Source organism: Komarekiella delphini-convector SJRDD-AB1 (assembly GCF_014831675.1).
GTDB lineage: Bacteria > Cyanobacteriota > Cyanobacteriia > Cyanobacteriales > Nostocaceae > Komarekiella.
Window position 1 is genome coordinate 1 of the sequence record NZ_VJXY01000022.1, and the last position, 115,343, is coordinate 115,343.

Genomic DNA, 115,343 nt, shown 5'->3' on the forward strand with positions numbered 1-115,343 from the left:
GCAGCCCCGTTAATTTTTGTGTTAACGTTTTATGCGGATTAATCGCTTATTGTCATCAACCTAAGAAACCTAGTCTTCAACTGGAGTGGCTCTTGCCTTCTTATCTTTAACCCGAACTCAGGTTAACCATTGAATTGAATTTTCATCATTAGGCTGATTCCACCATTTCCAGTAAATTTTTTGTTCATCAATATCTTTAGATTGAGTAATATAAAGACCTGTAGAAAAGCAAAGTTCATTGGTAATTAATCCATAAAAAGGCGGATGCCATTTTTTTATTTCTAGATCATCACTTACACATTTTTTTGCCAATCTGTCGAAGGAGTAAGTAGTGATAGTACTTCTTGGCGAAGCCCTTCATAAAGATCACGAAATATCCTATGCGAAATTGGAACGTGTGCAAGTTTATTGCGTAGTGAATTTATCGCTTTAAGCCTATCGAGCCTCTTAAGATCATTACCTTTAAAACCTTTTACTGATTCAATACGTTGCCAAGCAGTGAGAAATGCTAAAGAAGGATTCTCATCAGGAACTTTTTCAAGGTAATCTTTGACACAAACGACAAATGAACATTCAAATTGCTCATCAAGCTTTAAAAACCAACTGAGAAAATCGAGCCATGCACCAATACTTCCACGAAGACAGCCTACATTATCTGAATCAAAATCAGGCTCACCAGCATCATCCTGTTTTATACCTGTAACTAATGTTCGTAACTTATTCAATTGCTCGCTCATATTTGGTTGTTCTTGCCAAATAACTAAAAGCCGCGTAGCTAAAGCCGCACTGAGTGTTACTACCAGTGACTCCTCAATATGGATCAATCAATCGCCAAGTGTGTTCGTATATTGCTGTAGGGCTCTTAATTAGGCGACGGCGATAAGCTTCATAAGCATTCGCGATAGGTGTCCACAGTTGATATTGAATCCCTTTTGCCATTAGAATCATTTCTCTTAAAACTACTCGGAACAGCTGCAAATCATCTCTAAGCTGGCTCAATAATTGCCCTTATGCACCAGCAAAGGAATAGCAGCAGTTCTTGCTGTAGTTATCCTTATATACCAATGCTTGACAAGTTCTAAAATATCTAGCTGAGTGGTAGTTGGCACTAGTGATAGGCTTCAAGATTAATCTTGTTTCAGTATTCCCACTTGTAAGCGACCAATAACACTATTCTTCCTCATCTACTTCATCAGCTGTCAGGAGTGCTTGTGAACTATGGCGCACATAAAGCACATAAACAGTGTCTTCACGAATTGTGAACAAAATACGGTAGATATTTTTTGACTTGCCATAGAAAAGTTGACGCACTTCTTCAGAAAATACCTCATGTTCTAGAGCTAACGCACACCGACGAGGTTTTTCTTGAAGAGATGCAATAGTATCCATCAACCCTCTAAACCACTGATCTGCATAAGTTGGGTTGTACTCTCTCAACCACAGGTATGCTGCCTCAATTTGAGCATCTACTGTCTTGGTTGTCCTAACTTGAAATGCCATATTTCTTCTGCATTTCTTGTTCAAATTCCTCAACAGGCCTTGTTCTACCTGCCTCTACATCCTCCAATCCTTTTCTGATTCCCGCAATTGTTTCCAACTGTTCCAAAAGCTCTAGAAGTTTCTGGTAAGATTCAGCATCTTGAACAACTAGTTCTGCTTTGCCATTCACAGTTAACACCACGGGTTGTCCAGTCTCTTTCATTTGCTGAATAAATTCAGAAGTATTGCGCTTGAAGCTTGAGAGGGAGTGAATATCTCGAACTATGTTCAGCATGGCTTTGATTATGCATTAAATTTGCACTAAATATAATGCTAACATTCAGATTATTTAATAATATCAGTAATATTTGACACATTCTACTTGTTACCATCAGCCATCCTACGCCTGCTCATCAGAACAATTAATCACGGGATCGCTTGCTGTATTCTTCATGATTTGTTACAAAAGTACAAAGTACTTCTAGAAACGCAAAACCACATGTTCGGCGGACTTACTGGTTTAACAGATCCTAAAGGCACAGACTGGGGAGAGCGGATGCTCAACACAGTCGCTAGCCAAACGATTCGCCACCTGTTTACCCAAAGCGAGTCAGTAGAAGTCTTTGTGCGCTGCTATCCCTCCAGCAAACTGTTGCAAGGCAGCATTGATAGCTTCAAAATGAGCGGTCGTGGCTTAGTCATCCGTAGAGATTTTGCGGTAGAGGAGATGTCTTTTGAAACCGATGCGGTTGCTATTGATTTCGGCTCGGTTTTAAGGGGAAAACTAAGTCTCAAGCAATCGACCCAAGCGATCGCCCAGGTAATTCTATCAGAAGCAGGCATCAACCAGGCTTTTAATGCTGAACTGGTGAAAAAGCGCCTGCTGAATCTCTCTCTACCAGCCTTGACGGAATTATCTGGGGGTAATCCAGTCTCTTTTACGGAAGTCCAGGTAAAGTTATTGCCTGAAAATCGCTTACAGATTTCAGCAAAGGCAGATTTGAATAACGGAGAAATTGTACCGCTAAGTATGATCCTAACTATAGGTATTGAAAGACGGCGGCGGGTTTCTTTCAAAGCTCCGAAAATTGAACTTGATGATGTTCCAGAAGCGAAAAAGGAAATTTCGCAGTCCTTGAGCGTGGTACTAGCAGAAATTTTAGATAATATGGTCGATTTGGATCGCTTTGACCTCGACGGAGTGAAAATGCGACTCAATCGATTAGAAACTGAGGGTCAAAAATTAATTTTCAGTGGTTATGCGGAGATTGAGCGTATTCCAAATAGTGCTTAGGACAATAATATTATGCAAAAGTACTAAGAAAAACTTTACTTTGCGTGAGCTATAAAACAAATTAAATGCCGCCTAGATCTTTCTAAGCGGCATTTTGATTAGTTGAATATTGAATTAAAAATCAAAAGTCTGGTGATTTTTTAATTCCTAATTCTCTATCTTCCCACGCCTACATATTGGAATCCGGCACGCACCATTGTTTCGGGATCGAGGAAGTTACGTCCGTCGATAATTACGGGATGGCTCATCAATTGGGCCATCTTGACATAATCAAGAGTGCTGAACTGTTGCCATTCAGTCACAAGTACCAAAGCATCACAACCGTCAGCAAGTCTTTCAGCATCGGTTTCTACTAGCACACCCGAAAGACCATGACGCAGACCTGTTTGGGAAACAATTGGATCGTAGGCTTTAACTTTAGCTCCTAGTCGGTTGAGTTGCTCAATCAGGTTAAGTGCTGGAGCATCGCGTAAATCGTCAGTATCAGGCTTGAAGGTCAGGCCAAGTAACCCGACTGTTTTACCTTTGAGGATTTTCAGAACTTGCTGAAGTTTTTCTAGAGCAATTAGGCGCTGGCGTTCATTGACACTGACGGCGGCTTTCATAATTTGGGCTTCATAGCCATAGTCATCAGCAGTATGAATAAGGGCGGCGACATCTTTGGGGAAACATGAACCACCCCAGCCGATGCCAGCTTGTAAGAATTTGTTACCAATACGGGAGTCTAGACCGATGCCTTTTGCTACTTGAGTGACATCAGCACCGACGCGATCGCAAATATTCGCAACTTCGTTGATAAAACTAATCTTAGTTGCCAAAAAAGCATTAGCAGCGTATTTGATCATTTCCGCCGAGCTGAGATCTGTTGTCAGAATTGGGACAGCAGGTAAAGATTTGTCATTGGCGTACTGACGCTCCACAATTGGGGCATATAGTTCTTGCATTAAAGCGATCGCTCTTTGGCTATTGCCGCCTAGTACAATGCGATCGGGGTTAAAAGTGTCGTACACTGCCGAACCTTCGCGCAAAAACTCTGGATTGCTGACTACATCAAACTGGGCTGCAATTTCAGGCAATTTTTCATCACTCAATACTCCACCTGCGGGTACTAGTGTTTTCTGGCGTTCAGCGATGCCATCCAAAACAATCATCCGCACCCAGTCACCTGAACCAATGGGCACAGTAGATTTATTCACGATTACCTTGTAACCACCGTTCAGATTTACCCCAATACCACGAGCTACAGCTTCGACATAACGGGTATCACTTTCACCAGTGGGCAAAGGTGGTGTTCCCACAGCAATAAACAAGATTTCCCCGTGGGCGACTCCGGCGGCGATATCAGTAGTGAACTCAATCTTCCCAGATTGAATCGCTGACTGCATAATTTCCGAGAGTCCCGGCTCGAAAATTGGGGACTGCCCAGACTTCATTAACTTGACTTTTTCTTCGTTATTATCTACGCAAATTACATCATGCCCGATATGAGCCAAGCAAGCGCCTGTTACCAAACCAACGTAACCAGTACCAATTACGCAAACACGCATTTTATTTAACTCCTCGCTTTTTTGGGGTTAGTCTTCAAAAAAAAGTTGTCAATATTAAACCTGCAACTGCCGAGAAACCCGGCTATCAAAGTACGAGCTAAAGATAGGATTTAGCTTGCACGAAAGTTATGAGCGACGCTCAATCGCTCTTGATGCGATCGCGGAAATCTTCTACTGTCAGTTTTAACCCCTCTTGCAGAGGAATGGTTGGTTCCCAATTTAACAAGGTTTTAGCCTTTGTAATATCGGGACGGCGACGACGTGGATCATCAGAAGGCAGTTGCTCAAACTTAATTTCTGCATTTGGATTCACAAGATTTTGCACTGCCTGCGCTAGTTCTAGAATGGTATATTCATCAGGATTACCCAGATTCACTGGGCCTACGTAGTCACCATTCATCAACCGCATCAGTCCTTCTACTAGGTCAGAAACGTAGCAGAAACTACGGGTTTGTGTACCTTCACCGTACACAGTTAAAGGAATACCCTGTAAAGCTTGAACTATAAAATTGCTCACTACACGACCATCGTTTTCAAACATCCGAGGGCCGTAGGTATTGAAAATCCTGGCGACCCGAATCTCAACTTTATTTTGTCTGTAGTAGTCAAATGACAAAGTCTCAGCAATTCGTTTGCCTTCGTCATAACACGAACGCAGCCCAATGGGATTGACGCTACCCCTATAGTCTTCGGTTTGGGGATGAACTTCTGGGTCTCCGTACACTTCACTTGTGGAAGCCAATAAAAATCTAGCTTTCACACGCTTGGCTAACCCCAGCATATTCAGCGTTCCCATCACGTTAGTTTTAACGGTTTTAACTGGGTTGTACTGGTAATGTACTGGAGAAGCAGGACAAGCCAAATGATAAATTTGATCCACCTCTAGCCGAATTGGTTCGGTAATGTCGTGGCGAATAAGTTCAAAGTACGGATGATTTAGCCATTTAAGGATATTGCGCTTATGACCCGTGTAGAAATTATCCAAGCATATTACTTCATGCCCATCGGTTATTAGTCGGTCGATGAGATGGGAACCAATAAACCCAGCACCGCCCGTCACCAAAATTCTCATAGTTTCCCAGTTACTTACGGATATTTGATTCAGCTATTGCACTTGTTTTTAGATTACCCAGATTAGATGCAAAAATACAGGACAAAAAGGGCTAACTAAAAGGGATTTTTGGACTTACCAATTTTCCTACGTATGCAATTTTGTTATATTTGTACTAGCTTGCTGAGCAATTCAATTAGCAAAATAACAAACATCTTCTAAAAATTGTCAGTTTTTTACCTAGAATTCATCAAATCTTCAACAAGATAAAGTGTTTTTAGGGGTATCTACGGTAGTTTTTAATTGGATACAACAACCCACTAATAAAAATAGGGAAAATTCAATATTCAATCTTCAAAATTACTCATACAGATGTGGCTACGAGAAAATACTTAAGTAGATATCTTTTTTAGATAGCAGATGTAGTGCTGGGAACCCCAGCGGGCATAACTACTGTTTGAGTGCGTTGTGGCTCTCCGAGCATGACAATTGAACAGGTGAGCTGGCTAGCCAATTGAGTTGTGACATCGCTAATGGCTAACCCTCCAGGACTTGTACGATTACGTATAAAAGGCAAAACTACCAAATCATATAATCGTGCTGCCTGCAAAATCGCTTGGGCAACATTTTCATGAGCGATAATTTGAATTTCTGGGGAATTTTGCACAGCCAATTTAGACACCAATAGCGAAAGATGCGATCGCTTGGCAGCAATTTTACTGGAACTAGTGCGGCGATCGCACACATTTAATACAGTAACTTGAGCTTGATTTGCTTCTGCCAGCATTTGGGCAAATTGCACAGGGTGTAATGTCGGTGCGATTAAATTTTCTACTGGGACTAAAATGCGCTGAATTTTTTTCGGTGATTCCATTAGACGTGTCACTGCCACCGGGCAATGGGATGCCCAAAGAACACCATCAATAACATTGCCAAATAAACGCGCTCTCAATCCAGTACGTTTACCCCAACCCATCACAATTAAACTAGCTTTTTGTTCGCGGGCAGCTCTGCTAATTCCCTGAGCAAAGGCATCATCAATCCGTAGCAATGGTTCTACTTCTACACCCAATACTCGGCTTTGTGCCGTGGCTTTTGTCAGTAATCGTTCACTTCGTTGCAGAGACGCTTCTAACTGCGGTGCATCCATGTGAGCAGCAGCGGTAGCGATCGCTAATGGTACAATTGTGCCATTTGTCTGACGCGCTAATAATGCCGCCATTTCAATCAAATACTGTTGCGTCTGAGGATTATAGAGCGGTACGACTATAGTAAAAGCACTGTTTATTTCTTGTGTATTCTGTTCAGGTAATGTTGTTGACGCTGGTTTCTCAGCTGATGGAGAAATTAAACCAACAGCTATTCGACTAGTAATCAAGGGCCCTAAAGTTGATGTAACAAGCATTAAGATAATTACGCTATGTAATACTTCTATTGGAAGCAACCCAGCCCGATATCCTACTAACGTTGCTGCTAACGTTGTGCTAACCTGGGGAACTGACAACGACCACATCGTTAGCATTTCTTGCCAGTTATAGCGGTAAAGCAATTTTGTCAAAAAAGCTGCTATAAATTTACTGGCAATCAAACCAACTACAATTAACAGCGTTAACTTCAGTGTGTCTAAGCTGTTCATCAAGGTAGGTAGATTGATCAGCAGGCCAAGGTCAACAAAAAAAATAGGGATGAACAGTACACTGCCGACAAATACCACCTTTTCTTTGACTAATCCTTCACCCACAGCTTCATTAACCGCCAAACCCGCTAAAAAAGCACCAACAATTTTGTCTACCCCAATTAATTGAGCTCCCACAGCGGCGAGAAACACAGAAAGCAACACAAATAAAAACTTATTTCCTTCATCGTCTCCAGACCGCCGGAAAAATTCTTTGCCTGCCCAATCAAAGCCCACCAAAACGGCAACGGAGTAAATAGTCAACCAACCCGATAAGGTGAGTAGCTTAGCAAAGCTAAATGTCCCAGCCTGAGCGAAGGCTACACAAATGGCTAATACCAGTACTGCGCCAACGTCTGTAAAAATCGTAGCTCCAATTGTGACAGTGACGGCTTCATTGTTTACCACTCCCAGGCGACTGATAATGGGATATGCCAAAAGGGTATAGGAAGTAAATAAAGAGCCAATTAATATTGAAGTATTCCAACCAAAGCCAAATATATGCCCTACTAAAGTTCCCAACACCAGGGGTATACTAAAGGTCAAACCACCAAACCCGAAGGCACGACTTTTCCGGCGACGGAACTGCTCTATATCAATTTCTAGCCCAGCTACAAATAGTAAATAAACTAATCCAATTTCTGATAGTAGGTTAATCATCGGCGAGTTGGACTCGAAGAGATTCCAGCCTGAAGAACCAAGTACTAGTCCAGAAAAAACTAAACCCACTAATCCTGGTAGTCTTAGCCGTTCAAATAGGATAGGTACGATTAAGATAACCACCAGTAAAATAGCAAAGGGAACAATCGGTTCCTTGCCCAGAACTTGGGAAGTTGGTTCCAGAGCAAGAACTTGTAATATCAGTTCCATAAGTAGCGGTTGAAGGAGCTATTGTAAAGCTGCGATTACCTTTAAAGCGATCGCCTAATTGATATAAATGTAGAAGCTGCTCTGACAAAAAATAAAAAAAGCCTAATTTACACTACATAGGCAATTGTCGAAGAACTAACTACCTATGGGTGGATTTGACTCAAAATGAACCGCAAGCGATCGTAGTCGTCTTTGAGCAGCACACTCAGAGTACGTCCAGCTTTAATTAGCCATTGTCGATCTGCTTTACGTAACTGATAAACTTCTCGAATGGCAGCTGCCGTTAAAGACTCTAGTGGCGCACCGTTGATACAAAGTAATGTCCGCAAAAAATCTAGTTCTTCAGTAAATTTAATGATCGCTTCTGGTTCACACTGATAGACGGCTTGATGAATTTGCGGTGGACGAGGTGGTAGATACTGATAGACCCTTTGGTGATAACTCTTAGTATAAGAAAGCTGCTCAAATCCCACGATCGCTGCACGGAATTCCGTTCTGAGCATGGCAAATATCTGGGGTTGTTCCTCGCGTAAATCCTGCAATGATAACCCCAAAGCTCTGGCTCGGTGTACAGAATCTATAGGCATAGTCGTAGCATAATATACTATGCCGTAAACCTGATTGCCGGATTCTTCATCCACAGAACAGACCCAACTACCAAAAGGTGGCATGGATGGAAAACTTAGATCTTCCGGTTCCAAACATTGTGCGAGAAATTCGGTAGTAGTAGTCTCGATCACCTCCGCAATATGGTTAGGGTGGCGATCGCCTCTGTCAAACTGTGGTAGGGGAAGGCGCATAATAGTCAAAAGTCAATGATCATTCGTTATTCGTCATTTGTCCTTGCCAAATGACAAATGACAAAGGACAAATGACTAACTTATTTCGCTTTTTTACGTCCGGCTGTAGTTTCTACAAGTTCCAACTCAGCTAGGCGGAAGGTAATTAATTTATCCCAATTACCACCTTCAAACAGCACGGCTACCTTGCCATCACTTACCCGTTGCACGAGTCCTTCATAGCGATAATAGGTATCTGCGGGATTTTTGACACGAACAGTTGCTCCAGGCAGGATCATGATTTTTAGCCTCGCTTGTTTCCTGTTATTAGCTTAATACTTGTCATTAGCCATTAGTCTTTTATCTTTGGTTCTTATCAAATGAACGCCAGTTGCTACAACGGGGAGGCAGCCGCGTGGGCGGTGAGTGCAGCCACACGTGCGGCTCTGCCGCCGAGTGGACTGCCGAACCCGGAGGGGTTTCCCGACTTGAGCGGACTGCCGTGGGAACCCCCGCAACGCACTGGCTCCCAATGACTAAGGACGAATTAATAATACTTCTGACGTTGTCGAAAATTTGCTACCGATTCTACTATTCCCAAAGAAATGAAATTGGTCAGCATGGCTGAACGTCCATAACTCATCCAAGGTAAGGGAATGCCTGCTACTGGTGCTAAGCCAACGGTCATGCCAACGTTAATAATTAGCTGAAACACAATCATGGATAAAACGCCAATAGCCAACAAAGAACCAAAGTTATCTTTGGCAGTTTGGGCGACACGCAGTAAGCGGTAGCAAATTAGGCAGAAGACAAACAGCACTACTAAACAACCAACAAAACCAAATTCTTCGCCCACCGCGGAGAAAATAAAGTCTGTATGCTGTTCGGGTACGAAATTTAGTTGCGTCATTGGGCCTTTGAACAGACCCCATCCCCAAATTTCGCCAGCACCAATAGCTATCCGAGATTGGATTAAGTGATACCCAGCGCCGAGGGGATCGTGATCAGGATTGGTAAATACAGTCAGCCTAGCCTTTTGATACTCTTTCAACACATGGTTCCAGGCAAAAACTCCTAATTCGCCACCCAGGATATTGAGACTCCAAGCACCGATGGCACCAAAACCAAATCGACGCCAAGGAAGAGTCCGCCAGCCAACAATTGCCATAGCAAATGACCAAGCTAATCCTAATGCTCCAAAAGATAGCTCTTTAAATAAAACTATTGGCTCTGAAAAAGGCCAAGGTATACTGAACAAAATGGCAGCAACCACAGGAGAAATTAGCAGAATTAGCCAGCCTGGGTTAGCATTTGCCCAGTACAGCATCCCTAAGACGATCGCTCCAAATATCAGTGATGTTGCTAAATCTGGCTGCAAAAATATTAGTGCCCAAGGTATGGCGGTGATTGCTAGGGCGCGGAAAACACTTTCGATACTAGAGGCAGTACGCCTGTGCAATAAAGCTGCTAAGGTGATAATTATACCGACTTTAGCAAATTCCGAGGGTTGCACGTTGAAGCCAGCAATAGGAATCCACCGCTGTGCCCCTTTAGCGCTAGTACCAACAAACATTACGGCAAGCAAACTGAGATTTGTCAGCGCGTATGTGACCCAATGCCACCGTATTAGATGTTCATAACGACAGCGAGCTAAAAATAGCGCTATCACTACACCAATACCTGCTACCAGCCAGTGCCACCACCAGTCTGTTACTGGCTGCTTCAGTTCCGTACTGAGAATCATTACGCCGCCAAAGATGCTTAAAGCAATTGGCAAACAAAGTAATAGCCAGTCTACGTACTGCCAGGGTTTAACCCAAGACTTCCAGCGATTTTTAGGAAGCGAACGTTTTAACAACATTGTGCGATTTTAGACTTTAGCTTTATTCCTAGGTTTTAGTCTAGGAATCAGGTAGGAATCAAACCTTATTATGACAGAGCAACAACTGATACTTTGCCAGCAATATTGAGAGCGATCGCTGTTAGTGTTTTTGCGGAAGCAGAATCCGGATCGGCAACAACTATTGGCACACCATTGTCACCACCAACTCGTGTAGATATTTCTAGTGGCACGCACCCCAATAGTGGTACTCCTAACTCAGCCGCCGTTTTGGAGCCACCGCCGGAACCAAAAATGTCATATTGTTTATCGGGCATATCTGGTGGAATAAAATAGCTCATATTTTCCACAATTCCCAACACTGGTATGTTCAACTGCTGGAACATCCGTAATCCCTTACGTGAATCTAACAGTGCTACGGTTTGCGGTGTGGTGACAATGACTGCCCCTGCCATCGGGACTGCTTGCGTTAAAGTTAATTGAGCATCTCCGGTTCCTGGTGGCATATCTACAATCAAATAGTCCAGTTCACCCCATTGCACCTGATAAAGAAACTGGCGGATTACTCCGTTGAGCATTGGCCCTCGCCAAATCACTGGCTGATCTCGGTCAATCAAAAAGCCCATTGAAACTAATTTGACGCCATGATTAAAAGCAGGTTCCAGGATTTCACCTTTTTCAGTTGAGCGTACGGTAATTTGAGCATCAGCCAGACCGAGCATTGTGGGGTCATTGGGCCCGTAAATATCAGCATCTAGCAAGCCGACTTTTGCTCCTGTTTGCGCCAAAGCCACTGCGACATTTACCGCTACCGTACTTTTACCAACACCGCCTTTACCGCTGGAAACAGCAATAATATTTTTGACTCCAGTCACTCCAGTGCGATCAGGCAAGCTTTTTTGCTGCGGTGTTTCTGCTGTCACCTCTACACTCACATCTGTAACACCTGGTAGCTTTTTAACAGCTTTTTGACAATCTTCAACAATAAATTCACGTAAAGGACAAGCGGGAGTGGTCAACACCAAAGTGAAGCTAACTTTGCCACCATCAATTTTGACGTTGCGAATCATATTCAGTTCCACCAGACTCTTACGGAGTTCTGGGTCTTGCACTGGTTGCAAAACTTCTAAAACAGAGCGCGAATCGAGGACATCGTACATAAAAAAATTCAAAATTAATAATTCAAAATGAAGAAATAAAATTGTGGCGTGCGTCCTGGCTATAGACCAGATACAAATTAGAGCAAGGGCAGTTTAGTATTTTCACTGTTACTGCCATTACCAATACTTAGCGGATTTTCATTATCACCTACTAGAATCTTACTTTCTTTAGGCAATGGAGATTAGGAATTTAGAGATTAGAGATTGGGGAGCAGGGAAAGAGTAGAAGAGGGGGGAGCAGAAGAACTGGGGGAAGATAAAGCAATTGTTTTTTTCCTTTTCCCCAGTCCCCATTGCCCCTTATCCCCAGAGGGGGCCCCGAGTTTTCCAGTCCCCTAAAAATCAAAACAACTGTCATTAAGGGATTTTTTCTTTCCTGATACTGCTGGTAACGCTGTCTTTTCTACTGCTTCAACTAAAGAGCGGGCGACGCGATCGGCATATGGACGAGATAATGACCAAATCAGGGGCGATAACCAGCCGCGTAGCGTTACAGAATAAGACAAACAAGTGCCACAAACCGTTGATTCTACTTGGTAAGTTACCCGTTCTTCAACGCCTGGTATTGCCAGTACTCGAATACTCAACATCTCTCTGGGATTGACACGCTCCACGAAAATCCTGATGGGAATAGGTGAAAAGCGTGTTACCGCTTGAAAAATCAATCCCGGCTTGGGTACTAAACCGTAGGGGACGTTAGTACTCTTGAGTTGTGGATGCCAAGAAACATCTGTTAAATCAACCACTTTTTGCCACAGTTCATCTACAGAAGCAGAACTAATCTCTTGATAAGTCCGTACCAGAGAAGCGCAAAACCGACGACGTTTGCGGTGGATGAATTTGGATAACCAACCTCGCATTTTCCTAATCCTCCTCGCTAGACACTTATCTGGTCACTCTGGTACGTTGGGTAACTGTGGTCATCAGCCCCTAAATTAAAACTTTCTCAAAATAATCACGAACGTAGCAAGTCCCTATTTGCTACAAACACCAACATGATCGCATGGCGACTGGTGCAAAAATCACCATTGTCGATACTATACAGAAGTGTAGTTTACATCAGTTCCAACCTTGAAGCATCAAGGTCGAAATTGCTGATAGACTAATTGGCCAAAGTCTGATGTTGATAGCAGAATGTTCCAATCAAGTCAAAAAAAACTCAGTCAATATACAAGCCTATACGCATTTGAGGGAAAATAAGTTTAGTCGTGCCCATCAATCGTGTAAATACTTGACCAGTAAGAAAAAAGCAGGTTGGGCAAATTGAGCTTGATTGTAGATGGGTACGTGTTACCCCCCCAAATTTTTAAGATGAGAAATTTGTGGCTTTTTGGAAATTGTAATTTAGGTTCGGGAATCTATGTTGACCAACTCACAAACGCCAACTGTAGAAGCATCATCCAAATCTTTGCCGCCAGCTGATGCTCAGATTAGAGTCCATCAGTTTATGAAACAGTTACAAGACGAAATTAGTCAAGGGCTGGAAAACCTGGATGGTGTGGGCAAGTTTCTCGAAGATAGTTGGGAACGCCCAGAAGGAGGTGGAGGGCGATCGCGCGTGCTACGTGATGGTGCAATATTTGAACAAGCAGGTGTAAATTTTTCTGAAGTTTGGGGTTCTCATTTGCCACCCTCAATTTTAGCCCAACGCCCCGAAGCAGAAGGACATAGCTTTTATGCCACTGGCACTTCGATGGTGTTACATCCTCGTAATCCTTACGTGCCAACAGTCCATTTGAATTATCGCTACTTTGAAGCAGGCCCAGTATGGTGGTTTGGTGGCGGTCTTGACTTGACACCCTATTACCCATTTGCCGAAGATGCGGCACATTTGCATAGAACATTAAAACAGGCTTGTGACCAACACCACCCAGAATATTACCCAGTGTTTAAGCGCTGGTGCGACGAATATTTCTACCTCAAGCATCGCAACGAGACACGGGGTGTCGGTGGTCTGTTTTTTGATTACCAAGATGGACAGGATGCTTTATATCGCGGCCCCAATCCAAATGGAGAAGCGGCTATTTATAGCAATCAGGTAGGAACGCCAGCCCCACGTAATTGGGAAGATTTGTTTGCCTTTGTGCAAGACTGTGGCAGAGCATTTTTACCAGCCTACGTACCAATTGTAGAACGGCGACATGGGATAGAATATGGTGATCGCCAACGGAATTTTCAACTCTACCGTCGGGGACGGTATGTAGAATTTAATTTGGTTTATGACCGAGGGACTATTTTTGGTCTGCAAACCAATGGACGTACAGAATCAATTCTCATGTCCCTACCGCCATTAGTGCGCTGGGAATACGGCTATCAGCCGGAACCAAATTCCCCTGAAGCCGAATTGTATGAAATTTTTCTGAAGCCCCAAGATTGGATAAACTGGACACCGAATCAATAGTACTGAGTAAAGAAGTACTGTTAGCGTAGCCCGTGCAGAGGAGCCAGCCATGTGGCGTTGGGGCTAACGACGAAATAGGAGCTTCAAAGCCCACACCACTTACCACAACGGCGAGGCAACGCGGTCTTCCCTACGAGACGCGCTCCTTCGCGTTGGCAGAAGACCGAACTGCCGACGTTACACCAGTCGCTACCGCTACGCTAACACCACGACACTGGCTTCTCAGCAATGTTTTAGTGAGTTAAACTACTAAATGTAAGCACTTAGAACAAAATGGTGACAATTTTAGCTATAGCTTGTTAATCTCAAGTTACAGCATTAAATAATCCTGTAATTGGTGAGCTAACTAATTTATTCGCTCTCTGGAGCTTATTCCAGTGAGAATAAATAAAGATTTATCGCAAAGTAAATCTTGTGGTGCACCAGTTCAGATTTAAATTCAGGAGTAACTAATCTTAAGAGGAGTGCCACGGAGGGGGCTTCAGTGATTCAGATAGATCAAAAAACTTATACAACCCAAGACGGCAATACCGTTATTGTCTTAACACCAGCAGGTCGCTTAGACATTACCACTGCTTGGCAATTTCGTCTGAAGTTACAGGAGTGTATTTCCAAACTCAGTCGCCATGTAGTTGTGAATCTCGGTCAAGTAAATTTTATCGATAGTTCCGGCCTCACGTCTTTGGTAGCTGGAATGCGTGATGCTGATAAAGTTAAGGGCAGTTTCCGCATCTGCAATGTACATCCAGAAGCCAAACTTGTGTTTGAAGTCACAATGATGGATACAGTCTTTGAAATTTTTGAAACAGAGGAGGAAGCTTTAGAAGGTGTACCTCGTAGCATTGCTAGTTGAGAGAATGCTAAGTCATCGAATTTCTGTTTGCCCTTGGAGTCAAGCAGAGCCAGACGTGGTGCTGATGCACAAAGAACGCCAATACTGCTTAGCTACCCTATTGGCGGAAGCCGCGTAAGAGAGTTATCGCTGAGTCTTGAGTTGTGACTTTAAGAAAGAGACACAATGAAAGAGGCAGAGAAAATTCTCTAACTTAACTAATTCATAATCAGTACTCAGTACTGCTCTCGTTTGGTGTAGCGATAAGGGCCTAAAATCGCTCCCCAAGTTGCTTTTCCAGTTGTTGAATCAATTCCTTTATCGTAGCTATGAAATTCTACCGCAGTGGCTTCAAACCCAAGTGAAACTTGCACGCTATTGCCAAGATAAGTAAAACTGCAACAAGTTTCTGGTAGTTGGGTAGCTGCAAACTTATAGTGGTTGGGGGCTAGTGTTTCCGGGTTAACTGTGAGAATGCAGCCTGGTAACAAGTCTAATTGATCTGGTGTCAGTGTATTAAGTAAATCGGGGTTATGACCTGCGCCTTTTAACGCACCTGGATCTTGAGGCATATAGTATTGCACTTCTAGAGATGCATCAAAGTCGCTTCCATGCCGCAACCTGATGATTCTCTGGCGGTAAGGTTGATCTAGGTTGACAATGTTTGCTTGTTCCGCAAACAAAGTAATACTATCTTCTGGGAACAGATTAACTGGTCTTTGCCAGAGGCGTAGGTGGACGTACCAAATAGGTTCTGCTATGGCTTGTTCCCGATTATCAAATTCACCAGCTAGGTACTCACCGAGGGCAATCAATTGTGGCGAGAAGCTCATAGATATCATGTATTAATCGTTAAGTATTATATTTTTTTGCTAGCTTTTAAAGAAAGAGGGTTGTTAGCCCTTGTCGTTGCCCACTTGTAAAGCACTTCCAGTTTGTCTATATTGTAAATCAATTGACTGCTACACCCACAAAAAAGGGTGTTTCTTTCCAAAAGTCAAGTGATGAACCCGTAACTAGCAGAAACCTAAACTTGGCAAAGTAGCCTTTAAGCGAGAAAATAAAGATACGTCGCCCTTAACATTTTCTTTGTGAATAACGTCCGTACTGTCTCTGATACAAAGCGAACTTTCTACAATCTTCACACCCGTCCGATTAACACTATTTATCGTCGGGTAGTGGAAGAATTGATGGTGGAAATGCATCTGCTGTCAGTAAATGTCGATTTTAGCTACAATCCAATTTATGCCTTGGGCGTCGTCACGACTTTTGACCGCTTCATGCAAGGCTATCAACCAGAACGGGATCAAGAATCAATTTTTAACGCCCTATGTCAGGCTGTAGAACAAGACCCGCAACACTATCGACAAGATGCGGAAAGATTGCAAGCTATAGGGAAAAGTTTACCAGTTAAAGATTTAATTGCGTGGCTCAGTCAAACGGCTCACTTGGATCGAGATGCTGACTTGCAAGGACACCTGCAAGCGATCGCTAACAATCCTAACTTTAAATACAGCCGCTTGTTTGCGATTGGTTTATTCTCGTTATTGGAAAACTCAGATCCCGAATTAATCAAAGACGAGAAGCAACGTACTGAAGCACTAAAAGCGATCGCTAATGGCTTAAACTTGTCTGATGACAAACTCAACAAGGATTTGGAGTTATATCGCTCTAACCTTGACAAAATGGCACAGGCGTTAATAGTGATGGCAGATATGATGTCCGCTGAGCGCAAAAAACGTGAGCAGCGCAAACAACAATCAACTACCCCAGTAGCTCCCCCAACTTCTAACGAATAGTTAAAAGTGGTCAATAGTCAATAGTCAAGAATACTTAACACTCTTGACTTTAGACTATGGACTCTCGACTTTAATGTTTATACACCTAATAATCTGTAGATTAGGCTGTTAATTAAAGTTAGTGCAAATGCCCCAAGCACAGCACTCCAAATACCAAAACGTAAGCGAAAGCCATCTACTAACCAAGCGGCAATACTAAAACAAACAACGGCAATGATGAATGTGAAAAAGCCGGACAATAAGTCAAATGTTAGAAAAGTTGGTACTGCAAAAACGAGGCGTAAAATCGGTCTAACTACTGCCGTCACGATACCGAGAATTGCTGCGGAAAAGAAAGCTTTAGCTGGAGTGTCAATTTCAACCCCCAAAGGCAACTTACTAATGATCAACAAGCTGATAGCTGTTACTACCCAAACAATTAAAAGCGTTACAATATTCATGCCATAATCCCTGAAACGCGAATGGTGATTGGCTAGAAACTACTCGGTCTATCGGTGGAAAATCTTGAAAGTCTCGACCAATTATTTGTAAATTAGCAGAAAATCTTTTGCTAACCAGAATTTATTTTGTATATCTTTAGGATTATAAAAAGCTAAAAGTAGGGGAATGAGAGGAACAAGGTAGAATTTTCTCTCCATATCTTGTCCCTCTTCCTTATCTCCCCCTACTCATCTTTTAGGAGTAGGTTGAGTTTCTTTGGGTGCTACAGGCGCTTGGGGCGCTGGTGAATTGGGAATCAAGGGAGAGCCAGGATTGATATCTTGCCTGGGTGAAGGTTGTCCAGTTACCGTTGGGAAAGGTAATTGATTGGGCGTTAAAGGCAAGTTAGGGTTGAAGTTGCCTTGAGGATTAATGCCTGGAACTGGCACACTGTTAGGTGCAGGTACAGCGCCAGGATCTATGGGGAAAGAAGGGATAGGAGGCTGGTTTAGTAAGTTATTGGGAGATGGAGCGGGAATAATTCCCAAAGAGACGCGATCGCCCCCCACTTGCCGCAGCAAATCTAGTGTTTCAATGACATCGTTATAAGTTGAAGTCCGTGAAGCATTCAGCACCACAACGCCATTGGGGTTTTCTTGGAGATACTGCTTTAATCTCTGTGCCAATTCTTCTCTTCTTACAGGTTGTTTTTCTATGTAAGTATTGCCAAGGGCATCAATAGTCACAATTTGACTTTCACCCTGCGATGTTACACCAGACACCGTACTTGTGCTGGCTTTGGGCAAATCAACATTAATTGCTTGTTGTCGGGTAAATTGCAAAGCCGCCAACAAAAAAAACGTCAGGATACAAAAAACTACATCAATTAAGGGAATGATTTGAATTTGGACTTCTTCAATTGGAGTATGTAGATTAACTTTCATCTTCTAACTCTAGAGTCTGGTTCGAGGTTGAATTATTAACTATTGCATTGCTCAGGATCTAATTATTCAGGTAGATTTGGGGGTTCAGGAGGTTCAGAAAATCTATTTTTTCCTTGCTTACGGGGTGGAGTAAAATTTTCTCGTGGAGATTCTCGCACAATTGCTGATGTACTATTGCTAAAGTCAGGTGGAGATTGGCGATAGAGCAACTCCATTTCATTTCCCGCTCTGCGAAAAACTTTGACTTGGTTGACTACAAAACTTTGAAACAGGCGGTAAAATACCAAACTAATGATGGCAACTATTAGCCCTGTTGCCGTACTAATTAGAGATTCACCAATACCAGTAGTTACCCCAGCAGTAGATTCAGTTCCTAAATCACCAATCCGAATTGAGCGTAAAGACTGGATTAAACCCAACACTGTACCCAACAATCCTAACAGTGGTGCAAGAGCAATCACAGCTTCTAAAAGTTTTTCCCCTCGCCGCATACCTGCCAATTCGTCTTCAGCAGAAGACTCCAAAGCTAGTCGAAAGGTTTCTGCATTGCTTTTTGGTAAACTTAAGGGTGCATATAAAAACCGCCCGACAGGCTGATCTGTTGCTCGCTTAGCAATTTCCCCAGCTACTCCCCAATTATCACGAGCTGCATCTAAAACGCGATCAACTATTTCCTTTTCTTGAGTTAAAATTCGCAACCAGAACCACAGACGCTCAAAGATCACACTTAAAGACAGAATCGACAGAACCAACAGAGGCCACATCGCTGGCCCGCCCTTATAAAACAAATCTAAAATATCCACTGTTTAAGTCTCCTCCCTCCATGATTAGAACAAATGTGCAAAGGCATTTTAATTCTAGAGATTAATGCAAAATGAGGGACTTCCAAAAAATAAATTTCCTGAAAAATTCAAAATATCATGTGAACTGTATGTTAATACTTAGCAAACTAGACGCCAGAATCCCAAGAACCGAAAGTTAGTTTAGCTGTCTAAGTGTAAATAAAGAATCTTAACTAAAACGCTGTAAGTCCACTAGTGCAACCGTTGTAGATTCCCCTTAAACTGCTGTGCCAACCTGCTGTCGAATAGGCACTTGAATTATAAACTCGGTTCCTTGACCTACCGTAGAAAAACACTCCAACTTGCCACCATGTTTTTCGGTGATAATTTGATAGCTGATTGCCATACCCATGCCTGTTCCCTTGCCCACGGGTTTAGTGGTGAAGAAGGGGTTGAAGATAAGATTTTTAACATGTTCTGGCATTCCCAGTGCGTTATCAGCGATCGCAATTTCTACAAACTGTGAATCGCTCATTGAGGTGCGGATGGTAATCTGGCTAGGATTTTCCTCTATCTCCTGATAGTTGCGCTTGGCGTTTACCTCGTCTAGAGCATCGATCGCATTTACCAAAATATTCATCAAAACTTGATTGAGTTGTCCAGGATAGCATTCTACTTGGGGCAAGTTGCCATAGTCACGAATCACTTTAATTGCTGGACATTCTGGTTTGTCTTTGAGACGATGTTGCAAAATCAACAATGTACTTTCAATTCCCTCATGAATGTCAACTGCTTTGAATTCCGCTTCATCTATGCGGGAAAAGTTCCGCAGTGATAGCACAATGTTACGAATTCGGTCAGTCCCCATTTTCATGGAAGATAGCATCTTCTGTAAATCCTCAATCAAGAATTCTAAATCGATTTCGTCAGCTAGTGCTTGCACCTCTGGGTCATTGCTGGGATGGCGTTCTTGGTAAAGCTGGATCATCCGCAGCAAATCGTGAGTGTATTCGTCTAAGTGAGTAATATTGCCGTGGATAAAGTTGACCGGATTGTTAATTTCATGTGCCACACCTGCTACTAGTTGACCTAAGCTAGACATTTTTTCACTTTGAACCACTTGTGCTTGAGTGCGCTGCAATTCACTTAAGGCGGTTTTGAGTTCTGCTGTGCGTTCTTCTACCCTATCTTCTAACTCTGCCTTACTGTTTTCTAAAGCGGTAAAGAATTCGCGCAATTGCCCTGCCATGTGATTAAAGGAGTGTGCAAGTATATTTAGTTCATGGATATTCCTGATATCTACAGTCTGGTCTAAATTCCCGGAAGCCATTGCCTTACTTGCCCGGTTCATTTGCAGAATCGGTTGTGTAATCCAGTGGGAGGTTAAATAGCCCATGAAAGTTGCCACAGCCAATGCTCCTAGACAAAGCCAGATAGTAGTGCGGCTGTTGGCGTTGATTTGTGCCATAAAAGCGTGTTCCGGCACACTAACCACTACTAGCCAATCCAGCCCATATTGGTCACGCCAAGGGGTAACAGTGACAAAATTTTGTTCTCCTTGCCAATTCAATTGCAGCTTTTTGGGTTCGGTAATGGAGTCGAACCCATTAAATTTTTGTTGGAGTTGTCGTGCGATACCTTGAACTACAGAATCGGGGCTGTCCGTAGCTTGCAACCGCTGAATATCGTTTTTGATCAGAGTAAAGGGTTGGCGAGTACTAGAGTTCGCAATCAGTTTACCATTGCGCTCCAAAATGAAAACTTGGCCAGTGTGGCTGACATCTAAACTTCGTAAAAACTCACTCAATTTCAGCAGATGAATATCCGCAGCAACCATCCCCAACAATTGGTTCTGGGCATTATAAATTGGGCGACCTGCCGAGGCAGCGATGTATGGATACGTATGATTGATGGTAATAATCCGTGACCAAATAGGTCTACCCGCTTTTACGGGTTCAGTATACCAAGCTTCGTTGAAGTTATTCCAATCACCATGATCATTGACATGAGTGCGATCGCCCTGGTTATCTGTGCCATAGTTGTACCAGTTTTTCGGTGGCTTGGAACCCCAATCATCAATTGTGACGTTTTTGCCATCGTACCGTCCGGCTCCTGCTCCTTCACCTGTAGTCAATCCAAAGCCGATGTAAGTCAGGTCATAAGCCTGCATTTGTTTCCAGAAATACTTGCTGACAGTTTTGCGCTCGCGCACATTTAATAATCCCATCTGAATGGCATCAGCATTAATCTGGTTGACCTTGTGAGGAATAGATAAATAGGAATTTAAATGTTGGTCAACCATATTGCTGGTTCGAGCCATCAACTTGTCTGCCAATTCGTTTACAGCTTTCTGTCCGTTCTTAAATGATAAGTAACCGACCAAACCCACAGCACCAAAGATTTGCAAGACAAATGGAACGATGAGAACCATTTGTAGTGGGAAAGTCTTAAATATACCTAAGTAACGCCTCTTCATCGGTAAGCTCATTTTTTATCTTGCATCAGTGCTTTGCCTTTCTAAAAGCAGGTAACTTTACACTAGAAAGACAAAACTTTATATGCCTAGGATTCCCGGAGAACATAAATAATCAACATCCATGCTAGATATCTGCTGGATAATTTATTTGTTCTCAAGGAATTACTAGACTTATAAGCAGAATTGCAAGGTAAGTATTTGGTGGTAGCGTCTTCCAGACAAATTGGGACGGTTATTGCTACCAGAAATTCTTAGCATAATTTGTCAAAATAAAAAATAACTGGAGGTTAAAAACATGAATTTCTCAATCCAATCACTTTACACTTGGTATCGCAATTCGCTTCGTAACCCAAAATACCGTTGGTGGATAATTTTAGGAACGCTAGTTTATTTGGTCAGCCCAATTGATATCGCCCCAGACTTTATACCTATTGTGGGACAGATTGATGATGTTTTCCTTTTAACTCTGCTAGTTGGTGAAGTATCTGGACTAGTAATTGAAGGTTGGAAAGCGCGTAAGGGTGATGTGGGCACAGAAACACCTAATACTTCAGATAGTTCTACCTCTACCGCAAGCACTATTGATGTTGATGCTGTTTCGGTTAAGTAGTTTTTTTAATAAAGTATAAATATCCCCTACTTTTGGTATCTGAAGTAAGGGATATTTTTTAAACGCAAAGGAACGCAGAGGAAAACGCAAAGGAGCGCAAAGTGAGGATTAGAGGTTGTTGGCTACGCGTTTTATGCCTTCTTTGAGGTGGAGGACGTTAAAGTTGATGAGAAGACCTAGTTTGCAGTTTGCTAGTTTGAGATAGGTTAGGAGTTGAACGGTGTGAATCGGTTTTAAGGATTCTACAGATTTAATCTCTACAATTACTTTGTTTTCAACTATCAAATCTAATCGATAAACGCATTCCAATTGCATATCTTTATAAACTAGTGGCAAAGGCATTTGCTTACTCACACTCAATCCTGCTTGCCTTAACTCGTAATCTAAACACGCGCCTCATAAGCTGACTCCAACAAACCCGGCCCCAAAGCCGTATGCACCCTCATTCCACAACCAATAATCACTCCACTCATTCTCTTTCATCCTCTGCGTTCCTTTGCGCGTTCCTTTGCGTTTAAAACTCCCTTACAAATTCCGTCAAGAAACGGAACGCTTTGAGGATATAACTAGCGCAATCTCTAGGAGAAGTATTGTAAAACGATCGCCACGCACTAGCTTTGTCTTCATCATAGCGATCGCCTTTTTCAGGATGGCGTTCCAACCATGCTAGTCGCACTGCATGACCGATTAATACATCCAGTACAATATATTCTTCAATTTGCAGCTTGGGATTGTTGGCAGCGATCGCTGCTAATTCTATTAATGCTTCAATATTAACTTGTCGGTATTCTGGAGCCTCAATTTTATTCAGTAAATGCTCAACTAACAAAGCAAAATTCCTTTCTCCTGCTGTCATTTCTGATAGCATTAATTCACTATCTAAACGATTGCGGCGCTCTAGTTTATCGCCAATCACTAAACCTTTGCAATGTTGCATCAATAACCAAATCTGCTTGAAAAATTCTTTTGGTACGCGGCCTGTCGCACCTTCTACTTGGCGAAACCGCCGCCAACCGCCAGGGGGAACTTCTATTTCTTCTGTGATTGCTGGTAGCACTACCCAAGCAATATCACTTTCTTTTTGCTTGACGTGCAGAGATTCCATTTGGCGAAGTAAGTTACCCATGCCACTATACCCGGTTAATACCTGATACAGGCGCATTTTCACTTCAAAGGGCGAAAGTTGCATTAAATGATCGTATGCTTCATCTTGAGTAACCTGCAATTCCTGCGCCAGTTCGCTGGTGATTAACAGAATTAGATAACCGACTCTTAACGTCAGAAGTCCTCGAAATAGTTCGGTTTCTGAACGGATGAGGATGCCAAGATAGATTAAGATCTCTTGTGTGAGGACGCGATCGCGGATATCTTCACGGCAAAAGTGATTAATTTTCTCAGCAATTTCATGGTGAGACATGGGTACGGTAATCAGCGACGCTTCACTATAAGCTTTGCCCACAGCAATTTGCTTACCTTGCACCAAAATACTCGTCACTGCATCTGATAAACCAATATCAACCATCCGCCGCAACCCAGCAGCACGACGTACCACCGCCCAAATACCTAAATCTCCAGCCTTAGTGTAAACTTCATCAAGTAAATCAGCTACGGTGACAGGATATCCTGGGCCACCATATCCCGTATCAAATTTCAATCCCTGCAATCGTGTCAAAGTCTGCAATAACTCAATTTGCTCATAGATATTTTCTGATGAGCGCAAATAAGAAAGTAATAACCCCAAGTTGGTTTCATACTCCATCTGAAACTCTTGAGTATGCCCTAAGCGCCAATTTTTGCCAGGATGATAAGGTAAGTAATAGCAACGTGGCCCAGCATTTTTAACTGGCGACAAGGATAATTTAGCATCTTGAAGAAAATCAATCCTCTGAATCCCAGCTGTTAGCATTAGCTGATTTAGCCGTCCCAATTTTACTCGCACACCATTACAAATCCCGTATTTTAGTTCTTGCATCAGTTCTAGTAATGCTTCAGAACCGATTTCTAACATTGTCTGTGTCAACATTAAAGTGAGGGTAGGACGCCCTAAATCACTCCAATACTTTTGAATATAGGCAAGCTCACTTCTGATTTGATCTAGCAGAAAATGGTAATCGAGGGTTAAATAAAACTGTTGGGAGTCTAAAAATGAGGGCAAGAATACAATTGTCTGACTCTGAATGCGAAAAATTCTAGATGTCGTCAAACTTCGCAGCCGCCGCACTGGACGCCCAGTTAAACCGAGTTTGTTGTTGTGTCCAATTTGAGTATAAATATCTGAAAGTTCCCCAGCTTTTCTCACTTGAATTGGTTCTAATTGGGAGGGTGTTTGTGTTTCAATCCCGTGGACTTCTAATTTGGCTTGTAAATCTTCATCTTCTGCTAACAAGGCAATTTGTACCAACGCCTCGCGCTGCTTTCCTACACATAAATGTCTTCCCAATGGATCAATATCGCCGACTGCTAGTAAATCTTCACTCAACATTTGACTGAGAAGATATAAACTCTGCGCCCACACTAAGGGAATATTTTCATTAGGTAAACGTGGTTGAGTTTGGGGTGCTAACTTTTCGGCTTCTATTTTTTCGGCTGGAACATAATAAAGTTCTGGCAATAAACGCAAACCATTTTGTTCAATGAGTAATGATTCTAAACGCTCTTGGTAATTTTTAACTTGCTCTTGATTGCCACGAAATAACCCATCCAGAATTAAATAGGTGAAAAATAATGGCCATTCGCATTCAATATGCTCAAATTGCTTGAGTTCCCACGGTTCATAATGCAAGCGGTGGCTGTCTTCTAATACGGTTTGGTGTCCATCGCGCAGGAAACGTTTGCAGCCGTATTTACCTGCAAGTTTGGTGATAATCTCGTTAAAGGTGCGATCGCATAATTGCAAATCCTCAACCGCAAAAGCAGGAAAACTAATAATACTCAACAGTGCTGCGTCAATTTCTTTAGAACCAGATTCTCTTGGTAATAAAGATTCTAAGGTAATCCGAGCACGGGCAATTTCATCTGGTAGCACATGAATCACTGATGTTTGACTACCATGCACTCCAAATAAATTCAGCCCGTTGATGGCTTCCAATGCTGCTTTTGCCATACCCACGGAACTGGTGTTTAATTCGGCATTCCCACGATTAATTTTATTCCCACGTTCCCAAATGCCATAATCTGGTGTACGATAAGCTCGTCCAATGTAGTAAACCAAGTTTTGGACGAAATTCACTTCATCAATCGTATAGATTATTTGCAATCCCGTAGCGGTCATTTGCGCCAACATCAGTAAAAATATAGATGTGGCATCAAGTTGCAAATGTCCCCATTCGTCATCTCCAACAACAATGTCACCAGTCGCAGTGTTGTATTTGGCGTGCAGACCATCTAGTAGCGACTGAGTGTGTTTAAATGTCTCCACTTTATGAGCCTGTCGCATCATCGCGAAAAGCAACCCGCGCATGAGCTTAATGACACTGTGTTCTAGTTCATATCTATGTCCTTCGTGGTCGTCAACCTTGCGGTATGCAAGCGCTAAACCCCAAACTCCCAAAATGCTGTAAACATTGTCTCGCACCCAGGCATCAGTATAATCACCGTGGGCAGTGATAGCTGTACTTGCAGGTAGCAAACCAGTTATCGGATTTTGACGAGCAAGGATGATAGTTTGAATTTGCTGGTAGTAATACTCCAGGCGAGCTAGCAATTGGGTAGATGTTTTCATGGTTTGGTTCAGAGCAGCTTGCGGAATTTGACCCTATGGCTGTGAAGTAATGAACTGCACACAGATGAGGGTAGTGTGAGTTTTTTATTATCTCGCGTTACTAGGCGTATCGTTGCTGAATTTTTATTGAACCATAACCAAAACACAACATTTTTTCAAATCTTCATGCTCACGGAGATAAAATTATACCTTTTTTTAAATGGTTTTTGATAGTTTGAAAGAACGATAAACAACTATTTCAAAGGGGCATAATTAACCTAAAATACCTTGAAAAAATCATAAACATCAAAGTTTTTTAACACAATAAAATTCAATACAAAAGGAGATAAATTATGTCTCTGCGTTACAACGAAAATCATGCTCCTCTAATAAGATTGGTTTACTCCCAAGTTAAAGTTAACGGGAAAATCGAGCTAGTACCACTAGAACTATACGCTGATGGTTCGCTCAAGAAATCTGTTTGGTGATACAACAGTAGTGCTGAATTCTGAAGAAGATTTTGCACAGATAATAGCTTCAAATCCGATCGCGAGACTAAAGGCAAAGTTTATACACAGTCAGGAAATAAGTATTATGCAGTGCTAGATGTTACTAATTTCAAACTCCATGTTTTTCAAGAATCCACTCAAGAGGGATATGATAGCAAAGTAATTTTTACCGCAGATGCTATTGTTGCATCCTTGCAGTTTCCGGCGTTAGCGATCGCATCTCGTAATTTTACTGTGGCGATCGCTTTTAATTTCCGCATCTGTTTGTAAATATTTTAACTATATAAAGTTTGTCCGTAAATTCTTTGATTGGGTTGACACAATTTTTAATAGTAGTAAAATTTACTTCAAATCACAGGAAAATTACATAAAAATCAGGGCAATTAAGTTACTGGCTTGTGCAGAATGCCACAAATTCTCAACACTAGTAATTAGTTACCGCACAACACCATTCCGGGTTAGTATATGGCTTAGCGATACCCTGATTGGATATCGATATTGAATTTTTGAGATTTTATGGGCCAAAGTCCACAAGATGGCAGTATCAACCTCCTCTAAGCTGGTGAGGCAATCTCCCAGCGCGGGGGAGATATTAGGAGGTATTATCATGCTCACACAAGACGTTCGCACGGCTCTTGATATTGCCGACTTGAACCAGTTGAAATGGGATTTAAATCGTTTACAACCGGTGGATGTAGGTGAATACATTACACAATTGCCTAAAAAACAACGAGCGATCGCATTTCGTTTACTCAACAAAACTCAGGCAATCGATGTATTTGAATATCTACCAACAGAGGTACAGGAAGAACTAATTAATTCTCTACATGATGTTGAGGTAGTGCAACTTGTAGAAGCGATGAGTCCTGATGAACGCGCAGAATTATTTGACGAACTGCCTGCTGGGGTAATCAAACGGCTGTTGCAAGAACTGAGTCCAGAACAGAGGCAAGCCACAGCAACGATTCTCGGTTATCCAGAAGGCACTGCTGGGCGAGTAATGACGACGGAATATGTCCGGTTGCGGGAAGGATTAACCGTAGGTGAAGCCTTAAGCAAAATCCGCCGTCAGGACGAAGACAAGGAGACAATTTACTACGCCTACGTTACAGACGATAACCGCACGTTAGTGAGAGTGGTTTCACTACGCCAGTTATTGTTTACTTTTCCTGATGTTTTAATCCGAGATATTGCGAGCGATCGCGTCATCAAGGTGAGAACTGAAACCCCTCAAGAAGAAGTCGCCCAAATCATGAAACGCTATGACTTAATTGCTATTCCCGTGGTTGACAGGGAAGACCGATTGGTCGGCATTATCACGATTGATGATGTGATGGATATTTTGGAGGAGGAAGCTACAGAAGATATTCAAAAATTGGCGGGTGTAAGTGGTGATGAAGCAGCTTTGTCTTCTCCGCTACTCACTATATGCAACCGCTTGCCCTGGCTGTTGGGCATCATGGCATTATATATTGGTGCAGCTAGTGCGATCGCGCCTTTCCAAGCTATAATTTCTGCCGTGCCAGTTCTCGCAGTCATCATGCCAATTTTCTCTAACACTGGTGGTACTGTTGGGATTCAAGCATTGACAGTAACTATCCGAGGTTTGGGTGTGGGTGAGGTGACACCCAAGGATACGCTGAAAATTCTCCGCAAGGAACTTTGTGCTGGTTTAGGCACAGCCGTAGTTTTAGCCACCACAATGTTCCTACTTTCCTTGATTTGGGCGCGACCCCAAGAGCGATGGGTGGCTTTAATTGCTGGAATGGTCATGGCAACTAATACAATTGTGGCTGTTACACTTGGTACTTTATTACCAATGGGTTTGAAGCGGCTAAAGCTCGACCCTGCTTTAGTTAGCGGGCCATTAGTGACAACAATGCTGGATACAATTGGGTTTTTAACGTTCCTGACTCTGATTTCGTTTGCTTTAAAGGTATTACATTTACCAATTTAATCAACTAAGTGCTTCAAAATCGCATATTTTGTTAAAACTGTCATTAGTCACCTATTTCCGTAAGGAGGCTCACACTGAACCTGAGAAGGTCAGTGTCGAGAGGAATTGCGGGGGAAAATCTTTGATACAACACGACTATTTTGATGTCTTATGTTCATATGTGATTAGGTCGAAGTCATGGAACAAGTATTGACGCTGGTTTGCAAACTCAACCCCTCTAAAAAACAGGCAGAAGAAATCGACATGGTACTTGCAGCATTTGCTGATGCGTGTAACCACACTAACCAAAAAATTAAACCTCAGATAACCAGTAAGACCACTATTCAGAATATGGTCTATAACGAGATTCGTGCTTTGTTTGGATTGAGTGCAAATTTAGCTGTTCGTGCTTGCGCCAGGGTTGGAGCAAATCGCAAAACTGCCAAACTTAAAGACAAGCCAGTTAAAGAATTTAAACCAACATCGGCTGATTATGATGCCAGGATTTTCTCATTCAGAGAGAAAGATTGGACTGTTAGCTTAACTTTAATGAATGGCAGGGAACATATCAAAATTGATGCTGGTAATTATCAAAGAGGTAAATTAAAAGGCAGAAAACCGACATCAGCACAATTATGTAAACATCGTGATGGCAACTACTACATCCACATTCAAATCAAAGACGAAGCCCCAGAACCAATTAAGTCAAACAAAGTAATTGGTGTTGACTTCGGAAGGCGAGACATTGCTGTAACTAGCAGTGGTAATAAGTGGGATGGAAAACAAATCAACGATGTTAGAGACAAGTTTTCTTTAGTTCGGGTATCTCTCCAGAAAAAAGCTACGAAAGGCACAAGGTCTACTCGCCGCAGAGCAAGGCAGATTTTGCAACGGTTGTCGGGCAAGGAGAGAAGATTTCAGCAATGGCTAAACCACAACATTAGCAAGTCGATAATTCAGGACGCATTAAAAAATAATGCAGCAGTAGCAATTGAAGACTTAACAGGTATTCGTGAAAGAACTAATCAAAAACCAAGAAGCAAAACAGAACGTAGACGTTCTAACTCTTGGTCTTTTTATCAATTGCGATTTTTCTTGGAATACAAAGGCATCCAATTTGGAGTAGAAATAATTGCTGTTCCTCCGGCTTGGACAAGTCAAATGTGCTATCAATGCCTACATATTGGACTGCGTTCTGACAAACGTTTCAAATGTACCAATGAGACTTGTTCTTGGAGTGGTGACGCTGATTTTAATGGAGCAAACAATATTGCTGCTATTGGGGTGAACCTTGTAAACTTGCCCAGAGGCTCGAACTGTTTATGCTGTGAACTCAGTGTAGATAGTTCAGGGCTACTAAAAGCCCACATTGTACCCGCTTCGGGTCAGTGTGGGTAGTTTACTAGTCCTTTGTGCTTTAAAAATACAAATGACCAATGACCAATGACAAAACAATTTGATAGAAAACAGATGCTATCATTTCCTCTGCGTATGTAAATTAAAAAGCTATAGAAACGCGAGTAGTCGTATTTCCATAGCAGGATGATAGCTATTTATGCCTACTACCACCTGGAATCGTCATCACGTTCTTTCTCTGGCTGACTTCACTACCGCTGAATACGATACTGTTTTGCAAACTGCTGCTTCTTTTCAAGAGGTATTATCACGGCGGACAAAGAAAGTGCCAACCTTGCAAGGACAGGTGGTGGCGAATTTATTTTTTGAATCGTCTACCCGGACTCGCAGCAGTTTTGAAATTGCTGCAAAACGCTTAAGTGCGGATACGTTAAACTTCGCCGCAGCAACTTCTTCGATGACAAAAGGAGAGACAATTCTCGACACAGCGAAGACTTATTTGGCGATGGGAACTGATATTATGGTGATTCGCCATCGAGAGGCAGGAGTACCAAATGCGATCGCAGCTGAAATGGATCGTCTAGGTGTACGAGTTAGTGTCCTCAATGCTGGTGATGGTCAACATGAGCATCCTTCCCAAGCGCTGCTAGATTTATTTACCATTTGTACTTTAATTGACCCAGCTAATCCGCGACTGGAACTTTTAAAAGGTAAAAAAATTGCCATTGTTGGCGATATTCTACATTCTCGCGTCGCACGGTCAAATATTTGGAGCCTAATTGCCAGTGGTGCTCAAGTACATCTCGCCGCGCCACCTACTCTCTTACCCAAGTTATTTGCTGAGTATTTCTCTGAGGAGCCACGAGCCAGGAGTCAAGAGTTATTGGCTATTTCTCCCTCATCTCCCCCTGCTCCCCCTGCTTCCCCTGCTCCCTCATCTTCCTCATCTCCCACTCCCCAACTATTTCTACATTGGCAATTAGAACCAGCTTTGCAGGATGCTGATTTTGTTATGACTTTGCGTCTGCAAAAGGAACGTATGACTGCTCATTTACTGCCAAGTTTGCGAGAATATCATCAGTTGTTTGGCATTACCCGCACAAAATTGCAATTGTGCAAGCCTAACGTTAAAGTTTTACATCCAGGCCCAGTTAACCGTGGTGTGGAAATTAGCTCTGATTTGATGGATGACCCAGAATTTAGTCTTATTCAATCACAAGTTACTAGCGGTGTTGCTGTTCGCATGGCATTGCTGTATTTGTTAGGTAGCGGCAAGGCTTAATAGTTGCAAAAAAATAGGGCAACTCTGGAAAATTCCAGAATTACCCCAAATCTAGATTTTAAATTTCAACCAAAAACGATTAGGCAAAGGCGGCGGTTGTTACATCATTATTTGCCAGAATTTCTTGCAATTCTTCGGCATCTACTGTTTCTTTATCAACTAGCATTTGCGCTAGCTGATCTAGAATGTGACGGTTGCCCATTAACACTTCTTTAGCACGTGTATAGGCAACATCCACAAGTTTGCGGACTTCTTCATCAATGGCAGCAGCGGTTTCTTCAGAGAAATCGCGCTCGGACATGATATCCCGACCTAGGAACATGTTACCTTGCTGACGACCAAGGGCGACTGGGCCTAAGCGATCGCTCATCCCAAATCGGGTAATCATCTGACGAGCAACCCGCGCTACCTGTTGTAAGTCGTTAGAAGCACCTGTAGTAACTTCTTCTTCCCCAAAGATTAATTCTTCGGCGATACGACCACCCAAAGCCACCGCCATCTGATTTTCTAGATAAGCACGGCTGTACAAACCAGTGTCCATCCGGTCTTCACTGGGGGTAAACCAAGTTAAACCACCTGCGCGACCGCGAGGAATGATGCTAATTTTTTGTACTGGGTCATAGTCGGGCATTAAAGCACCAACTAAGGCGTGACCAGCTTCGTGATATGCCACCAAGGTTTTGCGCTTTTCGCTCATTACCCGGTCTTTTTTCTCTGGGCCAGCTAATACGCGGTCAATGGCATCGTTGATTTCGTCCATCGAAATTTCGGTCAAATTCCGACGCGCTGCCAAAATTGCGGCTTCATTTAGCAGATTGGATAAATCTGCGCCGGTAAATCCAGGAGTACGACGGGCAATTTTATCCAAGTCTACGTCTTTCGCCAAGGTCTTGCCACGGGCATGTACCTTCAAGATTTCGCTGCGTCCGGCGTAGTCGGGACGGTCTACTACAACTTGGCGGTCAAAGCGGCCTGGACGCAACAGTGCTGCATCTAGAACATCGGGACGGTTGGTGGCGGCAATAATAATGATGCCGGTGTTGCCTTCAAATCCGTCCATTTCAGTGAGTAACTGGTTGAGGGTTTGTTCCCGCTCATCGTTACCACCGCCTAAACCTGCACCCCGCTGACGACCTACGGCGTCAATTTCATCGATGAAGACGATACAGGGGGCGTTGGTTTTAGCTTGTTCAAATAAATCGCGGACGCGGGATGCACCCACACCTACGAACATTTCTACAAATTCCGAACCAGAGATGGAGAAGAAGGGTACACCGGCTTCGCCTGCTACAGCACGAGCTAGGAGGGTTTTACCTGTACCGGGAGGGCCGACTAGCAGCACACCTTTAGGAATTTTTGCACCAACTGCGGTAAAGCGATCGGCGTTTTTCAGAAAGTCTACGACTTCGTTTAATTCCAGTTTGGCTTGGTCAATACCAGCAACATCGCCAAATGTCACCTGAGTTTGTGGCTCCATTTGCACTCTGGCTTTGGACTTACCAAAGTTCATAGCTTGGCTACCTGGGCCGTTTTGGGCACGGCGTAGCAAGAAGAATAAGCCAACCAAAAGCAATACTGGGAAAAATAAGCTGCTGAGTGCCTTAAACCAAAATCCTTCATCGGTTTGAGGCAAAACATTAATATCAATGCCTTTGGCAGTAAGAGTATTGATTAGGTCTGGGTCATTGACCAATGTTACCAGCTTTTTATTCGGGTCATACTTGGGTGTCACAAGAGCTGTAGAACGGTCTGCACTCAGACTAACTTTTTCTACTCTGCCTTTCTCAACTTCTTGAATAAACTGACTGTAACGCCATGTCTCTCTGCTTTGAGGCTGCTTGTCAAAAAATGCTGTTCCTAGCGCAATGACAACTATAAATAGCAGCGCGTACAGCCCTGCATTTCTCCATCGTTTATTCACCGAGGTCTATCCTCCTGTATTTTTTGTGCGTTTCGCTTTCAGCGGGGCTACGCGCCATCGCGTAGTGTCTCTGATAGGAGAGTGCATTATTAAAATTATGTTAACTTATCTTAACCTATAACATAATGGCATTCCTATCATGCTAAAAATGATCTCCTGACCTGTTTAAAACTAGGATGGTAAGGATTATATTGTAACGAGCCTGCGGGTTGATGAACGGTATGAATGGGGATAATTTCCACCACACTATTAGTGTAGGCGATCGCTTCAAATCCCTTGACCAAATCCGCTGTCCATACTTCTTGTTGCACTGCTTGCTGGTGCTTTTGCAGCCAATTTACAAGTTGCGATCGCGCAACTCCTGGTAAAATTCCCGCAGATAATGGCGGCGTCCACCAATTACCATCTCGCCACCCCCAGAGATTACCTGTACTAGTTTCCAGCCAATTCCCTGCTGTGTCTACTAAAATCGCTTCTTGGACATCTGAGGATTGGACGCTAATTTTTGCTAACCAAGCACTCAAGTAATTTCCGGTTTTATGAGAAGGAAGGCTGCGATTAAATTCTGGCTGAGCAACGGCGCAAGACACACCATTTCTCTGCTTTTGTGTCAAATCATCTGGTAAAAATCTGCCAATTATCCACTCCCGTCCATCAGGAAAGATAGTGATTCTGAGAACAGGGAAATGTGCCAGGATAATTTCTGCGCCTTGACGCACAAACTTCCAGTCTGGATGCTGCCAACCAAAAGATTGTAATGAAAAGAGTAGGCGATCGCAATGTGCCTGCCAGTTGGTTAAATTATCATCTAACGAGTTACCATAAACCCGCAGCGTTGTAAAAACTGTTGCTCCATAGAGTAATCCAGGCTCGTTAATATCTAATTCCAGAGTTTGGGATTGGATTAATTTGCCATTATACCAAAAAATAACATTAACCTCAATGAGAAAATGGGTAAAAAATAAAACAAGTTGAATAACTCCTGTCTCCTGTCTTCTGACTCCTGACTAACTTATCAATCTTTAGGGGGAAATATAATTTTTTGAGTGCTTTCAGGAGTTGTAATTACCTTACCTCCCAATGCCTCAATTTCACTCATTGCTCGTTTTCGTGTTCTCTCATCAACCTGATTATTAAAAACCATCGCCCAGCTAGAAATTTGAGCATATTTACTGTTAGGATTTCGCTGTAAAAATTCAGCAGTTCTCTGAGAATTAGTAGCGATTAATTGACTCTCTGCATCTGAGAAGTTACTAGCCCAGTTTGCCGCTGTTGCAAAAGATTGCTGAGCAGCTTGAGCATTTCCTAAAAATAATAATTCATCAACTGCTTTATAACGCCACACATAGTAAGACCTTTCGGGAACCCAAGGAGATAGTGATTTTAAACCTTTTTCTGTTAATGCGATCGCTCTTTCTGGCATACCAGCGTACATTGAAGTACTCATCGAAAGACTGAGATAAGATTTCAAAAATCGTGGATCTCGCTCTAAAATTACTTCAAAATATTCTGGACTAAGACTGTAACCCGTTTGAGCACGAACGTCATCATCACCGAAATATTGCAAAAAATTGAGATATACCCAATTACTAATTAAATTATCATAACCAAAACTGGGTATTTTCTTGAGTAAATTGAGTTGCAGTTTTTCTGATTGAATATCTTTTTCTAGAGTTTCTAAAGATGCCACTTGTGTGTTAATTAGCAATTTTTGCAATTGAGGGAATTGAATCAAACCAACTCCTATGAAACACAAACAGATTACAAAAGGTGTGGCAATAGCTTTACTAAATAACAACATATTTTTTGTCTTTACCAGTACAGTCACATCATTGTAATCTGTTACGCTTTTAAATTGCGAAAGTTTGCGGTGTCCAGATTCCCGACTTCTCAAATAAGTCGGGAATCTCTATAAAATTTTGTAAAAAACTTGTACCCTTTCCTTCTATGATCGGTTAATTGCCTACTATAAAAGAATTTAACAACTAAAACGTTGCTACGCTACGAATTGATTCGCCTTTGTGCATCAAATCAAAAGCATCATTAATTTGCTCTAGAGGCATTACATGGGTAATCAAATCATCGATGTTGATCTTACCTTCCATATACCAATCAACAATTTTTGGTACATCTGTCCGCCCCCTAGCGCCACCAAATGCTGAACCTTTCCAAACACGTCCAGTTACTAGTTGAAACGGACGAGTACTGATTTCTTGTCCAGCCGCAGCCACACCAATAATTACACTTACACCCCAACCTTTATGGCAGCATTCTAATGCCTGACGCATGACTTTAACATTGCCGATACATTCAAAGCTGTAATCAGCGCCGCCTTTAGTTAACTCCACCAGATAAGCAACTAAATCGCCTTCTACTTCTTGGGGATTAACAAAGTGCGTCATGCCGAACTTTTCTGCCAAAGCACGTTTGCTGGGATTAATATCTACACCCACAATCATATTGGCTCCCACCATCCGCGCCGCCTGGATGACATTTAAACCAATACCGCCTAAGCCGAAAACTACTACATTTGCTCCCGGTTCTACTTTAGCTGTATTAATAACTGCACCAACACCCGTCGTGACGCCGCAGCCAATGTAACAAACTTTATCAAACGGGGCATCTTCCCGAATTTTTGCCACAGCGATTTCTGGCAGCACTGTATAGTTGGCAAAGGTAGATGTGCCCATGTAGTGATGAATCATCTGCCCATCGATACTAAAACGACTCGTGCCATCGGGCATAACGCCGCGTCCTTGAGTTTGGCGAATAGCTTGACAGAGATTAGTTTTGAAACTTAGACAATATTCGCACTGGCGGCATTCTGGGGTATATAAGGGAATTACGTGATCCCCTGGTTTCACACTGGTAACACCAGCACCCACTTCTACTACAATACCAGCACCTTCGTGTCCCAAAATTGCCGGAAATAAACCTTCGGGATCTTTACCAGAAAGGGTATAAGCGTCGGTATGGCAAACCCCGGTAGCTTTAATTTCAACTAACACTTCCCCAGCTTGTGGTTCTGATAGTTGAACGGTTTCAATAGTCAACGGTTTACCCGCACCGTAAGCTACTGCTGCTTTAACTTCCAACGTTAGCCCTCCTATTTTAGAAGTTTTGTCAATGAGCTGATGTGAGTTTATATCGAGGAGTGGTTGAAAGAATCTTTTGTATTGCAATCCCTACCAACTCTGCTCTTTATAGTAATGCCTTAATAGATATTAGGTGTATGATAAATTTTGCAACACTTCGTGGTATTTTGTCTGGACAATAACCGCTATAACGATAGTCTTGCTTTGTTAAAATCACATTCTCTAGTTAGATTGATTAAAGGCGGCAATAGCTGTTTTGGCAACGACGTTGACATGGTGTCAGCAGCAACCCCCAGATATGTCCACCTCTCGATTAATACATTATTGTTACAGCTTATGAACCCTGCCCTAACTCAAATTGGCGCTCAAATGTCCAACCTGACTGGTGTAAGAGCGATTATGAAGGACATTATCGAAACATTACGATCTGGTGCGGGGCAGCAGTTTATTAATTTGAGTGCTGGCAATCCATTGATTTTGCCAGAGGTGGAGCAGTTGTGGCGAGATTGTACTGCACAACTTTTGGCTAGCCCAGATTATGGTGAGGTGGTTTGTCGCTACGGTTCAAGTCAAGGCTATGCACCTTTAATTGAAGCGATCGCTAATGATTTTAACAAACGCTACGGGTTAAATTTAGGCGAACGCAATATCCTAATCACTCCCGGTAGTCAAACCCTCTACTTCTACGCTGCTAATGTATTCGGTGGCTACACCACCAGCGGCAAGTTAAAAAAAATCGTTTTGCCCCTCAGTCCTGACTATACAGGTTATGGCGGTATTTGCTTAGTTCCAGAAGCTTTAATCGCCTACAAACCAACTCTAGATATTGATGCAGCTGCTCACCGATTTAAATATCGTCCCGACTTCAGTCAACTTTCGATTACAGAAAACACGGGTTGCGTCCTCTTCTCTCGTCCTTGTAACCCTACTGGTAACGTTCTCAGCGATGATGAGGTGAAAAAGATTGCCGCCTTGGCTGCGCCTTACAATCTGCCAGTGTTGATTGACTCGGCTTACGCGCCTCCCTTCCCAGCATTGAATTTTACCGAAATGACACCAGTGTTTGGCGATAATATCCTGCACTGCATGAGTTTATCCAAAGCTGGATTACCAGGAGAAAGAGTTGGGATTGCTATTGGTGATCAAAAGTGGATTGAGGCGCTGGAGTGTTTCCAAGCAAATGCAAGTCTGCATTCTTCGCGTTATGGACAAGCGATCGCGGCTATTGCAATCAACTCTGGTGCTTTAGTAGAAATATCTCAAACAGTCATCCGTCCCTTCTACCAAAATAAGTTTACCGTTTTAGAAACTAGTTTAGAACAAGCAATGCCCAAAAATTTACCTTGGTTTCTCCATCGCGGAGAAGGGGCAATTTTTGCTTGGTTATGGTTAGAAGATTTACCCATCACCGACTGGGAATTTTACCAGCGACTCAAGCAAGTGGGTGTAATTATTGTACCTGGTAGTACCTTCTTCCCCGGTTTAGAGGAAGAGTGGCTGCACAAGCACCAATGTTTCCGCATCAGCCTTACTGGTAGCGATGAAGAGATTGTCACTGGTATGCAACGTTTAGCCAAAGTAGCAGAGGAAGCGTATCAGCGTACGGCTGTGAGTGCTTGATTAGGGACTTCCAAGGAATAAATCACTCAACAAAAACCAAGAGTCCAAATTTAAATAATAATTATTATTATGAGGAGGGAAGAGGGGTTGCCGGCAACCCCCTCTTCCCCCCTCAAGTATCAATGAAAAACTTTGCACTCTTTAGCAAATTTCAGGTGCATAATCATAATTAGTATTGATGATTTTAGTAGCCTTAAATTTTTAGGAATCTTGGAGCCAATATTGACAACGAGCTTTGGCATCAAGACTTAAACGTAAAATGCTCTTGTCATCCAAAGCCGATTGATTTGGAATTTATTCCTTTTCAGACTCCATAGTAGTTTCGTTATCTCTTTTCAAAACTTTATCTTGATCATTAGCCATAGATAGCCCTTTATCCGTAAATTTTGTCAGGATACATATTTTCAAAATAGGCAATAGCAGCTTCGCACTTAATTAGCGATCGCTGATTTTATTCCTCTTTTTTACTGGGACGATACGTTACCTTTTTTAGACGAGTTGCTCAACATTTTAATTAACCGTTTAATTTGCCCAACTCGCTTACGTTGGTCGTAACGGTGCTTGGGTTTTACCAAACCAGCGATCGCGAAAGGGCAAAACACCTAATACTTGGGCATCCGTTGCACCAACATCTTGCAAGTTGATAAAGTAAAACAGATGTGGAGGTAAGATTATGACCCAAGCCTTCCCCAAATTACTCACCTTCAATGAATTTATCGAATGGTATCCCAACAATGATAAACGCTATGAATTGCACAGGGGAGTAATTGTTGAAATCTTCGCTCCAACCGGAGCGCATGAAAAAGTTGTAGGATTTATAGCTCGTAAGCTAACTGTCGAGTTTGATCGCCTGAACCTTCCCTACACTATACCCAAAACCGCATTAGTCAAAACTCCTTCTGCCGAATCCACTTATTCGCCTGATGTGTTGCTGCTAAATCTTGATAATCTCGACGATGAATTGCTTTTTCAAAAACAGTCAACAGTAAGCCAAGCAGCATCGGTTCCAATAGTTATTGAAGTTGTTTCAACTAACTGGCGAGATGATTACTACAATAAACTTAGGGATTATGTTCGCGTAGCGTCTCGAAGAGAAGAAATGGGTATTCCTGAATATTGGATTGCCAATTATGCTGCGTTGGGTGCAAGAAAGTTCATCGGCAACCCCAAACAATCCACTATTTTTGTATGCGAATTAGTTGATGGGGAATATCAAATGACACCGTTTCAAGGCAACACCGCGATTTCATCACCTACCTTTCCCCAATTAAATTTAACCGCACAACAGATTTTTGATGCAGCTAACTAACCCACATCCTGCCATAATTCATTATTAATCTGCACCAAAATCTCTGAGAACTTCCTGAAAAAATTGAAACTAGTTCAAGATCCGTTATTTAGCTATTTTTGGTTTGTAATAATCAGCATTGCACCCAACTGAGAACCGCTATAATGACCTTGACTCTTGTAGACGCGATTAATCGCGTCTCTACTCTTGACCCTTGACAAATGACAAATGACAAATCCAACGAATGGTTAGAAATTGGAAAGATTGTTGCACCTCAAGGATTGTCTGGGGAAGTGCGGGTTTATCCTGAGTCCGACTTTCCTGAACGGTTTGAAGTGCCGGGAAAACGTTGGTTGTTGCGTCCTGGTGAGACAAAACCGCAACCTATCGAATTATTGGCAGGACGTTATATCAATGGTAAGAACTTGTATGTTCTCAAGTTAGCTGGAGTAAAAAATTGCGATCAGGCAGAGATGTTGCGCGGTTGTAAGTTAATGGTATTAGCTAGCGATCGCCCACAATTAGGTGAAGATGAATATCATGTCATCGATTTGATTGGCTTAGAAGTCTTGATGCAAACATCTGGCGAACTCGTGGGCACGGTAGTAGATATTATCCCCGCCGGGAATGATTTATTAGAAGTGGAATTGCACCCATCATTTGCTCATGAAAAAGAACAAACAACAAATGACAAACAACAAATGACAAATGACAAAAAACAAAAGACTGTTTTGATTCCGTTTGTGAAAGCGATCGCACCTGTGGTAGATTTGCAAGCCGGTCGCATTGAAATTACACCACCGCCTGGGTTGTTGGAAATTAATGGTTAAGCAGAGACGTTGTATTGCGCTGTAGAGACGTTGCAATGCAACGTCTCTACAACATTGAACGGTTGATACTGGAAAGATTAGTCATAGGTAAGATGACTTCCATACCAAAGATAAGTAAACTTACATAGGGATAAACTTGTCGAAATCCTTTTGTAATGGAGAATTGATATGACTTTAGCCAGTCCTCCACAAACAAAGCTTTTAACAGATGAAGAATTACGTAAGATAAACGCCTACTGGCGTGCAGCGAACTATCTTTCAGTTGGGCAAATATATCTACTTGACAACCCACTGCTAAGAGAACCGCTGAAGTTGGAACATGTTAAACCCAGACTCTTGGGTCACTGGGGAACAACACCAGGGTTGAATTTCATCTACGTTCACCTGAATCGAGTAATTAAAAAATATGACCTGAACACAATCTACATTGCTGGGCCTGGTCATGGAGGCCCTGGATTGGTAGCTAATACTTATCTAGAGGGAACCTACAGTGAGTACTACCCCAATATCTCCCAGGATGTTGAGGGAATTAAAAAACTCTTCAAACAGTTCTCTTTCCCAGGTGGTATTCCTAGCCATGCTGCACCAGAAACGCCCGGTTCCATCCACGAAGGTGGTGAACTAGGTTACGCTCTCGTCCACGCCTATGGTGCTGCTTTTGATAACCCGGACTTAATTGTTGCTGCTGTTGTTGGTGACGGTGAAGCTGAAACAGGCGCTTTAGCCGCTAGCTGGCATTCCAACAAATTTCTCAATCCTGAGCGTGATGGCGCTGTGCTGCCCATCCTGCACCTCAATGGTTATAAAATTGCCAACCCAACGTTACTATCACGGTTGAGCCATGAGGAATTAGAGAGTTTATTTGTGGGCTATGGTTACAAGCCGTACTTTGTGGAAGGCTCTGATCCCGCAGATGTACACCAGCAGATGGCAGCGACTTTAGAAACAGCGATCGCTCAAATTCAAAGCATCCAAAGAGAAGCCCGTGTGCATGGCTTCACCGAACGTCCCCAGTGGCCGATGATTGTTCTGAGAACTCCTAAAGGTTGGACAGGGCCGAAGGAAGTAGATGGGAAAAAAACTGAAGACTATTGGCGATCGCACCAAGTTCCTTTTGGCGAAATAGCCAAAAAGCCAGAACACCTGAAACTCTTAGAACAGTGGATGAAGAGTTACAAACCAGAAGAACTCTTCGACAATAACGGCAAACTGATTTCCGAATTAGCAGAACTAGCTCCCCAAGGGCATCGACGCATGGGTGACAATCCCCATGCTAATGGTGGTATTCTTCTACGCGATCTGAAGATGCCCGACTTCCAAGACTATGCTGTAGATGTTCCCCAACCGGGCAAAGTTGAAGCCGAAGCTACCAAAGTGACAGCAAAATTCTTGCGGGATGTCATGCGACTTAACCAGGAAAGCCGCAACTTCCGTATCTTTGGCCCCGATGAAACCCAATCAAATCGCCTAGATGCTGTGTTTGAAGTCACAGACCGGACTTGGGTTGGTCAGATCCTCCCGGAAGACGAACACTTGTCTCCCAATGGTCGGGTGATGGAAATTCTCAGTGAAACTAGCTGTCAAGGTTGGTTAGAGGGCTATCTCCTCACAGGACGCCACGGGTTTTTCTCCTGCTATGAAGCGTTCATCCACATCATTGATTCCATGTTTAACCAACATGCCAAGTGGCTGAAAACTACTCTTGATATTCCCTGGCGCAGACCAATTGCATCCCTCAACTATCTACTCACATCCCACGTTTGGCGACAAGACCACAACGGTTTCTCTCACCAAGACCCTGGATTTATCGATCATGTGGTTAATAAGAAAGCAGAGATAGTTCGTGTATATCTCCCCCCCGATGCCAACACTTTGCTATCGGTAACTGACCACTGCCTAAAAAGTCGCCACTATGTCAATGTCATCGTTGCTGGCAAACAACCAGCATTACAATATCTCAACATGGACGCTGCCATTAAGCACTGTACCAAAGGCATTGGCATCTGGGAATGGGCAAGTAACGATCAAGGCAGTGAACCAGATGTTGTGCTGGCTTGTGCTGGGGATATTCCAACTTTAGAAACCCTGGCTGCTGTAGACATCCTGCGTCAGCACTTTCTTGATTTAAAAGTGCGAGTAGTTAATGTTGTCGATTTGATGACACTACAGCCAAAAAGTGAGCATCCCCACGGTTTGAGCGGTAAAGACTTTGACACGATTTTTACCACCGACAAACCCATCATCTTCGCCTTTCATGGCTATCCCTGGCTGATTCATCGCTTGACCTATCGCCACACCAACCACAAGAACTTGCATGTACGCGGTTATAAGGAGGAGGGAACCACCACCACCCCCTTTGATATGGTTGTCCTTAACGATCTTGATCGCTTCCACCTGGTGATGGATGTAATCGATCGCGTGCCCAAACTAGGATATAAGGCTGCTTATATCAAGCAGCAATTACAAGATAAGTTGATCGAACATAAGCACTACATTGAAAAGTACGGCGAAGATATGCCGGAAATTCGTAACTGGAAGTGGCCGTACTAAAGAAGATACCAAGATAGAGGGATGCGGAGAGATTTGAAGAAACATTTTCCCGCATCTCCTCAATTTCTATTGTGATCAATTTCCATAACTGATGAAGAGTGCTGAGCTTTGTAAACGCTATCGAGGAAGAATTGCTTACTCTTGGTTCTCAACGTTGATATCCTGCAAGCTTTGCACTTGTTCGAGCGTTAAACCTGTTACCTTTGCCACCACTTCAACTGATATTCCCTCTTTCAAGAGATTGACAGCAACAAGCTGAATACCCTCTTCTCGACCTTCAATTTTAATTAATTGATAAATTACTGACTCCCGCATCATATGCTTCCTTAATAAACGTTGAATTATTTCTTCTTTTAATACTAGCCCAGCTAAAATTGCTGCTGATGCTATGATGTTGCTTTGCATTCTGCGATCGCTAATACCTTCTACTTGATTAGCTACTTGCTGTAATGTATCAGTTTTATCATTGAGTTTACTTGAAACTGCAAATGGCAGTAATCCAGGCGTTCTTAAAAATATTTCCGTCGATTGTTCCCACAAACGAATTACCGTAAATTCATGTTGCAAATTTTCAATTTTAAAAGTAGTTTCATACACGAGTTCTGATTTAGTTTCAGTTAAATATATAACTACTTGATGCATTCATTTTTGAGGAAAGCGGCGATACACGCGCAGGCGATAATCTGCCATGCGAAAGGGAGTATTCCCATCTAGCTGGGTTTGGAATTATAAATGTAGTAGAACTTCGTCTGATTGCAACAGTATCAATGCATCAGCACAAATGGGTTCCAAAGACAATTCTTTCGGACTTAACTCAGTAAGAGTAATAGGTTCTTCTAACAGCCAAGTAGCGAAGTCGGTAGAAAATGTTTCAGCAAGAAACTTACAAATATTATCAAACATGGAGAAATTCTAGCAGCTAATGGGCGATCGCTTTTTTCGCCAGACTAGTAAAAAATCTGCTTACTTAAAAACCGATAGTAATATTCATAACTTGTGTTAAGGAGATTACTTACAATTAATAATAAAATTTCTCAATAAAATTGAATGATTTTAATTTTTAAAATGATTTGATGTGCGATCGCCTTCCATTAGCCATCATCCTGAAGGTGCAAAGATGCGTAGCAACTTAGTACCAAAAACCTTCTCTATCAAGTATTTTACGAGCTATCCCTATTAATATTCTCAGAAAAAAAGGCTAAATTACTGACTTTGTAATCTCAGAATCCAAAACCAGGATTCAGCCTCATTGGCGTGGAAAGGTTTATCACCATTCTGTAAGTAGCTTTAAGTCTAACACAAGCTTATTGCTATTTTATAGCAATTTCTAGTCTAAATTTCTTCTATCAATATAAGCTTTATCCAAAGCTAGCATGATTATAAGCTAGTTTTTTAGAGCATTTTCTAGCTTACAGCATTTACAGCTTTATAAAAGTTTATATAAAACAAGTGCTAAAGAATTTCAATAAGTCTGATAGTATATTGCAAGGCTTATTGAGATAGATACTCATTAAGCTAGCTTCTTGTGTAAGTTCTTTCAATCTTAAAACTATTTACCAGGTGTCAAAATGTCGAAAAACATTGGTTTGTTCTATGGTACTCAAACTGGCAGAACTGAATCTATAGCCGAAATGATTCGGGATGAGTTTGGTGATGATGTTGTAACATTACACGACATTTCTCAAGCGGAAACTACTGATTTTGATGACTATGAATGTATCATTATTGGCTGTCCTACTTGGAATATCGGCGAACTTCAAAGTGATTGGGAAGGCTTTTTTCCTGACCTTGATGAAATTAATTTTAATGGTAAAGCAGTAGCTTATTTTGGTGCTGGAGATCAGGCTGGCTATGCTGACAACTTCCAGGACGCAATTGGTATTCTGGAAGAAAAAATTTCCCAGCAAGGTGGAAAAACTGTTGGTTATTGGTCAACGGAAGGTTATGACTTTAATGAGTCTAAAGCCATTAGAAATGGTAAGTTTTGTGGACTGGCAATTGATGATGATAATCAATCTGACTTAACAGATGGACGTGTTAAGGCGTGGGTTGCTCAGTTGAAGAAAGAATTTGGGTTGTAAAGAGTTTGTAGGAGTACAGCATTGCTCCTACTGAATTGACTCAAAATTGATTAGGATTTACGCAGAAGAGATTCCCCAGCCTTCCTTAAAAAGGTGGCTTCTATCAGTTATCAGTAAAGAATGAGGTGTTTATCCTTGGGTTTAAGGAGAACCACCAATTGGTGGTAGGCGTTGGTGGCGCTTATCTGCGTCTCACCATACACCGTGATAACTGTTTACTGTTTACTGTTTTAAGGTGGCTAGGGTAAATAGAGGTTTCAGGTTTTGAGTGCGTAAGTCCTATTGATAATTCATAACTTATGAGTATGGTAGGTGTTTATGTGTGACTCATTTGATGTTCTTTGGTTAAATGCCAGTCCGATTTTGAAGCGCTTTGATAAACCGTTGCTTCAATACTTATCTGAGTATATGAGAGTTGCTCAGTGGGAATATCATCAAACCCAAGATGAAGCTAGTTCCATAGATAAAGCTGTAGCACTGCTAGATGAATTTTTAGAATCGTATCCTGACTCAGTGCATTTAGCAGGTCATGGTATGAGTGGTACGATCGCTTTAACTTTTGCCCGTCGATTTCCCAAGAAAGTGCGATCGCTAACTCTGCTGTCTGTAGCAGCGCAACCTGCAAACACTTGGCACGCTCACTACTACTTTCAACGACAATTATTTAGCATCAGCCGTGAGCAAGTTTTAGCAAACAGCGTTCGTAGCCTATTTGGAACTCAATCGCCTCATACTACCAAGAAGTTAATAGCTGCTTTAGATAAAGATTTAGAGCAATCTCCCTCACAGCACTCTCTGTTCAAGTTGGTTCATTTACCCAAGGGTGGGGTTTCCATGCCAATGATGGTATGTGGTAGCCAGAATGATCCGGTAGTTGACCCAAATGCATTAAATGACTGGCTAAATTGGTTCAAGCCAGAAGATATTATTTGGGAATACCCAAAAGGTTATCACTTTTTTCACTACTTCTATCCTCAACAGGTTGGCGAACAAATTGTGAGTTTTTGGCAACGCCACCATCCACAGTTGCTAGAAGTATCTGCACTGACTTCCAGCACTTCCTAAAATTCTAAATTTTATTAAACGTATTAATTTCTGTCGTTAAATCAACCGAGTGAGGGTTTTCTAGCGATCGCAGAACAGTAAACAGTAAACAGTAAACAGTAAACAGTTATCAGTAAAGAGTGATGTATTTATCTGCATCGTCAGAGTTCGCCGCGAATATAAGTGGTGGCTTACCCTGCGGGTTCGCGTAGCGTCTGGCGTAAGGCTCTTTGGGCATGGCTCAATTTTCGTTGGCTGTAGAGATGTTGCAATGCAACGTCTTTACTGCAATGCAACGTCTCTATTCATGTTTGCAGGACTTAATGATATTTTCTTTCATTAATTTGAATTTTGGTGTAGACTACCTTCTAAAGTTGTTGAATAATATTCTCAACAAACTATAGGTGCAAAATGACAATTTCTAGAAGTCCGCTGTCAGTGGAGCAAGACCTTGGCGATTCGCCTTGGTGGGCTGGTAATGCAAGGTTGACTAACTTATCAGGTAAATTACTAGGCGCTCACGTTGCTCATTCTGGTCTGATAGTTTTCTGGGCTGGAGCTATGACTTTATTTGAGCTAAGCCATTTTAATCCAGCAGAACCGATGTACAAGCAAGGCTTAATTTTGCTACCTCACCTAGCCGCTGAAGGTTGGGGTGTAGGTGCAGATGGTGCGGTTGTAAGTACTTATCCCTATTTTGTCATCGGAGCTTTGCATCTGATTTCCTCAGCCTTTTTGGGCTTTGGAGGAATCTTTCATTCCCTACGTGGCCCCAAAAAATTGGAAGGTAGAGTTCCTTTCTTTGGCTACGATTGGGCAGATACGGGCAAAATGACCACAATTCTGGGTATTCACTTGGTTTTACTGGGTTGTGGTGCATTTTTATTAGTCGCTAAAGCAATGTACTTTGGTGGTTTATACGACCCAAATGTGGAAAACGTACGGGTAATTACGAACCCAACACTAAATCCAGGTGTCATTTTTGGCTATTTGTTTGGTGCAACTAGTAAATTCTGGATTGCTGGTGTTGACAACCTCGAAGACGTGGTTGGCGGACATATTTGGGTTGCTGCAATGTTGATTATTGGTGGACTTTTCCACATAGCAACTAAGCCTTTCAATTGGACACATCCACTATTTGTTTGGTCTGGAGAAGCTTACCTTTCTTACAGTCTGGGCGCTTTGGCACTGATGGGCTTTATTGCTACTCTTCTTGTATCAATAAACACCACTGTTTATCCTGAAGTTTTTTATGGGCCGGCGCTCATAGTTAGGCAAAATATCGTGCCTTACTTTTCATCACCTGACCCTGACCTTGTAACTGCTCGGACTTGGTTAGCTAATACTCACTTTTGGTTAGCTTTCTTCTTTCTTCAAGGTCATATCTGGCACGCTTTGCGGGCGCGTGGGTTCGATTTCCGCAAAGGTCGGGTGAGTCAAGAAGCGATAATTCCCCAACCAATTAGCTGAGATTTAATGCAACTAATTTGCAATTATCTTCTGAGAAATGCTCGAAAAAATTGCAACATATTCTCAAGGAGTTCTAGAAATGACAGCAGTAATTGAAGATAGCCCATACAAGCAACAAATACCTGATGTTGGCTGGTGGGCTGGTAACTTTCGTCTCACTAATTTATCAGGCAAATTACTAGGCGCTCATGTTGCCCATTCTGCATTGATTTTGTTATGGGCAGGAGGGATGACGCTGTTTGAGTTGTCGCGCTTCGATCCGAATGTGCCAATGTATGAGCAAGGGTTAATTCTACTGCCTCATCTAGCAACTTTGGGTTTTGGTGTCGGTGCTGGTGGGCAAGTTATTAGCACCTATCCTTACTTCGTAATCAGCGTATTGCATCTGATACCCTCAGTGATTTTGGCGGCTGGTGGTATTTACCACTCTCTGCTAGGGCCAGAGGTGTTAGAAGATAATCCTACTTGGGCTGGCTTTTTTGGCTATGACTGGAAGGACAAAGACAAGATGACAACAATCCTCGGCATTCACTTAGTATTGCTAGGATTGGGTGCTTGGGCTTTAGTTGCTAAGGCGATGTTTTGGGGTGGAGTATTTGACCCTTGGGCTGCTGGCGGTGGAGATGTAAGGATAATCAATCATCCGACGCTCAACCCATTCCGCATCTTTGGCTATCTGTTTGGGATTTGGGGAGCGGATGGAATGGCAGCTGTTGATAACTTAGAAGATGTTGTCGGCGGTCACATCTGGGTTGGTTTGATGTTAATTGGCGGTGGTATTTTCCACATCTTAACTAGGCCATTTGCCTGGGCACGACGAGTTTTGATTTACTCAGGAGAAGCGTATCTGTCTTACAGCATTGGTGCTGTAGCATATATGGGCTTTTTGGCAGCTTACTTTGCGTCGGTAAATAACACTGTCTATCCCGAAGTTTTCTATGGCCCAGTTAGAGCTATAGAAACTTCTACTGGTATAGTTTCTGCGCGTGGTTGGTTGGTATCTTTCCATTTTGTCCTGGCGGTTATATTCCTGCTAGGTCACATTTGGCACGCGTTGCGCGCCCGTGCCATTGAAGCCGGATTTGATTTTGAAAATGGTGACATGGTTCAGCCGCCACGGGTAGAACGCCAAATGAATAATCAAGCAAGCTTAGTCAACTCTTCTGATTTGACGTTGAAGTTTCTGAGATATTTACCAATTTACCGTCCTGGTATATCTCCTCTGGCGCGGGGATTAGAAATTGGTATGGCTCATGGTTACTGGCTAGTTGGCCCCTTTGCCACATTAGGTTCATTAGGTTTATTAGGCAATTCTAATGCAGGTAACTTGGTGGGTTTACTAGCCGCAGGCAGTTTGATTCTCATCCTGACAATTGCTTTTTCAATTTATGGCACTACCAACTTTGAAAGACAGCAAGAAATCTATCCACGAGTAGCAGCGGTTGCAACAGTTCCTCGTGTGCCACAAACTCTCAATTCTATAGAAAGATGGAGTCAGTTTACTGACGGCTTTCTAATTGGTGGAATTGGTGGAGTAATCTTTGCTTATCTGTTGTTGAATAGTGTTGCTGTATTTACTGCGATCGCTATTAACTCGATTTAGGCATTGGTAACGATCCAAAAGTTGAATGATTAGGCGATCGCACTATTCTAATTATCTCTGCGATCGCCCTTCTTCACTCCATCTCTTTTCTGTATTATTTTCAGTTTCATTGTACAACCCTCGTTCTAAACATCACCGTAATTTCATACCTGCGGTTCAAAGCAGTTGACTACGGGCGCTTTTTTCTAATCTTTAAGAGAATGACTTATGCTAGTGACAATTTTTTGTATTTCATTTGCTTGGGGTACTTTAATTTTCTTTATTTTGAGTATCCTGTTTACCTTAAAACAAGGAATAAGTCATTTAAAAAAGCTACATCAAATTCCTTGTCATGCTTGTGAATATTTCACCAACGATTATCGCCTCAAGTGTACTGTACATCCAAAAAAAGCTTGTTCTGAACTAGCGATTGAATGCATTGACTTTGAGCCTAAAACTTCTGCATGTAATGCTTGCCAAAAAGGACGGCGTAAGCCTTGTTAAACTAATGTGATTAAACAATTTGTAACTGGCAAATAATAAATATAAATACTTATGTATCAGCATTCTGATTTGCTATCTGAACTATGTGATTTTTTATATCCTCGTAGTCCATACTATGGACAGATTAAACCAGAGTATTTAGTGTTTAACGCTCATCTCCAAGATTTTTCTCAGCGCGTGAACTACATTTGTAGCCTACAAACTGCTGGTAAACTTTCTCCAGAACAGGCTTACAAACAAATTCATGTTCTCTGGAAACAGTTGAAAAGTGCTAAAAAACAATTTTAAGCTTATCTCACGCCTAAAAGGGGATGGGATAATACGAAATACTGTTGACTGTTGACTGTTGACTGTTGATTATTGACTGTTGACTGTTGACTGTTGACTGTTAATGGGACTTAGACAAAAATTAGGCCCAAATGTAGCCCAAACTGGCGATATTCGCAGCAAATACGTCACAATTAAACGTCTTGCTCTAACCTACCTCCGAAGGAGGCATAAAGTTCAGATATCGAATTGTAGGTTTTAATTGCGTCATTCATTCGTATTTATGTGAATCATAAACACATTTGGTATAAGGCAGCTTTCTATAAAACGTCTGATTACTAGAGATGCCGAATTTCATCCGGTGTAACTTCCCAATGATTATTTCGTCCGTCCGCATATCGAATTGGGGCTGAGATCAACTCCTGTAGATCTACGTTGTCTAACGCAGTAAGCTGAATTCCGATATAGTCACCGCCGATCGCCTCAGCATATCCTCGTGCAAATAATCGCACTCCGCAATACCGACAAAACAGATGGTGTATATTCTTTCTGCCGAATTGATAGTCGCTGAGTGCGTCTTCTCCTGCAAGCAGCCGAAACGCATCGGGCTTGATGATTGCGTTCCAGTTTCTTGTTTTGGTGCAGATAGAACAATTGCATTTGTTCGTCCCAGCCCTCAAATCAACGTCAGCCTCGAATCGCACTGCACTACAGTGGCAACTTCCTGTATATGTTTTCTTCATCTGCAAACATTCAAATTTATCTTGACCCTCACAGTGCTAAGGCTGCAATTGATTAAGTCCCTTGGTTGGAAGACATCATAACATCATATAAGTCCCGTTAACTGTTAACTGTCAACGGTCTAAAAAGGCGTCTTTTATCCTATCCTTAGAAGCAATGAGTTTTCCCGACGCCTTTTTATAAATTAATTAAATCCAATGCCGTCTTCATCCTCAAAGCAATTTGGGATGAAAATCGTTATATTTTTTACCAATTGATAATTTCGCTACAGAATCAGTTACACATCTGTTACTAATGTTTAGATTGAAGTCTAAACAGGTATAGCTTAATAGTAAGAATGCTAGTAGTTGCGAAGATTTACTAGAAACTTAAAGCTACTTACTGTTGAGCACTTAATGTAGTGTGAGTACTTGTAATCAACCAAATCCGAGAAGGCTGAAAAGTCAAGTATTCGGGTTTTTGTCACAGATGAACATTGGAAAAGTCAGTCAACCATAAGTTACGACTCAAACCTTAAAAGATGCCAAGCAAATATGCTTTAGCCGACTGAGACTGTCACGATCAGAAAGTAGAAAGTAATTTGATTTTTACCTTTCTCCTTTTGTCCAACTTCCCACAATAGGAGGTTTTATCTTGACTAAATTGAAAGTTGGTATCAATGGATTTGGTCGTATTGGGCGACTTGTGCTTCGAGCTGGCATTGATAACCCCAACATTGAGTTTGTGGGGATTAACGACCTAGTACCACCAGATAACCTTGCTTACTTGTTTAAATACGATTCAACCCACGGTAAGTTGAAGAGTAAGGTTGAAGCAAAGGATGATGGTATTGTTATTGATGGGCACTTTATCCCTTGTATGTCGGTAAGGAATCCGGCAGAATTGCCTTGGGGACAATTGGGTGTAGATTATGTTGTAGAATCTACGGGTCTTTTCACCGGTCAGGAGGGGGCAACAAATCACCTCAAAGCTGGTGCAAAGCGAGTTGTGATTTCTGCTCCAACCAAAGACCCCGATAAGATTCCTACTTTACTAATGGGTGTCAATCATCACCTCTTTGACCCTAGTAAAGATATCATTGTTTCTAATGCTAGCTGTACTACAAACTGTTTGGCTCCCATAGCTAAAGTCATTAATGATAACTTCGGATTAACTGAAGGTTTAATGACTACAGTTCACGCTATGACTGCTACTCAGCCAACCGTTGACGGCCCTAGCAAAAAGGACTGGCGGGGTGGTAGAGGTGCAGCTCAAAATATTATCCCCTCTTCTACAGGTGCAGCTAAAGCCGTAGCATTGGTTTTACCAGAATTGAAGGGTAAGTTGACAGGTATGGCATTTCGAGTTCCGACTCCTGATGTTTCTGTAGTTGATTTAACTTTTAAGACTGCCAAAGCTACTAGTTATCAGGAAATCTGCGCGGCTATGAAGGAGGCTGCCGCGAGTTCGCTAGTAGGTATCCTGGGATACACTGATGAAGAAGTGGTATCCACAGATTTTCAAGGTGATACCCACTCCAGTATCTTCGATGCGGGTGCTGGTATTGAACTCAACTCAAACTTCTTTAAGGTAGTTGCTTGGTACGACAATGAATGGGGCTACTCAAATCGTGTAGTTGATCTAATGTTATCGATGTCACAGAAAGAAAGACTCGCCGATGCCGTTGCTGTAGTTTGATTGGGAATTGGGTAATAGGGATTAGGGATTGGTAAATTTATCAGTCCCTAATGTCAAGTCCCCGATTTGGGATTTGGGTCAAATGGTAAATACCCTGAAGACTGAATAAAGTAACTTTACTTAACGTGAGTTCGACAAACTAAAAAACAACAGATAAGTGTTTGAGGTACATATCAAGTGAGGGTTTTGTAGGCAAATAGGTATAGGCAATTGAAGACTGCCATTGTGATTTTGGCGCTGGCATTTGCTATTTCGGCGCTGGCATTTGCTATTTCGGCGCTGGCATTTGCTGTTTCGGCGCTGGCATTTGCTATTTTGGCGCTGGCATTTGCTATTTTGGCGCTGGCATTTGCTATTTCGGCGATCGCATTTGCTGTTTCGGCGATCGCATTTGCTGTTTCGGCGCTGGCATTTGCTGTTTCGGCGCTGGCATTTGCTATTTCGGCGATGCTTACGGCTGGCTATGCCTATGCAATTCTAATTAAGACAAAGACCTTTAAGAGGTTTTACCACGCAAAACCTGTCCTTGTTTGAGATGGAGAAGGACAAGCTTGAACTAAAGTTCAAGGCAGGTAGAGATTTGTCGAACTCACATTTACTTAGTCAATAAGCAATATCAAGCAGATACGCTTTTGGACGTTTTAAGCGATCGCTTGAGGTGTCCCGTAAGTTATTCCTAAAATCTCTAAATTCCTATGCGTCGAACCAAAATTATTTGTACTGTTGGGCCTGCTACATCTGCACCTGAGCGGCTACAAGCATTAGTAGAAGCTGGCATGAATATGGCAAGGCTGAACTTTTCTCACGGAGCCTATGAATTCCACGCCCAAACTGCTCAGCACCTCAGACAAATTAGTAATGAGCAACAAAAACCGATCGCCATCATGCAAGACTTGTGTGGCCCCAAAATTCGTTTGGGAACCTTGCCACCAGAAGGGCTAATTGTGGAAGCTGGCAGTGAAGTTACCTTTGTTTTGCAAGAGAAAGGCGAGAGTATTGACGAACTCCCTCTACCGTTGCCCACTTTGTTTGCAATGGTGCGACCAGGTGAACAAATTTTGATTAATGATGGTCGTGTCAAATTGATTGTCACCGATCGCGATGCCGATAGAATTCGAGCACAGGTGAAAATTGGTGGGTTAATTTCCACACGCAAGGGGGTAAACCTACCAGAAACTCGTTTACCCGTCAGTTCGATCACCGAAAAAGACTTGCTAGATTTGCGTTTTGGGATTCAGTTAGGCGTAGACTGGGTAGCAGTATCCTTTGTGCGATCGCCACAAGACTTGGAACCCGCCCAGCGGATGATTGAAGCAGCGGGTGCAAATATTCGCGTCATCGCCAAAATCGAAAGAGCAGAGGCAGTAGAGCAACTAGATGCGATCATAGATGTTGCCGACGGCATTATGATTGCCCGTGGCGATTTGGGGGTAGAAATGCCAATTCACGAAGTACCTCTGATTCAAAAAGATATAATTCACCGTTGCAATCGTGCTGGCAAACCGGTGATTACAGCCACGCAAATGCTGGAGTCGATGATTAGCGCTCCAGACCCCACCCGTGCCGAAGCAACGGATGTTGCTAACTCCATCTTGGATGGTACGGATGCAGTAATGCTCTCTGGTGAAACTGCTGTGGGAGAATATCCCATCGCCGCAGTCCAGACAATGCATAATATTGCCATGCGGACAGAACAAGCTTTAGATGAAGGTGGCAAACATTCCTGGTGTCATGAAGCAGGTAGTCTCAGCGTTACCGAATCTGTGGCAGAAGCAGTATGTCGCATCGCCTACGAAACAGGCTCACGGGCAATTCTTTGTAATACTTCATCAGGAAGTACGGCGAGACTAGTATCCAAATATCGTCCAAGTACACCCATCATCGCCCTAACCCCTGACGCTACTGCTTACCGTCAGCTAGCACTTTCTTGGGGTGTAGAACCTTTGCTGATCCCACCAGTCCACAATGCAGAAGAAATGTTTACGAATGTGGTGAACACCGTTGTAGACATGGGTTTAGCAAATAAGGGCGATAAGGTAGTGATTACCTCTGGCGTCCCAATTGGTAAAGCAGGAACAACTAGCTTAATCAAAGTGCATTCCATTGGACAGCCAATTTCGGCATAACGCACCTAAAATAAGGCTGAGGCTTTGAATAGCCAGAAAACTTGGGCAATGTTTAAGAAAAATTGCCAGAATCAGAATTGAAGGAACAGCAGAGAGTGTGAAAAAGAGGGAAGTTAGTAAGTCCTAAACAAACATCACGGAGGATTTTATGCCTAAGAGTTTACTAGAACAATTGCGGACAATGACTGTTGTGGTCGCAGATACGGGGGATATCCAAGCGATTGAGAAGTTCAAACCCCAAGATGCTACCACCAATCCCTCTCTGATTACTGCTGCGGCACAAATGCCGGAATATCAGGAAATTGTCGATCAAACTTTACTCCAAGCAAAGAAAGATGCAGGAGCCGGAGCCAGCCAAGCACAGGTGGTTTCTCTGGCTTTTGACCGTCTAGCTGTTGCCTTTGGACTAAAGATTTTGCAAATTATCCCCGGTCGGGTATCTACAGAAGTGGATGCACGCTTGTCTTACGATACAGAAGCTACGATCGCCAAGGCAAGGGATTTAATTGCTCAATATAAAGCAGCTGGAGTTTCCCGCGATCGCGTACTCATTAAAATTGCCTCCACCTGGGAAGGCATTCGCGCTGCGGAAGTTCTGGAAAAGGAAGGTATCCACTGTAACCTTACCTTATTGTTTGGCTTGCACCAAGCGATCGCCTGCGCCGAAGCTGGTATCACTCTGATTTCTCCTTTCGTTGGGCGAATTCTCGACTGGTACAAGAAAGATACCGGACGCGATAGCTACCCAGCAGCCGAAGATCCAGGTGTATTGTCTGTCACCAAAATCTACAACTACTACAAGAAATTCGGTTATAAAACCGAAGTTATGGGAGCTAGCTTCCGCAATGTTGGCGAAATTACCGAACTCGCAGGTTGTGACTTGCTAACCATTTCTCCATCACTTTTAGCTGAATTACAAGCAACTATTGGAGAACTACCACGCAAACTCGACCCTGCCAAAGTAGCAAATTTGTCAATTGAGAAAATATCCATCGACAAAGCTACTTTTGATAAGATGCACACCGCTGATCGCATGGCATCTGACAAACTAGATGAGGGTATTAAAGGATTTACCAAGGCGCTGGAAGACTTAGAAAAACTTCTTGCAGAAAGATTGTCTCGCCTTGAAGAAGAGGTAGTAGTCAGCCATTAAGACTGGATGGCGATCGCTGTTAGTGGTGAGCCAGTGTGGTCTTGGGGGTTTCCTCCATGAACATCTGGCGTTCGCCCTTCCTTGGCGTGCCGGAGGCATCACCCGGAGGGTTAGTGGAACGGCTACTAACTACTAGCTATTTTTGCTTACCTCAGATGTCATCAATTTAGTCGTATGTAAATTGGTCGTCTATACTGCGATCGCCTGTACAGCGATCGCCTATACTGTGGGCGTCTATACTGTGGGCGTCTATACTGCGATCGTCTATACTGCGATCGTCTGTACCGTGAACGTCTATAGACTGGTCGTCTATAAACTCGGCGTCTATATCGTGAGCCTCTATAGCCTCGTCGTCCATTACGCCTTTGAGCAATTAAAACTTCTTCAGTGTTACCTCCAACTAAGTTAGTTTCTGCCACATTACTTTGTTCATTGAGATCATTACTTAGAGAAGTATCTTTCGCTTCAGCAAATGAAGCTGGATACACGAAAGCAAATAGCAAGATCACAATTGAGGACAGCTTCCTGAAACCTTTCATGTTTTTGCTTCTACTACATTTAGGTAATACGTTTATTAAACACCTTTAAATCAAAGAATTACAGAACAGACACTTTTTTTTTACATTAATTGAGGTGTTATGAACCATCAAAATCTCTGTGTAATTATCAGTTTTTAGCAATAATATTTTGTATTAAAAATTGCATATTTTTGCGTTGTGAAACTAAGCATTTTTCACATATTGTTTATTGCTAGTGCATTTGCCTCAATATTATAGTTTGTATTTTTTGATCAGTAGCACAGTGACTTGATTAACAAAAAAAATTAAAAATTCTTATATCAATTGACACATAAAAGGTAAATGCTGATAAAACGAGCTAGAGTAAATTTCAGACAATTGACAACTGCCATAAAGCATAGTTTTAACAGTAAACAGTAAACGGTAAACAGTAAACATAATTGGGTTTAAGGGTAAGCATTAAGGGGGGCGCTCACTTGCAACTGAAAACTAATAACCCAAAGCCGATTAGTGGCAGGCGCGAGCTGGCGGGTTTAAATCCCCCAACTATTTACTGCTTACTATTTACTGCTTACTGCTTACTGTTTACTGTTTACTGTTAAAACCGCTGCCAATCATAGATTAATCTTCCATGACGATCGCGCACAAGTTCCCATTGTCCACGACGGTAGTATTGTCCAGAATAACGTCCAGAACGATAGCGTCTTCGATAATAATGTCGTCGATTCCGCCGCCTCCCATAATAATGTCGTCGAGTCCCCCGTCTATTGTAATGTCGTCGATTCCGTCGTTGAGTTAGTAAAAGCTCGCCACTTGTACCCTCAACTAAATTTGTTTCTGACTCATGATGCTCATTAGGAACATTATTCAGATTACTATCCTTAGCTTGAGCCAAAGCAGGCGGATAGATAAAGGCTAATAGTAGCAACACGATTGAGGATAGCTTCTTGAAACCTTTCACGTTTTTGCTTTTCCTAGACTATTGGTAATAAGTTTATTAATTACTTGAAATCAGTGATTATGTAGTTCACAGTTCACAAACGTAAGTGATGTAAAAGTATGAAAGTACTCATATTGAATGCCGGATCAAGCAGTCAAAAAAGCTGTCTGTATGAAATCACAGATGAAGCTCTCCCTAACCAAGCACTCCAGCCTCTTTGGCAAGGAAAAGTCAACTGGACTCAAGACCGGGGTGTGGCAGAAATTGAAGTGAAAACAGCGACGGGTGAAACGCTGCAAGAATCAATCTATGGCGATTCCCGACAGGCACACGTTGCTTATATGCTCTATACCCTCAGTCGCGGCGCTACCAAAGTGATTGGTCAGTTGTCAGAAATCGATGTAGTGGGGCATCGCGTAGTACATGGCGGACAAGATTACCGACATAGTGTGGTAATTACAGAGGATGTCAAAAAAGCGATCGCTCGTCTTTCTAATCTAGCACCAGCACATAATCCAGCTGCTTTAGAAGGCATAGAAGCAATAGAGAAAAGCTTGGGAGATGTTACCCAAGTTGCAGTATTTGATACCGGATTTCATGCAACTTTACCGGAGGCAGCAGCAATCTATCCCGGCCCTTATGAGTGGATAGAGCAAGGTATCCGTCGCTACGGGTTTCATGGTATTAGCCACCAATACTGTTCTCAACGTGCTGCCCATATCCTCGGTCGAGATTTAGCATCCCTGCGGATAATTACTTGCCATCTGGGCAACGGCTGTTCTTTGGCAGCGATTAAAAACGGTCGCAGTATTGATACTACTATGGGCTTCACACCCCTGGATGGATTGATGATGGGTAGTCGTTCTGGTTCTCTTGATCCGGGGATTTTAATTTATCTATTGCGGCAATCCAATTACTCAGCCGAAAGACTAGACTATGTGCTAAATAAAGCTTCAGGACTGCGAGGAATTTCGGGAGTATCCAGTGATTTACCCCAAGTAATTGAAGCGATCGCTCAAGGTAACTACCGCGCTCAACTCGCTTGGGATATCTACGTACATCGGTTGCGAGCTGGGATCGGTGCAATGCTTGCCAGTCTTGGGGGATTAGATGCGTTGGTGTTCACCGCTGGTGTGGGCGAACACTCTGCGGGAATTCGCCAAGCCGCCTGTGAAGCTTTTGGATTTTTGGGACTGAAACTTGACCCGGAGAAAAATCAGCAGCAGCCTGTTGATCAGGATATTGCTACCTCTGACTCAGCAGTACGGGTATTAGTGATTCATACTCAAGAAGATTGGGCGATCGCTCAACAATGCTGGCAACTATTGAAAAAGTAAAAATTAGATTCAACACCAGCTTACAACTATTAGCTGTCACAATCGATAACCTCTGTAGAGACGTTGCAATGCAACGTCTCTATACTTACGAAGACAGTACCCAACGCATAATACGTTTTCCAACTTGTAACAGTATAAAGCTAAAAACCCTTTTCAATAACGGCCCAATCAGTGACAAAAAAAGCAACAATAAGAAATCAATATAATTAAGAAAAATACTAGGGGTGAGACAAGTTACTCCCCATACCAACCAATTTATATATTCAGAGTTAATAGAAGTCCGTTTCTGAAGTTGATTAACAAGCAAGTAACGGATAGTAGCAAATACTATAAATATTCCTAGCCATACGAATATTGATAAGAAAACTCCAACTGACTTTACTAAATATAATTTCCAAGCTAAAAAGCCAGCAGGAAACAGCGAAATTAACTCCCAAGCTAGCAGGTTTAAATTAGTTCTAAGGTAACTTAATAATTGATCAGTTAGCCAATAATGTGCAGAAACAATTATCGAGCAGTTTGAATTTTGGAGAAAATCCTTCCGAATTTTGTGAAATATATCACCATTAAGAATAATCGTGCTTTGCAAAACAATGTCTTGGTCTTTATAATCGACTGAAGCTGATGTATCCTGTTTATAGTAAGAGTTAAAGGTGAGTCCACACTGTAAGGTTGTTTTATCTTGTAATGATTTTCTCAGAAATAATCTGAGAATATTTACTATAAAAACAACATCAAAATTTCTAATCTGTTTTATGACAATTTCTGATTCTTCACCTTGCATATCAAGATGAGTGCTGAAGCTAGCGCAGTACCAAAGAGGAACTAGCAACTTTGGCGGAATATATAGAGAATAACCAGTTTTTTGTGCTAGCTGAATCTGTTTTATAACAGTCTCATTTAAGTAAAAACTATACTGTGATTGTTCAATTTTTAGCTCAAAAGAAGTACCTTGAGCGATTTCTAAAAAAGAAGAAACTATCACATCAGCTTGATTATCTAGATGTGTGCTGTTGGCGTATATCATCGAGCTATATTAGCAATACCCTTTACCAAACTAATCAGAAAATCCAATGTTCCACGCCACTGTTTCTCTCCAGCAATTACTCCTTCTTTATGTATTTGAATAATTAAATCTTTTGTTTCTTCATCCTCCTCAAATAGTTGCTTGTGGTAACGGCTGATAATATCCCCGTCTAACTGCATGACTGTTTGAGCATAAATAATATCAATTTTGGTACTTTCAACATCACCACTATCAAGTGCTGCTTTCAGTTCAGCAATTTTCCGAAGGCTGCGGAGAAATTCGTCATTATTAAAAAGTTTGCGAATTTCTGCACAATTTTTGACCCAATTTTCTTGATGGTTTTTCTTTGTTTCATCTGAAACTTGAGAACTTTTATCTCTTTTATCTAAAACAGGAGATGGAGCCGGCAGTATAGGCTCAGCTAGCTCCACATACTTCTCATCAGTTTCAACTATCTTCCCTTGATTCGCCTTCAAATATTCAAGGCGCTCTTGATATCTTCTTATTCTGTCATCCTGGGGATTATAAAACTCTGAATCCTGATCGAGATAGCTATCGAGGAGAATGTAAAAATATTCTCTTTCAAGTTGTTCAAAGAGACTTTTATAACGCCCATGTAAGTTGTCTGGAATCTTTTTTATGTCAAAATAATCTTTATCATTTATGGAGTAAATTTCTTGATATGTCTTCCAAGCATTAAACTTTGCTCCAGTAATTTGATCCACAACCATTGTATTCACTTCTAAAGCTGTGATGTCATCAAGTAGTGTCCGTACGGACTTTACTAGGTTGTCTAACAATTCTTGAGCTTGAACCTGAGCTTTATTAACCTTATTAACCATAGTGGTACGCTCTTAACTTCTGACTAATCTGGTTGTAGTATTGTGTTTGATTAGAGCCATGAACAAAATTACCTATAGCTAAATTGTTGTTGCTGTAGGCGGTTTAGTTGGAATCTAATTAACTAAAGAAGACTTAAGGTTTATTAAGTGTGGATTGTTGTGAACTTTTACGAGATTTAAGAACTTCTATAAGAATTCCATACAACTTCTGCACACTTTCTATATTTTTTTGAATGATCTCGCGACTTTCTTTAACTTGACTTAAATGAAATTCACGAAGTTCTGTGTAGGGGCCAGCACCAATAAATTGACTGCCAACTTCATTGTTTATAGTGCCATCAACTAGATTAATAACCGTATACATACGATTACCTGGTTTAGCTATTTCCTGCTCATTTTGTAGTTCGTTGTCTAACTGATTAGATGATTCTGGAACCCAAGTAGTAATGTCTAACTCAATAACATCAACTATGGCTATCTTGATAGCGTCAATAACGTCTTCAAGATTAAATCCTTTTTTATCATTGATTTTTTCTTTAAATTTCAAACTTGCTTTGTTAGCTTGACCATTATATTCTTTGTTTTCGCTAGCTTGACCATTACTTTCCGTGTTTTCCCTAACAGTATTTACCATGAGGTTTTGAAGATGATAGGTTTAAATAAGAACAAAATCTTATTTTAGTCGATGTTGAAAGTTATACTAGCTTTACTTAATAAAAGTAAGTAAAGTTTAAACAACTTAATGACTAGCTACAAATTGATTGCATTAAAGCATTAAAATAGCCACGCTAATGAATTTTACTAATTGCTAAATAAATGACTAATCTTAACCTCATTTCTGAATATAAAAGCTTCGGTGGCAAAGTTGGCTTTTACAGTCATCTCTCCTCAACTTGTAACTGTGAAATGCGCTTTGCTGTCTATCAACCACCGCAAGCAATTCAACAACCAGTACCAGTTCTATATTTCCTTTCTGGTTTAACTTGCACTGAAGAGAATTTTATGGCGAAGGCGGAAGCGCAACGCTTTGCGGCTGAGTACGGCTTAATGCTGATTGCGCCAGATACTAGTCCTCGTAACAGGGGGATTGCTGGTGAGGAGGATGATTGGGACTTTGGTACAGGTGCAGGCTTTTATGTTGATGCTACACAAGAACCGTGGCGATCGCACTACCAAATGTATAGTTATATTGTCCACGAATTACCTGTTTTAATTAAGGCACACTTCCCAGCACAACCGGACAAACAAAGTATTTTCGGTCATTCGATGGGGGGACATGGGGCCTTAGTTTGTGCAATGAGAAACCCCAAGCTATACAAATCAGTATCAGCTTTTTCTCCGATCACTGCACCCATGCGTTGTCCTTGGGGACAAAAAGCTTTCAGTGGTTATCTTGGCAGTAATCAAGAAAGTTGGCGTGCCTATGATGCTAGCGAATTGGTTAAGCAACTAGGTTATCATAGTCCAATTCTTGTTGATCAAGGAACTGCGGATAAATTTTTAGCTGAGCAATTAATGCCAGAGGTATTTGAACAAGCTTGTGCAGATGTTAATCAACCGCTTAACTTGCGTTACCAAGAAGGCTACGACCACAGTTATTATTTCATCGCTAGTTTTATTGAAGATCATATCCGTCATCATGCGATCGCTTTAGAGGTTGTTTGAAAAGTGGTTGGCTGTATCTTTGCACTTGTTGCTCCCCCCTAACCCACGCCAGTCGCTCATGGGGAGCCACCCCCTTGCGGAGGTTCCCGACGCTCGTTCGCACAGCGTGTCGCAGACAAGACTCGCGCTTCGCTGCGCTATCCGTTGTGGGGAGTGGCGTGGAAACCCCCTTGGCGCTAGCCTCTCCCTTTGGGAGAAGACCGCGCTGGCTACCCTTGAAAAGGGGGGAATTTGATTCAAAGTCCCCCTTTTTAAGGGGAGCCACTGTGTTGGGGAGACAGCGCCGTGGGCGGGTTTCCCGACTTGAGGCGACTGTCGTCGGGTTTCCCGACTTGTAGCAAGTGGCGGGGATTTAGGGGGATCTCAAAATATTTGATACATCACTAAGGATTTTTCAAACATCCTCTTAGGAGTTACCGAAACATTGCTAGACAATGTTGACTGTTGACTGTTGACTGTTGACTGTTGACTGTTAACGGCGTTGGCGCGTCTTTCATCCCATCCCTAAAAGGAATGGGTTTTCTCGACGCCTTTTTATAACAGTAAAATCGCTGTCATTGATGTGTAAAAGCGTAATTCTGATGCCAACATATCTAGTCAGAAGTGACTTCTAGCAAGATATATGCATAATCTTGCTTATTTGTTGCTAACTATTAAATAAATGTTAACAACAAAATAAATAATTTAAATTAATGTCAACGAATTTGATATAAAAAAATCTCAAACTTGCCTATAAAGCAGGGATAATTAGAAGACAAAAACGCTAAGAGCCATTATCTTGAATAAGGTTTGATGTCGATAAACTGCTCGACTTCAGGGGAGAGTTCATAAATGAAAACTCCGGCGTTGTAAGCCTGAAGACAAATTGATTCGGAGCAGCATAGAGAGAAAGTTAAGAGAGAGGACGTAGATTTAGTATGGCTAATACCAGTGCAATCACCCCAGCACAACGCTTGAGTGAAAAGTTACCTTTGCCGCTCAAGCGCTTAGCAGATTTGGCTTATAACTATTGGTGGAGTTGGAGTGGCGATCGCATCTCGCTATTTCAAACGATTGATCCCCAAGAATGGGAACGCTGTGGACATAACCCAGTAGCAATCTTAGAGTCTGCAAGCTATGAGCGTCTTACCCAATTAGCGGAAGATCCATATTACTTAAAGCAGATTTCTGCGTTAGCGCGTGAGTTTGATCAATACATTACTCAGAAAGACACTTGGGTAAGTCGGGTTGCACCGCAAGTTTCTGCATCCCGCCCCATTGCTTACTTTTGCGCTGAATTTGGCATTCATGAATCCCTACCCGTTTACTCCGGTGGCTTAGGTATTCTGGCTGGGGATCACCTCAAATCATCTTCAGATTTGGGTGTGCCAATGGTTGGTGTCGGTTTATTGTATCGTCAAGGTTACTTTCGCCAGCGTTTGAACCGCCAAGGTTGGCAAGAAGATTATTACATTGACAACCCCTTCCAGCACATGCCCCTGGAATTAATTAAAAATGAGCAAGGGGAACCACTGACTATCCAACTACAAGTTCGTCAGCGGTCGGTGAAAGTGCAAATCTGGCGCGTGCAAGTTGGGCGAGTCACTTTATATTTATTAGATAGCGATCGCCATGACAATGATCCCATCGACCGCTGGCTAACTGGACATCTATACGGTGGTAACTTAGAAACCCGCATCGCCCAAGAAGTTGTCTTAGGAATTGGTGGTGTGCGTGCTCTGGATGCCTTGGGAATTCAACCTTCTGTTTATCATCTCAACGAAGGACATGCCGCCTTCTGCACTTTAGAAATTGCCCGTTTAGAAATTGAGCGGACTGGTAAATCCTTCTACGACATCGAAGCCAAAGTGCGGAACAGTTGTGTATTCACTACCCATACTCCCGTTCCCGCCGGTCACGATGTCTTCTCGCCCGATTTAATTGACTCCTTCTTTGCTAGCTACTGGCCACAATTGCGACTTTCCCGCGAGCAATTTTTGGCATTGGGTGCAAGGCGACTGGGCGACCCTTGGGAACCCTTTGGGATGACCGTTTTGGCATTGCGGATGTCTCGTGCTTGTAACGGCGTGAGTGAATTGCACGGTCAAGTTTCTCGTAAAATGTGGACAATTCTCTATCCGCAGCGCTCAGAAGATAAAGTACCCATTGGTTACATTACCAATGGCGTTCATGCTCCTACTTGGACTGCACCCCTGCTCGGTGACTTATACAATCAGTATTTGGGAGAAAACTGGAAAACTCGCGCCGTTGATCCCAAGATGTGGGCAAAAATTGATGAGATTCCCGATGAGGAACTGTGGTCGCGACATCTCATCCTCAAAGAACGATTGATTGCTTACACCCGTTATAAAATCAAGAAATCGCGGGAGTTGCGTGGCGAAAGTTACGAACTAATTAAAGCGACTGAAACCCTATTAAATCCCAATGTGTTGACCATTGGATTTGCTCGACGCTTTAGTCCTTACAAACGTGGGGATCTGATTTTGCGCGATGCACAACGAGCACTGAAGATTTTTGGTAATGCCCAACGTCCAGTACAAATTATCTTTGCAGGTAAAGCCCACCCAGCCGATGAAGAAGGTAAGCGGATTATCCAGCGCTTGATGGAGTGGTGTCACAATTCCGGGATTATCAACCGCGTCGCCTTTATTGAAGACTACGACATTTACACTGGTCAAAAACTAGTGCAAGGCGTGGATGTTTGGCTAAATAATCCTCGTCGTCCCTTAGAGGCGTCTGGTACAAGTGGTCAAAAAGTCTGCTTCAACGGGGGGATTAATTGCAGCGTCTTAGATGGCTGGTGGTGCGAAGGCTATCAAGCAGGACAAGACGGTAAAGGAATTAACGGCTGGGCAATTGGGGAAGATGCTCACACCAGTGACCAACAATTGCAAGATCGGATTGATTCGCGATCGCTATATGAGCTATTGGAAGAAGAAATTGTTCCCCTATACTATGACCAAGATGCTCAAGGTGTTCCCCACCGCTGGGTACAAATGATGAAAGCGTCGATTAAGACAAATGCACCGCTGTTTAACACAGACAGGATGATTGCTGACTATGTTTCACAAGTGTATGTCCCAGAGATTTCTAAGAGTGTAGAACCGATTTTGGCTAAAGTTCTGCTCTAGAGCACGTTACTCTTTAATTTGCACAATTTGCTTTATGCCTTTCAAGAGCAAAGCTGGAGACTCCGGCTTTGCTCTTAAAGATATTTACAAGAGGTATAGTATATTAGCGATCGCCTAACGCATCCTAACATTAAACTTTTTGGCATTGTCAGGTAGGGGCACGGCATTGCCGTGCCCCTACAAAAAATCTATATGTATCAAGATTTTCGTGAATTGGTATTAGATTCTGCGTTGTTTGAGCTTCTATTTTCAAGGCAGGTTTATTAAAGCTCAAAACTCCAGTTTTCACCTTCAGAACTCGGAGCTTCGTGCTCAGAACTCGGAGCTTCGTGCTCAGAACTCGGAGCTTCGTGCTCAGAACTCGGAGCTTCGTGCTCAGAACTCGGAACTTTGTGCTCAGAACTCGGAACTTCGTGCTCAGAACTCGGAACTTCGTGCTCAGAACTCGGAACTTCGTGCTCAGAACTCGGAACTTCGTGCTCGCAACAGCAAATCCGCTGAGAGCCAAGGGTAATGTAAAAAACAAAAAAACTATATCTCAGATCTAAAAAACAAAAAACTGTATTTCATTAGCAAATAAATATGGTTTTTCTTTAATTAAATTGCTTTTTTACTTTTATTAAATAAATATTATTTTTCTAGTTACTAAATAACTATCTAAACCTGCCTTGGCAGGCTTTTTTGTCTATCGCCAAGCTTTATTTTATAGGATGATCTGAATCGTCTTAGTATAAATCTACCTTGTTTTGCGAAAACTTTTAAAAAATTAATCTTTCATTTAATAATCCTAAGTTAAATCAAGCATTACCCAAACTTAATCGAAATCAAATACTTTCTTCTAAGCATTTTATGTAACCAAAATACTCTCCCCTCATGAAATTATCACGACGTAAATTTTTTGTATTAGCAGGTACGAGTGCTGCTGCCACTGCACTAGTGTCTCCTTTGGAAGGTCTTTATGCCAGAACAGCTAAAGGCAGACGTGTATTTGGTAAAGGTTACGGAGAACTTGTAAAAGACCCCAATGGCTTATTGGATTTACCACCCGGATTTCAGTATCGTGTTTTGTCCCAAAGAAACGACCTGATGAACGATGGCACTCTAGTGCCGGGTGGTCATGATGGTATGGCGGCTTTCCGCGGCCGCGGAAACACAGTTATCTTGGTTCGCAATCACGAACTTAGTCCTAATTCCAGTACACAACTTAAAGGGCCAAATCCTTACGATCCGTTTTGTAAGGGTGGCACAACGACCCTAGTTATTGGACGCGATCGCCAGCTCATTAAACATTACACTTCCCTAAGTGGAACTTATCGTAACTGTGCAGGTGGACTAACTCCTTGGGGTTCATGGATTAGCTGTGAAGAGAATACCTCTACTCCAACTTCAGCACCTCTGGGTGATCCAAACTATGTCTCGCAGTTCCACGGCTACAACTTTGAAGTTCCAGCTAGCGCCACAACTCCTGTAAAGCCTGAGCCTTTAGTCGCTATGGGACGATTTAATCATGAAGCTGTTGCCGTAGACCCCAGAACCGGAATTGTTTATGAGACAGAAGACCGGGGAGATAGCCTTTTCTACCGTTTTATTCCAAAAGTACCTGGCAAGTTGAAACAAGGAGGCACTCTTGAAGCTCTGAGAATTGTTGGTAAACCTCAAGCAAACACCGCTACTGGTTTTGAATTGCGGAAGCCAATGAAAGTAGACTGGGTAAAAATTCCTCAGCCAAATCCACTTGACGAAGATAACGTTAGATTTCAAGGCTTTGAGCTAGGTGCTGCTCAATTTGTCCGTGGAGAAGGTATTTGGTACGGCGATGGTGAAATTTACTTTTGCTGTACAAGTGGTGGTGCTAAAGAACTAGGTCAAGTCTGGCGCTATATTCCCAAAAAAGAGACAATCGAACTATTTGTAGAATCTACAGATGTAGATGAACTCGATAGCCCTGATAACATAGTTATTTCACCCTACGGCGATCTCATCCTCTGTGAAGATGGAGATGACCAACAGTTCTTAGTCGGTGTGACTCCCAAAGGAGAACTTTATCAATTTGCGCGTAACGCCTTCAATACAAGCGAATTTGCAGGAGCCTGCTTCTCACCTAATGGTGAGACTTTGTTCGTAAATGTTCAAACTCCTGGCACTACTTTCGCAATTTGGGGCCCTTGGCGGGGAAATTATAGATACGATTATGACTTCAAACATTAATTTCTCGTCGTTTACTTATGCTTTCAGTTAAGCTCATCCCACCCCTAAAAGGTGATGAGATTTCATGTTGACTGTTGACTGTTGACTGTTAACTGTTGACTGTTAACGGCGTTGGGGCGTTTTTCATCACCTATGGAGAAGGAATGGGATGAAAAACGCCTTTTTATAAATAATGTTTTGGAAAGTCTAAGCGCTGGAAACTGGCGCTCAAACTTTCCGTAGATGTACACAGTTATAGATAGAATCAGCCTATCTGTGTTTATCTGTCGTTTTAACTCATGAAAATTTGGCAAGCTGATTTTTATCGTAGTCCGTTGCGGGATGCCGCAGGGCAAGTATTGTGGGAGTTGTTGATTTGTGATGCGACTCGCAGCTTTGAGTATGAAGCTAGTTGTCCGCAATCAGCAGCGAATTCGAGTTGGGTTGCAGAGCAACTTGAGTTAGCAGGTGGTGAAAAACTCCCAGATATAATTCAGGTGTTTCGTCCCCAGTCTTTGAGTTTAATTGAAGCGGCTGGGCGCAATTTAGGTATTAATGTCCAACCGAACCGCCGCACTTTCGCATTAAAGCAATGGTTGCAGGAAAAGCAATATCCTTTGGCGCTAGAGAAACCACCACCAGCACCATTACCAGAAAATCTCTGGGGAGAACAATGGCGGTTTGCGAGTTTACCGGCTAATGATGTGGAAACGAGATTTAGCGATCGCCCCATTCCTCATTTACATATGCCAGAATTTCTTAAACCCATGAATATAGGTTTGGCGTCAACAGTGCCTATCCCCGGCGTCGTCATCTATGGTGGACGGCAATCGTTGCCTTTAGCACGATGGTTGCATCAAGCTCGTCCCGTGGCGTTAAATTATATTTCTGGTGCTCCAGATGGCTTAGTATTAGAAGCTGGTTTAGTAGATAGATGGATAGTTGCTACATTTGAAGATCCAGAAGTTACAGCCGCAGCCAAAATGTATGAACAGCGAAAACAACTAAGTCGAGGATTACACTTTTTGTTAGTGCAACCTGATGATTCAGGGATGACTTATAGTGGCTTTTGGTTGCTACGGACAGAAGATTAAGTAAGTGTACATTATAAAGATGAACAGAACTATTTCGCTTTTTATTTTTCTGACTATTTCAAGTGGGCTAACTGGTATCTATCAGCAGCAAATGCAGGCATTGAATCTCCCTGAACAACATAAGCAAACATCAAATTCTTCATCGGAGACTAAGCTTGTGTCAAGTCCACTATTTCGGATTATCAAGAATGGTAAATATGGTTTTATCGACCAAACTGGAAAGATAGTTATCGAACCGCAGTTTGATTTGGCTTGGAATTTTATCGATGGGCGATCGCAGATTAAAGTTGATGACAAGTACGGCTATATCAACGAGATGGGGAAAAAAGTTATTCCACCGCAATTTCGTTTAGCTTATGCCTTCTCAAATGGATTAGCATTAGTAGTAATTGATTATGAATACGGCTACATCGACACCAATGGCAAGATAGCTATTAAACCTCAGTTCAGTCAGGCTTTAGCCTTTAATCAGGGATTAGCAGCAGTCCAAATTGATGAAAAATACGGTTATATAAATTCATCTGGAAAGATAGTTATTAAACCACAATTTGATGGCGCTAAGCATTTCTATGAAGGACTATCAGCAGTTCAAATTGGCGACAAATGGGGCTATATTAGCTCTACTGGCAAGTTAGTTATTAAGCCACAGTTTGATGAGACTTTAAGATTTTCTGAAGAGTTAGCAGCAGTCCAAGTTGGCGATAAATGGGGCTATATTGACAAAACAGGCGCAATGGCAATTGAACCGCAATTTGAACAAGCTTGGGAATTTACTGAAGGATTAGCAGTAGTTCAAATTGGCGATAAATGGGGTTATGTCGCTTCTAATGGTCAGATAGCAATTAAGCCACGCTTTGATAGAACAACAAGTTTTTCCCAAGGGATAGCTGCTGTCAAAGTTGACGATAAGTACGGCTATATTAATACCAATGGAAAAATAGTCATTCCACCTCAATTTGATTTAGCTCTTAGTTTTACTTCTGGGTTGGCATTAGTATATGTTGGTGGCAAAGCTGGTTACATTAATAAGGTGGGACAGTTTGTATGGTATCCCACAAGTTAAGCGATCGCTACACAAAACAAAATTGAAAATAAGCTAGAGCGATTTTTACTTTGCCTTAACTCGCGCCTGCTTCACCATTGCAATTAGCGTTTGGTGAGCATCTTCCGCGTCTGCTAAAACATGATCAAATTGAATGCGAATTGGCACAGCTTCCCCCTTTACTTGTGCTGTTAAATCCATACCCTCAGAATCAATTGCCAGCATTTGTGCTGCGATCGCATCCATTACACCACCAAAAGCTTTAGCATAAAGAACTATGGCATCAGCATGATCTTCATTCATGTGGTTGCAGATACGCGAACTAATTTCGGTAGAGAAATTTTCAGACATAAGTAAATTGGAAGTGAGCAATATAACAACTACTTAAATTCTAAGCTAACCTGGCTCAAATTAAAAATTTCTAAAAATTAAGGGAGGCTAATAACCTTCCTTTTATAGTATTAGAACTTACGCACTGAATCCTGAAACCTAGATCCCCCCTAGCCCACGCCAGTCGCTCATGGGGAGCCACCCCCTTGCAGAGGTTCCCGACGCTCGTTCGCGCAGCGTGTCGCAGACAAGACTCGCGCTTCGCTGCGCTATCCGTTGTGGGGAGTGGCGTGGAAACCCCCTTGGCGCTAGCCTCTCCCTTTGGGAGAAGACCGCGCTGGCTCCCCTTAAAAAGGGGGGAACTTCTAAAGCCCCCTTTTTAAGGGGGTTGGGGGATCTGAGTGCGTAAGTCCTGAGTATTTGAGTGTGTTTACTTTTATTTATGAGTTGGATGATTTATCCTGCTTCACTTTTTTAATTAATTCCATATAGACATTAACTTCACTAATTTCTAAATCATGCTCAACTCTGGTTACTCTCCATTTCTCCTTTTTTAGGTAAACTTCCTCTCCAATTCTGGGAGTAAATTGTAGATCATAGAACTTTTTTAGATAATCTTTTTGATTTTCTTCCCATAAGATTACTTTGACTACTTCTCTGCTCATTGGCTATCCCTTTTTGGCTACTAAATTAAACTCAGTAGTTTGATGAAATGTCTACGGTGATTTTATCTTACTAATTCAATACAATAGCGTAGTCAAAACCACATTTTTGGCATTGATATTTTTGTCTGTTATTAGTAACATTATTCAAAAGCTTTGAGCGATTACAAAATAAGGCAGAGTTATCTCTGCCTGATGATTTTATGAATGATTCTTCGCTGTCTTACTAAAAACTCGATAATATAGCCAAGTACTAGTTTCCTTTAAAGGAAAAAGTACATAGGTGAGAGGATTGATTGTCACAATGATATTTCGGTAGTCTCGTCGTGCTAAAAACAGGATGGCACGAGCTACTTGCTGTGCCGACATCACTCCATAAGGATTGAGTTGACTCTTAAACGGGCCGAGGATTAACTTACGAATTACGCAATCTCCGTCCAACCGTTTCAAAGTAACAATCTCCCCCAGCGCTCGTTTACTGAGTTCATAAAGCGGACTAAGTGCTGGGGATACTTCAGCTTCGGAAGTGTTAACCCAGATTTCCTTAGTTGCCTTTGCCTGTGACCCTGTTACAGTTGTCAAAAATAAATCCATCAACCGCAACGCTGAAAAGGTATTCACCTCATAAGAAGAGTTGATTGCTTGAGGTGTGCGGCTAGCATAGACATTTACTCCGTGGTTGATAATCAAAATATCAATTTTCTCTAAACTATCCCTCAGTTCGGCTTCATTACCTAACTGCCAAGGAATCACCTTTACCCCAGCTTGCTCTACCAATTTTTCTGGATTAGTGGTTAAAGCGACGACTTTAGCATTATTCTTTAAAAGTTCAGCAGCCAACGCTTGCCCTAAAGCACCTGATGCTCCGGTTAAAGCGATTGTTTTACCTTTAAGAGATAATCCAGTTCCCAGAATTTTATCCACTAGGGGAAAGACTCCACTGTAATAGGCGTTAACATCATCAAAATGATGTCGCCAATGGTAAGAACGATTCACCCACCAAACGGATGGAGTTGTTTCTAAAGGGCCAGGTAAGTGGTTGTAATCTGTATCAATTGTTCCTAGGATATATCGTTGAGATGCACCAAACAAGAAGGTGCAAGCATAGGCTACTCCTAACCATAAACCCATTTGCCCCACAACTAAGGCAATTACTATCAATACCACTACCAATAAAGTTGATTCTAAAATGTCGTGATATAGTTGGGAATCTTGGTACGTTTTCAGGGAAACTATCGATAAATCCCGGCGATACGCCATGTGGTGCTTGTTATGCCATTTAGCCAGCCAACTGACTTGATGACACAAAGCATGATAACTGTCTCTCAAAACCTCAGCGAGCAAAAGTGAAAATAATCCCCAACTGGCAAACTGCAAGCAAGTATTTACCAAAACCCAATCAATCTGTAATTTTGCCTCAATCCCAATCAATTCAGCTAGTATCTTCATCATGTTTGTCTAAACCAATTTTTCTTAATCATTCTTCATGATCCGATAAAGAGTAGAGACGTTGCAATGTAACTGTGTATTGTTATTCCCCACAATGCTCGCTATCACATGATCCGATAAAGAGTAGAGGCGTTGCAATGCAACGTCTCTACAATGGTTTCTTGCCTTGACCAAAATTTAAGCAGCACAAAAAATCGGGGTGGGTTTGGAACCTGCCCCGATCGCTTCTGATATATTCCGCCCAACAGCTGCCGCTATCGGCTTTAAACTATCAACTAGATGCATCATATCTTCTAAGGAAAGCGCTTGACGTGCGTCAGAAACGGATTTTTCTGGCTCTGGGTGACACTCAATAATTAATCCGTCTGCTCCGCAAGCCACCGCAGCTTTAGCCATCGGTGCTACTAGTTCCCGTTTACCTACGGCGTGGGAAGGATCTACAATTACAGGCAAGTGAGTTATTTGCTTGAGTGCTGCCACTGCTCCTAAATCCAAGACGTTGCGTGTGTAATCATCGAAGCTGCGGATACCCCTTTCACACAAAACCACATCAGGATTTCCATGACTGAGGATGTATTCAGCTGCCATCACGAACTCTTCAATTGTCGCTGCTAAACCACGCTTGAGCAGTATTGGCTTACCAGCTTGCCCTAAAGCTTTGAGCAAGTCGAAGTTCTGCATATTACGACTACCAACTTGCAGCATATCAGCATGGGCGGCAACTACTTCAATTTGGGAAATTGACATAACTTCGGTGACAACTGGGATTTGGTGATGCGATCGCACTCTAGCCAAAATTTCTAGCCCTTCCTCTCCCATACCCTGGAAGGCGTAAGGAGATGTGCGAGGTTTGTAGACACCGCCACGCAACGCCTGTACGGATGTAGTAGCTAGCTTTTGGGCAACTGTCTCCATTTGTCCCAAGCTTTCAACAGTGCAAGGCCCGCCGATAATTACCAGTTCTTCGCCGCCGAAAGCGACTTTTTCTGAAAGTTTAACGATTGTTTGGTGGTTAGTATGAGATTGTGCAGCAAGTTTAGCGTTAATCATGATTTCATTCTCCTGAGTATTGGGTATTGGGGACTGGAGACTGGGGATTGGGGATTGGGGATTGGGGAACTCGGGGCCCCCTCTGGGGATAAGGGGCAATGGGGATTGGGGATTGGTATTTCTCCCCTGCTCCTCCGCCTCTTGACCCTTAACCCTTGTACAGATGCGATTAATCGCGTCTCTACTCTTAAATTTTTCTAATCCCTATTAACAACAAAGCCCGGAACCTTCGAGAAGTTCCGGGCGCGTTCTGATTCATCGACATGACGCTATCTACCCGGAACTGATTCTGGGCCAAAAGTAAAAGCTATAAAAATAGTTACTTAGATAGGTAATCACGATGAGATTATGCTCCTTGAAAAACAAAAACCGCAGAGTTTGCTCTGCGGTTCACTGGGCGGTTCCCATTAGGAAACTCGATTCACTCCCAGTGAACCACCCTAAACCAAAAATAAAAGTAAGAATTTCTGTTGAACATTTGCGGGATGTTTACTTACAAAATTCTAGTCTATACCTTTATTCAGAAAATTAGCAGAAAGAGTCGGCGCTGTCAAGACCCCCACAACGCCCAAAAAAAGCGATAGACTCAGTACAACTGACTGTGGGAATCAAGACTAGTTGCTTGTTTGTATAGACTAAGAAGGCCGCTTGCCATTAGATCTTGCCAAAGTTACATAACTTTACCAAAATTGTTAGGTCATGGATAATCCGTAATTGAATGATCCAAAATGAATGCAAAAAATTCATCATTCTTACTTAAGTCCTCATTGACCCGATCAAGTTTTTAGGATCACCAGTTGATTATGCCCAGTTCTAAAATCTTAGCCACATCTTTCGACTATCACGGAGTTTACCCCTGCCCAGTCTGTAGGATAGGTAAGATTTCTCATATGCCTTTGATGGAGGCTATGGCTTGTGACTTTTGCCAAGAAATTTTTACTGTCAACCTAGAAGTACAGCAAATTAAGATGCCTTCTCGGCAACCTCCGTTAATTTGGCGTTGGAATGGTTTCGGTTGGACAGAAGCCCAGTTGGAAGGTATGGAATTAGGTTGGGGTTATGGATTAGCCTCTGCTGCTTTTGTAATTTTTCCTACAATTTTAATTGGCACAGTCGCTTACTATTTTCCGCCTACTCCACAAGCGCCCATTAGCTGGATGCCCTATATTTGGACGGTATTAACTTTCTTGTCGCATTTATCAATTATTGTTTGGATTTTTATTGAGGTTTACCAGGTTCCAGTTGGGGCTTATTTGAGAGCTATGAGTAGATGGAGAAATGAGGTTCTGGGGAGATAGTGTAAAAGGGATTAGGGATTGGGAATTGGTCATTGGTCATTGGGAAACCGTATTTTTCTTCCCCATTACTCATTCCCCATTCCCCATAAGATAGAGGCAAGTAGAAAGAGTTTGTTAATACCTTAGAGTTAGAGCCTCAATAACCCCGGCACTCTAGAAATTATAGAAATGAAAAATTTTATATCTATTGCTTTAAATAGCTTGTTCAAAGAACAGAAACAATCAGTGTTGTTATTTGACTCAATTACTGCTGCGGATGAAATTGCCTTAATGCTTAATGGTCAATGGGATGGCTGTAATGGTGTAATCATGGCTAAATTTGATGAGGTAGCTATTAATACTGCTGCCCAACTATTGGAAGCAGCATGGTGTTACCAAGGTGATTCAAAAGCCGTTTTAGATAGATTAACAAATGATGAACTTTTGCGCCGCTATGCAATGGGAGAAAGGAATTTTGTTAACGCTAATTTGAGATGTGCAGTGCTTGCATCAATGAATCTGAGTAAGATTAACCTAAGTTATGCCAAGTTGAGTTGGGCTAATTTAAGTCAAGTCAACCTAACTCAAGCTGATTTAACAGCAGCAGACCTAAATCAAGCTAATTTAAGTAGAGCAGATCTGAGTAAAGCATCTCTAGTGAGAGCAAACCTAACTAAGGCAGACTTACAACTAGCAAACCTGAAGGGGGCTAACCTCAGCATGGCTAACTTAAGTAAAGTTAACCTGATTAATGCAGACTTGAGAGGAGCTAATCTAGCACTAGCAGACTTAAGAGGGGTAAATTTTCACTTTTGTGACTTGAGTGGAGCTAATCTGACAGGTGCTAAGTTTTTTGAAAGTGAATTGGCTTTTGCGAAGTAACTTTAAGCTCATCCCATCCCTAACGGTTCGGCTTCGCTCACCGTTAGCCCTGAGCATAGTCGAAGGGCTAAAAGAGGATGGGATAATACGAAAGACTGTTGACAGTTGACTGTTAATCTTCAACTGTCAACGGCGTCGGGGCATTTTTCATCACCGACCGAGAATGAATGGGTTTTCCCGACGCTTTTTTATAACTTATGGCAAGGAACTATTAACAGGTATAACTTTTCAGGGTACGGGAGAGAATTCACTTAAAGTTACGTTATAAGTTTACCAAAATTATACTTCTATACACAATTAATATATATATTCAGCATTATTTCTGTTGACAAAATGTGTTTTATATTATCTAGATGGCAAAATATCGCACCTTATTAATAAATCAAGGTTCTATCTAGCCATAAAATGACCAAATTACGTAGTTGCACTATGGTTAGTTTGTAAATTGTGTAACTCCTCTGTTTGTAAAGTTTTGTTATTCGCTGCATAACTTTTGCTTTTGCGATTGAAGTGTAAATAACACCCACAGTTTTTCTATTTGAGTTAATGCTAGAGAATCTTATACCAAGTATCTCCCGGCAACATCTGCATAGATTTCCCACCTTAACTGCTCTTTTACGTCACAGAGCACTATACCAGCCAGATCAAATTGCTTTTATTTTTCTGCAAGACGAAGAGACAGAATCGGCTCGCCTAACTTATCGAGAGTTAGACCAACAGGCGCAGGCGATCGCTGTTCAATTACAATCAATTAAAGCAAGTGGTGAACGCGCATTACTGCTCTATCCACCAGGATTAGACTACATAGCTGCGTTTTTCGGATGTTTGTATGCCAATGTAGTGGCTGTTCCGGCTTATCCACCCCGGCGCAATCAGAAAATGTCTAGGCTGATGGCGATCGTCAGAGATGCTCAGGCTACAGTAGCGCTAACTACTACATCTGTGTTAACCAACTTAAAAGATAGATTTTCTGAAACTCCAGAATTGTCTTCACTGCGTTGGTTAGCAACCGATAATCCCAGCCAAGAGACGTTAGACTGGCAAGAACCAAAAGTTAGCAGTGATACGCTGGCATTTCTGCAATACACTTCAGGTTCAACAGGAATACCCAAGGGTGTAATGGTTACTCATGGCAACCTGCTGCATAATTCAGAACTAATCTATAACTCTTTTGAGCATACATCCAAGAGTTGGGGATTAATTTGGTTGCCACCTTACCACGACATGGGGTTGATTGGTGGAGTCCTACAGCCACTCTACGGTGGTTTCCCGGTAACATTTATGTCACCCGCAGCCTTTCTTCAAAAACCGATTCGTTGGCTAAAGGCGATTACCCGCTATAAAGCGACTACCAGCGGCGGCCCCAATTTTGCTTATGAATTATGTGTTCAGAAAATTACGCCAGAACAACGAGAAGGTCTTGATTTAAGCAGTTGGCAAGTAGCTTTTAATGGCGCTGAGCCGATTCGTCCTGATACACTAGATCGGTTTGCTGCGACTTTTGAGCCTTGTGGCTTTCGCCGAGAAGCATTTTATCCCTGCTATGGGATGGCTGAGACAACACTCATCGTCACCGGGGGTTTGAAAAAAGCTGCTCCTATTGTCTGCTCCGTTAAAAAGGAAGATATTGAGCAAAACCGGGTGGTAGTGGCGACTCCTGGAAAAGATGAGGTAAGACAAATTGTTGGCTGCGGACAAGAACTATCTAACCAAGTTTTGATTGTTGACTCTGAATCCTTAACTCGCTGTGCATCTGGTCAAGTGGGAGAGATTTGGGTATCAGGTTTGAGTGTTGCTCAAGGTTACTGGAATCGACCAGTAGAAACACAAAAAGCTTTCAATGCTTTTCTCGCTGACACTGGAGAGGGCCCATTTCTGCGTACAGGAGACTTAGGATTTTTACAAGATGGCGAGTTATTTGTTACCGGACGAATCAAAGATGTGATTATTATCCGGGGTCGCAACCATTATCCCCAAGATATTGAACTGACAGTAGAACAAAGCAACCCAGCACTAAAACCAAGTTCTGGTGCGGTGTTCACTGTGGAAGTAGAAGGTAAAGAGCGGTTAGTTATTGTTCAGGAAGTAGAGCGGAATTACCTCCGAAAACTGGATGTGAATAAAGTGGTTGGAGATATTCGTCAAGCGGTGGCGACAGAACATGAACAGCAAGTTTATGCTGCGGTATTAGTGAAGACTGGAAGTATCCCCAAAACTTCGAGTGGTAAGATTCAGCGCCATGCTTGTCGAGCTGCGTTCTTAACTGGAAGTTTGGATGTAGTGGAGGATTGGAGCGAAAATCCTCAGAGCAAAACAAAGTTTGTGCATTTGAATGCTGAAGTTGATTCTCTCTTGCAGCAATTGCAGACTTCTAGGATTCAAGATGACATGAAGTCTATCAAAGTAGAGCGATAAAGTACTTAGGATTTATCCACTCTGCGTGCCTTTGCCTTGAAAAGTTTCCTAGGTCGGGCTAACCCTCCTTCTCCTGACGGAGACGCTACGCGAACAGAACTTTTCGCTGCGCTTACCTTTGCGCTCCTCTGCGTTTCAAGATGATTGCGCTCAATCATCAAAGCTTCCAGACGTGAAAGAGAATGATCAAATGCTGTACTGAGTATCTTCAGTCCATCAAGAGATTTATAAGTCAAAAATAATCAGGAAAGACAAAATGTCAATGCAGCTTGATCGTGCCATACCAGCCGAACTGCTGGTAAATCCTAGTGCTAAAAAAAGTATCACCATTAAGAGTGATTACCTAAGAACACCGCAACGGCTTCATGCTTTAGCCCTTTTGTGGATTCCTTTACTGGGTTCAGTAGCCGCATTAGCGATCGCTTTTTACTCAGGGATAGGTGCAGTGGAGATAGGATTGTTAGTGAGCATGTATATCTTGACCTTGGTAGGAATTACTGTAGGTTTTCATCGCCACTTTGCACACACTGCCTTCCAGACTAGCACTGCTGTCCGGGTTATCTTAGCTATCTTGGGATCTATGGCTTGTGAGGGCCCACTAACTTATTGGGTAAGCAATCATAGACGTCACCACCAATATAGCGATCGCCCTGGAGATCCTCATTCACCATTTTTCCAAGAAAGTGAATCTCTAGGCGGGTTGCGAGGGCTGTGGCATTCACATATTGGTTGGATGTTTAAGCACGAAATCACCAATACTTTCTTATTTACTAAAGACTTACTTCGTGACCCTGTTATTTCTAAGGTCAACCAGCTTTACTACGTTTGGGCCTTGCTGGGTCTGGCTATACCCACCATCTTGGGAGGAATTCTTACAGGGACGATTATGGGTGCAATATCGGGATTTCTCTGGGGTGGTTGCGTTCGGCTATTCCTAATATTTCACTTCACCAGTAGTATTAACTCCATCACTCATCTATGCGGTAGCCGTCCTTTTGATACCAAAGAACATAGTAGAAACAACATCTGGCTAGCTATACCCACTGGTGGCGAAGCTTGGCACAATAACCACCATGCTTTTTCTAACTCAGCAATTTTTGGATTGAAGTGGTGGCAAATAGACTTTGGTTTCTACGTGATTTGGGTGTTAGAAAAAGTCGGCTTAGTTTGGGATGTCAAGAAGCCTACAGCTCAGATGATTGAGTCTAAACTCAAGGCTAAAAACAACTAGTAACTATATCGTTCTCATCTTTCTGAATGGAGTTAACAACATATCATGACCACTCAAACAGTAAAAGTCTGGCGCAAGAAAAGCAAAACTATAGAGAATCAAAGCCTCCAAAATCTCCAAAGACGTTTTGCTCTAGGTACTGTCTTAGTCCCCACCATCGGATTTGTTGCTGCTATTGCCCTACTTTGGTTTACAGGTATTAGTTCAGTAGAAATCGGTCTGTTTTTGGGCATGTACATCATAACTGTTGGTGCGACTGAAGTGGGTTTTCATCGACACTTTGCTCATAGATCCTTTGAGGCGAAACCAGCAGTACGAGCGATACTTGCAATCCTAGGGTCGATGGCGGGTCAAGGGCCTGTAATCTACTGGGCAGCTACTCATCGTCACCATCACCAGCACAGCGATCTGCCTGAAGATCCCCATTCACCTTATATTCACGAAGGTAAGCAATTAGGTTGGTGGCACGGTTTATGGCATTCTCACATTGGCTGGTTCTTCAGCAGCAAGATGACCAATGCCGTGTTCTTTGCCAAAGACTTAATTCAAGATCCTTTAATTGTCAAGATTAGTCAGTTGTATTTAGTGTGGATCATCATCGGTCTTGCTATCCCCGCTGTTTTAGGAGGAGTTATCACCTGGACATGGATGGGAGCTTTGAAAGGGTTATTGTGGGGTGGCTTCGTGCGGATGTTTGTGGGACAGCACGCAACTTGGAGTATTGGCTCAGTCGCTCACATTTGGGGCAACCGTGCCTTTGATACCCGCGAACATAGTAGAAACAACTTCTTACTGACCATCCCTACCTTGGGTGGAGGATGGCACAACAACCATCATGCCTTTCCTAACTCTGCGATCGCTGGCTTGGAATGGTGGCAAATTGATCCAACTGGCTGGGCAATTCAGGCGCTAGAAAAGCTGGGCTTAGCCTGGGATGTCAAAAGACCTACACAACGCTTGATTAATGCCAGAAAAAAGAACCCGTCTGAATCTTCAGTAGATTTGTAACCTCACAGCTTGCAGCAATTTAAAGGGCGTCTCGCCCGCCCTTTCCACAAATACAACAACTAAAAACCAAAAAGGTGAAAAATGGAAGTTTTGAATTCGCAAATACCTGAGATGTCTATAACTGCAAGTGCTGACAATTCTTATGCTGAAACAAAAACACAAACTCCAGCCAAAGTCAAGAGACAGAAAAAAACTGTAACAAGTAGCTACCTGAAAACTTTACAGCAGATTCATGCTCTGACAGTTGGCTTGGTATCTTGTCTAGGATTTGTGATTGCAGTGGCGCTATTGCTGGCTGGAAATACCCTCAGCCCCATCGAGATTGGAACTTATCTGGCGCTGACAGTTGTAATAGGCATCGGTACTACAGCAGGATTTCATCGGCACTTTACCCATAAAAGCTTTCAAGCAGCAATGCCCGTGCGGGTTGTCCTTGCCGTCTTGGGATCGATGGCTGCACAGGGGCCGTTAATTTTTTGGGTAGCACTGCATCGGTTGCATCATGAACATAGCGATCGCCCTGGCGACCCTCATTCACCTCATTTTCATGGAAAAGGTTTTTTTGGGATGCTACGAGGACTATGGCACGCACATTTCGCCTGGACAATCGATTATGACGCTCCCAACGCAACTTACTACGCCAACGATTTATTGCGAGATAAAGTCCTCTCAAAAGTCAGCCAGATGTACTTCCTCTGGGTATTCCTGGGTTTTTTGATTCCTACAGTTGCGGGGGGTTTCCTTAGAGGTTCTTGGACAGGTGCTTTCTACGGTTTTCTTTGGGGTGGACTGGTAAGACTTTTCTTCTGGCACAACATGGTTTGGTGTATTACCTCAGTTGCACACGTCTTTGGTAGCCGTCCCCTCGAAAGCCATGACATGAGTACAAACAACTTTCTGTTAGCTATCCCCACATTAGGCGAATCCTGGCACAACAATCACCACGCTTTCCCCAACTCAGCAATGGCAGGATTGAAGTGGTGGCAAATAGATCCAACTGGCTGGGTAATTCGCGCACTGGAAAAAGTGGGCTTAGTCTGGGATCTCAAGACGCCGACAGCACGGATGATGGAAGCCAAAACCAGAAGCGCCTAACAGAACCGTTAAGCGATCGCGTACAAGTTAAATGTGCGATCGCTTAACAAATCTTTCTAAATGCATATTCCAAAATGCATAAAAGTTACAAGATTAACTGATTAATAACTAAAGCAAGCAATTCAAGCCCTGAATGCAGATTTAGTACAACGAGAACACCCCAAAGGAGATTTTCACAATGGCTATTCAACAAGTATCTACAATTTCACTACCTGAAAACGCTACAACAGACACAGGTAAACAACCACTAACTAATGCAGAGATTCAAGCCTGGTTGATTTCTTATCTCTCTGAACTACTAGAAATCGACCAATCTGAGATTGATGTTAACGTTCCTTTTGAGCGCTACGGTTTAGACTCCTCAGCTGCCATTGGTTTGACTGGTGACTTAGAGAATTTGTTGGGATATGAATTAGAACCAACCATCTTGTACGATTACCCAACTATTGAAGTTTTATCTGAGCAGTTAGTGGCAGCTTGAACTAACTCATAAATCGACTTTTCCCACAATCAGATTCATTAATAATTATTTTGTCATCAATTGAGGTAACACTATGACCACTCTAACCACTCCCTCTACAACTTCACTACCTGACAACGCTACAACAAATGCAGGTAAACAACCCTTAACCAACGCAGAGATTCAAGCATGGTTAATTTCTTATCTATCTGAACTACTAGAAATTGAACAATCTGAAATTGATGTTAACGTTCCTTTTGAGCGCTATGGTTTAGACTCCTCAGCTGCCATTGGCTTGACTGGTGACTTAGAGAATTTACTAGGATACGAATTAGAACCAACCATCTTGTACGATTACCCAACTATTGAAGTTTTATCTGAGCAGTTAGTGGCAGCTTAAACTAACTCATACAGCAATTTTCAAATGAATAGACTACATTTTTACCTCACGCAGAGACGCGGAGACGCAGAGAAAGAAGAATGCTCTCGTGCTGTGGTTTAAACAAATGAAAACTGCTGTAAATCATCTTCTTTGCGCCTCTGCGTGTTAGGGACTAACAAATAAAAAAGTTTCCAAAATACTGACGCGAAAACTCTCTATTCCTCATCTCTCTGTGTCCTTTGTGTCTCTGCGGTTCGTTCATTTGGATAATTTATTTCTTGGAAATCCCTTAGCAAATAGGGGCATAGCCCTATAAACTATTCCGCTTTCCCACAATCAGATTAATTAGCAATATTTTGTCATCAATCGAGGTAACACTGTGACCACTTTAACAACTCAGAATCCTGGTGCATCAGCAGAGGCAATTCAGCATCACTACGACGTAAGTAATGAGTTTTACAGACTTTGGCTTGATTCTACCAACACTTATTCAGCAGCACTTTGGGAAGATAATGACACCCTAGAGTTAGCGCAGATTAGAAAGCTTGACTATCATATCAATCAAGCTAAAGCCAGCAATGCTAAACGAGTTTTAGATGTAGGCTGCGGCTGGGGTTCTACACTCAAACGCTTGGTAGAAGTACATGGTGTTCAGCAAGCTGTAGGTTTAACTTTAAGTAACAGCCAAGCAGAGTGGATTTCGTCATTCAACCAGCCACAAATTGATGCCAGGGTTGAAAGCTGGTCAGACCATGTTCCCACAGCGCCTTACGATGCAATTATTTCCATTGGTGCATTTGAACACTTTGCTCAGTTGAATCTTTCTCAAGATGAGAAAATAGCAGGGTATCGGGCGTTTTTCCAGCGGTGTCATGAGTGGCTGCAACCAGGGGGATGTATATCGCTCCAGAGCATTTCCTATGAGAATTCCCGCCGTGAAGACTTCAGCCAGTTCTATGCTAATGAAATTTTCCCAGAATCAGACTTACCTCGTTTAGCAGACATTGCCACAGCAAGTGAGAGACTTTTTGAGGTTGTGGCGCTGAGAAATGACCGCGAACACTACGCACGTACGCTGAGAGCTTGGCAAAAGGGGCTGAAAGCCAACCGCGCAGCAGCAGTCAATCTGGTTGGTGAAGAAGTAGTCAACCGCTATGAAAAATACCTGAAATTTTCGATCATCGGGTTTCATGTAGGAACTATGGGACTACTACGAGTTACACTGCGACGCATAGATAACCCTCGTGATTGATTAGTCAATTTGTCAAATTTGATTGAATAGGTTCGTAGTGAGCGCTTCAGCGCTCAAGCCAAGGACTAAAGTCCTTACTACGAACTTGTTTATCTATCAATTTCAACTTGACGTACTACTAGTAGAAACACGAACTATTAAATAAGTAGAGATATTGAAATGGAACCCATAGCTATTATTGGGATTGGCTGTCGGTTTCCCGGTGCTGAAAACCCAGAGTCTTTCTGGGATCTTCTGCGGTCTGGTGGAGACGCCATCACAGAAGTGCCGTCAGACAGATGGGATATCGATGCTTTCTATGACCCTAATCCAGGTATACCAGGCAAAATGAGCACCCGTTGGGGAGGCTTTTTAAATCAAGTAGATCAATTTGATCCAGGCTTCTTCGGGATTTTGCCACGCAGAGCTAAGCTAATAGACCCCCAGCATAGATTGGTATTAGAAGTTGCCTGGGAAGCTCTAGAAGATGCTGGAGTAGTACCAGCAAAGCTGGCTGGTAGTAAGACAGGAGTTTTTATTGCTATTAGCCATAATGATTACGACAGAATTATATGCAAGGATATCTCCCGCGTCAACGCTCACCATGGCCCCAGCACTTATCATTGCATTGCTGCCAACCGCCTGTCTCATCTGTTAGATCTACGAGGCCCAAGTATGGCTGTAGATACTGCTTGTTCTTCGTCACTGGTTGCAGTACATTTGGCCTGCCAGAGCTTACGGACAGGAGAGTCTCAGATGGCGCTAGTTGGTGGGGTGAGTTTGATTCTATCCCCAGAAGAGACGATCGCTTCTTCTCATGCGCGTGTCATGGCTCCAGATGGTCGCTGCAAGACCTTTGACGCCAGTACTAACGGCTATGTTAGGGGTGAGGGTTGCGGCGTAGTTGTCCTCAAGCGCCTTGCTGATGCTGTTAAAGACAAAGATAATATCCTGGCTGTAATTAAAGGCTCAGCAGTTAGCCAAAATGGCCTTGGTAATGGACTGACAGCATTCAATGGCCCGGCTCAGCAAGCAGTAATTTCCCAAGCTCTGGAAAATGCCGAAGTCGCACCTGCCGAAATTAGCTATGTTGAGGTTCACGGTACTGGGACTCCTTTGGGAGATCCTATCGAGGCTAATGCTTTAAAAACAGTGCTGATGCGAGATCGTTCACCAAATCAATCTTGTTGGATTGGCTCAGTCAAGACGAATATCGGCTATCTGGAATCGGCTTCTGCAATGGCTAGCTTGATTAAGGTGGTTCTCTCACTCAAACACCAAGAAATTCCAGCGCATCTACACCTGAAAAATCTAAATCCCCGCATTTCTTTAGCAGGGACTCCAATTTCTATCCCCACCGAGTGTCAACCCTGGTCTGTTGATACAGCACCCCGCCGAGCTGGAATTAGCGCTTTTGGCTTTGGTGGCACTAATAGCCATTTAATTTTGGAAGAAGCGCCCGTTTTGCCTACGGCAGTTAGTGATAGCAAACGTCCTGTACACTTATTAACTCTGTCTGCAAAAAGTGAAAAAGCACTGCGGGAACTCGCAACCCGTTATGAAACCTATTTGCAGTCTCACACTGAAGCGACTTTGGAAGATGTCTGCTTTACTACTAACGTCGGGCGATCGCATTTTCCTTATCGTCTTGCTGTTGTCACGCAGTCTACCACGCAACTGTGTGAGCAACTAAGTGCTTTTGTTGCAGGGAGGGAGACTGTCGGATTAGCAAGCAGTCAGGGACAAACCCCCAAAAGTCGGAAAATCGCGTTTTTATTCAATGGTCAGGATTCCCAGTATGTCAACATGGGACGGCAATTATACGAAACTCAGCTCGTCTTCCGCCAAACTTTAGATCGTTGCGATCAAATTCTGCGCCCTTATTTAGAAAAGTCTCTCCTAGAAGTTCTTTATCCTGTATCTGGTGAAACTTTACATTTAGCTAAAAATACTTATAATCAACCAGCTTTATTTGCCTTAGAATATGCACTAGCTGAATTATGGCAGTCTTGGGGCATAAAACCTTCATCTGTCATGGGTTACGGTGTCGGGGAATACGTTGCTGCTTGTGTTGCTGGGGTTTTCAGCTTGGAAGATGGACTGAAGTTAATTACAGCAAGGGCTGGTTTGATGCACATACCTTTAGCGCAGGTAGCAGCAACAATTGAATCTGCCGTTAATGGTTGCAACAATGTGTTAGCGAAGCTCACCGTACCCCTGCGGGGAAACAAGCTACGCGCAGCGTCTCGTAGAGAAGGTATCGCTACTTTACCAACCACAGTCAAGGAAACGCGATATACGTTTGAGCAAATTGCCCAAGCAGTAACTTACTCAACCCCCAATATAAATTTAGTTTCCAGTCTTACTGGCAAGCTAGTTACAGATGAGATTACTACCCCTGACTATTGGTTAAATCATTTGCAGCAATCAGAAAGATTTGCATCTGGATTAGAAACTTCCTTTCAGCAAAGTTATGAAATATACCTAAATGTTGAAGAAAATGAACAGTATGGCTCGTCAGATGACTTGGAGTTGCAACTTCCCGGTCTGTGTCAAGGACAGTCAGATTGGCAACAATTACTTGAGACTTTACGGGAATTATACTTACTCGGTGCATCGGTAGATTGGTCAAACTTTGACCGAGACTATCAATGTCGCCGTCTCCAACTACCGACTTATCCATTCCAGCGCCAGCGTTATTGGATTGAAGCAACTGACAGTCATACTGAGTTGTCTCGTTAAGTCTGCAAACTTTTGATACTAAAATATTTGCGAATAGATAAAATTGCCATTAAGTTCTAATTAATAACAATTTTATCTGGTATAAACAAGAGAATAATTACCAGGTGTGTGGGAAATTCATGCTTGATAAAAAGCCCTACGGGCGGCGCAATTTTTTGCAAAGTGCTGCTCTGTTTTCTGCTGGGTTAATGACTTCATTAGGCACAGCTAATCTAGCTAGAGCCAGTGATGAGTCTGTGGATGCTTTAGTGATTGGGAGTGGTTTTGGTGGTGCTGTTGCAGCTTTGCGTTTAGGGCAAGCTGGTATCAAGACACTACTGATAGAACGTGGTCGTCGTTGGCCGATTACACCTGAACAAAACACCTTTGCGACATTTCGTCAACCTGATGGTCGGGCTGCGTGGCTGAGTCCGGTAACTTTTTTTGGCGATCGCGTACCTATCTACACAGGCGTTCTAGAGACTAAAATCGAAAACGGCGTTGCTGTACTGTGTGGGGCTGGCGTTGGCGGTGGCTCGTTAGTCTACAACGGCTACACTTACCAACCTCCCCGCGAACTCTTCTATCGTGTCTTTCCTAAAGATATTGACTACGACCAGATGGATACAGTTTATTATCCTCGTGTTCGTTCTGTTCTCAAGCCAGCAATAATTCCTCAAGATATTTTGGCTAGTAGCTACTACTTGTCAACCCGGCTGTTTCTTAAACAAGGAGCAGATGCCGGATTGCCCAGTCGTTTGTTAGACGTAGCCGTAGATTGGGATGTGATTCGGCAAGAAATCCAAGGAACTAAAGTTCCTGGCGCTATTGTTGGCGAACACTGGTACGGTATCAATAGTGGAGCGAAAAATAGTCTAGATCGTAACTATTTAGCTCAGGCTGAGCAAACTGGGAATGTAGAAATTCTGCCTTTACATCTAGCAACAACAATCTCGGAAGTTCCTGGACATGGTTATCGAGTCTCCTGCAACCAAATTAACGAGTATGGAGAAATTGTTGCTAGTAAAACTATCACTTGTCGATATCTATTTTTAGCAGCCGGTTCTATGGGAACCTCTGCGCTTCTAGTCAAAGCCAAGGCTACAGGAACCCTACCCCGTTTAAATAACTACATTGGTCTAGAGTGGGGAACCAATGGAGATGCTTTAGCTGGTCGTTCAGGTCTGCCAAAACCGACCAATCCAGGACAAGGGGGGCCGGGAACTTCAGTTATTGAGTACTTCGATAACCCCTTCGGCCCCATCGCTATCCAATTAGCCCCTCTATGGAATGCTCCCGATGGATTCTTGCAAACAGTTAGCTTTGCAATTCCTTCTGTTAAAGGCAAATTCAACTACGATTACACAACAGGTTCAGTCAAACTTAACTGGCCAGATAGTGGTAATGGTACAGGAGATCCGAAAGTTCTACAATTAACGAAGTTTGCATTCAAATTGCTAGATCGAAAAAACGCAATTTCGAGTTTCCAGCCACAAACAGATGTAGCGTTGGGTAGTCACAGTTATCAAAAAAATCCAGTTAAAAGTGGAGCTATTTTCACTCTGACTGCTCATCCTCTAGGTGGAGCAGTTTTAGGAAAAGCTTGCGATTTCTACGGTCGGGTTTCTGGTTATCAACGACTGTATGTAGTTGATAGCGCACTTATCCCCGGCTCAACAGGTTGCACAAATCCCTCTTTTACTATTGCGGCTTTAGCAGAGCGCTGCTTAGAACGGATTTTGGCAGAAGATATCGTAATTCGTAATTCGTAATTCGTAATTCGTAATTCGTAATTCGTAATTCGTAATTCGTAATTCGTAGACTGCAAGGCAAGCGTTTCATTGATTGGCAATGGGTGGTTCGTTTACGCTGTGCTGTACTAGTTTGAAATGTTCTGCTTTCTGGATTGCCTTTAACCAAAGTTATTTAGCAAGAAGCTGCAAAAATGTTAAGAAAACGCTGCAATCAGTTTTTCCAAAGACAATATATGCTTGTGGCGACTGCCGCCATCTCTTTGACTATAGCAATTACAGCTAGACCAGCTAAGTCTGCTGTTGTCGCTCTCAGTGATGACAATTCGATAGTTGCGTTTGACCCTGATAAATCAGATAATCCAGCAAATAATGGTCTAATTTTCTGGACTGTTGATGATGTAAATCAATTGTTCCAGAACCAATTCTGGTATCGTATTGGTTCCCAAGGTAGAGAAAATTCGCTCAATACGCTCAATTTGATTCGCCTTGAGCAATCTCAACCAGCTGATAAGCAACTCTCTGTGGCATACGCCGGCACTGGCTTTGAAGTGACACTTGACTTAACTTTGGATGGTGGTGCGCTGGGTAGTGGTAGCTCTAATTTATTTGAAAATATCAGAATTAAAAATACTGGTTCTGAGCAGTTAGACTTCCATCTCTTTAACTACACTGATTTTGACCTGAATGAAAACGGTCAGCAGGACACAATCAAAATAGGTAGTAATAAAGCTCAACAGTTTGATACATTTACCTGGGCAACCGAAGTTATTGATCCCGTAGCAAGTTATTATCAAGTGTCTCCTTTTTCTAAAATCCTAGAGGCCTTGGAAGACGATGCTCCTACTACCTTAAATAATTTTTCTGGGCCATTGACTGGTGAAAATAGTTATGCTTTCCAATGGGATTTTAAGCTTGACCAAGAAAAATCCTTTTCAATTAAAAATTACAAATCTATCAAACCGGTTCCTGAGCCGACAATTATCCCAGGCTTGATAGTCTTTGGTAGTTTAATGTGGCTGTGGCGATCGCGTCAAGCTCTACGCCGATCTACTAATAGCTGATAGTAGCTTGATCTGCTGATCTCATATTTTGTGCCGTGTTTGTAAACGTGTATTAAAAAGTCGCAGTCAGGTTTAGACCATTAGTGTCAACTTCAGCTCAAACACTCAATTTCTCGTCGTTTTAGATCCCCCAACCCCCTTCAAAAGGGGGCATTCGATTCTAATTCCCCCCTTGTCAAGGGGGGTTAGGGGGGATCTCAAATCTAGGTGGTACATCGAAAAACATTAGTGTCAACTTCAGCTTAAACACTCAATTTCTCCTCGTTTTAGATCCCCCAACCCCCTTCAAAAGGGGGCATTCGATTCTAATTCCCCCCTTGTCAAGGGGGGTTAGGGGGGATCTCAAATCTAGGTGGTACATCGAAAAACTTTGAAATGCCTATCAGAGGAGGCTTTCACGTTAAGTTGACACCAATGGGCTTAGACTGACTGCTACTTTTGGGTTTCCCACTTTCCGCGAGGTTATATGAAATTTTCTACTTTAACAGATCTGCTGCATTATCGGTCTTTAAATCAACATAATAAAAAAAATTATACTTATCTCCAGGATGGTGAAACAGAAGCAGGTAGTTTGACTTATCAAGAATTGGAGTTAAAAGCACGAGCGATCGCAGCTTCTCTCCAGTCTCTAAATGCTACTGGCGAACGAGTATTGTTACTGTATCCACCTGGTCTAGAATCCATTGCTGGTTTCTTTGGGTGTCTGTATGCAGGAGCGATCGCAATTCCCGCTTATCCACCCCGGCCCAATCAGTCGCTTTCTAGACTTCAGGCGATCGTTACAGATAGCCAAGCAAAAGTAGCCCTCACCACCACACCCTTATTAGCATACTTAGAAGGTCGCTTTGCCGAAAATCCAGAATTGGCAAAGATACACTTACTAGCGACTGATAATATTGCCAGTGACTTAGGAGCAGACTGGCAAAAACCCACAGTGAGCAGCGATCATCTGGCTTTTCTCCAGTACACTTCTGGCTCTACGGGGACACCGAAGGGAGTGATGATTAGTCATGGTAATTTGCTGCACAATTTGGAGATCAGCCATCAAGCAGGTGAGTTTACCTCTGATAGCCACACGGTTACTTGGCTGCCATTCGGTCACAACACAGGGTTGCTAACTGGAGTTATACAGCCTCTTTACAGCGATTTCCCTGTAACGATCATGTCACCGTTGGACTTTTTACAGAAGCCTTGGCGCTGGTTAATGGCAATTACCCGTTACAAAGCAACTCAAAGTCTTGCTCCCAACTTCGCTTATGACCTTGCCTGTTTCCAGACTACTGCTGAACAACGGGCAATGCTTGATTTAAGTAGCTGGGAATTAGCTGTCAGCGGTGCTGAACCTGTGCGTGCAGAAACCTTAGATCGATTTGTCGCTACTTTTGAACCCTATGGCTTTCGTCGAGAGGCGTTTAATCCGGCTTATGGGATGGCTGAAAACGTGGTAGGGATTTCTTTAGGTTTAAAAAAACAGCTACCGATTGTCCATAACATTGAGAAGGCTGCACTAGAGCAAAACCGGGTGGTGGTAGCAGTTGGTGAAAGCGAAAGCACTCAGAAAATTGTTAGCTGCGGTCGCACCTGGTTAGATCAGAAAATACTCATTGTTGACCCTGAATCTTTAACCCCATGTTCAGCCAATCAAGTAGGAGAGATTTGGGTATCAAGTCCGAGTGTGGCTCAAGGCTATTGGCAGCAACCAGAAGCAACAGAGAAAACCTTTCAGGCTTATCTAGCAGATACGGGTGTCGGCCCATTTCTACGTAGTGGCGATTTAGGATTTTTACTGGATGGTGAATTGTTTGTCACAGGTCGTCTTAAAGACTTAATTATTATCCGGGGTCGCAACCATTACCCCCAAGATATTGAATTGACTGTAGAAAAAAGTCACCCAGCCTTGCAACCGAGTTGTGGTGCTGCTTTTTCGGTGGAAGTCGAGAGTGAGGAACAACTAGTCATCACCCAAGAAATCAAGGAGACTGATTTAGAAAAGTTAAATGTAGATCAGGTGGTTAAAGCCATCCGTCAAGCAGTATTGCAGCAGCACGAGTTACAAGTTTATGCTGTGTTACTACTAAATGCTGGCAGTATCCCGAAAACTTCGAGTAACAAAATTCAGCGCCATGCATGTCGGGTGGGATTTCTGGATAACAGCCTTGATGTAGTAGGTCAGTGGTATTTGACGGAAAGTAAGTTGTATCCCTCGCCAGAAGCGGAAATTTCTCACCAACAGGAGTTTGAACAACAGTCGCAAACAACAGAAACTATTCAAGCCTGGTTAGTTCACAAGATTTCCCAGCAGCTCAAAATTAATCCACAAGATATAGATGTTCAAGAACCCTTAACCAGCTATGCGCTAGATTCTGTGCAAGCTGTGAATATTTCAGGTGAGTTGGAAAATTGGCTAGGACGGCGATTTTCTCCGAGTTTGTTATGGGATTATTCCACGATTGAAAAACTTACACAGCATTTAGTTAGTGGGTCTGAGGCGTCTGACTTAGATTCAAGCATGGATTGGAACGCCGAGGTTATACTTGACCCAACAATTTGTCTTGGTAATAGACAGGTTGAACTAGTAACAGAACCCGCTGCTATATTCTTAACTGGCGCAACTGGGTTTTTGGGAGCGTTTTTAATTCAGGAACTTCTAGAGCAGACTCAGGCGGATATTTATTGTCTAGTGCGTTCTGCCAATGAGGAATCAGGCAAGAGGAGGATTCAAAAGAATCTAGAATCTTATGAACTTTGGCATGAAAATTACAGTTCCAGAATTATCCCAGTTTTGGGTGATATATCTCAATCTCAATTGGGTCTTGGAGATGAACAGTTCCAAAAGCTAGCTAGCCAAATTGATACTATTTATCACGGTGCAGCTTTACTAAACTATGTGTTTCCCTACGAACGATTTAAGCCAATTAATGTTTTGGGAACTCAAGAAGTACTAAGATTAGCTAGTCAAGTTAAGGTTAAGCCGGTTCATTACATTTCTAGTGTCGCAGTTTTTGAGTCATCTGCTTATGACCAAAAGGTGGTATTAGAATCTGATCAACTCGCTCATAGTGAGGGGATGTATTTAGGTTACTCCCAGAGTAAATGGGTAGCAGAAAAATTAGTGATGATGGCACGTGACCGAGGGCTTCCAGTTTGCATTTACAGACCTCCTTTTATTTCTGGACATAGTCAAACAGGGGTTTGGAATACGGATGATATTATCTGCCGGATGATTAAAACCTGTATTGAGATGGGTAGTATAGCAGACTTAGACCAAAAGTTAGATTTATCTCCTGTGGATTATGTTAGCCAAGCAATTGTCTATTTATCGAGACAAAAAGAGTCTTTGGGCAAGGCTTTTCACTTGAGCAATCCGCAACCAATTAACTGGAAAAAGTTAGGAGATTTGCTGCGGTCTTTTGGTTATAAAATTGAGCAGCTTTCCTATGAAGATTGGCAAACGCAGTTAGAAAATAATGTGCGATCGCCTGAAAATCCTTTATATCCTCTACTGCCTTTCTTTGTTAAAAGATGGACTGAAAAACAGCTGACCATTACTGAAATATATCAGCAATCTAGAAGAATGCAGATTAGCTGCCAAGAAACACTTGCTGCACTTGCAAATACTGACATTGTATGTCCTCCAATGGAGAGTAATTTGCTGAGTACCTATCTTTCCTACTTTAAACGTAGTGGTTTTTTAACAGTTATCAGTAAACAGTAATCAGTAATCAGTTTTTTTCTGACCACTGTTTACTGTTTACTGTTCACTGTTTTAAGTACACTATCGTTGTAATATTGGGGATTGTGTTGCAAAAACTTATTGTTTGATGAATTTGGGATTTTATACCAATCCCAACAACCGCCATAGGTTTATAACCTATGGCTAATAGCTCAAGTCGTCTTTAGACGACTAGTAAAGCATCTGACGTTTTTTCAATTAGGAGTTTACGGCATGTCACCTGGGACTAGTTTGATAACTGTATTAGCTTTAATTGTTTACTTTGGTATTACAGTAAATGTGTCTAGAACTAGAGTAAAATTTAAGATTCTGGCTCCTCAGATATCAGGCAACCCTTACTTCGAGCGATCGCTGCGTATCCAGCAAAATACTGTAGAGCAACTAATCCTATTTTTGCCTAGCCTCTGGTTATTCTCTTCATTCGTATCCCCAGTCTGGGCAAACGTAATTGGCATAGTTTGGATCATAAGTCGTATTGTATACGCTTTTGGTTACTATCAAGCTCCTGAAAAACGGACTGTTGGTTTTGCAATTAGTGCCTTGATGATTTTAATACTGCTTATAGGTTCTTTAGTGGGGATAATTCTAACCCTAGTGAAAACTGGATTCTAGCGTACTTCTTCTGATCAAAAGATTCCGCCCACTTTCTTGCGGGGCATGTATCAAGTACATCAGTACTGAGTACTTTTTTCGCTCAGCACTTCTTTACTCAGTACTGAGTTGGGTCAACAATCCAGAAAAAACCTTGACCCTTGGCAATACTTCTTAGATGAGCACTCTTCACCTTGGGGAAAGGGAAAATTCAAACATAGACTTCTTTTCCCTTTCCCTTTTAACCGAGAGGTATTGTTAACCTTGTTGATCTTGCGAGTTGCTTAAATCCTGATTAATTTGTCATTTGCCGCCATAAGCTTGTACAATATTTTTTTGGGCGTTCTCCTCCATACAACTTCTCCATAGATTAGTTGCTATGCAGCAGCTCAATAACTGTTGTACTTGGAGATGAGAACATTGGATTAGCTACCGCCAAAAAGCTGGTTCATCAAAGAGATTTGAGAAAACATGCAGCCGATATAGGGTTGTATCACTCATAATTAAGTTGATTGTCCACCAAAACGTTGTATGAGCGAGCTGGAGCGGTACTATAGAGTCTTGGAATTGGAGCCTGGGGCAACACTTGAAGAAGTGAACCAGGCTTATAAAGATTTGGTTTTTGTTTGGCATCCCGATCGCATTCCCAAAGAAAATCTGCGCTTACACCAGAAAGCACTAGACAAGCTCAAAGCAATTAATGAAGCGCGTGATAAATTGCGATCGCAAAAAGTCAAACATCACATTGCGCCTAGCTCACCGCCACCGCAAAAGCAGAAAAAAGCAGAGCAAAGAACTGAGTACAGAACCGAGTACAGAACTGAGCAAAGAACTGAGCAAAGAACCGAGCAAAGAACTGAGCAAAGAACCGAGCAAAGAACTGAGCAAAGAACTGAGCCACCAGCAAAGCGAAACCCAGACTTGAGTGGCAAAGATTACAGTCGAGCCAATTTGAGCAACAAAGACTTATCTGGCAGAAACCTGAGTTATGCCAACTTGAGTGGTGCTAATCTCAGTGATACTTTTATGCACAAAGTCAATCTTAGAGGAGCGGATTTGTCTGAAGCAAATTTGTTTCGAGCAAATTTGCTTTTAGCCGATCTCAGGGAAGCAAATTTGCGTGCTGCTAATTTGATTGGAGCAGATCTAAGTGGGGCCGACTTGCGAGGAGCCGACTTTACAGGAGCGCGGATTCGCTCAGGCGATCGCTTACTGGTTAAACTGATTGGCGCTAACTTGACTGGGGCTATCATGCCTGATGGCTCGATTCATCAGTAGTGGAAAAAGCTAACAAACTTGATTTCCCCAAGCAAACCGAGTTTGTAGTACCTGCAATATGGGAAACTTGGCAATATTCCCTAGAAATCAGATTCAAGATGAGTAGCACAATTTCTGACATTGCAGTCAAAACCATCAACGGCGAGGATAAGCAGCTAAACGAGTACACCGGAAAAGTACTCTTAATTGTGAATGTGGCTTCCTACTGCGGTTATACTTCCCAATATCATGGACTAGAAAAGCTGAACCAAGAGTATAGGCAAGCAGGGTTACGTATTTTGGGGTTTCCCTGCAACGATTTTGGAGCGCAAGAACCAGGAAACAATCAAGAGATTGTAAAATTCTGCACGAGTAACTATGGCGTGACTTTTGAACTGTTTGATAAAGTTCACGCTAAAGGTTCGCAACTACATCCACTTTATGCTCGACTCACCAACGCAGTTGAACCAACGGAGCCTGTTGCTTGGAATTTTGAAAAGTTTTTAGTCAATAAGCAAGGTGAAGTGGTAGCTCGATTTAAAAGTAGTGTTCAGCCATATTCCCCAGAAGTAATTGCCATAATTGAGCAAGAATTAGCAAAATAGATAATAGTCAATAGTCAATATTTAAAAACTCTTATAATATTGACTATTAGTTTTGGATTATTAAGTTTAACTCTACTCAGCTACATAATTAAAACAGTTATCAAAGTTTGAGTTAGAATCTAAATCCCCATCTCAAAGTTCCTGCTTTTAGAAGTGGGTACTCTAACTCTCAACTGAAAGATTGTTAACTGATTGGGTGAAAATATTGATTCCAGAAAGCGTTTAATTTATTTGTGTCTAAATTGTCATGAACATTGCAATCATTGGTTGTGGTTATGTTGGTTATGTGGTTGCTCAATATTGGCAGCAAAATATGGATTTTGTGGTTAGCGCCACGACAACTTCCCCTGAGCGTGTCCCAGCACTACAACCAATTGCCCAACGAGTTATAGTTACCCAAGGTAATGACCGAGATGGTCTAAAATCATTATTGCAAAATCAAGATGTTGTACTTTTGAGTATTGGCGCAAAAGGTGCAGATTCGTATGAAGAAACTTATCTACAAACTGCCAAAACTTTAGTTTCAGTTTTACAGCAAGCTCCCTGCGTTAGACAGTTAATATATACAGGTAGTTATGCAGTTTACGGTGATAGAAATGGTGTGTGGGTAGATGAAGAAACACCACTTGCACCTGCTAATATTAATGCCCAAATTTTGCGTAAAACTGAAGAAGTTTTGTTATCAGCATCTAATGAAAATCTCCGCGTTTGTATATTGCGCTTAGGAGGAATTTATGGCCCTGGTAGAGAATTGGTAAAAATATTTAGTAGATATCCTGGTGCAACCCGTCCTGGTAACGGCGAGGATGTCACAAATTGGATTCATTTAGATGATATTGTTGGTGCAATAGAATTTGCTCGTCGCAACCGCTTACAAGGAGTTTATAATTTAGTGGATGATGCACATCTCACTAGCAGAGAATTACTAGATACTCTGTTTGATAAACACAATTTACCTAAAGTTATATGGGATGCTTCTGTTAAAAGCGATCGTCCGTATAATGTCTGGGTATCTAATCAAAAGATCAAAGATGCCGGATACCAATTTATCCATCCAAAAATAATTTTTTAGCAGATATCAAGAGCTTGGAATTATGCAACCATCTGCTGTAACTAACACATTCATGACAGCATCTCCCACCCAGTTTTACACCTGGCAGAATTATCGCTGTGCTTACGAAGTCCATCAACCAACTAATTCAACGCCTGAAGGTATTCCTTTGCTGTTAATTCATCCGATTGGCGTTGGATTATCACGGCAATTTTGGCGGCGATTTTGCCACGAATGGTATAACACAGGTCATCAAAATCCAATTTACAATCCTGATTTATTGGGATGCGGTGAAAGTGAGATGCCTCATTTGGCTTACACTCCTAGTGATTGGGCAAGACAACTGCAATACTTTTTACAAACAGTAGTACAGAAACCTGTAATTGTGGTAGTGCAAGGTGCTTTATTGCCAGTTGCAATCGAATTAATCCAAAAAGAACCAAATTTAATCGCTGGACTTATACTTGCTGGGCCGCCAGCTTGGGCTGTGATTACCAAAAAATCACCAGAATGGCAGCAAAAACTGCTTTGGAATATTTTAGATTCGCCTTTTGGGAATGCTTTTTATCGCTATGCACGCACGCCAAAGTTTTTAACATCTTTTTCGACTCGCCAACTCTTCGCTTCAGACGATGCTGTCGATGCAGAGTGGTTAAATGCTTTAGTCGCAGGTGCAGAAAATCCTAAGAATCGCCATGCAGTATTTTCTTTTTTAGCAGGATTTTGGCGGCAGAATTATAGTAGCGCGATCGCCTCAATTAGGCAACCAACACTGGTAGTTGTAGGAGAAACAGCATCGAGTATCAGCCAAGAAGGTAAAAAAGAAACACCAGATGAACGTTTAGCTGATTACCTCGCCTGTTTACCTCAAGGTCGTGGGATTAAAATGAATGGGCGCAATGTCCTACCATACGAATCTACCGCTGAATTTGTCGCAGCGATCGCCCCATTTATCAATGAATGCTAACTGATTGACAGTTAGATTAGACCAATCTCCCCATCATGCGTTATTAGTGGATTGGTTACTTCAAAAAGCAAAACTATGTTTTCCAATCGTCAAGGACAAAAAATCCCCAAAGTCACCTTCCGTACTCGTCAAGATAACCAGTGGGTAAATGTGACAACCGATGAACTGTTTGCTGGTAAGACAGTCGCGGTTTTCTCCTTACCAGGCGCTTTTACTCCAACTTGTTCATCAACTCATCTCCCTGGTTACAACGAGTTGGCTAAGGTTTTCAAAGAAAACGGTGTAGACGACATTGTCTGTATTTCTGTCAATGATGCCTTTGTAATGAACGAATGGGCAAAGGATCAAGAGTCAGAAAATGTTAAACTAATACCCGATGGCAATGGTGAATTTACCGAAGGCATGGGAATGCTGGTAGATAAATCAGACTTGGGATTTGGTAAGCGGTCATGGCGCTATTCCATGCTGGTTAAAGATGGCATAGTTGACAAGATGTTCATTGAGCCAGACGAGCCAGGAGATCCCTTTAAAGTTTCCGATGCCGAAACAATGCTCAGATATATAAACCCCGAAGCAGTGAAGCCCGAAGTCGTTTCCCTGTTTGCAAAAGTGGGTTGTCCCTTCTGCGCCCGCGCCAAGGGAATGCTCAAGGAACATGGCATAAACTACGAAGAAATCACCTTGGGTAAGGATATTACCACACGCTCTTTACGAGCAGTTACAGGTGCAACAACAGTTCCTCAAGTATTTATCGATGGCAAATTAATTGGGGGTTCTGAGGCGTTAGAAGCCTACTTTGCAGCTAGGTAGATTTTAAATCAGTCAACAGTAAACAGTAAACAGTTATTAAGGGGTATGGTGGGGGATTTAAAATCGGCTGATAGCGCCTGCCACTAGTCGGCTTTGGGTTATTAGTTTTTAGTTGGAAGTGAGCACCCCCTTAGTGGTTCCCCTTAAACCCAATTATCTTGACTGTTTACTGTTAAATTTAACTTCGGGTGGGCACTGCCCACCCAACTGTGGTTTAGTTCACAATAAGCTGTAACGCATTAAAATTGCACTTGTTCATATTACTCAATAGGAGGCTGTATGAGCCAGACGACATACGAGGGAGTACGCTGGATAACCGCAGACCTAGAACTGTTGCCAGATAACGGCAATCGTTACGAGATTATTGATGGGGAATTATTTGTGACCAGAGCGCCACATTGGAATCATCAAAAAGTTTGTACCAAAATTTTGTCCGTACTGAATATTTGGTCAGAGACAACAGGTTTGGGAGAAACTGTACCCAATCCGGGAATTCTTTTTACAGATACCGATAACGTCATTCCTGATGTGGTTTGGGCAAGTAATCAACGCTTGGCTACCTTGCTAGATGATGCAGGACACTTGACTGGTGCTCCAGAACTGGTAATTGAAGTACTTTCTCCAGGTATCGAAAATGAGCGGCGGGACAGAGAGGCAAAACTCAAGCTTTATTCATCCAGAGGAGTTCAAGAATATTGGATTTTTGATTGGCGTTTACAACAGATTGAAGTCTATCAGCGGCAAAAAGCAGCACTGGTACTGATAGCGACATTATTTGCTAGTGATGAACTTAACTCACCTTTGTTACCTGGTTTTGTTTGTTTAGTGGGAAGATTGTTTGTCTAAGTATGAAAGCAATGTTTCCAGTAAATTAATTGAGAAGTCTCTCGAACACTAGTTACTTGAATAGACTGTATACAGCAGCAATTTGATCGCCTGATACTTCTTGCGGCTTTTTTTCGTGTCCATCACGTATGTACAATTTATTTTTATACCATACAGGGTCAGTGCCGGCACTTGATTCTAGCATCTTAATATCTTCTCCTAAATTATTTTCTCCATATCTAGCAATGGCAACATCAATTTCGTCTAACTTATCGACATCACCTTTGCCGTAGTAGTTATTAAACTTTGATTTGCTAGCAGCAAAAGGAGATCCTAATGCAATAGATGATATTATGTCTGCAAGGAATTGTTCATCATCGCTGTCACGAAGATCAGAAACACGCATAATTGCCTGATTACACCAAATTGTATCCTCTGCTCGAACTCCGTAGCCAAGATCAATTGACTTAGCATCTATACTGATAGCAGGCATCTCAGTCAAAGGTAACACTTCTGTTGACACATCACCCCGAATTTCCGAAGCAAGAGATCTTACCAGATTTGAAAATCTACTTGTAACACCTGCTTGTCTTACCTCTTGGGGTGATATTAGCCAATCTTAACCTTATAGAAGCATTCAGCACCTAAACGAGGCAAAAATTACTTATGTATATAATGTATAAATTTTATTAGTAGCTATCGTAAAAACCTAAAGATTACCCGATCATTCTCGAATTACGATCACACAAGCAAAGTTTGAGCGATCGCCTTTTATTAATTCTCTACCTCATAAAATAAAGTACCCACCGTCAAGCTTTTAACTATAACGGTGGGTCTTTTCCAATACTTCTTGGTTAAAGCAAGAAGCGCATTCAAGCGATATCCTTAGTTTTTTTAACTTTTACTCCCCCAGTTCAAGAATTACCTGGGATGAATGTGTCGTCTAGGTGCTAAACCTGGATTAACAATAGCTGCTAAATCCTCTTCAGACAATTTATCAATCTCATTTTGCAGTTCTTCGACAGTAAATTCATAGCCACGCTCTTTAGCAATTTTGACGAAAGCTTCTGGGTTATCTGTGGCTTTGAGTCTTTCCTTTAATGCTTGGTCTTGTTTTACGGCTTTAAAAAGTTGGGCAGCATTTTGCTGTGTCATGACAGTCCATCTCCTGTTTTAAACAATAGATTTGAATGTCGTAATTTGACTCCTGTCGTCTCACCAAATCTAGTAGAGGAGTCCTTAACTAAGGTTATACCCTGAAATGTTAGATCAAGGAGGAAAATGCATTGATATTGACAAAAAAATATAAGTTTAAGCTAGTACAAATAATTTTGGCGAAATTCAGCCCTAACTTTGCAGAGTATTAATACCTTGATCCCCAATACTTGACTCTCAAGCAAATGTCATGCTAACCTCAATCAGACCAATCGGTCTGAAATGTTTTAATGTCTAAAGGCGAAGAAACAAAAACCAAAATTCTCCAACAAGCAGCGGAACTGTTTAACCAACAAGGTTATGCAGGCTCGTCTATGTCAGATATTATGCGTGTCACCGGATTGCAGAAAGGAGGAATTTACAATCACTTCCAAAGCAAAGATGAACTAGCATTACAGGCTTTTGATTTTGCGATCGCTTGTGTTAGTAGACACTATAGATCTGTATTGCGAAGCAAGCGCCATGCAGTTGAGCGTCTTCAAGCAATTATTAGCGTATTTAGTGGTTTTGTAGATAACCCACCAGTTCCGGGAGGCTGTCCACTGCTAAACACTGCTGTTGAGAGTGATGATGCTTACCCGGCATTGCGCGATCGCACTCAACAAGTGATGAACTCTTGGCTGAATCTAATTCGTCGAATTATTGAAACAGGCATTGAAAAGGGTGAAATTCGCCCTGAAGTAAATGCTGATGAAATCGCAACCATCATAACTGCAACTTTAGAAGGAGCGATTATGATGAGCAAACTATACGGAAATTCGATTCACATGCAAAGAGCAGTGAATCATCTAAATCAATACATAGAAAGCCATCTTTAACAGTTATCAGTAAACAGTAATCAGTTTGTTTCTGACCACTGTTTACTGTTTACTCTTTACTGTTCACTGATTTAAATCTGTGGCACAAATCAAAATATCAACTTTTTCAGGAATTTTATATGCTCAAATTCTACTACAATCCCCTTTCGCCCAATGCTCGCCGTGTGTGGATTACTTTACTAGAAAAGGAAATTCCCTTTGAAGCAATCTTGCTTAACTTAGATGGTGATCAGTTGCAACCAGATTTTTTGACAGTTAACCCTTTTCACCACATTCCAGTTGTGGTGGATGACGGTTTTCAAATTGTAGAATCTTTGGCAATTATGGATTATTTAGAAAGCAAATATCCTACACCTGCAATGCTACCTACAGAACCTCAAGCATTAGCAACAGTGCGGATGGTGCAAATGGTGACTGCAAATGAATTATTTCCCCAAGTGATTTCACTAATTTATGAAAATGAAGACTCACCGCAATTTGCACAGGCAAAGCAGAATATAGATAAAGTATTGCAGTTTTTTACACAAGTGCTTGGCGATCGCTCTTTTTTTGGCAGTCAGCAGTTAACCTTGGCTGATATCGTTGCTGGAATAGCCATCCATTCATTACCTCCTTTAGGTTTCCATCTCAGTAATTACTCCAAGCTGAATCAATGGTCTGAGCGCTTGATGCAACGCCCAGTGTGGCAGAAAACCAAATTAAGCGCTGAAGACTTTGAAGCATTTAAGCGGCGAGTCAGAATTTTGGTGAAGTTGCGTAGGCGTGAGATGAACAAAGGAAATCAAGCAAAGTAGCTAAAACCAAGTTGCTTTTCAAAAAGCCACGCCAGATGTCATCTGGGTAAATTTGCTAGAGTGAACACACCAGGATTTTTCAGTCAAATCTCTGATTACGCCAGCAGACGAGGCTACCCATGCTTACAAGTACGCTAATTCTCTCAAATCAACTTCCCACCCTACAATATTCCTCCACCCCAGAGCGTTTCGATGAAACCTGGGAAGCCCCTCTGGCTACCCTCCTGGGACTAGGACGCGCCGCTGGCGCTGACTTCATCGAATTATTCTTAGAGCGTCGCAACTACATCAGTTGTCTTGCAGAAGACGACGCCATCACTAGTATTTCACCAAGTTTAGCTACAGGTGCAGGCGTCAGAGTCTTTCGCGGCAAAGCCGACTGCTACGTTAGCACCAATGACCTTTCATTTTCCGGTTTGAAAGCAGCCTTAGAAAAAGGTCTTTCTATCCTGGGATTACAACTACCCGCTCCCAACGCTTTCATCCCAGAAATCAACCTGGAATTATTGAGAGACTACGCCACCAAAAGAGGTAAAGATGGATGGCTGACGCTGTGTAGCTCCATCCGAGAAATGGGAGAAGTCCTTCTTGATGGTACTGCCCAGCTAAAGCGAAAAGCTAGTCACGTCCAATCGCGCCGCGCTACCTATTTCCGAGATTGGCAAGAAGTTTTAGTCGCCGCCAGCGATGGTACTTTTGCTCGTGATATTCGCCTCACCCAGTCAGTAGGATTTAACCTCCTGTCTGCTGATGGTGCTAATCGCTCCTCCATCGGTGAACGTGCTGGTAACACTAGCGATGCTAACTTCTTAAGAACTTGGGATTATCAACAAGCCGCCGAGCAAATAGCCGAATCTGCTGGGAAAATGCTCTATGCAGATTACGTGGAATCAGGCACTTACCCCATCATTATGGCGAATCACTTTGGCGGCGTCATCTTCCACGAAGCCTGTGGACACTTGCTAGAAACCACTCAAATTGAACGCAACACCACTCCCTTTGCTGACAAAAAAGGCGAAAAAATTGCCCACGAAAGTTTAACAGCCTGGGATGAAGGGCGTGCTGAAAATGCCTTTGGCACAATTGACATGGATGATGAAGGTATGCCTGCTCAAAGAACCCTATTAATTGAAAAAGGTGTTCTCAAAAACTTTTTAGCAGATAGAGCAGGTTCCTCACGCACCGGACACCCTAGGACGGGAAGTGGACGCCGCCAGAATTACACCTATGCCGCTGCTAGCCGGATGCGTAATACCTATATTGATTCTGGTGAATATAGCATTGAAGATTTATTTGCCTCTATTGATAAAGGCATTTACTGCAAAAAGATGGGCGGCGGTAGTGTTGGCGCAACAGGCCAATTTAACTTTAGTGTCGATGAAGCTTATTTAATTGAAAATGGCAAAATCACCAAACCACTAAAGGGAGCCATCCTTATCGGTGAAGCCAAGGAAATTATGAACAAAATTTCCATGTGTTCTCAAGATTTGGAAATCGCACCAGGTTTTTGTGGCTCCGTCAGTGGCAGTATTTACACCACAGTAGGACAACCCCACATCAAAGTTGATTCGATTACCGTAGGTGGACGCTAGAGAATTTTAGATTTTGGATTTTGGATTTTGGATTGTGAATGAACAGCAGTTTAAAACTAGAACAAAGCAGCTTGCATTGTGAGTTATTCGTCTAGTTGAGGTGCTGCCACCAACTAAAACTGCTGATGTCATTGGCAAGCAGCTGTTGCGTTCGGCTACTTCTGTGGGTGCTAATTATCGAGCAGCTTGTAGATCTAAATCAACAGCTGATTTGATTGCTAAACTCGGCATCGTGGAAGAAGAAGCGGATGAAACGCTTTATTAGTTAGAGCTTCTTGTTGAATCAGGATTAATGACAGCAGAAAAACTAAAAAGCCTAATGCAAGAAACTACCGAAATTCTTGCCATGACCGTGGCGTCAATCAAAACACTACGAGAAAAATACAATTTCCAAAATCCAAAATCCAAAACCTAACATCTAAAATTTACTCGTTTTCAATCCAAAATCTAAAATCTAAAATCTCAAATTGAGTATGCCAAATATCAACGAAATAGCAAGTTATGCCAAGGATAATGCTAATAAACTTGGCATCAAAAAATTCGACATTTATGGCTCAACAGTGGACGAAACTAGTGTACAAGTAGACCAAGGTGAGCCAAAACAAGTCAAAGCCTCAAATCGTTCTGGTGTCACTGTCCGTGTCTGGAATGAAGACAATACAATGGGAGTCACCAGCACCACAGATGTAGATCCCAATGGATTGGAATTAGCTTTAAAAACTGCCTACGAAGCCAGTTTCTTTGGTGTTAAGGAAAATGTCCCTGATTTTAGTCCAGAGGCTACTATTCCAATTGCCAATAAAGCTGAAGACAAAGCACCCCAAGCACCTGTTGCTGAACTGATTGAAAAACTGCTGGTTGCTGAAAAAGAATTATTGGCAGTTCATCCAGCAATTAAAGGTGTGCCTTATAACGGTTTGGCGCAAAGAGATATTGATAGGTTCTATCTCAATAGCGACGGTGCAGCAAGAATTGAATCTCACTCTTTAGCATCGGTTTATCTTTATAGCAAAACTGAGGAAGAAGGAAAAAAACCGCGTAGTGCAGGCGCTTTTAGAATCAACCGGAGTTTAAATAATTTAGACATTAATGGTTGTATTAAAGAGACTGCTGATAAAACTATCAGTCACTTGAACTATGAAAAAATCAAGACTGGTAAATATAGAGTTGTTTTCTCAGCGGAAGCTTTCTTAAGTCTGTTGGGTGGTTTTTCTAACTTGTTCAATGCTCAAAGTATTCTGGACAACCAAAGCCTATCTACTCCCGATGATTTAGGTAAGCAAATTGCTTCACCTCTGCTTTCGGTTTATGATGATGCATTGCATCCAGCTAATGTAGGCGCAGAAACTTTTGATGGTGAAGGAACTCCCACTCGTCAGATTTCCTTGATTGAAAGTGGAGTTTTAACAGGCTTTCTTCACAGTGCTGGAACTGCTAAAAGGATGAATGCTCAGCCAACAGGTAATGCAAGTATTGGCGCAAAAGTCAATGTTAGTCCCAATTTTTATCATGTTTTCTCAGCAGCAACTCCTGAACAGGAATTTAGTCTAGAAACTTCTGAGAATGTGATTTTTATCGATGATTTACAAGCTCTCCATGCTGGAGTTAAGTCTTTACAAGGCTCGTTTTCTTTGCCGTTTGATGGGTGGCTAGTCAACAAGGGTGTTAAAACAAGTATTGAGTCAGCAACAGTTGCGGGCGATTTCTTGGAACTCTTGAAGTCAATTATTTATATCGAGAAAGAAGCGGAATTAACTCCAGGAGGCGTTTGTCCAAAAATCTGGGTGGATGAACTATCCATTACTGGAGAGTAAAACCTCGGAGTTAGGAGTTAGTGGTTAGGAGTTTTCATTTTAAAACTGATAACTCTTAACTTATAACTCTCATTCTTCTCCTCCGATACCAAGATTAATGTCAAAGCCGTCAGCACCATTTAGATTAGTGCCAATCATCACAGCGCCATCTACTTGAGCATTATGCAGATTAGCATCACTTAAGTTGGCGTTAGTCAGATTAGCGTTCTCAAAGGTAGTACCACTAGCAAAAGTGTCTGTAAGGTTAGCAGACTTCAAATTTGCACCAGTTAAATCTGCACCTTCTAAGTTAGCGCCTTCAAGATTAGCACCCTGTAAATTTGCCTTTCTCAAATCAACGCCTATTAAGTGAGCACCTTTCAGGTTAACGCCTGTTAAATCGCATCCGAAACATTCTCTAGTTTCTAGTAAGCGCCGGAGGGGGGTGGTGTTTTCAGCTTTTACGGGAATGGGAGCTGTTAGAGCTACTGTGCTGAGTAATGCTGCTGCTGTAAGAAATATCGCTTTCATATGTACCTCCATCACTTCTAGAAGTTGTTGAATAACTAGCTTCTACAGTACCTATTCTCTCAAATCTCAGAATCCTGTCCTCATGCGAGCGGAGTAATTTAAATTATCTATGAGACTACGTATTGTTTGTTTAGTTAGTCCGATAGGACTAAAATCAGCTCTGCATAAGAAAGCCTTTTAGGTTGAATAAAAAATTTAAATTAAAATTTCAAACTTAATTCTGTTGTGCGATATGCCAAAATCCTGTATGTATCTGGGCAAAATCAAACCTGGATGCATATCAAAAACTTGAAACTACGAACTCGCAGGATAATACCAATTCACGAAAATCTTGATACATATAGATTTTTTGTAGGGGCACGGCATTGCCGTGCCCCTACCTGACAATGCCAAAAAGTTTAATGTTAGGATGCGTTAGGCGATCGCTAATATACTATACCTCTTGTAAATATCTTTAAGAGCAAAGCCGGAGTCTCCAGCTTTACTCTTGAGAGGCATAAAGCAAATTCAGAACTTACGCACTCAGATCCCCCAACCCCCTTAAAAAGGGTGGAATTTATAAAGCCCCCTTTTTAAGGGGGGAACCGGAATCAAAGTCCCCCTTTTTAAGGGGAGCCACTGTGTTGGGGAGACAGCGCCGTGGGCGGGTTTCCCGACTTGAGGCGACTGTCGTCGGGTTTCCCGACTTGTAGCAAGTGGCGTGGATTTAGGGGGATCTACAAGTCTCGAATACAACACCAAAAAGTTTTCAGATATCCTCTAACTTCTCCCAACGCGAAGAAGCGTCTACCAGAGAAGAGGAGACGCAATCATGCGAACGGGGTTTCTCAACCTAGGAAACTTTTCATGACAGATAAATTTGTACTTTAGTCGGTTAGGAAACGCTATATTACTGCAATTTTTTATCTAAATTTTGACGAATATTTATTATGTAAAAGTACCCATCTTTGAATAAACAGTTATTTGATATAGCTTTAATTTCAAGATACAATAAATTTTTATATATTATGTCTATATTATCGAACACGGTTACTTCACTTAAAGTATTAACGTTGATAAACTTTTGGTTGATTAAACGTGCAGATGTTGATAAGTTATCTATCGCCAAAAGCTTAATTTGAAATGCTCCTTTTAAATATAACCTTATATTTATACGTTTTATGTTAATACAATTCTTCCACTTCTGGACTGAAAAAACATTAAAATAAGTATCAAATCTAATGCTTCCACCTTTTTTGAGTTCAACAATATTTTGTTTGTAATTAAGCACGGAATTATAGTTCAATTTTAAAAATAGTTTTTCTACACTACTATAAATATCTGAATTGGGCAAGATAATATTTTGCAGTATAATAGTAGCTGGAATGTGTTGATTATCAACTATTGATTTTGCCAAAACATCTAACATTATAACTTCAGTAGAAAATTTTAAAGGTTGAAAATATATGACTTAGCTCAAAAATTTAACTCGTTGGACTTTTGAACTCGTCTGTCTAAAGAGTGATTAATTTGGCTCAGGAAAGCTTGTTTAGGTAAAATAGATTACATTTAATTAATTGTGAGCGGCTGTGTTTAAAATAGTTAAGTGAAGCTTGCTTATTGTTGGTTTTAAATTATTATCTCGATTGTGGTAGTGAAGTGTACGATCGCACAGTCGGCTCATAACTATTGCCATTTTGGCTCTTGACTATATTTTTTGTAAAATGCGATCGCTATTCTGAGTTAGTATTGATTAATCAAAAATCGGCGTCATTCTAGGAATCAAAATGACGCCGATTTTTTAGTGTACAAAAAATAAAGATGCACTTTTTGGCACACCCCTCATTACAGTAAAAAGTGTTTTGCTTTACATATCTTTCCGAATTTTTTACAAGACTGATGTAATCCTGTTCTACATTAGCCAATTAGCCAGAATGGTGATTGCTATTCAGTTTGAGCATTTTGAATTGCTTAAGCCTTGGATGTCGGTTTCAAAAATAGCCACGCTACAAAGAATGTCGCCGCTGTAAATAGTTGCGTTAAATCCAAAGCAGATAGATAGCCATCGGCAAATGAAGCAATACTGCGGTCAGTAATGCCAAATACCCAAGATGAAAGGCCAAACAGCCAAATCCCATTCTTGAGATTTCCGACAAATTCCTTAGATTCTGATGGTTCTTGGTCGTTCATAATCTTCTGCTCCGTTCGTGAAGAATCTGGTGATTGATTAGTAAAAACTTTTTTGACTCCTGACGCTGAATTTACTTTATATTAATAAATATTTCAGGTACTTGACTTCCCTACCTGTAGGTACATCTCCTAATCTTGACATTCCTTCTTTGGTTAAGTCACCTTGGATGCACTGCAATGGCTTGAGTTGTGAGCTTCTTAGCCTAGAATTTGAATACTTTCATTACTAAATCATTAAAAAACCATATAAACATTTATGGATATATGACAAAAAATACTCCATAAGGCAGATGTATTTTCATGGCAGCCCAAGAAAAAGAAGAACGTGCCTATGACTATTGGCTAAAGGATGCGTATCAGGTATTTATAAAAAGGCGTCGGGAAAACCTATTCCTTCTCGGTAGGTGATGAAAGATGCCCCAACGCCGTTAACAGTCAACAGTTAACAGTCAACAGTCAACAGTCTTTCGTGTTATCCCATTCCCTTTTAAGGGTGGGATGAGCTTAAATGCTTAAAATTTCAGACTTCATTCTTTAGATACTCATGACTCAGTTGCAAAATTTACTTAAATATAAAGAAGGGCAATAGTTGATAAACTTAGTTAATGACCGCAATTCATCTCCAAAATCTAGTTAATACACAGCAGTGCCAAGAAAGCACTCTGCCCCATTTAGGGCTAGTTTGCATCACCGTTGATAAAAAGGTGCGCTTTCGGACAATGACGCGTACACGCTACTTAAAACTCTCTCTAAGTGAGCGTGAAAGTACGCTAAGAGAACTATATGGACATAACTTACAGCGTTTGCATGATGCTCTCTCCTTTTGTCAGGAGAACGGGATTCGGCTGTATCGTATCTCCTCTGGTTTGTTTCCTCTGAGTGACATGGAAGACGAAATCGGCGCAAATATTTTAGAGGAAATGAGCGCTAACTTAAGCGAAATTGGTCAGCAAGCTCAAGCATTGGGCATTAGAATGGTGCTGCACCCAGACCAATATGTAGTGTTGAGTTCTGATTCTGCCGAAGTGGTACAAGCAAGTATCAAAATTTTAGAACGACATGCCCGCACATTTGACTTACTGAGTTTACCGCGATCGCCTTGGTCGTTGATGAATATTCATGGTGGCAAATCTCAACGCACCGAACAACTAGTAAGAGTAATTTCAGAATTACCAGAAGCAATTAAAAGCCGCTTAACTTTAGAGAATGATGAATACGCTTACAGTGCCAGCGAAATTTTAGCAGTGTGTCAGCAAGCTGGCATACCGATGGTATTCGATGCCCATCACCATATTTGCCACGAAAACTTAGACAGCTACGATCATCCGAGTGTAGCAGAAATGTTTTATGCAGCGCGAGAAACTTGGGCGAATCCAGATTGGCAGTTAGTGCATATTTCGAACGGCGAAATAGCTTTCAACGACAGAAAACACAGTGATTTGATTACTGCTATGCCTAATGTCTACCATGAAGCACCGTGGATAGAAGTCGAAGCCAAACACAAAGAAGAAGCGATCGCCCATTTGCGCTCTTGGTGGCTTATATAGAATAATCACAATTGGCACTCTCCACCCTAGTGTTTGTATCTTGGCGCGAAATCATCAATAATATATGGCGATCGCAATCGATTTTGGTACTAGCAACACAGTCATTACTCGTTGGAATCCCGTAACCCAGCAGCCAGAAACCCTAAACCTACCTGGGTTATCAATTCAACAAAGTTTAAATCCGCCATTGATTCCTAGCCTAGTTTATGTTGAAGAAGCAACACAGGGTAAAATCTTGGTAGGGCAACAAGTACGCGATCGCGGTTTTGACCTCAAAGGCGAAGCCCGATTTTTCCGCAGCTTCAAACGGGGAATCGGAGCAGATATCCAAGGTTTCTTACCTGAACTAGATGGACAAATCATCACCTTTGAACAGGTAGGGCAATGGTTTCTCACTAAGATAATCGAACAACTAGTACCCCTGCAAGGTGGGTTAGATTCTCTAGTTTTAACAGTTCCCGTAGACAGCTTTGAAGCTTATCGTCATTGGTTGGGCAAAGTTTGTCAATCTCTCCCCGTCGAACAAGTGCGGATGCTCGATGAACCCACAGCCGCAGCTTTGGGTTATGGCTTAGCAGATCAAGAAATTCTTTTAGTAATTGACTTTGGCGGCGGTACTTTGGATTTATCCCTTGTACAGTTGGCTCAAGGTGTGCAAGCAAGCACAAAACCCCTAGGATTTATTCTCAAGTGGGGTAATAAATCCTTAGCTGAAGACTCCAAGCAAAAGGTAAAAACTGCCCGCGTACTAGCGAAAGCAGGGCAAAATTTAGGTGGTACTGATATTGATAATTGGTTAGTAGATTACTTTGCCAAAACTCAAGGATTGGCGGTAAGTCCGCTGACAATGCGACTAGCAGAAAAGGTAAAAATTCAACTATCAACTCAAAACCAAGCCAGTGAAGTTTATTTTGACGATGAGACATTTGAAAGCTACGAACTAGAACTAAACCGCGATACCTTAGAAAATATTCTCAAAGAACATGCATTTTTTGAGTTACTAGATGAGTCGATGACGACACTATTGCAGCAAGCAAGACGCCAGGGAATAGAACTTGCAGATATTAATGCAGTGTTGTTAGTTGGTGGGACTGTGCAATTACCAGCAGTGCAGACATGGGTAAAACAGTATTTTGAGCCAGAGAAAATTCGTTGCGAACGTCCTTTTGAAGCGATCGCCCAAGGTGCATTACAGTTAGCTCAAGGCATAGAAATTAAAGACTTTCTCTACCATAGTTACGGTGTTCGCTACTGGGATCGTCGTAAAGGACTCCACAAATGGCATCCGATTATTAAAGCTGGACAAGCATACCCAATGAGCCAGCCAATGGAATTAGTTTTAGGCGCATCTTTGGAAAATCAACCCAGTATCGAATTAATTATGGGAGAATTGGGAGCAGATACAGGTAACACCGAAGTTTATTTTGATGGCGATCGCTTAATTACTCGCCGTTCTGACAATGGTGAAACCATCGTCAAGCCCCTAAACGATCAAGAAGGTGCTAGAACAATAGCCCAACTTACACCAACTGGATATCCAGGAAGCGATCGCATTAAAATCCTCTTTCAAGTTGATGAACAACGCTTTTTGCGAATTACCGTCGAGGACTTATTGACAAATAACACACTATTAGAAAATCAACTTGTAGCACAGTTGAGTTAGATCCGTTTCCCTCCTGTCTCCTCCCTCCTCCCTCCCCTACGGTGTACACACAAGTCTTCTAGAGTTGTCCCACAGGCTTTTGATCCCCCCAACCCCCCTTAAAAAGGGGGGCAAAAACCTCTCAAAGTCCTCCTTTTTAAGGAGGATTTAGGAGGATCTACAACGATTTTGGTTTTGTACAGAGATGTGTGTACACTGTAGCCTTGCAAAGGGGGGCAAAAACCTCTCAAAGTCCTCCTTTTTAAGGAGGATTTAGGAGGATCTACAACGATTTTAGTTTTGTACAGAGATGTGTGTACACCGTAGCCTCCCTCCCCTACTCCTCACTCCAAGTTCGCAACTGCAAATACACTAGTACCGTCGTCACTGCTAACAGCACTGTCGCCCCTGCTGCTGCATAGCCAAAATCAAATTGACCAAAAGCTTCTTGGTAAATGTAGTAAACCAGTAAATTAGTCGAATTCAGGGGGCCGCCGCCAGTAATCACATAAACTTGCTCAAAACTCCGCAATGTAAAAATCGCAGTGGTGACAATTGCAAATATGATAGTCGATCGCAATCCGGGCAGGGTAATATGCCAGAATTGTTGCCAAGCATTTGCTCCATCCAAATCTGCTGCTTCATAACGACTGGGGGGAATTGTTTGCAACCCCGCTAAAAACACCACCATATTGAAACCCAGTTGTTTCCAAATGCTTAATAATATCAGTACTGGCATGGCCCAAAATGTGTCTCCTAGCCAGGATATTGCCGGAAGGCCAAAAAGAGCTAAAAGTCCGTTAACCGGCCCTGATGTTTGAAACAGCCAGCGAAATCCCAAACCAGCCGCCACAAGCGAAATAATTGAAGGTAAAAAATAGGTACTTCGCAATATTCCCCGCAAGGCTAGGGAGCGATTTAGTAGCACTGCTAGTCCCAAGGGAATAACTAAGCTGGGAATGACGGTGGCAACTGTAAAATAAAAGGTGTTACCCAGAACTTGCCAGAAATCGGGGTTGAGTAGCAAGCGCCAGTAGTTTTTTATGCCTATCCAATAAGTACCTGATGAGGTGAAACTACCAGCGGTGAAACTAAGGTAAAACAAATAGGCGATCGGCCAAATAATAAAGACGCCTAGTAAAATTAGTGCTGGTGTGAGAAAAATCCAGGCTGCTACAGTATCATTATCCAGCAGTTGTATAGGCGATCGTTGGGTTGTTTTCATGGCGATGGTAGGGACTCGGGATTGGGGACTAATCTCGTTTTGATCAGTGTCGGATTCATCTTTACAAAAGTACTGTTAAGATCCTGTCAATCTAATGACTATTACGCAAATGCTTAAATTCGCCTACTCTAGTAAACTCCAAATCGCTAGCAAATTATTTAGCTTTAGCGTATTTATAGTACTACTGATGAAACTCGAACCGACTGTGTTAGCTCAGCCTGCCACAGCACCAACGCCAACGCCATCTCAACCAGCTAAGCAGACAAACCCTATTGTCCAAAAATTGTCGGGGCAATGGCAAACTCAAGAATCTTCATCGCTTCAAAGACTAACCTTCATTTTCACACCAGAAGGTAAATTATTTATCTTATTGCCCAATCCTAATACTTCTGTTGCCGCCGAAGTTAAATATCGCATCAACCCGACGCCACAACCTATGCATCTAGATGTCACAATTCCCAGTAATCAGCAACCAGTATTGACAATTTTTGAATTTACTGCTGATGGTCAGATGCGACTGCAATTAGATGAAACCAATCCGGGAAAACCCAGACCCACAGCTTTTTCTCCAAAGGCATCGCTATTCAAAAAAGTTTCTGATGCTACTACATTGCCTGATAATGTCCAACTTATCGACCCAAAAGCAGGAAATCAAGCAACCAATCAGCCAGAAGTTGAAGCTAAACAAATTATTGGTACTATCAACCGCGGACAACAGGCTCACTATCTGGAATACCAAAAGTTTAGTACAACTATTGAGCAACTAGGTCTTGATATTAAGCCAGAAACAGAGAATTATCGTTATCGAATAGTATCCCAAGACAAGCAAACCCAAAGTGTAATCAGCACAGCAGTTGCCAAAAAACCTGAATTAAGAAGCTATACGGGCATTACATTTGTCAGAAAAATTAAAGGTGATCTTACAAGTACTGCTATTTGTGAAACTGATAAACCCTCAACTAAACCGCCACTTCCGCCAACGCTTCCTTCTAATAATTTTCAGCAAGTTAAATGTCCATTAGGCTCGCATTTATTAGTAAGATAGAAGTTTTATGAGTGATAATTCCCCAGTCAAGGCTGATGCTGCTTGCCTGATTTCTCCCAACATCTCTAGTAACGAATTTACACAAAGCGCTCCTTTGAAACTAGGAATTATGGCTTCTGGGAATGGCAGCAATTTTGAGGTGGTTGCTCAAGCTATCCAAGACGGACAGTTAAACGCTCAAATTCAAGTTTTGATTTATAATAATCCCTCAGCTAAAGCAGCGGTAAGGGCAGCAAATAGAGGTGTTGAGGCTGTTTTATTGAATCACCGCAACTACAAAAACCGGGAAGAGTTTGACGAGCAAATTGTGCAGACGTTGCAGAAATACGATGTTGAATGGGTGATTATGGCCGGCTGGATGCGACTAGTTACAGAAGTATTAATCGATGCCTTTCCCAACAAGATTATTAATATCCACCCTAGTTTGTTGCCAAGTTTTAAAGGAGTCCATGCTGTCGAACAAGCTTTGGCATCTGGGGTAAAAATTACTGGCTGTACAGCGCATATAGCTTGTTTAGAAGTGGACAGTGGCCCAATATTAATGCAAGCAGCAGTGCCAGTATTAGCGGATGACACCCCAGAAACACTCCACGCCAGGATTCAAATTCAGGAACATCGAATTTTACCACAGGCGATCGCGCTAGCAGCTTACTCGTCAAAAACCGCATTTGATAAAGCGTAAAAATACATAACCCATACAAAAACTCATCCTTTGATAAGCACACAAGAAGCTGTAGTTAATACAACTTCTTCTGTGCTTATAGATGTTGAAGCTGTAGTTACAAATGCTCGTAACTTGATAACTAAAACTAAAGCTATATTCAATAGAATTAATTATTTACTTATAAATATTCCTTAAATCATAAGCAAACTATGATTTTTATTAACTGAAACTTCTTTTTAAGTTATCAATGAACAAATTTTAGTTAACACAGCTTCTTCTGTAGTTATAAATGCTTCTTCTGTAGTTAACACAGCTAAAATTACTTCCCACTTCGCAGATTCCCGACTTCTTCAATAAGTCGGGAATCTAAGTCGGGGGAATTTACTAGTAACTATCTAACACAAAATACAATTATTTGTGGATTTTGCTGAGCCAAAATATAGTTGCAGCGGGGCATATTAATTTTAGAAACCTCACAAGGAAGTAAATCTATGCCTCAGAGAAAACGCGCATCCCGCATTCTAGAAAATGCTGAGTTAAGATTCGCTGGACTCAGAGCAATAAATACTAATCTGGATCTTGGAGATGCTTACAACTTAACAAACCTAACACAATTAATTGAACAGGTACGCACCAAGTTAGAAGGCTATAACACTATTCTCAGCATGGCCGACTCTTCCAAATTAGAACTTGAAGAGTTAGAACAAATGTTGAGCACGTTCTCTGAGAAGATGCTCATGGGGATTGCTTTTAAATACGGCAAAGATAGCCGCGAATATGAGATGGCTGGTGGAGTTCGCAGAAGTGAGAGTCTCCGTAAAAGCAGAGCGACTCGCTTAAAAACTGCTGCACAGAAAGTATCCAGTCAGAGCACTCAAACCACCTAATTTATTATTTTATGGTTGATAGTGCAATACGGTTCAGATAGACCACAGTAGAGACGTTGCATTGCAACGTCTCTACTGTTTGTCAAATTCTAATTCTTAACTTTTAATTTTCGACAATTGCCACATTTTCCACAGATAGCTGGAAATCCAATTTGTCACAATATGAGCAACAATCGGCACTAATAAGTTACCCGTAATCAAGGCACTATATCCTAGTAGTATCCCAACAATGGATGCCCAAATCACATAAGGCCATTGTTGGGAACCACTAAGGTGTAAGACGCCAAAGCAAAGACTCGATACAATGACAGCTGTATTATCTGAACCTAAAGCTGGCAGTATTACACCTCGAAATAACAATTCTTCACTTAAACCAGGTAGTAACCCTAGCCAAATTAAGTCAGGTAAAGCTAAGGGTTTAAGTACCAGTTCTAAATAATAATCTGCACTTTTACGGTAGAGAGGAAAAAAGCGGTAAGCTAAGCCACTTAACGCAGTAATGATGATCCCCAACCCTACACCTAGCAGCAATTCCCTTTGATCCCATTTCCAGGAAAATAAGGAAAAGTTGCCAAAGTATAACGATAGCTTGGCGACTATCAACAGAATGATTGCAGTCGCTCCCATCGCCCCAAGTACTTGGAAGCGCGTCAGGTATGGAATTTCTGGCTCTTGCTTGTGTTGTTCAACCACGGTTTTTTGGGGGGAATAGGGGAGGGGGGAAGCAGAGGGGCAGAGGGGCAGGGGGGCAGGAGGAGAATATATACTGACTGTTGACTGTTGACTGTTGACTGTTGACTGTTGACTGTTGACTGTTGAGTGTTGACTCATGAATTACGAAGTGGAGCAAAGCGACTTGAACTGAGAGCAGATAGATTAATGCCTGCTTTGTGTGCTACTAATACACCCACTGCCTCTAAATATGAGTTTACCTGTATGGATTTGATCCCCAACGGCTGGGGAGGAACTTGTATTTGAGTTTTATTTTCTTCGACTGTAATTATTTGGCATCGCTTCTGATTTAAACTGAGTAAGGCACTACCACCGCAAGCAGTTGCGGGTACGATCGCAGCATCTACATGATCTACCCAAATATCTTCTTGTGAAGATGCAACTAACCCTTTATTTACTATAAATTGTGGGGCGCGACTCAAGCCGACAAGGACGCTCGGTAAGAAAGTATAGCCTAATTCTTCGGCGGCGGAACGAGGTGATAAATCTGGTTCTGGGGGTACGCTTGCAAGGGCAGGAGAATGGGCGCAAGGTATTTGAAAGGTTCGCACTAGCAGATGGCTAATTACGGCTTCTGCACCCGCCAAGGGATCTACGCCTTTACCTTGGCGGTAGTTTTGTACTGCCTCTTCATCCATATCATCGGGGAAACGGGCAACAACTGCGATCGCTTCTGCCCCCACTTTGTTAACTAAGATTTCAGCTGCCCTTAACAAGCTATCTGGGTTGCCAATTGTTCCCCAACTAGCTCCCGATGGGGCTGTGCGTAATTCTACATTTAGCGGGGCATCAGTAATTACATAATCTGTTACTGACAATCCTAGAGTTGCTCTGGCTGCATCTGCTGCTTGTAAGTGTCGTAGTCGCAATTCTGGCTCAATACCTTGGTCTAAAAGCAAGCCTACTTTATTGGTATGTACAGGTTTTAATCCCCAGCATCCAGCAGCAAATTTGTCAAGCCCATAACCTTCAACATAAAAAGCATTGGGGAGATTCCAGTACAAACTAGCGCCATTGAGAACATTAGGGTGAGTGATCAGGCGATCGCAAACCTGTGCTATAACTCTGGCAACAGGCAAAGCATCACCAGCATAACCACCAATGGCAGCCCCAACGCCAGTTGGTACAATTAAAATCGCAGTGTATGGACGTTGCATATTAAATCAGTCAACAGTGAACAGTAAACAGTAAACAGTAGATTATTGGTCTTGGAAGACGCAATAAATCGCGCCTCTACATCAGGGTTTTGGGCTTATCTGAACTGTATTGACTGATAACTGATAACTGAACTACTCAGCACTGGCTGTGGTGACAACGGCTTCAACAGTAGCTTTTTGCTGTGCAACTTCCACAGAGGTAATTGCCCAG

102 protein-coding genes and 4 pseudogenes (1 of these 106 running past the window's edge) are annotated in these 115,343 nt (G+C 42.2%); 63 read left to right on the forward strand and 43 right to left on the reverse strand.

Features of this window, described 5'->3' with window-relative positions:
• A pseudogene (locus FNW02_RS40165) lies at nucleotides 1-110 on the forward strand (IS982 family transposase); the annotation flags it as partial.
• Nucleotides 111-293: 183 nt separating this feature from the next.
• On the opposite strand, the gene FNW02_RS19650 reads toward FNW02_RS40165, so the two are convergent.
• The 3 genes from FNW02_RS19650 to FNW02_RS19665 all read right to left on the reverse strand — a co-directional run bounded on the left by FNW02_RS19650 (nucleotide 294) and on the right by FNW02_RS19665 (nucleotide 1,774).
• Nucleotides 294-737 carry a hypothetical protein gene (locus FNW02_RS19650; RefSeq protein WP_191759195.1) on the reverse strand — a complete coding sequence of 148 codons (444 nt, stop codon included), beginning with the start codon at nucleotides 735-737 and terminating at the stop codon, nucleotides 294-296.
• A gap of 433 nt (nucleotides 738-1,170) precedes the next feature.
• Complete coding sequence (locus FNW02_RS19660; RefSeq protein WP_191759197.1) at nucleotides 1,171-1,500, reverse strand: type II toxin-antitoxin system RelE/ParE family toxin; 330 nt, start codon at nucleotides 1,498-1,500, stop codon at nucleotides 1,171-1,173.
• Entirely contained in the window at nucleotides 1,484-1,774 is a 291-nt protein-coding gene (locus tag FNW02_RS19665; RefSeq protein ID WP_162398900.1) for a type II toxin-antitoxin system Phd/YefM family antitoxin, read from the reverse strand. The genes FNW02_RS19660 and FNW02_RS19665 overlap by 17 nt, the downstream gene beginning before the upstream one ends.
• Before the next feature lie 204 nt (nucleotides 1,775-1,978).
• Here FNW02_RS19665 and FNW02_RS19670 point away from each other — a divergent pair, with 204 nt between their 5' ends.
• Nucleotides 1,979-2,773: an LmeA family phospholipid-binding protein gene (locus FNW02_RS19670; RefSeq protein WP_191759294.1), complete on the forward strand. Its 795-nt coding sequence runs from the start codon at nucleotides 1,979-1,981 to the stop codon at nucleotides 2,771-2,773.
• A 155-nt stretch (nucleotides 2,774-2,928) separates the two neighbouring features.
• Here FNW02_RS19670 and FNW02_RS19675 read toward each other — a convergent pair whose 3' ends face one another.
• The 8 genes from FNW02_RS19675 to FNW02_RS19710 all read right to left on the reverse strand — a co-directional run bounded on the left by FNW02_RS19675 (nucleotide 2,929) and on the right by FNW02_RS19710 (nucleotide 12,555).
• Nucleotides 2,929-4,320, reverse strand: a complete 1,392-nt coding sequence (locus FNW02_RS19675; RefSeq protein WP_191759198.1) for a UDP-glucose dehydrogenase family protein — start codon at nucleotides 4,318-4,320, stop codon at nucleotides 2,929-2,931.
• 139 nt (nucleotides 4,321-4,459) lie between these two features.
• A complete protein-coding gene (locus FNW02_RS19680) occupies nucleotides 4,460-5,392 on the reverse strand; it encodes a UDP-glucuronic acid decarboxylase family protein (protein WP_191759199.1) in 933 nt (310 codons plus the stop codon).
• 388 nt (nucleotides 5,393-5,780) lie between these two features.
• Nucleotides 5,781-7,916: a cation:proton antiporter domain-containing protein gene (locus tag FNW02_RS19685; protein ID WP_191759200.1), complete on the reverse strand. Its 2,136-nt coding sequence runs from the start codon at nucleotides 7,914-7,916 to the stop codon at nucleotides 5,781-5,783.
• Nucleotides 7,917-8,059: 143 nt separating this feature from the next.
• The gene (locus tag FNW02_RS19690) at nucleotides 8,060-8,716 is read right to left on the reverse strand and encodes an HAS-barrel domain-containing protein (protein WP_191759295.1); all 657 of its coding nucleotides are present in this window, start codon (nucleotides 8,714-8,716) and stop codon (nucleotides 8,060-8,062) included.
• Between the two features lie 80 nt (nucleotides 8,717-8,796).
• Nucleotides 8,797-8,994 carry an NAD(P)H dehydrogenase subunit NdhS gene (locus tag FNW02_RS19695; protein WP_191759201.1) on the reverse strand — a complete coding sequence of 66 codons (198 nt, stop codon included), beginning with the start codon at nucleotides 8,992-8,994 and terminating at the stop codon, nucleotides 8,797-8,799.
• A 248-nt stretch (nucleotides 8,995-9,242) separates the two neighbouring features.
• Entirely contained in the window at nucleotides 9,243-10,556 is a 1,314-nt protein-coding gene (gene rodA / locus FNW02_RS19700; RefSeq protein WP_191759202.1) for a rod shape-determining protein RodA, read from the reverse strand.
• A 68-nt stretch (nucleotides 10,557-10,624) separates the two neighbouring features.
• Nucleotides 10,625-11,695, reverse strand: coding sequence for an Mrp/NBP35 family ATP-binding protein (locus tag FNW02_RS19705; protein WP_191759203.1), 1,071 nt, complete (start codon nucleotides 11,693-11,695; stop codon nucleotides 10,625-10,627).
• Between the two features lie 335 nt (nucleotides 11,696-12,030).
• Complete coding sequence (locus FNW02_RS19710) at nucleotides 12,031-12,555, reverse strand: SRPBCC family protein (protein WP_191759204.1); 525 nt, start codon at nucleotides 12,553-12,555, stop codon at nucleotides 12,031-12,033.
• A 500-nt stretch (nucleotides 12,556-13,055) separates the two neighbouring features.
• Between FNW02_RS19710 and hemF the strand changes: the two genes are divergently transcribed.
• From hemF to FNW02_RS19725, 3 genes are all read left to right on the forward strand, one after another.
• Nucleotides 13,056-14,096, forward strand: a complete 1,041-nt coding sequence (hemF, locus tag FNW02_RS19715) for an oxygen-dependent coproporphyrinogen oxidase (RefSeq protein WP_191759205.1) — start codon at nucleotides 13,056-13,058, stop codon at nucleotides 14,094-14,096.
• 32 nt (nucleotides 14,097-14,128) lie between these two features.
• Nucleotides 14,129-14,341 (forward strand): hypothetical protein, encoded by a 213-nt coding sequence (locus tag FNW02_RS19720; RefSeq protein ID WP_191759206.1) that lies wholly within the window; start codon nucleotides 14,129-14,131, stop codon nucleotides 14,339-14,341.
• Between the two features lie 239 nt (nucleotides 14,342-14,580).
• On the forward strand, nucleotides 14,581-14,949 hold the full coding sequence (locus FNW02_RS19725; RefSeq protein ID WP_162398911.1) for an STAS domain-containing protein: 369 nt from the start codon (nucleotides 14,581-14,583) through the stop codon (nucleotides 14,947-14,949).
• A gap of 215 nt (nucleotides 14,950-15,164) precedes the next feature.
• Here the strand turns inward: FNW02_RS19725 and FNW02_RS19730 are convergent, their stop codons facing one another.
• Complete coding sequence (locus tag FNW02_RS19730) at nucleotides 15,165-15,761, reverse strand: chromophore lyase CpcT/CpeT (protein ID WP_191759207.1); 597 nt, start codon at nucleotides 15,759-15,761, stop codon at nucleotides 15,165-15,167.
• 258 nt (nucleotides 15,762-16,019) lie between these two features.
• Between FNW02_RS19730 and psb29 the strand changes: the two genes are divergently transcribed.
• Nucleotides 16,020-16,727, forward strand: a complete 708-nt coding sequence (gene psb29, locus FNW02_RS19735; protein WP_191759208.1) for a photosystem II biogenesis protein Psp29 — start codon at nucleotides 16,020-16,022, stop codon at nucleotides 16,725-16,727.
• A 77-nt stretch (nucleotides 16,728-16,804) separates the two neighbouring features.
• Here the strand turns inward: psb29 and FNW02_RS19740 are convergent, their stop codons facing one another.
• The 4 genes from FNW02_RS19740 to FNW02_RS19755 all read right to left on the reverse strand — a co-directional run bounded on the left by FNW02_RS19740 (nucleotide 16,805) and on the right by FNW02_RS19755 (nucleotide 21,349).
• Nucleotides 16,805-17,167, reverse strand: coding sequence for a phage holin family protein (locus FNW02_RS19740; RefSeq protein WP_191759209.1), 363 nt, complete (start codon nucleotides 17,165-17,167; stop codon nucleotides 16,805-16,807).
• Between the two features lie 228 nt (nucleotides 17,168-17,395).
• Nucleotides 17,396-18,091 (reverse strand): biopolymer transporter ExbD, encoded by a 696-nt coding sequence (locus tag FNW02_RS19745; RefSeq protein WP_191759210.1) that lies wholly within the window; start codon nucleotides 18,089-18,091, stop codon nucleotides 17,396-17,398.
• A gap of 62 nt (nucleotides 18,092-18,153) precedes the next feature.
• The gene (locus tag FNW02_RS19750) at nucleotides 18,154-18,894 is read right to left on the reverse strand and encodes a MotA/TolQ/ExbB proton channel family protein (protein ID WP_191759211.1); all 741 of its coding nucleotides are present in this window, start codon (nucleotides 18,892-18,894) and stop codon (nucleotides 18,154-18,156) included.
• A 256-nt stretch (nucleotides 18,895-19,150) separates the two neighbouring features.
• Complete coding sequence (locus FNW02_RS19755) at nucleotides 19,151-21,349, reverse strand: ATP-binding protein (protein ID WP_191759296.1); 2,199 nt, start codon at nucleotides 21,347-21,349, stop codon at nucleotides 19,151-19,153.
• A gap of 295 nt (nucleotides 21,350-21,644) precedes the next feature.
• Between FNW02_RS19755 and FNW02_RS19760 the strand changes: the two genes are divergently transcribed.
• The gene (locus FNW02_RS19760; protein ID WP_191759212.1) at nucleotides 21,645-21,959 is read left to right on the forward strand and encodes a YkvA family protein; all 315 of its coding nucleotides are present in this window, start codon (nucleotides 21,645-21,647) and stop codon (nucleotides 21,957-21,959) included.
• A 108-nt stretch (nucleotides 21,960-22,067) separates the two neighbouring features.
• Here the strand turns inward: FNW02_RS19760 and FNW02_RS19765 are convergent.
• Both FNW02_RS19765 and FNW02_RS19770 read right to left on the reverse strand, forming a co-directional pair.
• A pseudogene (locus tag FNW02_RS19765) lies at nucleotides 22,068-22,405 on the reverse strand (GxxExxY protein).
• Between the two features lie 68 nt (nucleotides 22,406-22,473).
• A complete protein-coding gene (locus FNW02_RS19770) occupies nucleotides 22,474-25,680 on the reverse strand; it encodes a glycoside hydrolase family 15 protein (protein ID WP_191759213.1) in 3,207 nt (1,068 codons plus the stop codon).
• Between the two features lie 332 nt (nucleotides 25,681-26,012).
• On the opposite strand from FNW02_RS19770, the gene FNW02_RS39615 reads away from it, so the two are divergent.
• The 5 genes from FNW02_RS39615 to FNW02_RS19790 all read left to right on the forward strand — a co-directional run bounded on the left by FNW02_RS39615 (nucleotide 26,013) and on the right by FNW02_RS19790 (nucleotide 30,742).
• Nucleotides 26,013-26,147 carry a hypothetical protein gene (locus FNW02_RS39615; RefSeq protein WP_263627814.1) on the forward strand — a complete coding sequence of 45 codons (135 nt, stop codon included), beginning with the start codon at nucleotides 26,013-26,015 and terminating at the stop codon, nucleotides 26,145-26,147.
• A 111-nt stretch (nucleotides 26,148-26,258) separates the two neighbouring features.
• Entirely contained in the window at nucleotides 26,259-26,438 is a 180-nt protein-coding gene (locus FNW02_RS19775) for a hypothetical protein (RefSeq protein ID WP_225225777.1), read from the forward strand.
• A gap of 337 nt (nucleotides 26,439-26,775) precedes the next feature.
• Nucleotides 26,776-28,125, forward strand: coding sequence for a magnesium transporter (gene mgtE, locus FNW02_RS19780; RefSeq protein WP_191759214.1), 1,350 nt, complete (start codon nucleotides 26,776-26,778; stop codon nucleotides 28,123-28,125).
• Nucleotides 28,126-28,302: 177 nt separating this feature from the next.
• Nucleotides 28,303-29,502 carry an RNA-guided endonuclease InsQ/TnpB family protein gene (locus FNW02_RS19785; RefSeq protein ID WP_191759215.1) on the forward strand — a complete coding sequence of 400 codons (1,200 nt, stop codon included), beginning with the start codon at nucleotides 28,303-28,305 and terminating at the stop codon, nucleotides 29,500-29,502.
• Nucleotides 29,503-29,659: 157 nt separating this feature from the next.
• Complete coding sequence (locus tag FNW02_RS19790; protein ID WP_191759216.1) at nucleotides 29,660-30,742, forward strand: aspartate carbamoyltransferase catalytic subunit; 1,083 nt, start codon at nucleotides 29,660-29,662, stop codon at nucleotides 30,740-30,742.
• 79 nt (nucleotides 30,743-30,821) lie between these two features.
• Here the strand turns inward: FNW02_RS19790 and ftsH3 are convergent, their stop codons facing one another.
• The 4 genes from ftsH3 to FNW02_RS19810 form a co-directional block, all read right to left on the reverse strand.
• Nucleotides 30,822-32,663 carry an ATP-dependent zinc metalloprotease FtsH3 gene (ftsH3, locus tag FNW02_RS19795; RefSeq protein WP_191759217.1) on the reverse strand — a complete coding sequence of 614 codons (1,842 nt, stop codon included), beginning with the start codon at nucleotides 32,661-32,663 and terminating at the stop codon, nucleotides 30,822-30,824.
• 137 nt (nucleotides 32,664-32,800) lie between these two features.
• On the reverse strand, nucleotides 32,801-33,592 hold the full coding sequence (locus FNW02_RS19800; protein WP_191759297.1) for an aminotransferase class IV: 792 nt from the start codon (nucleotides 33,590-33,592) through the stop codon (nucleotides 32,801-32,803).
• Between the two features lie 86 nt (nucleotides 33,593-33,678).
• Nucleotides 33,679-34,464, reverse strand: a complete 786-nt coding sequence (locus FNW02_RS19805) for a hypothetical protein (protein WP_191759218.1) — start codon at nucleotides 34,462-34,464, stop codon at nucleotides 33,679-33,681.
• Nucleotides 34,465-34,648: 184 nt separating this feature from the next.
• The gene (locus tag FNW02_RS19810) at nucleotides 34,649-35,758 is read right to left on the reverse strand and encodes an S-(hydroxymethyl)glutathione dehydrogenase/class III alcohol dehydrogenase (protein ID WP_191759219.1); all 1,110 of its coding nucleotides are present in this window, start codon (nucleotides 35,756-35,758) and stop codon (nucleotides 34,649-34,651) included.
• Nucleotides 35,759-36,094: 336 nt separating this feature from the next.
• Between FNW02_RS19810 and FNW02_RS19815 the strand changes: the two genes are divergently transcribed.
• Nucleotides 36,095-37,378 carry a valine--pyruvate transaminase gene (locus tag FNW02_RS19815; protein ID WP_191759298.1) on the forward strand — a complete coding sequence of 428 codons (1,284 nt, stop codon included), beginning with the start codon at nucleotides 36,095-36,097 and terminating at the stop codon, nucleotides 37,376-37,378.
• A gap of 540 nt (nucleotides 37,379-37,918) precedes the next feature.
• On the opposite strand, the gene FNW02_RS19820 is transcribed toward FNW02_RS19815, so the two are convergent.
• Entirely contained in the window at nucleotides 37,919-38,071 is a 153-nt protein-coding gene (locus FNW02_RS19820) for a hypothetical protein (RefSeq protein WP_191759220.1), read from the reverse strand.
• Here FNW02_RS19820 and FNW02_RS19825 point away from each other — a divergent pair.
• The 3 genes from FNW02_RS19825 to FNW02_RS19835 all read left to right on the forward strand — a co-directional run bounded on the left by FNW02_RS19825 (nucleotide 38,052) and on the right by FNW02_RS19835 (nucleotide 42,046).
• Nucleotides 38,052-38,687 (forward strand): Uma2 family endonuclease, encoded by a 636-nt coding sequence (locus FNW02_RS19825; protein WP_191759221.1) that lies wholly within the window; start codon nucleotides 38,052-38,054, stop codon nucleotides 38,685-38,687. The two genes, FNW02_RS19820 and FNW02_RS19825, sit on opposite strands and share 20 nt — an antisense overlap.
• Nucleotides 38,688-38,887: 200 nt before the next feature.
• Complete coding sequence (gene rimM / locus FNW02_RS19830; protein ID WP_191759222.1) at nucleotides 38,888-39,496, forward strand: ribosome maturation factor RimM; 609 nt, start codon at nucleotides 38,888-38,890, stop codon at nucleotides 39,494-39,496.
• Nucleotides 39,497-39,664: 168 nt separating this feature from the next.
• Nucleotides 39,665-42,046: a phosphoketolase family protein gene (locus FNW02_RS19835; protein WP_191759223.1), complete on the forward strand. Its 2,382-nt coding sequence runs from the start codon at nucleotides 39,665-39,667 to the stop codon at nucleotides 42,044-42,046.
• A 135-nt stretch (nucleotides 42,047-42,181) separates the two neighbouring features.
• Here the strand turns inward: FNW02_RS19835 and FNW02_RS19840 are convergent.
• Nucleotides 42,182-42,949 (reverse strand): annotated as a pseudogene (locus tag FNW02_RS19840) (Rpn family recombination-promoting nuclease/putative transposase).
• Between the two features lie 665 nt (nucleotides 42,950-43,614).
• Between FNW02_RS19840 and fldA the strand changes: the two are divergent.
• The 6 genes from fldA (at nucleotide 43,615) to FNW02_RS19870 (ending at nucleotide 49,015) form a co-directional block, all read left to right on the forward strand.
• On the forward strand, nucleotides 43,615-44,127 hold the full coding sequence (gene fldA, locus FNW02_RS19845) for a flavodoxin FldA (protein WP_191759224.1): 513 nt from the start codon (nucleotides 43,615-43,617) through the stop codon (nucleotides 44,125-44,127).
• Nucleotides 44,128-44,445: 318 nt separating this feature from the next.
• Nucleotides 44,446-45,192 carry an alpha/beta fold hydrolase gene (locus tag FNW02_RS19850; protein WP_191759225.1) on the forward strand — a complete coding sequence of 249 codons (747 nt, stop codon included), beginning with the start codon at nucleotides 44,446-44,448 and terminating at the stop codon, nucleotides 45,190-45,192.
• 390 nt (nucleotides 45,193-45,582) lie between these two features.
• Complete coding sequence (locus FNW02_RS19855; protein WP_191759226.1) at nucleotides 45,583-46,641, forward strand: chlorophyll a/b binding light-harvesting protein; 1,059 nt, start codon at nucleotides 45,583-45,585, stop codon at nucleotides 46,639-46,641.
• A gap of 79 nt (nucleotides 46,642-46,720) precedes the next feature.
• Nucleotides 46,721-48,244, forward strand: a complete 1,524-nt coding sequence (locus tag FNW02_RS19860; RefSeq protein WP_191759227.1) for a chlorophyll a/b binding light-harvesting protein — start codon at nucleotides 46,721-46,723, stop codon at nucleotides 48,242-48,244.
• A gap of 207 nt (nucleotides 48,245-48,451) precedes the next feature.
• Nucleotides 48,452-48,727, forward strand: coding sequence for a hypothetical protein (locus FNW02_RS19865; protein ID WP_191759228.1), 276 nt, complete (start codon nucleotides 48,452-48,454; stop codon nucleotides 48,725-48,727).
• 51 nt (nucleotides 48,728-48,778) lie between these two features.
• The gene (locus tag FNW02_RS19870) at nucleotides 48,779-49,015 is read left to right on the forward strand and encodes a DUF7219 family protein (RefSeq protein WP_191759229.1); all 237 of its coding nucleotides are present in this window, start codon (nucleotides 48,779-48,781) and stop codon (nucleotides 49,013-49,015) included.
• Between the two features lie 317 nt (nucleotides 49,016-49,332).
• Here the strand turns inward: FNW02_RS19870 and FNW02_RS19875 are convergent, their stop codons facing one another.
• Entirely contained in the window at nucleotides 49,333-49,737 is a 405-nt protein-coding gene (locus tag FNW02_RS19875; RefSeq protein WP_191759230.1) for a GFA family protein, read from the reverse strand.
• Between the two features lie 631 nt (nucleotides 49,738-50,368).
• On the opposite strand from FNW02_RS19875, the gene gap reads away from it, so the two are divergent.
• The 4 genes from gap to FNW02_RS19895 all read left to right on the forward strand — a co-directional run bounded on the left by gap (nucleotide 50,369) and on the right by FNW02_RS19895 (nucleotide 54,691).
• Nucleotides 50,369-51,412: a type I glyceraldehyde-3-phosphate dehydrogenase gene (gene gap, locus FNW02_RS19880; protein WP_191759231.1), complete on the forward strand. Its 1,044-nt coding sequence runs from the start codon at nucleotides 50,369-50,371 to the stop codon at nucleotides 51,410-51,412.
• A gap of 210 nt (nucleotides 51,413-51,622) precedes the next feature.
• On the forward strand, nucleotides 51,623-51,946 hold the full coding sequence (locus FNW02_RS19885) for a hypothetical protein (RefSeq protein WP_191759232.1): 324 nt from the start codon (nucleotides 51,623-51,625) through the stop codon (nucleotides 51,944-51,946).
• Between the two features lie 161 nt (nucleotides 51,947-52,107).
• Nucleotides 52,108-53,538, forward strand: a complete 1,431-nt coding sequence (gene pyk / locus FNW02_RS19890; protein ID WP_191759233.1) for a pyruvate kinase — start codon at nucleotides 52,108-52,110, stop codon at nucleotides 53,536-53,538.
• A gap of 148 nt (nucleotides 53,539-53,686) precedes the next feature.
• Complete coding sequence (locus FNW02_RS19895; protein WP_191759234.1) at nucleotides 53,687-54,691, forward strand: transaldolase; 1,005 nt, start codon at nucleotides 53,687-53,689, stop codon at nucleotides 54,689-54,691.
• Between the two features lie 166 nt (nucleotides 54,692-54,857).
• Here FNW02_RS19895 and FNW02_RS19900 read toward each other — a convergent pair whose 3' ends face one another.
• Together FNW02_RS19900 and FNW02_RS19905 are read right to left on the reverse strand one after the other, a co-directional pair.
• On the reverse strand, nucleotides 54,858-55,049 hold the full coding sequence (locus FNW02_RS19900) for a hypothetical protein (RefSeq protein WP_191759235.1): 192 nt from the start codon (nucleotides 55,047-55,049) through the stop codon (nucleotides 54,858-54,860).
• A gap of 758 nt (nucleotides 55,050-55,807) precedes the next feature.
• Nucleotides 55,808-56,170: a hypothetical protein gene (locus tag FNW02_RS19905; protein WP_191759236.1), complete on the reverse strand. Its 363-nt coding sequence runs from the start codon at nucleotides 56,168-56,170 to the stop codon at nucleotides 55,808-55,810.
• Nucleotides 56,171-56,268: 98 nt separating this feature from the next.
• Here FNW02_RS19905 and FNW02_RS19910 point away from each other — a divergent pair, with 98 nt between their 5' ends.
• Complete coding sequence (locus FNW02_RS19910; RefSeq protein ID WP_191759237.1) at nucleotides 56,269-57,486, forward strand: acetate kinase; 1,218 nt, start codon at nucleotides 56,269-56,271, stop codon at nucleotides 57,484-57,486.
• Between the two features lie 85 nt (nucleotides 57,487-57,571).
• Here the strand turns inward: FNW02_RS19910 and FNW02_RS19915 are convergent, their stop codons facing one another.
• The 3 genes from FNW02_RS19915 to FNW02_RS19925 all read right to left on the reverse strand — a co-directional run bounded on the left by FNW02_RS19915 (nucleotide 57,572) and on the right by FNW02_RS19925 (nucleotide 59,989).
• The gene (locus FNW02_RS19915; RefSeq protein WP_191759238.1) at nucleotides 57,572-58,513 is read right to left on the reverse strand and encodes a hypothetical protein; all 942 of its coding nucleotides are present in this window, start codon (nucleotides 58,511-58,513) and stop codon (nucleotides 57,572-57,574) included.
• Complete coding sequence (locus FNW02_RS19920; RefSeq protein WP_191759239.1) at nucleotides 58,510-59,355, reverse strand: hypothetical protein; 846 nt, start codon at nucleotides 59,353-59,355, stop codon at nucleotides 58,510-58,512. Before FNW02_RS19920 ends, FNW02_RS19915 begins: the two co-directional genes overlap by 4 nt.
• Before the next feature lie 133 nt (nucleotides 59,356-59,488).
• On the reverse strand, nucleotides 59,489-59,989 hold the full coding sequence (locus FNW02_RS19925; protein ID WP_191759240.1) for a hypothetical protein: 501 nt from the start codon (nucleotides 59,987-59,989) through the stop codon (nucleotides 59,489-59,491).
• A 182-nt stretch (nucleotides 59,990-60,171) separates the two neighbouring features.
• Here FNW02_RS19925 and fghA point away from each other — a divergent pair, with 182 nt between their 5' ends.
• The 5 genes from fghA to FNW02_RS19950 all read left to right on the forward strand — a co-directional run bounded on the left by fghA (nucleotide 60,172) and on the right by FNW02_RS19950 (nucleotide 68,495).
• Nucleotides 60,172-61,020 (forward strand): S-formylglutathione hydrolase, encoded by an 849-nt coding sequence (gene fghA, locus FNW02_RS19930; protein WP_191759241.1) that lies wholly within the window; start codon nucleotides 60,172-60,174, stop codon nucleotides 61,018-61,020.
• Nucleotides 61,021-61,937: 917 nt separating this feature from the next.
• Nucleotides 61,938-64,151 carry an alpha-glucan family phosphorylase gene (gene glgP, locus FNW02_RS19935; protein ID WP_191759242.1) on the forward strand — a complete coding sequence of 738 codons (2,214 nt, stop codon included), beginning with the start codon at nucleotides 61,938-61,940 and terminating at the stop codon, nucleotides 64,149-64,151.
• Nucleotides 64,152-65,024: 873 nt separating this feature from the next.
• Nucleotides 65,025-66,359, forward strand: coding sequence for an alkaline phosphatase PhoX (locus FNW02_RS19940; protein ID WP_191759243.1), 1,335 nt, complete (start codon nucleotides 65,025-65,027; stop codon nucleotides 66,357-66,359).
• Between the two features lie 278 nt (nucleotides 66,360-66,637).
• Nucleotides 66,638-67,432 carry a Tab2/Atab2 family RNA-binding protein gene (locus FNW02_RS19945; RefSeq protein ID WP_191759244.1) on the forward strand — a complete coding sequence of 265 codons (795 nt, stop codon included), beginning with the start codon at nucleotides 66,638-66,640 and terminating at the stop codon, nucleotides 67,430-67,432.
• Nucleotides 67,433-67,589: 157 nt separating this feature from the next.
• Nucleotides 67,590-68,495, forward strand: coding sequence for a WG repeat-containing protein (locus tag FNW02_RS19950; RefSeq protein WP_348535421.1), 906 nt, complete (start codon nucleotides 67,590-67,592; stop codon nucleotides 68,493-68,495).
• Between the two features lie 45 nt (nucleotides 68,496-68,540).
• Here FNW02_RS19950 and FNW02_RS19955 read toward each other — a convergent pair whose 3' ends face one another.
• The 4 genes from FNW02_RS19955 to aroF all read right to left on the reverse strand — a co-directional run bounded on the left by FNW02_RS19955 (nucleotide 68,541) and on the right by aroF (nucleotide 71,965).
• Complete coding sequence (locus FNW02_RS19955; RefSeq protein WP_191759246.1) at nucleotides 68,541-68,825, reverse strand: DUF2470 domain-containing protein; 285 nt, start codon at nucleotides 68,823-68,825, stop codon at nucleotides 68,541-68,543.
• A 419-nt stretch (nucleotides 68,826-69,244) separates the two neighbouring features.
• The gene (locus FNW02_RS19960; RefSeq protein WP_191759247.1) at nucleotides 69,245-69,469 is read right to left on the reverse strand and encodes a hypothetical protein; all 225 of its coding nucleotides are present in this window, start codon (nucleotides 69,467-69,469) and stop codon (nucleotides 69,245-69,247) included.
• Nucleotides 69,470-69,667: 198 nt separating this feature from the next.
• Entirely contained in the window at nucleotides 69,668-70,918 is a 1,251-nt protein-coding gene (locus FNW02_RS19965; protein ID WP_191759248.1) for a bifunctional sterol desaturase/short chain dehydrogenase, read from the reverse strand.
• Nucleotides 70,919-71,092: 174 nt separating this feature from the next.
• Nucleotides 71,093-71,965: a 3-deoxy-7-phosphoheptulonate synthase gene (gene aroF / locus FNW02_RS19970; RefSeq protein WP_191759249.1), complete on the reverse strand. Its 873-nt coding sequence runs from the start codon at nucleotides 71,963-71,965 to the stop codon at nucleotides 71,093-71,095.
• A gap of 803 nt (nucleotides 71,966-72,768) precedes the next feature.
• Between aroF and FNW02_RS19975 the strand changes: the two genes are divergently transcribed.
• From FNW02_RS19975 to FNW02_RS20070, 21 genes and pseudogenes are all read left to right on the forward strand, one after another.
• Complete coding sequence (locus FNW02_RS19975; RefSeq protein WP_191759250.1) at nucleotides 72,769-73,263, forward strand: hypothetical protein; 495 nt, start codon at nucleotides 72,769-72,771, stop codon at nucleotides 73,261-73,263.
• Nucleotides 73,264-73,431: 168 nt separating this feature from the next.
• Entirely contained in the window at nucleotides 73,432-74,124 is a 693-nt protein-coding gene (locus FNW02_RS19980) for a pentapeptide repeat-containing protein (RefSeq protein ID WP_191759251.1), read from the forward strand.
• Nucleotides 74,125-74,670: 546 nt separating this feature from the next.
• A complete protein-coding gene (locus FNW02_RS19985; protein WP_191759252.1) occupies nucleotides 74,671-76,539 on the forward strand; it encodes a fatty acyl-AMP ligase in 1,869 nt (622 codons plus the stop codon).
• A 256-nt stretch (nucleotides 76,540-76,795) separates the two neighbouring features.
• Complete coding sequence (locus tag FNW02_RS19990; protein ID WP_191759253.1) at nucleotides 76,796-77,770, forward strand: acyl-CoA desaturase; 975 nt, start codon at nucleotides 76,796-76,798, stop codon at nucleotides 77,768-77,770.
• Nucleotides 77,771-77,815: 45 nt separating this feature from the next.
• The gene (locus tag FNW02_RS19995; protein ID WP_191759254.1) at nucleotides 77,816-78,778 is read left to right on the forward strand and encodes an acyl-CoA desaturase; all 963 of its coding nucleotides are present in this window, start codon (nucleotides 77,816-77,818) and stop codon (nucleotides 78,776-78,778) included.
• A 111-nt stretch (nucleotides 78,779-78,889) separates the two neighbouring features.
• Entirely contained in the window at nucleotides 78,890-79,873 is a 984-nt protein-coding gene (locus tag FNW02_RS20000) for an acyl-CoA desaturase (protein WP_191759299.1), read from the forward strand.
• 178 nt (nucleotides 79,874-80,051) lie between these two features.
• On the forward strand, nucleotides 80,052-80,354 hold the full coding sequence (locus tag FNW02_RS20005; protein ID WP_191759255.1) for an acyl carrier protein: 303 nt from the start codon (nucleotides 80,052-80,054) through the stop codon (nucleotides 80,352-80,354).
• A 73-nt stretch (nucleotides 80,355-80,427) separates the two neighbouring features.
• On the forward strand, nucleotides 80,428-80,733 hold the full coding sequence (locus FNW02_RS20010; RefSeq protein ID WP_191759256.1) for an acyl carrier protein: 306 nt from the start codon (nucleotides 80,428-80,430) through the stop codon (nucleotides 80,731-80,733).
• 361 nt (nucleotides 80,734-81,094) lie between these two features.
• Nucleotides 81,095-81,967, forward strand: coding sequence for a class I SAM-dependent methyltransferase (locus FNW02_RS20015; protein WP_191759257.1), 873 nt, complete (start codon nucleotides 81,095-81,097; stop codon nucleotides 81,965-81,967).
• Between the two features lie 159 nt (nucleotides 81,968-82,126).
• A complete protein-coding gene (locus FNW02_RS20020; protein WP_191759258.1) occupies nucleotides 82,127-84,688 on the forward strand; it encodes a type I polyketide synthase in 2,562 nt (853 codons plus the stop codon).
• A 119-nt stretch (nucleotides 84,689-84,807) separates the two neighbouring features.
• Entirely contained in the window at nucleotides 84,808-86,439 is a 1,632-nt protein-coding gene (locus FNW02_RS20025; RefSeq protein ID WP_191759259.1) for a GMC oxidoreductase, read from the forward strand.
• A 173-nt stretch (nucleotides 86,440-86,612) separates the two neighbouring features.
• Nucleotides 86,613-87,482, forward strand: coding sequence for a hypothetical protein (locus FNW02_RS20030; RefSeq protein WP_191759260.1), 870 nt, complete (start codon nucleotides 86,613-86,615; stop codon nucleotides 87,480-87,482).
• Nucleotides 87,483-87,948: 466 nt separating this feature from the next.
• Nucleotides 87,949-89,634 (forward strand): annotated as a pseudogene (locus FNW02_RS40170) (fatty acyl-AMP ligase); the annotation flags it as partial.
• A 66-nt stretch (nucleotides 89,635-89,700) separates the two neighbouring features.
• A complete protein-coding gene (locus FNW02_RS40175; RefSeq protein ID WP_431356819.1) occupies nucleotides 89,701-91,197 on the forward strand; it encodes a thioester reductase domain-containing protein in 1,497 nt (498 codons plus the stop codon).
• Nucleotides 91,198-91,428: 231 nt separating this feature from the next.
• Nucleotides 91,429-91,827: an MAPEG family protein gene (locus FNW02_RS20040; protein ID WP_191759262.1), complete on the forward strand. Its 399-nt coding sequence runs from the start codon at nucleotides 91,429-91,431 to the stop codon at nucleotides 91,825-91,827.
• 510 nt (nucleotides 91,828-92,337) lie between these two features.
• The gene (locus FNW02_RS20045) at nucleotides 92,338-93,084 is read left to right on the forward strand and encodes a pentapeptide repeat-containing protein (RefSeq protein ID WP_191759263.1); all 747 of its coding nucleotides are present in this window, start codon (nucleotides 92,338-92,340) and stop codon (nucleotides 93,082-93,084) included.
• Nucleotides 93,084-93,668, forward strand: a complete 585-nt coding sequence (locus FNW02_RS20050; protein WP_431356818.1) for a glutathione peroxidase — start codon at nucleotides 93,084-93,086, stop codon at nucleotides 93,666-93,668. The genes FNW02_RS20045 and FNW02_RS20050 overlap by 1 nt, the downstream gene beginning before the upstream one ends.
• A gap of 247 nt (nucleotides 93,669-93,915) precedes the next feature.
• Nucleotides 93,916-94,740 carry an SDR family oxidoreductase gene (locus FNW02_RS20055; protein ID WP_191759264.1) on the forward strand — a complete coding sequence of 275 codons (825 nt, stop codon included), beginning with the start codon at nucleotides 93,916-93,918 and terminating at the stop codon, nucleotides 94,738-94,740.
• Between the two features lie 22 nt (nucleotides 94,741-94,762).
• Nucleotides 94,763-95,686, forward strand: a complete 924-nt coding sequence (locus tag FNW02_RS20060) for an alpha/beta fold hydrolase (protein ID WP_191759265.1) — start codon at nucleotides 94,763-94,765, stop codon at nucleotides 95,684-95,686.
• Nucleotides 95,687-95,761: 75 nt separating this feature from the next.
• The gene (locus FNW02_RS20065) at nucleotides 95,762-96,496 is read left to right on the forward strand and encodes a glutathione peroxidase (RefSeq protein WP_191759266.1); all 735 of its coding nucleotides are present in this window, start codon (nucleotides 95,762-95,764) and stop codon (nucleotides 96,494-96,496) included.
• Nucleotides 96,497-96,775: 279 nt separating this feature from the next.
• Nucleotides 96,776-97,342 (forward strand): Uma2 family endonuclease, encoded by a 567-nt coding sequence (locus FNW02_RS20070; protein WP_191759267.1) that lies wholly within the window; start codon nucleotides 96,776-96,778, stop codon nucleotides 97,340-97,342.
• Nucleotides 97,343-97,394: 52 nt separating this feature from the next.
• Here FNW02_RS20070 and FNW02_RS20075 read toward each other — a convergent pair whose 3' ends face one another.
• Together FNW02_RS20075 and FNW02_RS20080 are read right to left on the reverse strand one after the other, a co-directional pair.
• Nucleotides 97,395-97,844, reverse strand: coding sequence for a hypothetical protein (locus tag FNW02_RS20075; protein WP_191759268.1), 450 nt, complete (start codon nucleotides 97,842-97,844; stop codon nucleotides 97,395-97,397).
• A 398-nt stretch (nucleotides 97,845-98,242) separates the two neighbouring features.
• Nucleotides 98,243-98,476: a Nif11-like leader peptide family natural product precursor gene (locus FNW02_RS20080; RefSeq protein WP_191759269.1), complete on the reverse strand. Its 234-nt coding sequence runs from the start codon at nucleotides 98,474-98,476 to the stop codon at nucleotides 98,243-98,245.
• Nucleotides 98,477-98,766: 290 nt separating this feature from the next.
• On the opposite strand from FNW02_RS20080, the gene FNW02_RS20085 reads away from it, so the two are divergent.
• The 5 genes from FNW02_RS20085 to FNW02_RS20105 all read left to right on the forward strand — a co-directional run bounded on the left by FNW02_RS20085 (nucleotide 98,767) and on the right by FNW02_RS20105 (nucleotide 103,554).
• A complete protein-coding gene (locus FNW02_RS20085) occupies nucleotides 98,767-99,354 on the forward strand; it encodes a TetR/AcrR family transcriptional regulator (protein ID WP_191759270.1) in 588 nt (195 codons plus the stop codon).
• A gap of 119 nt (nucleotides 99,355-99,473) precedes the next feature.
• Nucleotides 99,474-100,148: a glutathione S-transferase family protein gene (locus FNW02_RS20090; RefSeq protein ID WP_191759271.1), complete on the forward strand. Its 675-nt coding sequence runs from the start codon at nucleotides 99,474-99,476 to the stop codon at nucleotides 100,146-100,148.
• A 119-nt stretch (nucleotides 100,149-100,267) separates the two neighbouring features.
• A complete protein-coding gene (locus FNW02_RS20095; RefSeq protein WP_191759272.1) occupies nucleotides 100,268-101,740 on the forward strand; it encodes a TldD/PmbA family protein in 1,473 nt (490 codons plus the stop codon).
• A gap of 85 nt (nucleotides 101,741-101,825) precedes the next feature.
• Nucleotides 101,826-102,005 (forward strand): four helix bundle protein, encoded by a 180-nt coding sequence (locus FNW02_RS38810; RefSeq protein WP_348535422.1) that lies wholly within the window; start codon nucleotides 101,826-101,828, stop codon nucleotides 102,003-102,005.
• A 208-nt stretch (nucleotides 102,006-102,213) separates the two neighbouring features.
• Nucleotides 102,214-103,554, forward strand: coding sequence for a TldD/PmbA family protein (locus FNW02_RS20105; protein ID WP_191759273.1), 1,341 nt, complete (start codon nucleotides 102,214-102,216; stop codon nucleotides 103,552-103,554).
• 69 nt (nucleotides 103,555-103,623) lie between these two features.
• Here the strand turns inward: FNW02_RS20105 and FNW02_RS20110 are convergent, their stop codons facing one another.
• The 3 genes from FNW02_RS20110 to FNW02_RS20120 form a co-directional block, all read right to left on the reverse strand.
• On the reverse strand, nucleotides 103,624-104,064 hold the full coding sequence (locus tag FNW02_RS20110) for a pentapeptide repeat-containing protein (protein ID WP_191759274.1): 441 nt from the start codon (nucleotides 104,062-104,064) through the stop codon (nucleotides 103,624-103,626).
• Nucleotides 104,065-104,953: 889 nt separating this feature from the next.
• A complete protein-coding gene (locus tag FNW02_RS20115; RefSeq protein ID WP_191759275.1) occupies nucleotides 104,954-105,472 on the reverse strand; it encodes a hypothetical protein in 519 nt (172 codons plus the stop codon).
• A 542-nt stretch (nucleotides 105,473-106,014) separates the two neighbouring features.
• Nucleotides 106,015-106,233, reverse strand: a complete 219-nt coding sequence (locus FNW02_RS20120) for a hypothetical protein (protein ID WP_191759276.1) — start codon at nucleotides 106,231-106,233, stop codon at nucleotides 106,015-106,017.
• Between the two features lie 605 nt (nucleotides 106,234-106,838).
• Between FNW02_RS20120 and uvsE the strand changes: the two genes are divergently transcribed.
• Both uvsE and FNW02_RS20130 read left to right on the forward strand, forming a co-directional pair.
• The gene (gene uvsE / locus FNW02_RS20125) at nucleotides 106,839-107,780 is read left to right on the forward strand and encodes a UV DNA damage repair endonuclease UvsE (protein ID WP_191759277.1); all 942 of its coding nucleotides are present in this window, start codon (nucleotides 106,839-106,841) and stop codon (nucleotides 107,778-107,780) included.
• Nucleotides 107,781-107,844: 64 nt separating this feature from the next.
• The gene (locus tag FNW02_RS20130; protein WP_191759278.1) at nucleotides 107,845-109,443 is read left to right on the forward strand and encodes an Hsp70 family protein; all 1,599 of its coding nucleotides are present in this window, start codon (nucleotides 107,845-107,847) and stop codon (nucleotides 109,441-109,443) included.
• Between the two features lie 316 nt (nucleotides 109,444-109,759).
• On the opposite strand, the gene FNW02_RS20135 is transcribed toward FNW02_RS20130, so the two are convergent.
• Nucleotides 109,760-110,647, reverse strand: coding sequence for a carbohydrate ABC transporter permease (locus FNW02_RS20135; RefSeq protein WP_191759279.1), 888 nt, complete (start codon nucleotides 110,645-110,647; stop codon nucleotides 109,760-109,762).
• 187 nt (nucleotides 110,648-110,834) lie between these two features.
• Between FNW02_RS20135 and FNW02_RS20140 the strand changes: the two genes are divergently transcribed.
• The 3 genes from FNW02_RS20140 (at nucleotide 110,835) to FNW02_RS20150 (ending at nucleotide 113,243) form a co-directional block, all read left to right on the forward strand.
• Nucleotides 110,835-111,692: a type IV pilin-like G/H family protein gene (locus tag FNW02_RS20140; RefSeq protein WP_191759280.1), complete on the forward strand. Its 858-nt coding sequence runs from the start codon at nucleotides 110,835-110,837 to the stop codon at nucleotides 111,690-111,692.
• 7 nt (nucleotides 111,693-111,699) lie between these two features.
• Nucleotides 111,700-112,374, forward strand: a complete 675-nt coding sequence (gene purN, locus FNW02_RS20145; RefSeq protein ID WP_191759281.1) for a phosphoribosylglycinamide formyltransferase — start codon at nucleotides 111,700-111,702, stop codon at nucleotides 112,372-112,374.
• A gap of 473 nt (nucleotides 112,375-112,847) precedes the next feature.
• A complete protein-coding gene (locus FNW02_RS20150; RefSeq protein ID WP_191759282.1) occupies nucleotides 112,848-113,243 on the forward strand; it encodes a hypothetical protein in 396 nt (131 codons plus the stop codon).
• A 96-nt stretch (nucleotides 113,244-113,339) separates the two neighbouring features.
• Here FNW02_RS20150 and FNW02_RS20155 read toward each other — a convergent pair whose 3' ends face one another.
• The 3 genes from FNW02_RS20155 to FNW02_RS20165 form a co-directional block, all read right to left on the reverse strand.
• On the reverse strand, nucleotides 113,340-113,936 hold the full coding sequence (locus FNW02_RS20155) for a CPBP family glutamic-type intramembrane protease (protein ID WP_191759283.1): 597 nt from the start codon (nucleotides 113,934-113,936) through the stop codon (nucleotides 113,340-113,342).
• A 134-nt stretch (nucleotides 113,937-114,070) separates the two neighbouring features.
• Nucleotides 114,071-115,132, reverse strand: coding sequence for a DUF3326 domain-containing protein (locus tag FNW02_RS20160; protein WP_191759284.1), 1,062 nt, complete (start codon nucleotides 115,130-115,132; stop codon nucleotides 114,071-114,073).
• Nucleotides 115,133-115,264: 132 nt separating this feature from the next.
• Nucleotides 115,265-115,343: the 3' end of a hypothetical protein gene (locus FNW02_RS20165; protein ID WP_191759285.1), read on the reverse strand. Its footprint extends 104 nt past the window's final position; only the last 79 of its 183 coding nucleotides appear in the window; the start codon falls outside the window, past its right edge; it ends in the stop codon at nucleotides 115,265-115,267.

What these genes read in the sequence shown, in the direction of transcription:
- FNW02_RS19650 (WP_191759195.1), bottom strand. Translation starts at nt 737, where the DNA reads ATGAGCGAGCAATTGAATAAGTTACGAACATTAGTTACAGGTATAAAA.
- FNW02_RS19660 (WP_191759197.1), bottom strand. Translation starts at nt 1,500, where the DNA reads ATGGCATTTCAAGTTAGGACAACCAAGACAGTAGATGCTCAAATTGAG.
- FNW02_RS19665 (WP_162398900.1), bottom strand. Translation starts at nt 1,774, where the DNA reads ATGCTGAACATAGTTCGAGATATTCACTCCCTCTCAAGCTTCAAGCGC.
- FNW02_RS19670 (WP_191759294.1), top strand. Translation starts at nt 1,979, where the DNA reads ATGTTCGGCGGACTTACTGGTTTAACAGATCCTAAAGGCACAGACTGG.
- FNW02_RS19675 (WP_191759198.1), bottom strand. Translation starts at nt 4,320, where the DNA reads ATGCGTGTTTGCGTAATTGGTACTGGTTACGTTGGTTTGGTAACAGGC.
- FNW02_RS19680 (WP_191759199.1), bottom strand. Translation starts at nt 5,392, where the DNA reads ATGAGAATTTTGGTGACGGGCGGTGCTGGGTTTATTGGTTCCCATCTC.
- FNW02_RS19685 (WP_191759200.1), bottom strand. Translation starts at nt 7,916, where the DNA reads ATGGAACTGATATTACAAGTTCTTGCTCTGGAACCAACTTCCCAAGTT.
- FNW02_RS19690 (WP_191759295.1), bottom strand. Translation starts at nt 8,716, where the DNA reads ATGCGCCTTCCCCTACCACAGTTTGACAGAGGCGATCGCCACCCTAAC.
- FNW02_RS19695 (WP_191759201.1), bottom strand. Translation starts at nt 8,994, where the DNA reads ATGATCCTGCCTGGAGCAACTGTTCGTGTCAAAAATCCCGCAGATACC.
- rodA (WP_191759202.1), bottom strand. Translation starts at nt 10,556, where the DNA reads ATGTTGTTAAAACGTTCGCTTCCTAAAAATCGCTGGAAGTCTTGGGTT.
- FNW02_RS19705 (WP_191759203.1), bottom strand. Translation starts at nt 11,695, where the DNA reads ATGTACGATGTCCTCGATTCGCGCTCTGTTTTAGAAGTTTTGCAACCA.
- FNW02_RS19710 (WP_191759204.1), bottom strand. Translation starts at nt 12,555, where the DNA reads ATGCGAGGTTGGTTATCCAAATTCATCCACCGCAAACGTCGTCGGTTT.
- hemF (WP_191759205.1), top strand. Translation starts at nt 13,056, where the DNA reads ATGTTGACCAACTCACAAACGCCAACTGTAGAAGCATCATCCAAATCT.
- FNW02_RS19730 (WP_191759207.1), bottom strand. Translation starts at nt 15,761, where the DNA reads ATGAGCTTCTCGCCACAATTGATTGCCCTCGGTGAGTACCTAGCTGGT.
- FNW02_RS19740 (WP_191759209.1), bottom strand. Translation starts at nt 17,167, where the DNA reads ATGAATATTGTAACGCTTTTAATTGTTTGGGTAGTAACAGCTATCAGC.
- FNW02_RS19745 (WP_191759210.1), bottom strand. Translation starts at nt 18,091, where the DNA reads ATGAAAGTTAATCTACATACTCCAATTGAAGAAGTCCAAATTCAAATC.
- FNW02_RS19755 (WP_191759296.1), bottom strand. Translation starts at nt 21,349, where the DNA reads ATGAAGAGGCGTTACTTAGGTATATTTAAGACTTTCCCACTACAAATG.
- FNW02_RS19760 (WP_191759212.1), top strand. Translation starts at nt 21,645, where the DNA reads ATGAATTTCTCAATCCAATCACTTTACACTTGGTATCGCAATTCGCTT.
- FNW02_RS19770 (WP_191759213.1), bottom strand. Translation starts at nt 25,680, where the DNA reads ATGAAAACATCTACCCAATTGCTAGCTCGCCTGGAGTATTACTACCAG.
- FNW02_RS39615 (WP_263627814.1), top strand. Translation starts at nt 26,013, where the DNA reads ATGTCTCTGCGTTACAACGAAAATCATGCTCCTCTAATAAGATTGGTT.
- mgtE (WP_191759214.1), top strand. Translation starts at nt 26,776, where the DNA reads ATGCTCACACAAGACGTTCGCACGGCTCTTGATATTGCCGACTTGAAC.
- FNW02_RS19785 (WP_191759215.1), top strand. Translation starts at nt 28,303, where the DNA reads ATGGAACAAGTATTGACGCTGGTTTGCAAACTCAACCCCTCTAAAAAA.
- FNW02_RS19790 (WP_191759216.1), top strand. Translation starts at nt 29,660, where the DNA reads ATGCCTACTACCACCTGGAATCGTCATCACGTTCTTTCTCTGGCTGAC.
- FNW02_RS19805 (WP_191759218.1), bottom strand. Translation starts at nt 34,464, where the DNA reads ATGTTGTTATTTAGTAAAGCTATTGCCACACCTTTTGTAATCTGTTTG.
- FNW02_RS19815 (WP_191759298.1), top strand. Translation starts at nt 36,095, where the DNA reads ATGAACCCTGCCCTAACTCAAATTGGCGCTCAAATGTCCAACCTGACT.
- FNW02_RS19825 (WP_191759221.1), top strand. Translation starts at nt 38,052, where the DNA reads ATGACCCAAGCCTTCCCCAAATTACTCACCTTCAATGAATTTATCGAA.
- rimM (WP_191759222.1), top strand. Translation starts at nt 38,888, where the DNA reads ATGACAAATGACAAATCCAACGAATGGTTAGAAATTGGAAAGATTGTT.
- FNW02_RS19835 (WP_191759223.1), top strand. Translation starts at nt 39,665, where the DNA reads ATGACTTTAGCCAGTCCTCCACAAACAAAGCTTTTAACAGATGAAGAA.
- fldA (WP_191759224.1), top strand. Translation starts at nt 43,615, where the DNA reads ATGTCGAAAAACATTGGTTTGTTCTATGGTACTCAAACTGGCAGAACT.
- FNW02_RS19850 (WP_191759225.1), top strand. Translation starts at nt 44,446, where the DNA reads ATGTGTGACTCATTTGATGTTCTTTGGTTAAATGCCAGTCCGATTTTG.
- FNW02_RS19855 (WP_191759226.1), top strand. Translation starts at nt 45,583, where the DNA reads ATGACAATTTCTAGAAGTCCGCTGTCAGTGGAGCAAGACCTTGGCGAT.
- FNW02_RS19860 (WP_191759227.1), top strand. Translation starts at nt 46,721, where the DNA reads ATGACAGCAGTAATTGAAGATAGCCCATACAAGCAACAAATACCTGAT.
- FNW02_RS19865 (WP_191759228.1), top strand. Translation starts at nt 48,452, where the DNA reads ATGCTAGTGACAATTTTTTGTATTTCATTTGCTTGGGGTACTTTAATT.
- FNW02_RS19870 (WP_191759229.1), top strand. Translation starts at nt 48,779, where the DNA reads ATGTATCAGCATTCTGATTTGCTATCTGAACTATGTGATTTTTTATAT.
- FNW02_RS19875 (WP_191759230.1), bottom strand. Translation starts at nt 49,737, where the DNA reads ATGAAGAAAACATATACAGGAAGTTGCCACTGTAGTGCAGTGCGATTC.
- pyk (WP_191759233.1), top strand. Translation starts at nt 52,108, where the DNA reads ATGCGTCGAACCAAAATTATTTGTACTGTTGGGCCTGCTACATCTGCA.
- FNW02_RS19895 (WP_191759234.1), top strand. Translation starts at nt 53,687, where the DNA reads ATGCCTAAGAGTTTACTAGAACAATTGCGGACAATGACTGTTGTGGTC.
- FNW02_RS19900 (WP_191759235.1), bottom strand. Translation starts at nt 55,049, where the DNA reads ATGGACGACGAGGCTATAGAGGCTCACGATATAGACGCCGAGTTTATA.
- FNW02_RS19910 (WP_191759237.1), top strand. Translation starts at nt 56,269, where the DNA reads ATGAAAGTACTCATATTGAATGCCGGATCAAGCAGTCAAAAAAGCTGT.
- FNW02_RS19915 (WP_191759238.1), bottom strand. Translation starts at nt 58,513, where the DNA reads ATGATATACGCCAACAGCACACATCTAGATAATCAAGCTGATGTGATA.
- FNW02_RS19920 (WP_191759239.1), bottom strand. Translation starts at nt 59,355, where the DNA reads ATGGTTAATAAGGTTAATAAAGCTCAGGTTCAAGCTCAAGAATTGTTA.
- FNW02_RS19925 (WP_191759240.1), bottom strand. Translation starts at nt 59,989, where the DNA reads ATGGTAAATACTGTTAGGGAAAACACGGAAAGTAATGGTCAAGCTAGC.
- fghA (WP_191759241.1), top strand. Translation starts at nt 60,172, where the DNA reads ATGACTAATCTTAACCTCATTTCTGAATATAAAAGCTTCGGTGGCAAA.
- glgP (WP_191759242.1), top strand. Translation starts at nt 61,938, where the DNA reads ATGGCTAATACCAGTGCAATCACCCCAGCACAACGCTTGAGTGAAAAG.
- FNW02_RS19940 (WP_191759243.1), top strand. Translation starts at nt 65,025, where the DNA reads ATGAAATTATCACGACGTAAATTTTTTGTATTAGCAGGTACGAGTGCT.
- FNW02_RS19945 (WP_191759244.1), top strand. Translation starts at nt 66,638, where the DNA reads ATGAAAATTTGGCAAGCTGATTTTTATCGTAGTCCGTTGCGGGATGCC.
- FNW02_RS19955 (WP_191759246.1), bottom strand. Translation starts at nt 68,825, where the DNA reads ATGTCTGAAAATTTCTCTACCGAAATTAGTTCGCGTATCTGCAACCAC.
- FNW02_RS19960 (WP_191759247.1), bottom strand. Translation starts at nt 69,469, where the DNA reads ATGAGCAGAGAAGTAGTCAAAGTAATCTTATGGGAAGAAAATCAAAAA.
- FNW02_RS19965 (WP_191759248.1), bottom strand. Translation starts at nt 70,918, where the DNA reads ATGATGAAGATACTAGCTGAATTGATTGGGATTGAGGCAAAATTACAG.
- aroF (WP_191759249.1), bottom strand. Translation starts at nt 71,965, where the DNA reads ATGATTAACGCTAAACTTGCTGCACAATCTCATACTAACCACCAAACA.
- FNW02_RS19975 (WP_191759250.1), top strand. Translation starts at nt 72,769, where the DNA reads ATGCCCAGTTCTAAAATCTTAGCCACATCTTTCGACTATCACGGAGTT.
- FNW02_RS19980 (WP_191759251.1), top strand. Translation starts at nt 73,432, where the DNA reads ATGAAAAATTTTATATCTATTGCTTTAAATAGCTTGTTCAAAGAACAG.
- FNW02_RS19985 (WP_191759252.1), top strand. Translation starts at nt 74,671, where the DNA reads ATGCTAGAGAATCTTATACCAAGTATCTCCCGGCAACATCTGCATAGA.
- FNW02_RS19990 (WP_191759253.1), top strand. Translation starts at nt 76,796, where the DNA reads ATGTCAATGCAGCTTGATCGTGCCATACCAGCCGAACTGCTGGTAAAT.
- FNW02_RS19995 (WP_191759254.1), top strand. Translation starts at nt 77,816, where the DNA reads ATGACCACTCAAACAGTAAAAGTCTGGCGCAAGAAAAGCAAAACTATA.
- FNW02_RS20000 (WP_191759299.1), top strand. Translation starts at nt 78,890, where the DNA reads ATGTCTATAACTGCAAGTGCTGACAATTCTTATGCTGAAACAAAAACA.
- FNW02_RS20005 (WP_191759255.1), top strand. Translation starts at nt 80,052, where the DNA reads ATGGCTATTCAACAAGTATCTACAATTTCACTACCTGAAAACGCTACA.
- FNW02_RS20010 (WP_191759256.1), top strand. Translation starts at nt 80,428, where the DNA reads ATGACCACTCTAACCACTCCCTCTACAACTTCACTACCTGACAACGCT.
- FNW02_RS20020 (WP_191759258.1), top strand. Translation starts at nt 82,127, where the DNA reads ATGGAACCCATAGCTATTATTGGGATTGGCTGTCGGTTTCCCGGTGCT.
- FNW02_RS20025 (WP_191759259.1), top strand. Translation starts at nt 84,808, where the DNA reads ATGCTTGATAAAAAGCCCTACGGGCGGCGCAATTTTTTGCAAAGTGCT.
- FNW02_RS20030 (WP_191759260.1), top strand. Translation starts at nt 86,613, where the DNA reads ATGTTAAGAAAACGCTGCAATCAGTTTTTCCAAAGACAATATATGCTT.
- FNW02_RS20040 (WP_191759262.1), top strand. Translation starts at nt 91,429, where the DNA reads ATGTCACCTGGGACTAGTTTGATAACTGTATTAGCTTTAATTGTTTAC.
- FNW02_RS20045 (WP_191759263.1), top strand. Translation starts at nt 92,338, where the DNA reads ATGAGCGAGCTGGAGCGGTACTATAGAGTCTTGGAATTGGAGCCTGGG.
- FNW02_RS20055 (WP_191759264.1), top strand. Translation starts at nt 93,916, where the DNA reads ATGAACATTGCAATCATTGGTTGTGGTTATGTTGGTTATGTGGTTGCT.
- FNW02_RS20060 (WP_191759265.1), top strand. Translation starts at nt 94,763, where the DNA reads ATGCAACCATCTGCTGTAACTAACACATTCATGACAGCATCTCCCACC.
- FNW02_RS20065 (WP_191759266.1), top strand. Translation starts at nt 95,762, where the DNA reads ATGTTTTCCAATCGTCAAGGACAAAAAATCCCCAAAGTCACCTTCCGT.
- FNW02_RS20070 (WP_191759267.1), top strand. Translation starts at nt 96,776, where the DNA reads ATGAGCCAGACGACATACGAGGGAGTACGCTGGATAACCGCAGACCTA.
- FNW02_RS20080 (WP_191759269.1), bottom strand. Translation starts at nt 98,476, where the DNA reads ATGACACAGCAAAATGCTGCCCAACTTTTTAAAGCCGTAAAACAAGAC.
- FNW02_RS20085 (WP_191759270.1), top strand. Translation starts at nt 98,767, where the DNA reads ATGTCTAAAGGCGAAGAAACAAAAACCAAAATTCTCCAACAAGCAGCG.
- FNW02_RS20090 (WP_191759271.1), top strand. Translation starts at nt 99,474, where the DNA reads ATGCTCAAATTCTACTACAATCCCCTTTCGCCCAATGCTCGCCGTGTG.
- FNW02_RS20095 (WP_191759272.1), top strand. Translation starts at nt 100,268, where the DNA reads ATGCTTACAAGTACGCTAATTCTCTCAAATCAACTTCCCACCCTACAA.
- FNW02_RS20105 (WP_191759273.1), top strand. Translation starts at nt 102,214, where the DNA reads ATGCCAAATATCAACGAAATAGCAAGTTATGCCAAGGATAATGCTAAT.
- FNW02_RS20110 (WP_191759274.1), bottom strand. Translation starts at nt 104,064, where the DNA reads ATGAAAGCGATATTTCTTACAGCAGCAGCATTACTCAGCACAGTAGCT.
- FNW02_RS20115 (WP_191759275.1), bottom strand. Translation starts at nt 105,472, where the DNA reads ATGTTAGATGTTTTGGCAAAATCAATAGTTGATAATCAACACATTCCA.
- FNW02_RS20120 (WP_191759276.1), bottom strand. Translation starts at nt 106,233, where the DNA reads ATGAACGACCAAGAACCATCAGAATCTAAGGAATTTGTCGGAAATCTC.
- uvsE (WP_191759277.1), top strand. Translation starts at nt 106,839, where the DNA reads ATGACCGCAATTCATCTCCAAAATCTAGTTAATACACAGCAGTGCCAA.
- FNW02_RS20130 (WP_191759278.1), top strand. Translation starts at nt 107,845, where the DNA reads ATGGCGATCGCAATCGATTTTGGTACTAGCAACACAGTCATTACTCGT.
- FNW02_RS20135 (WP_191759279.1), bottom strand. Translation starts at nt 110,647, where the DNA reads ATGAAAACAACCCAACGATCGCCTATACAACTGCTGGATAATGATACT.
- FNW02_RS20140 (WP_191759280.1), top strand. Translation starts at nt 110,835, where the DNA reads ATGAAACTCGAACCGACTGTGTTAGCTCAGCCTGCCACAGCACCAACG.
- purN (WP_191759281.1), top strand. Translation starts at nt 111,700, where the DNA reads ATGAGTGATAATTCCCCAGTCAAGGCTGATGCTGCTTGCCTGATTTCT.
- FNW02_RS20150 (WP_191759282.1), top strand. Translation starts at nt 112,848, where the DNA reads ATGCCTCAGAGAAAACGCGCATCCCGCATTCTAGAAAATGCTGAGTTA.
- FNW02_RS20160 (WP_191759284.1), bottom strand. Translation starts at nt 115,132, where the DNA reads ATGCAACGTCCATACACTGCGATTTTAATTGTACCAACTGGCGTTGGG.